Genomic DNA, 93,022 nt, shown 5'->3' on the forward strand with positions numbered 1-93,022 from the left:
GGCGCAGCAGCGGCGCGGCGTGTTGCAAAGGCAGTGGCGTCTTCATGCGTGATGTGGATTTGCGGCGGGGTTCAGTATGCCGCCCGTGCGCTTGCGTATGATTTGCCGCTCCCCGCAGCCATGACCATCCCCGCTTCATTCATCCAGGAACTCATCGCGCGCGCCGATGTGGTCGAAATCGTCGGCCGCTACGTCCAGCTCAAGAAGGCCGGCGCCAATTTCATGGGGCTGTGCCCCTTCCACGGCGAGAAGTCGCCCTCGTTCTCGGTCAGCCCGACCAAGCAGTTCTATCACTGCTTCGGTTGCGGCGTGCACGGCAACGCCATCGGCTTCCTCATGGAACATGCGGGCATGGGCTTCGTCGAGGCCGTGCACGACCTGGCCGGCCAGTACGGCCTGCAGGTGCCCGAGGACGACGTCTCGCCGGCCGAACGCGCCCGCGCCGCCAGCCAGCGCCAGAAGCAGGCCACGCTGACCGATGTGCTCGAGAAAGCCGGCGACGCCTACCGCAAGGCGCTGCGCCAGGCGCCCGGCGCCATCGACTACCTCAAGGGCCGCGGCGTGTCGGGCGAGATCGCCAAGCAGTTCGGCATCGGCTATGCGCCGGCCGGCTGGCGCGCGCTGGCCAGCGTGTTCCCCGACTATGACGACCCGCTGCTCGCCGAGAGCGGGCTGGTGATCGTCAACAACGAGGAAGGCAAGCTCAGCGACGAGGAGGCCAAGCGCTACGACCGCTTCCGCGATCGCGTGATGTTCCCGATCCGCAACGTCAAGGGCGAGTGCATCGGCTTCGGCGGGCGCGTGCTCGGCGACGAAAAGCCCAAGTACCTGAACTCGCCCGAGACGCCCGTCTTCAGCAAGGGCCGCGAGCTCTACGGCCTGTACGAGGCGCGCGCCGCCTTCCGCGACCGCGGCTACGCACTCGTCACCGAGGGCTACATGGACGTGGTGGCGCTGGCCCAGCTCGGTTTTCCGAATGCGGTGGCCACGCTGGGCACCGCCTGCACCACCGAGCATGTGCAAAAGCTCTTCCGCTTCACCGAATCGGTGGTGTTCAGCTTCGACGGCGACGCCGCCGGTCGCCGCGCCGCGCGCAAGGCGCTCGACGGCGCCCTGCCCTATGCCACCGACACGCGCAGCATCAAGTTCCTGTTCCTGCCGGCCGAGCACGACCCCGACAGCTACATCCGCGCGCACGGCGCCGAGGCCTTCGCGGGCTTCGTGGCCGAGGCCACGCCGCTGTCGCGCTTCATGCTCGAGGCCGCCCGCGAAGGCTGCGACCTGAGTTCCGCCGAGGGCCGCGCCCACATGACCAGCAACGTGCGCCCGCTCTGGAGTGCGATGCCCGACGGCGCCCTCAAGCGGCAGCTGCTCAGCGAGATCGCCACGCTGGTCCAGCTCGACGCCGCGGCGCTGTCCGACCTGTGGGCCACCGCCGCGCCCGGCCCGCGCAAGGGCGCCGGTGCGCCGTCTCAGGCCCCGCAGCGCCATAGCGAGCCCGACAACTACGGCAACGACCCCGGTGACTACTACCCGGACCTGCCGCCGACGCAGGACTACGAGCCGCCGCGCTACGAAAACGAGAGCAAACCCAAGTTCCAGCCGCGCAAGTTCACCAAGGGCAAGCGCTGGGGCGGCAAGTTCGAGGAGCCCATCGAGCCGCTGCGCGGACGCGGCAAGCCGCCGAGCCGGCCCGACGTGGCGGTGCGGCTGGTGCTGTCGAACATGGCGCAGTGGGAGGCGCTGTCGCACGAGCTGCACGTGATGCTGTGCGACCTGCCGGGCGAGCACGGCGCCCTCTTCACCTGGCTGGACAGCCAGCTGCACGAGCACGGCGTGCAGCCCTGGGCGGCGCTGCGCGAAGGCCTGCGCGGGCTCGATTTCGCGCCGCTGGCCGAGCGCCTCATGAGCGTTTCCGAGGCCGGGCCGGTGCCCGAGGGCGAGGAAGAACAGCACCTGGCCGAGGCCGCCAAGGAGCTGGGGAGCGTGCTCGACTTCATGCTCGACGACCGGCTCAAGGCCCAGCAGAGCGAGGCCATCGCTTCGGTTGGAAAAGACCCGAAAGCCCTGGAACGCTACAAGGCACTGGAAGCCCGCCGGCTCGAATTGCGAGACCGCATTCGCGCGTCGGGGACAGATACTGCTTGAAATTTGCGCAACAGGCTATAATGTAGGGCTTCGCAACTGGCGAAATTAGGCAAGAGCGACAGCAGCACCTCCGGGCCGACCCCTAGCGCAACGCACTCCAACGGTAAATTCCGGCGGAAAGGGTCAATAACCGCAAGGACTGCACACCAAATGTTCGCCCGACATCTTGCCTGGTGAGGAATTAATTCCTCGTTTCCCAATTGTTTTGTCCGTGCCTGTGCACGGGCATGGTGGTGCTGTCCGCGTGGCAGCGCGCCTGTGATCCCGCTTGTCTTTTCTTGTCGTAACGAGGTCGTATGCCCAGTTCAAAGAAGCCTGCTCCTTCACTTGCCAAAAGCGCCAAGAGCGCTGCCACCAAGCCCGCAGCAGAGAAACCGCTGAAAGCCGGTGCCAAACCGGCAACCAAGACGGCTGCCGCCGCGTCCAAAACGGCAGCCGCAACGAAAGTGAAAACCGTGCCCACGAAATCGACCTCTCTCGACGACCCCAAAAAAGCCGCGGCCACTGCCACGGCTGCCCCCGCTGCCAAGAAAGTTGGCCGTCCGCCCAAGGCCGCCGGCGCTGCCGCCGCGCCCGCCACCGGCGCCAAGCGCGGGCGCAAGCCCAAGGCCGCCAAGGAAGCCGGCGAGAGCGACATCGACCTGTCGGACATCGAGGAAGACCTGGCCGGTGACGAGCCCGCGGCCGTCGCGACCACCGAAGAGAAGGTCAAGCCGCTGCGCATGAAGATCAGCAAGGCGAAGGAACGCGCCTTGATGAAGGAGTTCGGCCTCGACGAGACCGTGCTCTCCGAAGAAGACCTGGCCAAGCGCCGCTCGCGCCTGAAGACCCTGATCACGCTGGGCAAGACCCGCGGCTACCTCACGCACGGCGAAATCTCCGACCACCTGCCCGACAAGCTGGTCGACGCCGAGACCATGGAAGTCGTGGTCACCATGCTCAACGACATGGGCGTGGCGGTGTACGAGCAGACGCCCGACGCCGAAACCCTGCTGCTGAACAACACCGCGCCCACCGCCACCACGGTGGAAGAAGCCGAGGAAGAAGCCGAAGCAGCTCTCTCCACGGTGGACAGCGAATTCGGCCGCACCACCGACCCGGTCCGCATGTACATGCGCGAAATGGGCACGGTCGAGCTGCTGACGCGCGAAGGCGAAATCGAAATCGCCAAGCGCATCGAAGGCGGCCTGATGGCCATGATGGAAGCCATCTCGGCCTCCCCCGCCACCATCGCCGCGATCCTCGAAATGGCCGCGACCATTCGTGAAGGCAAGGTCGTCATCTCGACCATCGTGGACGGCTTCTCGAACCCGAACGAGGCCGACGACTACGTGGCCGAAGAAGACTTCGACGAATTCGACGAAGAAGACGACGACGACGGCAAGGGCGGCTCCAAGGCCCTGACCAAGAAGCTCGAAGAACTCAAGAACGAAGCCCTCTCGCGCTTCGACCGCATCGCCGAGATGTTCGAGAAGATCCACAAGATCTACGAGAAGGAAGGCTACGGCACGCCCGCGTACACCAAGGCCCAGCAGGCCGTGTCCGACGAGCTGATGACCATCCGCTTCACGGCCAAGACCATCGAGAAGCTGTGCGACCTGGTGCGCACGCAGGTGGACGACGTGCGCAAGAAGGAACGCGAACTGCGCCGCATCATCGTGGACAAGTGCGGCTTCCCGCAGGACGAGTTCATCCGCGACTTCAGCGGCTTCGACAAGAACGGCAACCGCATCGCCTCCAACCTGCTGAACCTCAAGTGGGTCGAGAAGCAGGCCGCGGCCGGCAAGCCCTGGAGCGCCGTGCTCGCGCGCAACATCCCGCCGGTGCAGGAACTGCAGCAAAAGCTCACCGACATCCAGTCGCGCGTGGTGGTGCCGCTGACCGAGCTCAAGGACATCAACAAGCGCATGAACGAGGGCGAATCGTCCTCGCGCGATGCCAAGAAGGAAATGATCGAGGCCAACCTGCGCCTCGTGATCTCCATCGCCAAGAAGTACACCAACCGCGGCCTGCAGTTCCTGGACCTGATCCAGGAAGGCAACATCGGCCTGATGAAGGCGGTCGACAAGTTCGAATACCGTCGCGGCTACAAGTTCTCGACCTACGCGACGTGGTGGATCCGCCAGGCCATCACGCGCTCGATCGCCGACCAGGCGCGCACCATCCGCATCCCGGTGCACATGATCGAGACGATCAACAAGATGAACCGCATCTCGCGCCAGCACTTGCAGGAGTTCGGCTTCGAGCCCGACGCCGGCATCCTGGCCGCCAAGATGGAGATCCCGGAAGACAAGATCCGCAAGATCATGAAGATCGCGAAAGAGCCGATCTCGATGGAAACCCCCATCGGCGACGACGACGATTCGCACCTGGGCGACTTCATCGAGGACAGCAGCAACACGGCTCCCATCGAGGCCGCGATGCAAGCTGGCCTGCGCGACGTGGTCAAGGACATCCTCGACTCCCTCACGCCGCGCGAAGCCAAGGTGCTGCGCATGCGCTTCGGCATCGAGATGTCCACCGACCACACGCTGGAAGAAGTCGGCAAGCAGTTCGACGTGACCCGCGAGCGCATCCGCCAGATCGAAGCCAAGGCGCTGCGCAAGCTGAAGCACCCGTCGCGCTCCGACAAACTGCGCAGCTTCATCGACACCCTGTAATCCAGGTTCGCTGAAGCCCAAGCGCCCGCCTTGCCCCTCACCCGGGCGGCGGGCGTTCTCGTTTTTCCACCGACACACTACAAGTACAACGGAGCCGCCTTTCCATGAATCCCGACGCAGACAAACTCTGGCAGGCCCCGCGCTGGGCGCTTGCCGTGCTGCTCGCCGTGCTGGGCATGCTCGGGCCCTTCTCCATCGACACCTACATCCCGGCCTTCTCGGGCATTGCGAAATCGATCGGCGCCACGCCGGCCGAGATGCAGCAGACGCTGTCGGCCTACCTGTTCGGCTTCGCCTTCATGAACCTGTTCCACGGCGCGCTATCGGACAGCTTCGGCCGCCGGCCGGTGGTGCTGTGGGGGCTGGCGGTGTTCACGCTGGCCTCGCTGGGCTGTGCGCTGTCGCAGAACATCACGCAGCTGGTGTTGTTCCGCGGCCTGCAGGGCCTGTCGACCGGCGCCGGCATCGTGGTGTCGCGCGCCGTCATCCGCGACATGTTCCCGCCGGCCGAGGCGCAGCGGGTGATGAGCCAGGTCACGATCTACTTCGGCGTGGCGCCGGCCATCGCGCCCATCGTGGGCGGCTTCCTGTTCGTGCACGCGGGCTGGCACTCGATCTTCTGGTTCCTCGTGGCCGTGGGCGTGGTGCTGTTCGTCGCCAACTACAAGCTGCTGCCCGAGACGCTGCACAAGGACCACCGCCAGCCCTTCCAGGTGCGCCACCTGATGCGCGGCTACCGCGACCTGTGCTCCGACCCGCGCTTTCTCTTGCTGGCCTTTGCGAGCGGCGTGCCCTTCAACGGCATGTTCCTCTACGTGCTGGCTGCGCCTGCGTTCCTGGGCGACCACCTGGCGCTGCAGCCGCAGCAGTTCTTCTGGTTCTTCCTGCTGACCATCGGCGGCATCATGCTCGGCGCGCGCGCCAGCGGCCGCATGGCCGGCAAGGTGGCGCCCAAGCGGCAGATCCGCGACGGCTTCCTGATCATGATGGTCACCTCGGTGGTCAACGTGGTGGCCAACATCTTCTTCCAGGCGCATGTGGCCTGGGCCGTGTGGCCGCTGGCGGTGTTCGCCTTCGGCTGGGCGCTGATGGTGCCGGTGGTCACGCTTCTGGTACTCGACCTGCATCCCGAGCGCCGCGGCATGGCCTCGTCATTGCAGGCCGTGATCGGCTCCACCGCCAACGGCGTCGTGGCCGGCGCGGTGGCGCCGCTGGTGATGCACTCCACGCTGGCACTGGCCCTCACCTCCGCGCTGATGCTCACGATCGGGCTGGTCGCCTGGGTCTGGCTGCACCACCGCTGGCCCGACATCGGGCGTCGGGTGGCTCACGAAGAAGCCTGAGGGGGACGGGGGATGCGATTCGCCGCACTGTGGACTTATCTGCGCGCCTGGCTCCCGGGCCCTTCCAACGTCAACGCGCGCGAGCGCTTGCGCGCCGTGGGCGGCGCAGGCACCGGGCTGCTGGTCACCGGCCTGCTGTGCCGCTGGCTGGCCGTCCCGCTGGAGCATGCGGTGTGGCTGGTCGCGCCGATGGGCGCCACCGCCGTGCTCGTGTTTGCCGTACCCGCCAGTCCGCTGGCGCAGCCCTGGTCGGTGATCGGCGGCAACACGCTGTCGACGCTGGTGGGCATCGCCTGCGCCAGCTGGATTCCCGACACCGCCGTGGCTGCCGCCGTGGCCGTGGCGCTGGCCATCGGCCTCATGTTCTTCACGCGCTGCCTGCACCCGCCCGGCGGCGCGGCGGCGCTGCTGGCGGTGCTCACGCACACCACCGATTTCTCGGCGGCACTGTTCCCGGTGCTCGTGAACTCACTGCTGCTGGTGCTGGCCGGCGTGGCCTACAACACGCTCACGGGGCGGCGCTATCCGCACGTGCAGGTGGCGCGCCCGCCTTCGCCCGACGCGCGCTTCAGCCAGGCCGACATCGACGCCGTGCTGGCGCGCTACAACCAGGTGCTCGACATCAGCCGCGACGACCTCGAGTCGCTGATCCAGCAGACCGAGCTCGAGTCGTACAAGCGCCGCCTGGGCACGCTGCACTGCGCCGACATCATGTCGCGCACGCCGATCTCGGTGGAGTTCGGCACGCCGCTGCAGGAAGCCTGGACGCTGATGCACCAGCACCGCATCAAGGCGCTGCCGGTGACCGACCGCACGCGCCGCGTGGTCGGCATCGTCACGCAGGCCGACTTCTTCCGCCAGCTCGACCTGCAGCACCACGACGGCATCGCCGGCCGGCTGCGCGACCTGATCCGCGCCACGCGCACGGTGATGTCGAACAAGCCCGAGGTGGTCGGCCAGATCATGACGCGCCAGGTGCGCGTTGCCAGCGCCGACCGGCCGGTGGTCGAACTGGTGCCGCTGTTCTCCGAAGGCGGCCACCACCACATTCCGATCATCGATGAAGAGAAGCGGCTGACGGGGATGATCACGCAGTCGGATTTCGTGCGGGCGCTGTACCGCGCGGTGAGCCCGGCGTAGGGCCCGCGCGTTGCCCTCCCCCCTCTCCCGAAGGGGAAGGCGCAAGGCTTCACTCCAGCACCACGTTCGCCTTCTTCACCAGCGCCGCATAGCGCGCGGCCTCGCTGCGGAAGTAGCTCGCCGCCTGCTCGGGCGACGTGGGCTTGACGATGTTGCCCTGCTTGTCCATCGCCTCGCGCACCTCGGGCGCGGCAAAGGCGGCCACGATGGCCTCGTGCACGCGCTTGACGTCCGCCGGCTGCATCTTCGGCGGGCCGATCACCGCGAACCAGCCCTCGACCGCGTAGTTCGGCAGCCCCTGCTCCGCGATCGTCGCAATCTCGGGCGCGGCCGGTGAGCGCGCCGGGCCGCACAGGCCGATGGCGCGCAGTGCGCCGCTCTTCAGATGCGGCTGCACCGCCGGCAGCGCGACCACGCCCATCTCGACCTGCCCCGCGATCATGTCGGTCACCATCGGCCCGGTGCCCTTGTACGGAATGTGCCGCGCCTTCACGCCGGCCTCGTCCATGAACATCTCGCCCGCGAGGTGGATGATCGTGCCGTTGCCCGACGAGGCGTAGTTGTAGCCCTCGGGTTTCGCGCGCAGCAGCGCCACCAGCTCCTTCACGTTCTTGGCCGGCAGCTTCGGGTTCACGGCCAGCACCAGCGGCGTGGCGCCCACCACGCTGATGGGCGTGATGTCCGCGATGGCGTCGAAGGGCATCTTCTTGAACACGCTCGGGTTGATCACGTGGTTGTTCGACACCATGCCGAGCGTGAAACCGTCGGGCGGCGCCTTGATCACGGCCGAGGTGCCGGTGATGCCGCCGGCGCCCGGCAGGTTCTCGATCACCACCGGCTGGCCCAGCGCCTTGCCGAGCGCGACCGAGGCAGCGCGCGCGATGGCGTCCACGCCCGAGCCCGCGCTGATCGGCAGGATGAAGCGCACGGGCTTGTCGCCGCCCTGCGCGAACACCGGGCGGGCGGCCGACAGCACGACCGCCGACGCCCCCAGGCCGAGCAACGCACGGCGGTTGAATGAAGAAGAGGAAAACGGAATCGGGCTCATGGGTCTTGTCTCTCTTTGTCTTTGTCGGTGCTTGAAAAATCAGGCCACGGCCGCTTCGGCATGCAGCGCCTCGACCTGTTCGTGCGCGTAGCCCAGCTCGGCCAGCAGCGCGCGCGTGTGCTCGCCCAGCGTCGGCGGATGCAGGCGCACGCCCAGCCGCTCGCCGCCGAGCGTGATCGGGAACAGCGTGGTCTGCGCCATCTCGCCGGCCCGCTCGCCATCGGGCAGGCGGATGTCGGCAAGGCCGCCGGTGGCCTGCAGGTGCGGATCGGCATACAGGTCTTCGGGCCGCGTGATCGGCGCGAACGGCAGGCCGCGCGCTTCGAAGATCGCCGACAGCTCGGCGGCCGAACGGTCGGCCAGGCGGGTGCGCAGCGCGGCCAGCAAGGTCGGGCGCAGGCGCACGCGGTCGTTGTTGGTCTGCAGCGTGGCGTCGGCCTTCAGGTCGTCGAAGCCCAGCGCGTCGCAGAAGGTCTTCCACTGCGCGTCGCTCACGGCCGCCAGGAAGATCTGCTCGCCGTCCTTCACGGTGAACACGTCGTACAGCGCCCAGGCCGAGATGCGCTCGGGCATCGGCGCGGCCGCCTGCCCCGTGATCGCGTACTGCAGCATGTGCTGGCCGACCAGGAACACGTTGTTCTCGAACAGCGCCGACTGCACTTCCTGCCCCCGGCCGGTTTCGGCGCGCTGCATCAGCGCGGCGATGGCGCCGATGGCGCCGAACATGCCGCCCATGATGTCGTTCACGCTCGTTCCCGCACGCAGCGGATCGCCGGGGCGCCCCGTCATGTAGGCGAGTCCGCCCATCATCTGCACCACCTCGTCGAGCGCGGTGCGATGCTCGTAGGGGCCGGGCAGGAAGCCCGTGTGGTTCACGTACACGAGGCGCGGATTGAGCTTGCCCAGCGCGGCGTAGCCCAGGCCGTACTTGTCCATCGTGCCGGGGCGGAAGTTCTGCGCCACCACGTCGGCCGTGGCGCACAGGCGCAGCGCGGCCTCGAGCCCCTGCGGATGGCGCAGGTCGAGCGCGATGCTCTTCTTGTTGCGGTTGAACATCGGGAAGAAGCCCGCACCCGCGCCCAGCAGGTGCCGCGTGCGGTCGCCGTCGATGGGCTCGACCTTGATGACCTCGGCGCCCAGGTCGGCCAGCACCATGCCGCAGGTCGGCCCCATGACCATGTGCGTGAACTCGACCACGCGGATGCCCGCGAGCGGCAGGCGTTTGGCTTCGGTGCTCATGCGGCGACACCTTCCGCCGGCGCAAAGGTCTTCGGAAAGCCCGCACGCCACACCGTGCCCTGCAGCGTCTCGCCGTCGAGCCAGCCGGCCACGCGCTTCCTCAGATCGAGCAGCTTCGGCAGATCGACACCCGTCTGCACGCCCATGCTCTCGAGCATGAAGACGAGGTCTTCGGTGTCGACATTGCCGCTCGCGCCCGGCGCATGCGGACAGCCGCCGATGCCGGCCAGGCAGGCGTCGAAGCGCGTGATGCCGACCTCCAGCGCAGCGTAGACATTGGCCAGGCCCAGCCCGCGCGTGTCGTGGAAATGCCCGCACCACAGGCGGTCGCCCGCGATGCGCAGTGCGCGCTCGAACAGGCTGCGCACCATCGCCGGATCGGCGTAGCCCACCGTGTCGGCCAGGCTCACGCGGTCGGCGCCCGCGTCGAGCAGCGCCTGCATCAGGCGCAGCACCTCGTCGGGGTCGACATGGCCCTGCAGCGTGCAGCCGAAGGCCGTGCCCACGCCGCCGTCGATCAGCGTCTTCGAGCCCGCCGCGTCGCGCGCCGCGCGGATGCGGCCGACCTCGGCCACCACCTCGTCCGGCGTCTTGCGCAGGTTGGCCAGGCTGTGCGCATGGCTGGCCGACAGCGGCACCATCATCAGGTCGGCCTCGCCCGCGATGGCGCGCTCCGCGCCCTTCAGGTTGGGCACGAGCACCGAGGCAAAAAGCCCCGGCAGCGTCTTCGCATACGCCAGCAGTTCGGCCGTGTCGGCCAGCTGCGGCAGCAGGTGCGCCGGCACGAACGAGCCGACCTCGATCTCGCGCTGGCCGGCCGCGTGCGCGTCGCGGATCCATTCGAGCTTGCGTGCCGTGGGCAGCACGCGGGCGATGCTTTGCAGGCCGTCGCGCAGGCCCACTTCGCGGACGACCGCGCGCGGCGGCAGGAAGGCGTGAATCAAGAGCGTGTCTCCGTCGTGAGGGAATGACGCCGATCGTAGAAGTTCCGATTTGATCCTGAAGGTATATTTTGGAAGCCATTGGCTTCCCGATTGGAACTTCATGAGAGACCTCGACCTGACCACCCTGCGCCTGTTCGTCGCCGTCTGCGACAGCCGCAGCATCGCGCGCGCGGGCGAGCAGGCCAACATCGTCGGCTCGGCCATCAGCAAGCGCCTGGCCCAGCTCGAAGACACGGTCGGCACGCCGCTGCTGCTGCGCAAGCGCCGCGGCGTGGTGCCCACGCCGGCCGGCGAAACGCTGCTCGAACACGCGCGCGCCATGCTCGGCAGCGCCACCCGCATCGAGCGCGACATGGCCGCCTACGCGGGCGGCGCACGCGGACATGTGCGCATCCTGGCGTCGGCCTCGGTCATGGCCGAATCGCTGGCCGAGGACGTGGCCGGCTTCCTGCAAGACCCGGCGCACCGCAACATCCGCGTCGACATGGAAGAGCGCGTGAGCCCCGAGATCGTGCGCGGCATCCGCGAGGGCATCGCGTCCATCGGCCTGTGCTGGGACGCGGCCGACCTCGACGGGCTGGAGCGGCGCGACTACCGCTCCGACCACCTCGCCATCGTCGCCCACCCGTCGCACCCCGTGGCCCGCCATGACGCGGTGCGCTTCGAGCAGGTGCTCGACCACGAATTCGTCGGCATGCCCGCGCTCAGCGCCGTGCAGCTGATGCTCGCGCGCGAGGCGGCCGTGGCCGGCAAGCCGCTCGTGTACCGCGTGCTGGTGTCCAACTTCGATGCGGCGCTGCGCGTGGTGCGCGCCGGGCTGGCCATCAGCGTGGTGCCGGCGGAGGTCGCCCGGCCCTTCACCGAGGCCTTCGGACTGCGGCTGATGCCGCTCACGGACGACTGGGCGCGCCGGCGCTTCGCGATCTGCTTTCGCAGCGAGGCGGCGCTGTCGCCCTCGGCGCAGCTGCTGGTCGCGCACCTCGAGCGCTGCGCCACGGACCGCGCGGAAGCCGCCTGATTCGTCCGATATCAGAAACGATTCATTGTGCTGGCGGTGGTTTTTGTTTCGTTTCGCGCAACCTAACATCCGGTCTGTTCACGCTGTCACCCTCAACCCATCGACCGAAAGACACCGCCATGTTCCGCAGAACCCTCGTTGCCGCCGCCGCCCTCTCCGCCGCCTTCGCCCTCGCGCCGCTCGCTGCCCAGGCCGCCCAGCCACTCAAGATCGACGTCTACAACCCCGGCACGAAGTCGATGTTCCCCGTGTCGTCGGTGCTGGTCGCCGGCGCCACCGACGCCGTGCTGGTCGACGCCCAGTTCCAGCGCAACGACGCGCAGGCGCTGGTGCAGAAGATCAAGGACAGCGGCAAGAAGCTGACCACGGTCTACATCAGCCACAGCGACCCCGACTACTACTTCGGCCTGGACGTGATCCGCGCCGCCTTCCCCGACGCGAAGATCGTCGCCACGCCGCAGACCGTCGCCGCCATCCAGGCCTCCAAGGACGGCAAGCTCGCGCACTGGGGCCCGATCCTCAAGGACAACGCACCCCAGGCGCTGGTCGTGCCCGAGCCGCTGGCCGGCGACAGCCTCGTGCTCGAAGGCAAGAAGATCCAGGTCGTCGGCCTGGACGGCCCCTCGCCCGCGCGCACGTTCGCGTGGATTCCCTCGCTGAAGGCGGTGGTCGGCGGCATTCCGGTGTCGGCCAACATCCACGTCTGGGTGGCCGACACGCAGACCGTGCAGTCGCGCCGCGACTGGCTCAAGACCCTCGACCGCATCGCCGCGCTGCACCCCAAGACCGTCGTGCCCGGCCACTACCTGCCGAACGCCGACGGCTCGGCGCCCTACACCGTGGCGTCGGTGAAGTTCACGCGCGACTACCTGAAGGCCTTCGAGACCGAAGCAACGAAAGCCAAGGACTCGGCTGCGCTGATCGCCGCCATGAAGCAGCGCTACCCGAAGCTCGAGGACGCCTCGTCGCTTGAGCTGAGCGCCAAGGTCATCAAGGGAGAAATGAAGTGGCCCCAGTAACCAGCAACAGCAACAGCGACGCCGCCACCCTGCACTGCATCTTCGATCCGCTGTGCGGCTGGTGCTACGCCGCCGCGCCGCTGGTCGAGGCCGCGCGCACCGTGCCGGGCCTGCGCGTCGAACTCCACGCAGGCGGCATGATGACCGGCGCCAACCGCCGCCCCATCACACCGCAATGGCGCGACTACGTGATCCCGCACGACAGGCGCATCGCCGAGCTCACGGGCCAGCCCTTCGGCGAGGCCTACTTCGAAGGCCTGCTGCGCGACACCGGCGCGGTGATGGACTCCGAACCGCCGATCACCGCCATCCTCGCCGCCGAATCGCTGCGCGCGGGCGGCGGGCTGGACATGGCGCACCGCGTGCAGCAGGCCCACTATGTCGAAGGCCGGCGCATCGCGGAGGCCGGCGTGCTCGCCAAACTGGCGGTTGAACTCGGCTTCGACGCCGACGCTTTCGCCACGGCTTTCCAGCAGCACACGGGCGACGCCACCGCGCGGCACATCGCCGCGAGCCGCGACCTGCTGCAGCGCGCGGGCGGCCAGGGCTTTCCGACCTTCGTGCTGGCGCAGGCCGACGGCAGCGCGGGACGCATCGACATCGGGCCGTGGCTGGGGCGTGCCGACGACTGGAAGGCGCAGCTCGCCACCTTCGTCGCGCCGGCGCCTTCTGCAACGGCATCCGAAGCCTGCGGACCCGACGGCTGCGCAATCTAGCCGCATCGCCGGTCTGGGCCGGCGGTGGCCCCGTTCGCCACAGAACGGGGCCGATTCGGGTATGCCGCCATCAAATGAGAACTATTCTCGACAATAATTCTCCTGCGATTCGCGCGCCACACCCCAGCCCATGTCCGCCCAACTCTCCTCCAGCCCGCTGCTGAAAGCCTTCCAGGACAGCTACCAGGAACTGGTGCGCTTCATCGCGCGCCGCACCGGCAGCCCGCACGAGGCGCGGGAGCTGGCGCATGACACGTGGGTCCGGCTGGCCGAACGTGCGCAAGCGCGGGACGACACCCCCGCCGACCCCGCCCCGCCCGAGGCCGCCGTGCGCGCCTACGTCTACACCGTGGCCGAGAACCTCGCCATCGACCACCTGCGCCGCCGCCAGCGCAGCGCGGAGCGCTTCAGCCCCGCCCCCGTCGACCCCGACACCGGGCTGACGACGGGACACGACCACCACAGCACACGGGACGTGGCCGACGGCGTCGCCCACCGGCAGGCACTCGACGCGGTGGATGCCGCGTTGCGGGCCCTGCCGCCGCGCAGCCGCGACATCTTCCTGGCCGACCGGCTCGACGGCGCCTGCCATGCCGAACTGGCGCGCCGCCACGGCGTGTCGATCAAGACCGTGGAGCGCGAGGTGATGCGGGCGCTCGACAGCGTCGAGGCCGCGCTGCACCGCTGGCGCGGCGACGTGGCGCCGGCGCGCACCGGGCGGCGCCGCGCGCTGTCGGCCCTGCTCGGCGTGGGCGGCCTCAGCGTCGGCAGCGCCGCGCTCTGGCAGGCCTGGCGCCAGTGGATGCCCGGCTACAGCGCCACCCTGGCGACCGCCATCGGACGCATCCAGGCGCAGGCGCTGCCCGACGGCAGCCGTCTCACGCTCGACGCCGCGAGCCGCGCCGAGGTCCAGTACTACGCCACGCGCCGCACCGTGCGGCTGCTGGCCGGCAGCGCCTTCTTCGACGTGGCGCGCGACGAGGCGCGCCCCTTCATCGTCAGCGCGCTGGGCCACGAGATCACGGTGCTGGGCACGCGCTTCGAGGTCGCGCTGCAGGACGGCGGCGTGCGCGTCGCGGTGGAATCGGGCCAGGTGCGGGTGCGCAGCGCAAGCGGCGACGCGCGCGTGCTCGGCGCGGGCGACCGCGCCTTCATCGACACGGCGCTGCAGCTGTCTGCGGCCCAACCGGCCGCGAACGCCGTGAACAGCGCCGTGGCCCCGTGGCGCGACGGCTGGCTCGACTTTCATCACCAGCCGCTCGGCGAGGTGGTGGAGCGCCTGGCGCGCTACAGCCCGCGCCCCCTGCGCGTGGCGCCCGAGGCCGCGCAACTCCCGGTGTTCGGGCGCGTGCGCATCGCCGAGGCGGGCACCTGGCTGCGCCTGCTGCCCAACAGCCTGCCGGTGCGGGTGCGCGAAGACGACGGGGCGGAACGCGCCCTGGTCATCGAACGCCGCCCGATCTCCTGACGCCGGCATCCGCCCGCTGGCCTTGTCTTGTCTTCCTTGCAATCTGCATGAGGGATTGCGCTCGCTCGGTCGTATCAGTCCATGGAGCCCGGAACAACCGCCCTGCGGACGTCCCGGAATTTTCATGACCCCGACCTGAACCGAGAGAACCGCATGCCCTCCCGCCACCTTTTTCTCCCCGCCGGCCGGCGCCACCTGATCGCGGCGGCCGTGCTGTGCCTGGTCACGCAGGCCAGCCAGACCGCCTGGGCCCAGAGCGCGACACCGCCCGCCGCCGGCGCAGCCATCGCCTTCTCGATCCCCGCCCAGCCGCTGGACCAGGCACTGAACCAGCTTGCGCGCCAGGCCGGCGTGCAGCTGCTGGCGGCGCCGGGCCTGCTGCAGGGCCTGCAGGGCCGCCCGGTGCAGGCCAGCCTCAGCGTGCAGGCCGCCGCCGCGCAACTGCTCCAGGGCAGCGGGCTGGCCGGCCGCGTAGCGGGCAGCACGCTGGTGATCGAGAAAGCGCCAAGCGCCGCCGGTGCCACCCTGCCGGCCGTGACCGTGAGCGCCACCGCCGAACTCGAAACCAGCCTGGGCCCGGTGCCGGGCTATGTCGCCCGGCGCAGCCAGAGCGCCACCAAGACCGACACGCCGATCCTCGAAGTGCCGCAGTCGATCTCCGTCATCGGCCGCGAAGAACTCGAAGCGCGCGGCGTGCAGACCGTGATGGAAGCCGTGCGCTACGCACCGGGCGTGGTCGCCGGCAACTGGGGCTACGACGCACGCGGCATCGACTGGCTGCTGCTGCGCGGCTTCGACGCCACCGCAGGCAACGCCATGTACCGCGACGGCCTGCTGCTGCCGGCCTATTCGCTGACCGAGCCCTACGGCGTCGAGCGCGTCGAGGTGCTGCGCGGCCCGTCGTCGGTGATGTTCGGGCTGGGCGATGCGGGCGGCATCGTCAACCGCGTCAGCAAGATGCCGAGCAGCACGCCCACGCGCGAGATCGAAGTGCAGTACGGCAGCTTCCAGCGCAAGCAGCTGGCCGTGGACCTGGGCGGCGCCCTGAGCGACACGCTGAGCTACCGCCTCGTGGGCGTCGAGTTGGACAGCAACAGCCAGCAGCGCTATCCCAACGGCGCCCCCGCCGAAGTGAAGCGCAGCTACCTCGCGCCTTCGCTGCGCTGGCAGCCGTCGGCCGCCACCTCGTTCACCCTGCTCGGCGAGTTCCTGAAAAGCGATGCCAGCGACGACACCTTCAACGTGACCGACGCGAAGGGGCGCGACACCGGGCTCATCCAGGGCGAACCGAACTACAGCCGGATCAAGCAGCAGCAATCGTCGCTCGGCTACCTGTTCGAACACCACATCAACGACGACTGGACGGTGCGCCAGAACACGCGCTACTTCAGCTTCGACACCGACAAGCACCACGTGGTCGTCAACCTCGCACCCGACGGCTACACGCTGCGGCGAACCGCGCGCTTCGCCCCCGAGTGGGTCAACCAATGGACCGCCGACACGCAGCTGCAGGGCCGCGTGCGCACCGGCGACGTCGAGCACACGCTGCTGTTCGGCGTCGACTGGTCGCGCGTCCGGTACACGGCCAAGCAGTTCTCGGGGCCGGCGCCGAGCCTGGACCTGCGCTTTCCCGTCAACGGCCTGCCGGTGGCGGAACCGTTCCGGCCCGACAGCAACTTCACGCAGACCACCGAGCAGCTCGGCGTGTACGCACAGGACCAGATCAAGTTCGGCCCCCACTGGCTGCTCACGCTCGGTGGACGACAGGACCACGTCAAGTCCGCCACCTACGACCGGCTGAAGGGCGAGCGCACGACACAGACCGACGACAAGTTCAGCGGCCGTGCGGCCCTGAGCTACCTCGTCGGCAACGGCTGGGCACCGTACCTCAGCTACGCCGAATCCTTCATGCCGACCAGCGGTGTCGACCTGAACAGCACGCCGTTCCGGCCGAGCCGCGGCAAGCAGGTGGAGGCCGGCGTCAAGTTCCAGCCCGAGGGCACGCGCGCGCTGTTCACCGCGGCCGTGTTCGACCTGCGCAAATCCAACGTGGTGACCTACGACCAGAACACCTTCGAAGCGCGCCAGATCGGCCGCATCCGCTCACGCGGGCTCGAACTCGAAGCCAAGGCCGAGCTGGCACGCGACCTGAACCTCACGGCCTCCTACACCTGGCTCGACACCAAGGTGCGCGAAAGCGCCAACGAGACCGAGCGCGGCAAGACACCGATCCAGGTGCCCCGCAACACGGCCTCGCTCTGGCTCGACTACACGATGGCCAGCGGCTTCGGCTTCGGCGGCGGCGTGCGCTACATCGGCAAGCGCTGGAACGACGTGGGCAACACCTCGTCCGAAGGCGGCGTCGCGCTGCTCGACGCCACGGTGCACTATAAGCGCGGGCCCTGGCGCTTCGCCTTGAGCGCCACGAACCTGGCCAACCGCCAGTACGCCGCATCGCGCGCGTACAGCAAGTACTACCCCGGCAGCGATCGCGCGGTGGTCGCGAGCGCGAAGTACCAGTTCTGAGGCGCAACGCCTAGGCGACCTTCTCCAGGAACACCAGCCGGATCGGCGCGTCCAGCAGCGCGTCGAACCGCTTTTCGAAGGCCTGGAAATGCGACGTGGCGAAGTGCGCGTCCAGCGCGGCCTGGTCCTGGAACGACTCGCGCATGTAGAAGCTGCCGGGCTCGTCGCGCAGTTCGAACAAGGTGTAGTCGAGGCAGCCGGGCTCCTGCCGCGTGGGCGCCACCAGCGCGCTCAAGGCGTCGCGCAGCGCCTCGCGCTGGCCGATCTTGGCCTTCAGGACGGCGATGCTGACGAGGGGCGTGGTGCTCATGGGTCGGTGCGTTGTGAAGTTCGGATGCCTGCAGTCTGCGGCGACACCCGCACATGAAAAAGCCCCCTCGCCCCGAAACTCCTTCAACCGCCCCTTGAAGATCGCGACCGCTTCAAGCGAGCGCTACCGGCTGCACTGGAAGCTCGCCGCCTGCGACGCATCCCCGCTCACGTAACGCGGCCACAGCGGCCACTCGCACAACGGACGCGCACGCGTGGTCTTGAACGGCGGCTGCACTTCCTGTTCAAGCAACTGCAGCCCGGCCGGCGCACGCCCACGCTCGACCCAGTCGGCCAGCGCGCCGAGCATGTCGACATTGGCCGGTGCGCCGCTGCCCACATGGTCGACACCGGGCGCGGTGTACAGGCGCATGAAGCGGTCCACGTTCTCGCGGCCCATGCGTGCCACCACCGACTCGTAGTAGCGGATGCCGGCGAACGGGCTCTGGGCGTAATCGGCCATGTGCTCCAGCACCAGCAGCTTGCCGCCGCGCGCATGGAAGGCGCTCAGGTCGGGGTTGGTCGAGTCCATCAGCTGCGACACGGTGGCGATGCGCGCCGCGAAGTCTTCGGCGCGGTAGTTGCGCACGTCGAGCGACGGATTGCGCGCGTAGAAATACTGCAGCGCCCCGCTGCCGTAGAACCACGCGATGCCGTTGCTCGGCTGCGGCGGCACGGTCGGCGCGGCGGAGCCGGTCCACCACGCGTTCCAGCCGCCCATCGAGGCGAAGGCCGGCGTGCCTTCGCCGCCGATGCCCCAGCCCGGGTACTCGGTGACGCCATGCGCCAGCGGCACGGGCGAGCGCCACGGCGAGCGCAGCGTGCGCACCGCCTGCACCTGCGCGTCGTTGAGGCAGTTGTCGCCGCTCGTGCCCGATGCGCAGCGCAGGGTGGCCGGATCGAAGCGCTGCAGGCAGGCCGCCGGGTTCGACACGATGCGGTCGGCCACGCCATCCGTCGCGTCGCACGATGCGAGCACCGCGTTGTGCACCAGCTGCACCTGCGCGGGCCGCAGCCAGCCTTCGCCGAAGGTGGCGATGCCGTTGCGCGTGCCCGCATGCTGCAGCCCGGTCCAGTTGATCACCGGCACGCGGCTGAAGATGCCGTCGAAGTCCTGCGGATAGCGCTGCGCCATCGTGAGCGCCTCGCGCCCGCCTTCGGAGCTGCCCATGAAGTAGAGCTTCTGCGGCGCGTGGCCGTAGGCGCGCTGCGTCAGCGCCACCGCCACGTCGCGCACCTTCTTGTACGAGGCATGCGCGAAATTCACGAGCGCCTCGTCGTTGAGCGCAAAGGCCTGCGGCGGCTGGCCCTGCACGTTCTGGTGGCCCGAGTCGGTGCCGTAGGTCACGTAGCCCTGCGCCAGCGGCGTGGGCAGGTCGAAGCGCGCGGCGGGCACCAGCGCCAGGCCGGTGATCAGCGTGCCGTTGAAGCCCCCGCCGCCGTACTGCACGCTGCGCCCGTTCCATGCGAGCGGCAGGTTGACCTGGAACAGGATCGGCGGCGCGCTCGCGTCGACCGGTGCGATGCGCCCGAGCACCTTGCAGTACGCGGGCATCGCCGGCGTGATGCGCGACGCGGGGCTGGGGCCGCGCTCGGCCACGACCAGTGCAGACGCCGGCACGAGCGCTGCCGAGTCGATCGTCGCCGCGCCGCTGGGCAGGCCGATGGCGGTGGCCGCCACCGGCGCGGTGAGCGCCGCGCAGGCCTGGGCCGGAGCGGCGCCGAGGCCGAGGCGCGTGGGGCCGGTCGGGGCCGTGCCGCATGCGGCGAGCAAGGCGGCGGTCGCCAGCATGGCGCCCCCGCTGAGCACTGTCTGGGGGATCGCCATCTGTCTGTCTCCTAGTAGTTCGTTGTGATTAACCAGCAGCTACCGCGCCACGCCCAGCAGCCGATCGAGCACCTCCGGCTGCGCGCGCAGCGCCGCCGCGGTGTCGGTGTGCACGATGGTCCCGTGGTCGAGCACCACGGCCTGGTCGGAGATCGCGAGGATCGCCTGCGGGTGCTGCTCCACGATGATCGCGGCCAGCCCCTCGTCACGCGTGATGCGGCGGATGGCGCGCAGCAGCTCCTCCACGATGATGGGCGCCAGGCCTTCGAGCGGCTCGTCGAGCAGCAGCAGCTTCGGGTTGAGCACCAGCGCGCGGCCCACGGCCAGCATCTGCTGCTCGCCGCCCGACAGCTGCGTGCCCAGGTTGGTCTTGCGCTCGGCCAGGCGCGGGAACATCTCGTACACGCGCTGCGGGTTCCACTGGCCGGGGCGCTCCACAGCGGTGAGGTTCTCGTGCACGGTGAGCGACTTGAAGATGTTGCGCTCCTGCGGCACCCAGCCGATGCCGGCCGCCGCGCGCTGGTGCGGCTGCAGCTTGTGCAGCGCCGCCTGCCCGCCGAGCGCGATGGTGCCGCCGTGCTGGCGCGTGGCGCCGGCCAGCGTGTTGATGAGCGTGGTCTTGCCCGTGCCGTTGCGGCCCAGCAGCGCGAGCGTCTGGCCCTCGCCGAGCGTGAAGGCCACATCGTGCAGCACCACGGCCTCGCCGTAGCCGGCGCTCAGGTTCTCGATACGCAGCAGTTCAGACATGGGCATGCTCTCCGTGGCCCAGGTAGACCTCTTTGACCTTCGGGTCGTTGGCGATCGTCTCGGGGTCGCCTTCGGTCAGCAGCGCGCCGTTGACCAGCACGGTCATGCGGTCGGCGAAGCTGAACACCAGGTCCATGTCGTGCTCGATGAGCAGCACCGACACGTCGGCCGGCAGCGCGGCCACGGTCTGCAGCAGCTCTTCGCGCTCGCCGGCGGGCACGCCGGCCACGGGCTCGTCGAGCAGCAGCACGCGCGGCTCGCAAGCCAGCGCAATGGCGATCTCCAGCAGGCGGCGTTTGCCGTAGGCCATGAATTTCGTCTGCTGCTGGGCGACGTCGGCAAGGTGGAACTGCTCCAGCAGTTGCCCGGCCCGCTCGGCGATGCGCTTGTCCGCACCCAGCGGGCGCCACCATTGCGCGCCGATGCCCTTGTGCTGCGACACCACGAGCGCCAGCGTTTCCAGCGGCGTCATCGAGTCGAAGAGCTGGTTGATCTGGAAGGTGCGCACCAGCCCGCGCGCCACGCGCTTGTGCGGCGCGAGCGTGGTGATGTCTTCGCCGAGCAGCGAGATGCGGCCTTCGGTGGGCGTGAGCACGCCGGTCAGCAGGTTGATCAGCGTGGTCTTGCCGGCGCCGTTCGGGCCGATGAGCGCATGGCGTGCGCCACGCTTCAGTTCCATCGTGACGTTGTTCGTGGCGGTGATGCCGCCGAAGCGCATCACGAGGCCTTGGGTCGAGAGCACGGTATCGGTGGTCATGCCGCACCGCCCTTCTTCTTCGCGGTGCCGAACCATGTCCACGGCTTGAGCAGGCGGTCGCGTCCCACGAGCACCAGCAGCACGAGGATGAGGCCGATCCAGAACATCCAGTACTGCGGCGTCACCGACGACAGCCAGGTCTGCAGCAGCTTGAAGACGATGGCGCCCGCCACACCGCCGTACAGCCAGCCCACGCCGCCGATGACCAGCATCAGCAGCACGTCGGCCGAGCGGTCGAAGGCCAGCACGTCGAGCGAGGCGAAGCCGGTGGTCTGCGCCAGCAGCGCGCCCGCGGCGCCCGCGATGCCGGCGGCCACGGTGTAGACCACGGCGAGCCGCGACACCACCGGGATGCCGATGGCCATGGCGCGCAGCCGGTTGTCGCGGATGGCCTTGAGCGTGGCGCCGAAGGGCGAATGCACGATGCGGCGCATCACGAGGAACAGCACCAGCATCACGGCCAGCGAGTACCAGGCGGCCGTGCGGCCATACAGGTCGAATTCGAAGAGGCCGAGCACCGGCCCCATGACCACGCCCTGCAGGCCGTCGGCGCCGCCGGTGAGCCAGTCGAGCTTGTTGGCCAGTTCGAGCAGCAGCAGCGCGGTGCCAAGCGTGACCATGAGCCGCGTGAGGTCGCTGCCGCGCAGGATGGTCACACTGGCCACGAGGCCGAGCACGGCCGACAGCACGGTGGCGAACACGAGGCCGACGGTCGGGTCGGGCATGACGAGTTTGGCGAACAGCGCGGCGGCGTACGCGCCGAAGCCGAAAAAGGCGGCGTGGCCGAGCGACACGATGCCGGTGTAGCCGAGGATCAGGTCGAGCGACATCGCGAACAGCGCGACGATGGCGATCTCGTTGACCAGCAGCGAATGCGAGGGCATGGCCAGCGGCAGCGCGAAGGCCACGGCCCAGACCACGAACTCCCAGGGGCGCCAGCGCGCGGTGCGCAGCAGGGCCGATTCATAGGCAGGCGCGCTCATCTCAGCGGCCTCCCTTGCGCGTGAACAGGCCCTGGGGCCGCCACATGAGGATCAGGATCATGAGCAGGTAGACGGTGAACGCGCCCATCTTCGGAATGAAGTACTTGCCGGCCACGTCGGCAATACCGAGCAGCAGCGCGGCGGCGAGCGGCCCGGTGATCGACGAGGTGCCGCCGACCGAGACGACGATGAGGAAATAGATCATGTACTTGAGCGGGAAGGTCGGATCGAGCCCGAGGATTTCCGCGCCCAGTGCGCCGCCCAACCCGGCCAGGCCCGAGCCCACGGCGAAGGTCAGCAGGAACACGATGTTGACGTTGATGCCCAGGCCGGCGGCCACGCGCGGGTCGTCGACGGCGGCGCGCAGGCGGCTGCCGAAGCGCGTCTTCGAGAGGATGAGCTGCAGCACCACGGTGAGCACGGCGCACACGGCGATGATGAAGATGCGGTAGTGGCCCATGCCCAGCAGGAACGCGCCGTCGCCGAACTCGCTGCGCCCGCGCAGCCACTCGGGCAGCTGCAGGTTCTGCTGCGACGAGCCGACGAAGTAGTCGACGGCCGCGACGGCCATGAACGCCAGGCCGATGGAAAACAGCACCTGGTCCAGGTGCGGCTTGCCGTACATCGGCCGGTAGAGCGTGCGCTCCAGCAGCGCGCCGGCCAGCGCGACGACGATGAACGCGAGCGGCAGGCAGGCCAGGAACGGCACGCCGAACTTCTGCATCGCGAACACGGTGAGGTAGCCGCCCGCCATGGCGAAGGCACCGTGCGCGAGGTTGATGAAGTTCATCAGCCCGAGCGTCACGGCCAGCCCCACGGCGAGGACGAAGAGCAGCATGCCGTAGGCGATGCCGTCGAAAAGAATGGTCAGCATGTTTTCAGGTACGTGCGTTCGGGATGCGTTCGTTCAGGGTGATGCTGTTCATGGTGTGTGCACAGGCCACCGGGTACTTCCCTCCGCGAATGTCCCCCGGGCTTCGCCCTCCTCCTTGATTTCGCTGCGGGAAGCACCCAGTGCCCTGCGCACGGGACGCGGCGGTGGTGCGCGGCCGATCAACAACCGCTCTGAACCCGCTCACGTCGATGGGGTGCCTTGCGCAGCGAAATCAAGGAGGAGGCCGCAGGCCGGGGGACATTCGCGGAGCAAGGCGCCCCGTCGGCGGGAGCGTCGCCCTGAACAGCAGCGCTCCCACCGGCGAAGCGAAATTACTTGGCTTTACCCGGGTCCTTCACGCCCTTCAGCACGTCGAACTCGATGTTGTAGAGCTGCCCGTCCTTCTTTTCAACCTTGCGCAGGTACACGTCCTGCACGATGTCGCGCGTCTGCGCATCGATCAGCACCTGGCCGCGCGGGCTTTCGAAGACCTGGCCCTTCATGGCTGCCAGCAGTGCTTCGCCGCCGCCCTGGCCCTTGGTGGTCTTCAGGGCTTCGTAGATCACGCGCATGCCGTCATAGCCGCCCACGGCCATGAAGTTGGGGCGCATCTTGGGGTTGGCTTTCTGGAAGGCCTCGACGAACTTCTTGTTCAGCGCCGAGGGGTGCGCGGCCGAGTAGTGGTGCGAGGTGACCACGCCCAGCGCGCCGTCGCCCATGTCGTTCAGCTGGTCGTCGTCCGTCACGTCGCCGGTGGCGATCATCTTGATGCCGGCCTTGTCCATGCCGCGCTCCAGGAACTGCTTCATCACCGCCGCGCCCGCGCCCGAGGGCACGAAGACGAACAGCGCGTCGGGCTTGGCGTCGCGCACCTTCTGCAGGAACGGCGCGAAGTCGGGGTTGCGCAGCGGCACGCGCAGCTTCTCGAGCACCTTGCCGCCGTTGAGCTGGAAGCGGTCGCTGAAGAACTTCTCGGCGTCGTTGCCGGGGCCGTAGTCGGTGACCAGCGTGACCACCGACTTCACGCCGTTCTTGGGCGCCCAGTCGCCCATCACCACCGACACCTGCGGCAGCGTGAAGCTGCTGCGCACGATGTAGGGCGAGGCCTCGGTGATGCTCGAGGTGGCGGCGGCCATCACGACCTGCGGCGTCTTCGACTGCGTGGCCAGCGGCGCGGCGGCCAGCGCGGCCGGCGTGATGCCGAAGCCGGCGATCACGTTGACCTTGTCGTTGACGATGAGCTCCTGCGCCAGGCGCTTGGTCACGTCGGGCAGGCCGGTGTCGTCCTTCACGATCAGCTCGACCTTCTTGCCGGCCACGGTGTCGCCGTTCTGTGCCATGTACAGGCGCGCGGCGGCCTCGATCTGGCGGCCGGTGGAGGCCGACTGCCCCGTCATCGGCAGGATCAGGCCGATCTTGAACTTGTTGTCCTGGGCGCTGGCCACAGGCAGCGACAGCGCGGTGGCGAGCGCAATCGCCGAAAGGCCGGCGGTCTGGATGAGATGGCGTCTTTGCATGGAATTTTTCCTTTGAGGGACGGAACGCGAAACCGGGCGTATTTTGAACAATTCGCAACAATTGACGGAGCAGGCAACCACCTAGCCACCCGCCGCACGGGTCTTTGTTGCGCGATCAGTCGAATGGTTGCGCGATGATCGCGCAACCGATGTTTTCAACGGTCCGGGCGGTACGCGGAATCGAGCGTGAGCGTACCCACGGCGCGTGACACGCAGGCGCAGATGCGCGTGGTCGCCTGCTTCTCGTGCGGGCTCAGGAACACGTCGCGGTGGTCGACTTCGCCGTCCACGGCCAGCACGTCCATGGCGCACAGGCCGCACTCGCCGCGCTTGCAGTCCGACAGGGTCTGCACGCCGGCCGCATCGAGCGCGTCGAGCAGGGTGCAGTCGGCCGGCACGGTGATCGACAGGTCGTGGCGCGGAATGCGCACGGTGAAGGCCTGCGTGGCGAGGCGCCCGCTGCTGCCGAAGGTTTCGAAGCGCAGGTCGGCGAGCGGCCGGCCCGCCGCGGCCCAGGCGCGCTTGACGGCTTCGAGCATCGGCACCGGGCCGCAGGTGTAGAGCTGGCCGCCGGGCGGCAGCGCGGCGATGGCGGCGTCGAAGTCGATGGGGGCGGCACCTTCGTGCGCCTGCACGCAGGCCTCGCCCAGCGCGTCGCGCAGGGTGTCGAGGTAGCCGAACTCGCCCGCGTGGCGCGCGCCGTACAGCATGGCCACCGGCACGCCGCGGCGTCGGGCCAGCGCACCGAGGCGCTGTGCCATCAGCACCAGCGGCGTGATGCCGATGCCGCCGGCCACCAGCAGGTAGCCGGGCGCCGCGAGGTCGAGCGGAAAGTGGTTCTGCGGCGCGCTCACCTGCAGCCGGTCGCCCTCGGCCAGCCGCCACATCGCGCGCGAGCCGCCACGGCCGTCGTCCAGCCGCTTGACGGCGATGCGCCAGCAGCTGCCGTCGCCCTCGCCCACCAGCGAGTAGGAGCGCGTCTGCACGCGGCCCTGCTCGGTCATCACCTGCACCTGCAGGTGGGCGCCGGGCTCATGCGCGGCGACGAAGTCGGCGTCGGGGCGCAGCGTGAACTCGCGCACGGTGGGCGTGACGTCGCGCAGCGCCACCACCTGCGCCTGCATCCATTGAAGATCGCTTTTCATCGGGGAACACCAGCGGGGAAAGAGAAGAAAAAAAGAAGTCGTCGATCAGCCGCGACGGCGGATCAGTTGCACGCCCGGCAGCGGACACTGTTCGGCGCTCGGCGTGCCGTGCAGCGCCTCGCGCAGGTTGCGCCGCGCGATGCGGCTGTGCTCGCGCATCAGCGCTTCGGCGCGCGAGCCCTCGCCGGACTCGATGGCGTCGAGCACCTGCAGGTGCTGGTCTTGCGCGATCACGAGCATGTCGCGCGCGGCCGGCGAATTGGCCTGCACGATGACGAAGCCCGAGGGCGAGGCGAACGGCAGGTTGACCACGCGCTCGAGCTGTTGCGCGATGACGGGGCTGCCCGCCATCTCGCACAGCAGCGCATGGAATTTCTCGTTGTGCGTCACGTAGCGCGAGAAGGCCGCGTCGTCGAGCGCAGGCTCGCGCAGCAGTTCGTCGATGCGCGTGAGGCAGGCGCGCGCTTCGCGCAGCACCACGGGCGCCGCGCCACGCTCGGCCGCCAGCCGCGCCACCAGGCCTTCGAGCGTGCCGCGCAGCTCGATGGCGTCGGCCACGTCGCGTTCGGAAAAGGTGCGCACCGCATAGCCGCCGTTGGGCAGGGCTTCGAGCAGGCCTTCCTGTTCGAGCCGCATGAGCGCGCTGCGCACCGGCGTGCGCGACACGCCGAGCTGTTCGGAAATGGCGACCTCGGCAATGCGCGCGCCGCCGGGCAGCTCGCCCGCGAGGATCATCTCGCGCAGCCGCAGCTGCGCCTTCACGGCCTGCGAGCTGCCGCTGTCGCCGGGCTCGGCGGGAGAGACGGTGGCGACCTTCATCACGCGGCCTGGCTCTCTGGGACGGGACGGATCGGGATCGCGGCGCGCGCGGGCCGCTCCTTCTCGATCATGCGGTCGATGAGGCGGCGCGCCCACATCGAGCCGGCGTCGATGTTGAGGTTGTAGAACTGGTGGTCGGGGTGCTCGTCGATGGCCTTCTGCTGCGCCTCGAGCACGATCTCGTCCTCGCGGAAGATGCCCGAGACGCCCTCGCGCAGCTCGTGCGTGAGGCGCTGCTCGCCCAGGCAGTAGTTGCGCGCAAAGGCCCAGAAGTACAGGCAGGTCTTGTCGGTCTCGGGCGTGATGGTGTTGAGCACGTAGCCGTTGACGCCCTTGCTGCGGTCGCCGGCGTTGTCGTTCGACGGCACCGCGCCGCTGCCCGCCTCGGCCACGCCGACGTCGATGTTCACCGTGCACGGGCCTTCGAAACGGATGATCTGCCAGCGGTCGACCTTGCCCGTGTAGCCGCGCGCATGACGGATCTGGTTGCCCCAGAACGGCGGCGCGTCGATGTTCTCCATCCAGCGCGTGACGGTGGCCGAGCGGTCGCCGTGCGTGGCCACGAAGGGCGCCTCGGCCACTTCGCGGTTGCCGATGGACGAGCCGTGCACGAAGGTCTCGTGCGTGAGGTCCATGAGGTTGTCGACCACGAGGCGGTAGTCGCAGTTGACGCGGATCATCTTGCCGTCGCCGGCCCAGGCCGGGTCGTCGTTCCAGTGCATGTCGGGCACCAGCGCCGGGTCGGCCTTGGCCGGGTCGCCGGGCCAGATCCACACGAAGCGGTGCTTCTCGACCACCGGAAAGCTGCGCACGCACGCCGAGGGGTTGAGCGTCTCCTGGCTCGGCATGTGGGTGCAGCGGCCCTGGCTGTTGTAGACCAGGCCGTGGTAGCCGCAGACCAGCTCGTCGCCCTCGAGGCGGCCCAGCGACAGCGGCATCAGCCGGTGCCAGCAGGCGTCTTCGAGCGCGGCCACCTGGCCGTCGGTGCGGCGGAACAGCACCACTTTCTGGTTGCAGATGGTGCGTGGCAGCAGCGCGTGACGCACTTCGACGTCGTAGGCGGCGGCATACCAGGCGTTGAGCGGAAAGGCGGTCGTGGGCGTCTTCATGAATACGCAATGTATACAGAACAGCGAAGAATTCCATCATGAAACCCCTGATTCAGGGGTAAACACTGACGTCTACGTATACAAACAGGCTTTTCCCGAAGGCGCTAGGATTCCGCTCGTTCACAGTCACGACGGAGTTCATTCCATGTCCCAGCATGCCGCCCTGCCCGCCCGCTACGACCACGTGGGCAGCTTCCTGCGCCCGCAGTACCTGCTCGAAGCGCGCGAGCAGAAAGCCAAGGGCCAGATCACGCCCGAGCAACTGCGCGAGGTCGAAGACAAGGCCATCACCGAGATCGTCCGCTTCCAGGAAGACATCGGCCTGAAAAGCATCACCGACGGCGAGTTCCGCCGCACCTACTTCCACATCGACTTCCTCGACCAGCTCGGCGGCGTGAAGACCGACATTCCGGTCACCATCCGTCGCCCCGACGGCACCGAGGAACTGGCGCCGCCCGCGATGCGCGTGATCGACAAGGTGCGCCACGTGAAGGACATCCAGCTCGCCGACTTCCAGTACCTGAAGAGCCAGGTCTCGGCCGGCCGCACGCCGAAGGTGACCATCCCCTCGCCGACGATGCTGCACTTTCGCGGCGGGCGCGCCGGCATCAGCAAGGACGCGTACCCCGAGCTCGACCCGGTGTTCTACGACGACGTGGCCAAGGCCTATGGCGACGAGCTGCGCTCGCTGGCCGCCGCCGGCTGCACCTACGTGCAGATGGACGACACCAACCTCGCCTACCTGTGCGACGAACACATGCGCGAAGCCGCCCGCAAGCGCGGCGACGACCCGAACGAGCTGCCGCACCGCTATGCCGCGTTCATCAACAAGGTGGTGGCGCAGAAGCCGCCGGGCATGCTGCTGGCCATGCACCTGTGCCGCGGCAACTTCAAGAGCACGCACGCCGCGGCCGGCAACTACGAGCCGGTGGCCGAGGCGCTGCTGAAAGAGATGGACCTCGACGCCTACTTCATGGAGTACGACGACGCCCGCTCGGGCGACTTCAAGCCGCTGCGCTACCTGCCCAAGGGCAAGACCGTGGTGCTCGGCCTCGTGACCACCAAGTTCGGCGAGATGGAAGACAAGGACGAGCTCAAGCGCCGCATCGAGGACGCCAGCAAGTACGCCTCGCTCGACCAGCTCGCGTTGTCGCCGCAGTGCGGCTTCTCCAGCACGGTGCACGGCAACAACATCGCCGTCGAAGCACAGCGCAACAAGCTGCGCCTTGTCGTCGAAACCGCGCAGGAAGTCTGGGGCTCGACCTGACGCGCGCTTTCTGTTGAAGTCGGGGGCATGACGACGACGCAGATTTACTCCGGCCCCCTCAGCATGTTCGGCGCGAAGGTACAGATCGCCGCGTACGAAAAAGGCATCACTTTCGAGCTCATCATGGTGCCGTTCACCACCGACGACGCCTACGAGCCCAAGCACCCCGAGGTGCTGCGCGTGAACCCGGTGAAGCAGCAGGTGCCGGTGCTGGTCGACGACGAGGTGGCACTGTTCGACTCGACGCAGATCTTCGAGTACCTCGAAGACCGCTACCCGCAGCCCGCGCTGTGGCCCGAAGGCATCGCCGACCGGGCCCGCGCGCGGCAGCTGGAGCAGAAGTCGGACGAGGTGTTCTTCCCCAACGTCATCAAGCTCTTCGGCTTGCAGGACGCCATGCAGAGCGCGCCGGCCGTGGCCGCATGTGCCGGCTGCGCGCGCTTCTACGAAGAGATGGAAGGCCTGCTCGCCACGCGCGAATACCTGGCCGGCCCTTACTCCTTCGCCGACATCGCCTTCTACATGGCGCATGTGTTCGCCGACCGCAAGGGCGCCGGCATGACCGGGGCCACGCCGCGCCTCGTGGCCTGGCGCGAGCGCGTGGGCGCGCGGCCCGCGGTGCGCGCTGTGGTCGATCCGATGATGCGGTTCCTGGCTTCGCAAGGGCGCGGCGTGCCGGCCTTCCTGCAGCGCTGAGCGGGCACCGAGGCATCACCCGCCCATGCCGGACACCCTCTTCGACTGGCTGCCCTCCCCTTCGCAGCATTTTCTTGTCGTCACTTTCGCGTTGCTGGTCTATGTGCTGACCACGCGCACGCGCCGCGAGCAGCGCGCCCCCACCACCGCCATCGCGTGGGTCATGGGGCTGGTGCTCATGCCGTACGTGATCCTGCCGATGTACCTGCTGTTCGGCCAGCGCAAGCTGCGCCCGGCTGGTGCGCCCCGGCCGCCGCGTTCGCTGCCGCCGGGCCACTGGGCGGCCGACCTGATCGAGAGCTTCGGCCTGGCGCCGCCCGGGCGCTGCGCGATCCGCATGCACGCGGACGGCGAGGCCGCGCGCGAGGCGCTGTTCGAGGTGATCGACGGTGCGCGCCAGCGCCTGGACGTGTGCACCTTCATCATCGGCGACGACGCGCTCGGCCACGCCGTGCTGGCGCGGCTCGCGCAGCGCGCGCGCGAGGGCGTCAAGGTGCGCGTGCTGCTCGACGGCTTCGGTGCGCTCTCGCTGCCGCGCCATCACTTCGACCGGCTGCGCGCGGCCGGCGGCGAGGTGGCGGTGTTCCGCCCCTTCTTCAGCCTGCGCCGCATCGGGCCGCGCAACCTGCGCAACCACCGCAAGCTCACCATCGCCGACGACCGCTGGCTGTGGTCGGGCGGGCGCAACCTCGCGGGCGAGTACTTCTCCGGCAACGACAAGCACCCCGAAGCCTGGCACGACCTGTCCTTCGACCTGCAGGGCAGCGTGGCCGCCGCCGCCGCGCGCCAGTTCGACCACGACTGGAGCTCGGTGCGCGGGCGCAAGGCACGCGCCATCACCGCCGCCGACGTGCCCGCGGGCCCCGGCTGCGCGATGGCCCAGTTCCTGCCGAGCGGCCCCGACCAGACCGAGGACACGGCGCATGCGCTGCTCATCGACGCCTGCTTTCGCGCCGAGCACCGCATCCTCGCGATCACGCCCTACTTCGTGCCCGGCGACGGCCTGCGCGACGCGCTGCGCCTCGCCGCGCGGCGCGGCGTGCAGGTGACCATCGCGATGCCCGCGCAGTCGAACCACCGGCTGGCCGACTTCGTGCGCGCACGCGCCATGCGCGACCTGGCGCGCGCCGGCGTGAGCTTTCGCATGCTGCCCTTCATGGCCCACGCCAAGGCCGTGGTGGTCGACGACGAACTGGCGATGTGCGGCTCGATCAACCTCGACCTGCGCAGCCTGCTGCTGAACCACGAGGCGGCGGTGGTGTTCTACGGCCACGACGACATCGAATGGCTGGCCGAATGGATCGAGACCACCGCCTCGGCCGGCGAGCCCTACCGCGCGCGGCGCCCGGGGCTGCTGCGCGACGTGGCCGAAGGGCTGCTGCTGACCGTCGCCTTCCAGCTGTAGACAGGCGGCGCATCGCCCAAGATGCACGAATGCAACACAATTGCAACCAATTGAACAATCACACTAGAATCGCCACCGGTTCCGGTGGATGACCGTTCTTCCGGGGCCCCCTGCATCGCGGGGCAGCCCGCTCCGGCCCGGCCTCATGGGGCCCACCGAAGCGCCATTCGTACCGCCGTTGCCGTGAGAAAGTGCCCAAATAACAGGCACCACTACAGCGAGGCCAGTTCCCTTCCTACGAGCCCAGAAATTAAGATAAAGGTTCACTGATTGTTGCCACATCGTGGGGAGGACTGAGCGGTACGCCCGCCCTCTGCACTGAATGAGCAACCAGTAGTCCCCCGCACTTCAGAAGCATCGGCGCCCGTCAGGGCGTATCGCCTTCGGCGACCTCGATGCGATGCAGGAGCGTGACCGGCAAAGGCGGTCGCGGCGGGGTTTGAGCGCTGGGCGCCGGGCGACACCTTCGCGCGGCTCCAAGCGATCCCCTTTGTTGTCGATCACTGCCGGATTCCCCTGAGCACGGGGAGAAAAATCGATGCCTTTCATTGATTCGCTGCTGGCGCTCGCGCGCCGGCTGGGCGCAGCCTTGCCTGTCGTTTTGGCCCTGCTGCTGCCGTTGTCCGCCGCTCCCGCCTGGGCGGCCCTGAACGAAGTCGGCCGCGCCACGCCGAGCGTGCACCGCCTGCGCTTCTTCATCGACCCGCAACTGGCGGCCGACATCGGCGCGCCCGAGGCCGGCCGCCGGCTCGCGCAGTACGTCGCCGACCTCAACACCGTGTTCCAGCGCGAGACCGTGCGCAGCTTCACCTTCGACCCTGCGAAAGACCTGCAGATCGTCGCGCCCGGCGCGGCGCCGCCCTGCGGCTTCAGCGGCGTGGCGGGCGGCGAGATCGTGCTGTGCGTCGGCCCCTCGAAGCGCGGCTACAGCCACGGCGGCCTGACCACCAGCACCACCTTCCCGCCCACCGGCGTGACCTGGAACCTGAACTGGACCGCCATCCACGACCCGCTGCGCCTGTCGCGCGCCATCACGCCGGCCGCGCCCGAATCCACCGAAAAAGACTACCTCGGCCGCCAGCTCAAGACCTTGCTGCACGAGCTGGAGCACGTGTTCGGCGCCGGCTCGGGCGAGTACTACAACGCCATCGCCGTCGCCGACACCACCGAGACCGCGCCCGCCAGCGAACTGGCCCTGGTGAAGCACACCGACCGCTACTGGTGGACGCGCCAGCACTGGCGCCTCGACCCGCTGTTGGGCACCGTGTTCGAGCAGCGCTACGACCCGGCCGCCAACCGCGTCGCCACGCTCGGCCTGATCCGTTTCACCGAAGGCACCAAGGCGCAGATCAACACCGACTGGCGCGACTGGCCCAAGCTCGGCAGCTCGAAGTTCATGGCCACGACCACCGCCACGCAGGTGCGCGTGACCGAGCGCGAGAGCGGCGCCGCGCTGGCCGGCGCGCCCGTCTCGGTGTGGCGCGACCCGGGCGCCGGCAAGCCGCTGGAGCCGATCGCGCAGGGCACGACCAACGCCGACGGCCGCTTCGTCTTCGACTGGCGCTGCGGCTTCAGCTGCTTCGCCATCGGCAAGACCACGTTGCTCGTGAAGGCCCAGGCCGCAGGCCGCGCACCGGGCGCGACCTGGTTCACCATCTTCGACGCCTTCGAGCAGAAGGCGGTGCAGGGGCAGGCGGCCTTCACCATCGACCTGCCGCTGGGTGTGCCCGACAGCCAGAAGCCGGCCGTCTCGCTGGCCGCGCCCGCGATGGCGACCGTGGGCCAACCCGTGGCGCTGGCGCCCGTGGCGGTCGACAACGTCGGCGTGTTCGGCGTGAAGGTGATCGGCACCGACAGCCTGCCGATCTGCACCTTCACCGCCCCGCCCTACACCTGCCAGTGGACGCCGACCGCGCCGGGCGTGCAGGTCGTCCGCGTGATCGCCATCGATGCCGCGGGCAATGCCGAGGTCGCGTCGGCGCAGGTGATCGTGCGCGCGCCCGCCGACACCACCGCGCCGACCGTCACGCTGAACGTGCCGTCCATGGCCTCGTCGGCCGCCGGCCTGCCGGTGCGGCTGTCGGGCAGCGCGACCGACGATGTCGGCGTGGCCGAACTGGCCTTCATCGTCGACGGCAAGACCGTCTGCGCGCTGCGCGCCGCGCCTTACGCCTGCAGCTGGATGCCCGCGCGCGCCGGCCTGGCGAACATCGAGCTGCGCGCCACCGATGCGGCGGGCAACGTCGCCACCACCTCGGCCACTGCGCGCGTCGGCACAGAGCTGCGGCCCGAAGACCTGTAAGAGGTAGCGCTCAACGCCGGTTGGTGAAGCTGGCGTTGCCCAGCCCGGTGCCGATGGTCAGCACGCCCCAGTGGCGCACGTCGCGCATGAAGGGCAGCTCGCTCAGGCCCTGCACCACCGCGTCGTTGTGCATGAGCACCAGCGTCGCGCCCGAGCCGATGATCGGCAGCCGCCGCCACAGCGCGGCCGGCAGGTGGAAGGCGCGGCTCTCCCAGTCGCCCGGCAGGTTCTGCGCGCCGCGCGCGATCGAGCCATCGGCGCGGATCAGCCCCGGGCAGCCGATGCCGATGAAGGGCGCGAGCCGGATCTTGCGGCGCTCGGCGTAGATGACCATGTCCTCGAGCATGTCGGCGATGCGTTCGACCATGTGGCTGCGGTTCGGGCCGTCGTCGGCGTGGCGCCACTTCTCGCGCTTGACCACTTTCGCGCGCGAGAAGTCGGACGCCTTGCGGTGGCGCGTCTTCACGATGCCGCAGCGCACGTTGGTGCCGCCGATGTCCACCGCCAGGATGGCGTCGTGCCCCTTCAGCAGCGGCGGCGGCGTCAGGTGCGCCCAGCCGATCAGCCCGCCGTCATCCACGTTGTGCGACAGCCGGCCCAGCTGCACGTGCACGCCCAGGTCTTCGAGCATCGCGCCCGCCTCCAGGATCGCGCGCTCGCCCACGTCGCTCTCGGGAAAGCCGCCGCCAACCACGATGCGCTGCACCTTGCGCCACGAGGGCTGGCGCACGAAGCGCTGGACCACGAAGGCCAGCTCTTCCGCGAACTCCTCGATGGCGCCGTGCATCACGTCGCCGGCGGCTGTGGCGGTCTTTCCCTGCAGCGCGCGGTCGAGCTGCTTCTTGCTCAGGTCGCGCGAATGGGCCGCGCCCAGCGGGTCGCGGCCGGTCTTGCGGCGCCGCTTGCGCCAGCGCTCGAGCAGTTCGCGAAACGCCGTCTGGCTGGCCTGGTCGCCGACGAAGCCGTCCTTGTCGCGCAGCTGCAGGCTGTAGCCGTCCACGCGCAGGCCGGGCAGCTCGCGCAGGCCGTGGATGTCGGGACCGGGGGGCGCGTGCCTGGTTTTTTTCATGACGGCCACTATGGGCCGCTGCGCGCCCGTGGCGCATCGGCTTCGCGCACCACGGCGTGTAGGAGACGGACGGGTACGGCTGGCGCGGCGATGCCGATACACTGACCCGGATGCACCTGCCTCGCAGCTTCTGGCACCCCGCCCTGTGGCTTTTCGCGATGCTCTGGCTGGCCGCCGCCGCGCCCCGCGCGCAGGCCGCCGACGAGACGCTGCGCGTCGGCTCCAAGCGCTTCACCGAGTCGTACATCCTGGCCGAGGTGCTGGCGCAGACGGCCGCGCCGCACACCGCCTCGCCGCCCGTCGTGCGGCAGGGGCTGGGCAACACGGCCATCGTGTACGAGGCGCTGCGCTCGGGCGCCATCGACCTGTACGCCGAATACACCGGCACCATCGCACTCGAGATCCTCAAGGGCTCGCCCGCCGACACGCGCGAGGCGATGAACGCCGCGCTCGCGCCGCTCGGGCTGGGCGTGGCGATTCCGCTGGGCTTCAACGACGGCTATGCGCTGGCCGTGCGCGCCGCCGACGCCGACAAGCTCGGGCTGCGCACGCTGAGCGACCTGGCCAAACACCCCGAACTGCGCATCGGGTTGTCGAACGAATTCATCGGCCGCGCCGACGGCTGGAAGGGCCTGGCTGCGCGCTACGGCTTCACGCAGACGCCGACCGGGCTCGACCACGGCCTGGCCTACGAAGCGATGACGGCCAAGCAGATCGACGCCATCGACATCTACACCACCGACGCCAAGATCGATCACCTCGGCCTGCGCGTGCTGGTGGACGACAAGCAGTACTTTCCGCGCTACGACGCGGTGGTGCTCTACAAGCTCGACCTGCCCGCGCGGCTGCCGAAGGCCTGGGCCGCGTTGCAGGCGCTCGAAGGCAAGATCGACGAGCACGCGATGATCGCGATGAACGCACGCGCCGAACTGCAGGGCGTGCGCTTCGACACCATCGCGCGCGACTTCCTCGCGGGCGCCACCAAGGACGGCAAGACGCCGCCGAGCGCCGCGCGCGGCTTCACGGCCAAGCTCTTCGGGCCCGACCTCTGGCCGCTGGCGCGCCAGCACCTGCTGCTGGTGGCGGTGTCGGTCGGCGTGGCGATCCTCATCGGCGTGCCGCTCGCGATCCTCGTGTTTCCGCACCTGCGGCTGCGCGCCGTGGTGCTGGGCTTTGCGAGCGTGATGCAGACCGTGCCCTCGCTGGCGCTGCTCGCGGTGCTGATCTCTTTGCTCGGCGCGATCGGCGCCCTGCCCGCGCTGATCGCGCTCACGCTGTATTCGCTGCTGCCGATCATGCGCAACACCGTGACCGGGCTGGCCGAGGTGCCGAATGGACTTCGGCTGGCCGGCACCGCGCTGGGCATGACACCGCCGCAGAGCCTTCAGCTGGTGCTGCTGCCTCTCGCGCTGCCCACGCTACTGGCGGGCGTTCGCACCGCGACAGCCATTGCCATCGGCACGGCCACCATCGCGGCTTTTATCGGCGCGGGTGGTTTTGGCGAGCGCATCGTGACGGGGCTGGCGCTGAACGATCGCGAGCTGTTGATGGCGGGTGCGTTGCCGGCTGCCGCGATGGCGCTGATCAGTGAAGGGGTCTTCGAACTGATCGAGTTCCTGATGCGTCGCAGCCGCAGGGCGCCATTGGCCTGAGCTGTTTCGGGGCGACGCTCCCGCCGACGCGGTACCTTGCTCCGCGAATGTCCCCCGCCCTTCGGGCTCCTCCTTGATTTCGCTGCGCAAGGCACCGCATCGGCGTGAGCGTGTTCGGTGCGGTCGTTGATCGGCCGCACACCAGCGCCGCGTCCCGTGCGCAGGACACTGGGTGCTTCCCGCAGCGAAATCAAGGAGGAGGCCGCAGGCCGGGGGACATTCGCGGAGGGAAGTACCCGGTGGCCTGCGCACGCGCCCCGAAAAACACAGGCGTAAAAAAGCCCCCGACTGGGGGCTTCCAACAATTCAGAAAGAGGCGTCAGGCCAACGTGTAAGCCGTCTTCACCGTCGTGAAGAACTCCTGCGCGTACTTGCCCTGCTCCCGCGGCCCATAGCTCGATCCTTTGCGACCACCGAAGGGCACGTGATAGTCCACCCCCGCCGTCGGCAGGTTCACCATCACCATCCCCGCCTGGCTGTGCCGCTTGAAGTGCGTCGCGTACTTCAGCGAGGTCGTCGCAATGCCGGCCGAGAGACCAAACTCGGTGTCGTTCGCCGCCGCCAGCGCTTCTTCGTAGTTCTTCACACGGATCACGCTCGCCACCGGCCCGAACACCTCCTCGCGGTTGATGCGCATGTTCGCGGCGGACTCGCTGAACAGTGCGGGCGACATGTAGTAGCCGTCCGTCTCCAGCTTCAGCAGTTCGCCGCCAGCCGCCAGCGTGGCGCCTTCGCCCTTGCCGATGGCGACGTATTCCATGTCCTGGTCGAGCTGCGACTTCGACGACACCGGCCCCACGTCCGTGCCCTGTGCGAGCGCGTCGCCGACCTTGATCTTTGCCATGCGCGCCTTCATCGCCTCGATGAACTTCGGGTAGATGCCCTCGGTCACGATGAGGCGGCTCGACGCCGTGCAGCGCTGGCCGGTCGAGTAGAACGCGCTCTGCACGCTGAGCTCCACAGCCTGCGCGAGGTCGGCGTCGTCAAGCACCACCTGCGGGTTCTTGCCGCCCATTTCGAGCTGCACTTTCTTGTGGTTCGTGACGCACTGGATCGCGATGTTGCGGCCCACGCCCACCGAGCCCGTGAAGCTGATCGCATGGATGCCCGGGTGGTTGACCAGCGCATCGCCGATCACGCTGCCGCGCCCCATCACGAGGTTGAACACGCCGGCCGGAATGCCCGAGCGGCTGATGATCTCGGCCAGCGCCCAGGCGCAGCCCGGCACGAGGTCAGCGGGCTTGAGCACCACGCAGTTGCCGAAGGCCAATGCCGGCGCGATCTTCCAGGCGGGAATGGCGATGGGGAAGTTCCACGGCGTGATGAGCCCGACCACGCCCACCGGCTCGCGCGTGATCTCCACGCCGATGTTCGGGCGCACCGACGGCAGCACCTCGCCCGACAGCCGCAGGCATTCGCCTGCGAAGAACTTGAAGATCTGCCCCGCGCGCGTGGCCTCGCCGATGCCTTCGGCCTTGGTCTTGCCTTCTTCACGCGCCAGCAGCGTGCCGAGCTCTTCCTTGCGCGCGAGGATCTCGGTGCCGATCTTGTCGAGCGCATCGGAACGCGCCTGGATACTGCCCGTCGCCCAGGCGGGGAAGGCGGCGGTGGCGGCAGCCACAGCGGCGTCGACGTGGCCCTTGTCGCCCTGCGTGTACTGGCCCAGCACGTCGGCCAGGTTGCTGGGGTTGATGTTGGGGCTGTAGCTGTTGCCAGCCAGCCATTCGCCGTTGATGAGGTTGTTGAATTCAGTCATCGTCGATGTCCTTGTGTGCGTGTTGCGGTGAGGAGGTTGGAAAAGTCCCAAGGCTAGGTGGCGCCTTCGGACTCCACGTAGAGGGCGTACAGCGAATGGCTGGCCGCCATGTAGAGGCGATTGTTCTTGGGGCCGCCGAAGGTGAGGTTGGCACAGCGTTCGGGCAGGCGGATGAAACCGATGGGCTTGCCTTGCGCGTTGAAGATCTTGACGCCATCGAGGTCTTCGGACTTCGCCTGCGGCTGATAGACCTTCATGCCGTTGCCGGCATCGATGGGTTCGGGAGCGACGGCGCCGTTCCAGCCCCAGCCCATCCAGAGATTGCCGTCGCGGTCGACGCGAAAGCCATCGAGCGCCGCGGCGCCCGTGCCATCGATGAGCTTCACCTTGTTCGACACACTGCCATCGGCCGCCACGTCATAACTCCAGAGGCTGCGGTTGGGCGTGCCCTTCCATTCGACGACGTAGAGCTTCTTCTCGTCCGGCGAGAAGGCCAGGCCGTTGGGATTCACGAGGTCGGTGATCACCGCCGAGAGCTGGCCGTCGGGCGTGAGGCGGTACACGTTGGTCGTCGCCTGCTCGGGCGCGGCCTTCTCGCCTTCCCACGTGCCCGAGATGCCGAAGAGCGGGTCGGTGAACCACACGGTGTCGTCCGATTTCACGACCACGTCGTTCGGCGAATTCAGCCGCTTGCCCTGGTAGCGGTCGACCAGCACGGTCATGCGCCCGTCGGCCTCGGTGCGCACCACGCGCCGCGTCACCGAGTGCTCGCAGCTGATGAGGCGGCCCTGCCGGTCACGCGTGTTGCCGTTGCAGTAGCCGGCGTTCGCCTTGTGGACCTTGAACTCGCCGGTCTTCTCCTCGTAGCGCATCAGCCTGTTGTTCGGGATGTCGCTGCACACGAGATAACCCTCGCGCGGCAGGTACACCGGGCCTTCGGCCCAGCGCATGCCCGTGCCGACCTGCTCGAGCGTGCTGCTGTAGATGCGGTACTTCGCAAAGCTGGGGTCGAGGATCAGCACCGACGGATCGGGATACCGCTGCTGCAGCTTGTAGGGAAACGACTGGGCGCCCGCGGCGGCGGCCACCGCGCCGAGTGCCGAGCCGGCAGCCGCTTGCAGCAGGCGACGGCGATCCATGTGCTTGTTCATTCAGTCTCCTTGGATGTTTCAGCCGTCAGCGCACGAAGGCACCGGGCGCTCAGCGGACCATGCAGGGGCGCTTGTTGTCGAAGGTCCAGTTCGGAATGAGGAACTGCATCGCCTGCGCATCGTTGCGCGCGCCGAGGCCATGCTTCAGGTACAGCTGGTGCGCCTTCTCGACCTCGGCCATGTCGAGCTCGATGCCCAGACCGCCGCGCGTGGGCACCTGCACGAGGCCGCCCTCGATCTGCAGCGGCGCCTTCGTGAGGCGCTGGCCGTCCTGCCAGATCCAGTGCGTGTCGATGGCCGTGACCTTGCCGGGCGCCGCCGCGGCCACGTGCGTGAACATCGCGAGCGACACGTCGAAGTGGTTGTTCGAATGCGAGCCCCAGGTCAGGCCCCAGGCCTGGCACAGCTGCGCCACGCGCACCGATCCCTGCATCGTCCAGAAGTGCGGGTCGGCCAGAGGAATGTCGACCGACTGCAGCGACAGGCTGTGCACCATCTCGCGCCAATCGGTGGCGACCATGTTGGTGGCGGTGGGCAGGCCCGTGGCGCGGCGGAACTCGGCCATCACCTCGCGGCCCGAGAACACGCCCTCGGCGCCGCACGGGTCTTCGGCATAGGCCATCACGCCGTGCAGGTCGCGGCACAGGCGGATGGCGTCGGCCAGCAGCCAGCCGCCGTTGGGGTCGAGCGTGACGCGCGCCTGCGGAAAGCGCGCGTGCAGCGCGCGGATGGCTTCGACCTCTTCCTCGCCGCGCAGCACGCCGCCCTTGAGCTTGAAGTCAGTGAAACCGTAGCGCGCGTGCGTGGCCTCGGCCAGGCGCACGATGGCCTCGGGTGTCATCGCTTCTTCGTGGCGCAGGCGAAACCAGTCGTTGTCGGCGCCGGGGTCGGTCTCGTACGGCAGGTCGGTCTTCGTGCGGTCGCCCACGTAGAACAGGTAGCCGAGCATCTGCACCGCATCGCGCTGCTGGCCTTCGCCGAGCAGCGCGGCCACGGGCACGCCCAGGTGCTGGCCCAGCAGGTCGAGCAGCGCGGCTTCGGCGGCCGTCACGGCATGGATGGTCACGCGCAGGTCGAAGGTCTGCAGGCCGCGCCCGCCGCTGTCGCGCGCGGCGAAGGCGCTGCGCATGCGGTTGAGCACGGCGTTGTGGTTGCCGATGGGCTGGCCCACGATGAGGTCGCGCGCGTCTTCGAGCGTCTGGCGGATCTTCTCGCCGCCCGGCACCTCGCCCACGCCGGTGTGGCCGGCGCTGTCGGTGAGGATCAGCAGGTTGCGCGTGAAGAACGGGCCGTGCGCGCCGCTGAGGTTCATCAGCATGCTGTCGTGGCCGGCGACGGGCACGACGCGCATGGCGGTGACGACGGGCGCGCCCGACACGACATGGGAAACGGATTCAGGACTTGTCATCTTCGGGCTGTGGCCTCAATCGGCAGTGATGTGGCGGGTGTCGATCAATGTCTTCCATCGCGCCCACTCGCGCAACTGGAAGGCGGTGAAGTCCTCGGGCGTGCTGGCGACGATTTCCAGGCCCTGGTCGAGCATGCGCTTCTTCGTCTCGGGGTCCTGCATGGCGGCGATGACCGCGTCGCTCAGCTTCTTCTTCGTGGCGGGCGGCAGGCCCTTGGGCGCGGCCATGCCCTGCCACGAATAGACCTCCGCGCCCTTCACGCCGGCTTCGGCGAGCGTGGGCACGTCGGGCAGCACGGGCGAGCGCTTGTCGCCGGTGACAGCCAGCGCGCGCAGCTTGCCGGCGCGGATGTGCGGCAGCACGGCGTTCACGTTCTGGAACGAGAAGTCGACCTGGTTGCCCAGCAGATCGTTCACCGCCGGCGCGCCGCCCTTGTAGGGCACGTGCACGCCTTCGGTCTTCGATTGCTGCCAGAAGAGCTCGGCCGAGAGATGGTCGGACGAACCGTTGCCCGAACTCGCGAACGAGACCTTGCCGGGCGTCTTGCGCAACAGCGCGAGCACGTCGGCCACGGTGTGTTCAGGCCGCGCGACATTCGCCACGAGCACGTTGGGCGCCTGCACGGGCACGCTGATGTAGTCGAAGTCCTTGGTGGCGTCGTAGGGCACGCTCTTTTGCAGGTGCGGTGTGACGACGAAGGCGCCGAGCGACGACACCAGCAGCGTGTAGCCGTCGGGCAGCGCGCGCCGCACGAAGCCGGTGCCGATGGTGCCGGTGGCGCCGGGCCGGTTGTCGACCACGAAGCTGCCGCCGAGCTTGGACTGCAACTGCTGCGCCAATGCGCGCGCCACCATGTCGGTGGAGCCACCGGCCGGGAACGGCACGATGATCGTCACGGGTTTCTGCTGCGGCCATGCATCGGCCTGGGCCGAAGCGTGCAGCGGCGACAGCAGCGCGGTGGCGGCGAGCGCGAAGCCCGTCGCCAGGAATTGCGTTCTCTTCATGCGCGGTGGTCCGATCAGGAAGGAAGGCGAACAGCCTGGCGCGCGAGCAGCTTCCACTCGCCGCCCTGCTTCTGCCAGATGCCGAGGATCTTCAGCGCGACCTTGCCGGGCTTGCCCGAATCGTTGGTGTCGGCCGTGAGCGTGTGGCGCACGATGGCGGTGTTTCCGTCGACCACCTTGATGGTCTGGTCGGTGATCGCGATGGTCACGAAGTCCGACTTGCGGTCGAGCAGGTCGGCGATGAAGCTGGCCTGCGTGTCGACCTTGCCGCCCGAATGGCCGTAGCTCAGGTCGTCGGCCACCAGTGCGCGCAGCGCGGCGGGCGTCGGGTCGACCATGGCGACGCGCAGCCGCTCGGCGGCCGCCGCAACTGCGGGTTCGGCCGCTGCGCCGCTGCTGCTGCCACCGCTGGCGGCACAACCCGCGAACACGGCGGTCGCTGCGGCGGCGAGCAAGAATTTCCTGATGAGCATGTCGTTGTCTCCTGTTGTTCTGTGGTGCTGGCGACTACTGCGATCAGTGCCGGCTTACTGCGGGCCGAGCGTGTCGATGAGCGCCTTCAGTGCGTCCATCTCGTCGGGCTTCAGGTCGGTCAGCGGCGCGCGCACCGGGCCGGCGTCGTGGCCGACCAACTTGGCGCCCGCCTTCACGATGCTCACGGCGTAGCCGGGCACGCGGTTGCGCAGCTCCAGGTAAGGCATGAAGAAGTTCTTCAGCAGGCGGTGCTGCGTGGCCATGTCGTCGTTCGCGACCGCGTGATAGAAGTCCATCGCCGTCTTCGGAATGAAGTTGAAGACCGCCGACGAGTACACGGGCGTGCCCATCGCCTTGTAGGCCGCGGCATAGACCTCGGCCGTGGGCAGGCCGCCCAGGTAGGCGAAGCGGTCGCCCATCTTCTGGAAGATCGCGACCATCGCTTCGATGTCGCCCACGCCGTCCTTGAAGCCGACGAGGTTCGGGTTGCGCTCGGCCAGGCGGGCCAGCGTGTCGGGCTTGAGGCGGCTCGAAGCGCGGTTGTAGACGATCACGCCGAACTTCACGCTCTTGCACACGGCCTCGACGTGCGCGGCCAGGCCTTCCTGGCCGGCTTCGGTGAGGTAGTGCGGCAGCAGCAGGATGCCGTGCGCGCCGGCCTTCTCTGCGGCTTGTGCGCATTGGATGGCGAAGCGCGTCGGGCCGCCGGCACCGGCAATGATCGGCACCACGTCGCGGCAGGTGTCGACCGCGGTCTGGATGATTTCGGGGTACTCGTCACCCGTCAGCGAGAAGAACTCGCCCGTGCCGCCCGCGGCGAACAGCGCGCTCGCGCCGTAGGGAGCCAGCCATTCGAGGCGCTCGATGTAGCCCTTCTTGTTGAAGTCGCCGTTGCTGTCGAAGTCGGTCAGCGGGAACGAGAGCAGGCCGGAGCCCATGATGGTCTTGAGTTCTTGCGGGTTCATCGGAAGTCGTCCAGTGAAAAAAGAGAAATGAGAAAAAGAAGAGATAAGAAGAAGGGGCCGCTCAGTCGAGCTTGAGGTTGGCCTGCTGGATGACCTGCGCCCAGCGCGCGCGCTCCTTGGCGAAGAACTGGTCCTGCTCGGGCGCGGTCATGGTCACGACCTCGGCGCCCTGCCCCGCCAGCCGCGCCCGGATGTCGGGCGTGCGGATGATGCGGACCAGTTCCTTGTTGAGCCGGGCGATCACCGCGTCAGGGGTGCCGCGCGCCGCGACCACGCCCTGCCATGTGCCCGACTCGTAGCCGGGAACGCCCTGCTCCGCGATGGTCGGCACGCTGCCGATCAGCGGCATGCGCGTCGACTTCGACACCGCGATGAGCTTGAGCTTGCCGCTTTGCACATGCGGGTAGGTGGCCAGCATGCCGTTCATGAGCACCTGCGTCTGGCCGGCGACGGTGTCGAGCACGGCCTGCACGCCGCCCTTGTAGGGCACGTACTCCCACTTGGCGCCGCTCTTGCGCTGCAGCTCGACGCCGGCCAGGTGCGCGGTGCTGCCGCTGGCGGTGACGGCGAAGTTGAGGTCGCTCTTCTTCGACAGCTCGACCAGCTCCTTCAGCGTGTTGGCCTGCACCGACGGGTGCACCACCAGCAGGTGCGGCGAGTAGGCCAGCATGGCCACGCTGCGCAGGTCCTTCGAGGGGTCGAACGGCAGCTTGGGGTACAGCGACGGGCTGATGGCCAGCGCGCCGAGGTCGCACAGCATCAGCGTGTGGCCGTCGGCCGGCGCCTTGGCCAGCATGTCCGCGCCGAGGTTGCCGTTGGCGCCCGCGCGGTTCTCGATGACCACGGGCTGGCCCAGCGCCTCGGACAGCGGCTGGCCGATGGCGCGCGCAATGATGTCCGACGAGCCGCCCGGCGGGTACGGCACGATGAGACGGATGGGCTTGGAAGGCCAGGTGCCGCCCGCCCCTTGCGCAAACGCGTGCAAGGGCAGGCTGGCGGCCAGTGTGGTGGCGAGGGCGGCGCCGAGCGCGCCGCGTCGGTTGACGGTCATGGGGCTGTCTCCTGAAGTTCGATGCAGGCATGCGGGCCGCGATGGCACCGCATGTTATCAGTCATCGTACAACTAGAAAATCAGCTTGTCCAGACTTGGACCCCGAAAACCCGGGGCGAACTCAGCGCGAAGGGGTGTTGTCGGACGAGGTGGTGCCGTGGCCGGCCGCCTCCGCCCTGGCTTTCTGTTGTTGCGCGGCTTCCTGCGCCATGCGCAGCCGCTCGCGGCTGTTGGTCAGGTGGATGCGCATCGCGGCGCGTGCCGACTCCGGGTCGCGGCGCGCGATGGCCGCGTAGATTTCCTCGTGCTCGCGGTTCACGCGGCTCAGGTAGCTGCCGTCCTGCACGCGAATCGCGCTGATGCGCTTGCGCGGGATGATCGTCGTGCCCAGGTGCCGCATGATGTCGGCGAAGTAGGGGTTGCCGGTCGACTGCGCGATCTCCAGGTGGAAGGCGAAGTCGGGCGCCACGGTGTCGCCGCCCACCTTGACGTTCTGCTCGAACGCGTCGAGCGCCTGGCGCATCGCCACCAGCTGCTCGTCGGTGCGCCGGCTCGCGGCCAGCCCGGCGGATTCGGTCTCCAGGCTGATGCGCAGCTCGAGCACGGCGAGCACGTCGACCGAGGTCGCGATCTCGCCGGGATCAAGGCGGAACACGCCGCCCATGCCACCCGGGCGCGGCTGCAGCACGAAGGTGCCCACGCCGTGCAGCGTCTCGACCAGCCCGCCCGCCTGCAGCTTCGACAGCGCCTCGCGCACCACGGTGCGGCTCACGCCGTAGGCCTGCATGATGGCCGACTCGGTGGGCAGCTTGTCGCCGGGGCGCAGCGACTGGCTGCGGATCTTCTCGCCCAGGTCTTCCACCAGCCCGTTCGCCAAGCCGCGCGCGCGCTGGCGCGGCCGCCCCACGAAAGCGGCGTTGCCCGCCGGGTTGTCAGCGGTCGTTGTCTGAACTTCGGGATTACCCGCAGTCGTTGAGGCCATGACGACGATCATAATCCCCTCACAGTTGTACGACAACAGATAACTTATCACCTAAAAACGGTGACGACGTTGTCCACCTCCTCCGCTTCCCCTCACACATCCCGAAGACATGTCGACGCCTGAAGCCCCCTCCCCCCAGCTCGGCCGCCTGCTGCTGACCGGCGCCGCCGGCGGCCTGGGCCGCGTGCTGCGCGAACGGCTCGCGCCTTTTGCGAACGTGATCCGCCTTTCCGACATCGCCGACATCGCGCCGGCCACGGGCGCGCATGAAGAAGTCGTGCCCTGCGACCTGTCCGACAAGGCCGCGGTCGACGCGCTGGTGGCCGGCTGCGACGCCATCGCCCATTTCGGCGGCGTGTCGGTCGAGCGCCCGTTCGAAGAAGTGCTCGAAGCCAACATCAAGGGCGTGTTCAACCTGTACGAAGCCGCGCGCCGCCACGGCGTGAAGCGCGTGGTGTTCGCCAGCTCGAACCACGTGATCGGCTTCTACAAGCAGGACGAGCACATCGACGCGCACGCCGCGCGCCGACCCGACGGCTACTACGGCCTGTCGAAGTCCTTCGGCGAAGACATGGCGCAGTTCTACTTCGACCGCTGGGGCATCGAGACGGTGAGCCTCCGCATCGGCTCGTCGTTTCCCGAGCCGCTCAACCGCCGGATGATGAGCACCTGGCTCAGCTACCGCGACCTCACGACGCTGATCCAGAAGTCGCTCTTCACGCCCGACGTGGAGCACACGGTGGTCTACGGCATGTCGGCCAACCGCGACCTGTGGTGGGACAACGCCGCCGCCACGCACCTGGGCTTCGTGCCACAAGACAGCTCCGAGGTGTTCCGCGACAAGGTCGAAGCGCAGCCACCGGTGGCGCCCACCGACCCGAACGCCATCTACCAGGGCGGCGCCTTCACCGCACAAGGCCCGTTCGGCGACTGACCGCGCTGCACACCATGCAAGCCGAACTCGTTCTCGACGCGCGCAACGGCACGGGCGAAAGCCCGGTGTGGCTGGCCGCGCAGCAGGCGCTGTACTGGGTCGACATTCCCGCGCGCACACTCAACCGCTGGCACGCCGGCGAAGGCCATGCGCAGTGGCACGCCGACGAAATGATCGCCTGCATCGCACCGCGTGCCGACCGGCCCGGCGAATGGATCGCCGGCATGGAAAGCGGCCTGTTCTCGCTGCGCGAGCGCGCCGACGGCACGCTCGCGGCCACGCCGCTCGCTCCGGTGGCGCACGCCGCGCCGGGCATGCGCTTCAACGACGGCCGCTGCGACCGACAAGGCCGCTTCTGGGCCGGCACGATGCGGCTGGACATGGCCGCCGGCGCGCGCGTCGGCCGCCTGTACCGCCACGGCCCCAGCGACGACGGCGCAACGCTGCAACTGGACGACCTGATCGTGCCCAACGGCCTGGCCTTCAGCCCCGACGGTCGCACGATGTACCTGTCGGACTCGCACCCGAGCGTGCAGGCCGTCTGGGCCTTCGACTACGACACCGACACCGGCACGCCGAGCAACCGGCGCCTGTTCGTCGACATGAATCCCCTGCCCGGCCGCCCCGACGGCGCGGCGATGGACGTCGACGGCTGCTACTGGATCTGCGGCAACGACGCCGGCCTGGTGCACCGCTTCACGCCCGACGGCCGGCTCGACCGCTCGCTCGCCGTGCCGGTGAAGAAGCCCGCCATGTGCGCCTTCGGCGGCCCGACGCTCGACACGCTGTTCGTCACCTCGATCCGCCCCGGCGGCATCGACCTGTCGGACCAGCCGCTGGCCGGCGGCGTGTTCGCGCTGCGCCCCGGCGTGGCGGGCGTGCCCGAGCCGGCCTTCGGCGGCTGACCCCTTTCTTTTTTCTTTCATTCACGACAACCACCAAGAGGACGAGACAAATGAAGCTCTACAAGACACTCATCGCACTTGCTGCCGGCGCGGCGGCCGCGTTGACCACGCTGGCTGCAAGCGCCACCGAGTTCCGCTCGGCCGACATCCACCCCGACGACTACCCCACCGTGACCGCCGTGAAGTTCATGAGCGAACGGCTCAAGGCGCTGTCCGGGGGCAAGCACAGCATCAAGGTCTTCAACAACAGCGCGCTCGGCAACGAGAAGGACACGATCGAGCAGACCAAGATCGGCGCGCTGCAGATGGTGCGCGTGAACATCGCGCCCATGAACAACATCTGCCCCGAAACGCAGGTGCCGACCATGCCCTTCCTGTTCCGTTCGGTCGAACACCTGCACAAGGTGCTCGACGGCCCGGTCGGCGAAGAAATCCTGAAGTCGTGCGAGAAGCAGGGCTTCGTGGGCCTGGCCTACTACGACAGCGGCGCGCGCTCGATGTTCACGGCCAAGAAGCCGGTGCGCAACTTCGCCGACATGAAGGGCCTGAAGGTGCGCGTGCAGCAGTCCGACCTGTGGGTGTCGATGCTCGAGGCCATGGGCGCCAACGCCACGCCGATGCCGATGGGCGAGGTCTACACGGGCCTGAAGACCGGCCTCATCGACGCCGCCGAAAACAACTACCCCACCTACGAAAGCGCGCGCGCCTTCGAGGTCGCCAAGTACTACAGCAAGACCGAGCACTCGATGGCGCCCGAGATGCTGCTGTTCTCCAAGCGCGCGTGGGACAAGCTCTCCACCGAAGAGCAGGGCTGGCTGCGCCAGGCCGCCAAGGAATCGGTGCCCTACATGCGCAAGCAGTGGCAGGAGCGTGAAGTGAAGTCGCTGGCCACGGTGAAGGCCGGCGGCGCCGAGATCATCGACGTCGACAAGGCCCCGTTCCAGGCCGCGATGAAGCCGGTGTACGACAAGTTCATCACGGACGCGAAGCTCAAGGACCTGGTCAAGCGCGTCCAGGACACGAAGTAAGCAGGGCTCGCCCCCAGGCTTCGCGCACTTCGTGACCCTGCGCCCCCTGCCGGGGGCCACGAAGGGGCGGAGCCTCTCCATTTTTCGCGCTGGAAATATGTACACCAAACTTTGCCGCACGCTCGCCCGTGCCTGCATGTGGTTGGGCATCCTCGGTCTCGTCGCGGTGATCTGCGCCGTGAGCTGGCAGGTGTTCGGCCGCTACGTGCTCAACAACACCCCCACCTGGGCCGAGAGCCTCGCGCTGCTGCTGGTGCTCTACGTGACCATGCTGGGCGTGGCCGTGGGCGTGCGCGACGCGGGCCACATCGGACTTGAATCGTTCCTCGTGCTCGCGCCCGACTGGCTGCGCCTGAAGATGGAATACCTCATCCACGCACTGATCCTGCTGTTCGGCCTGGCCATGGCCTGGAACTGCGCCTCGCTTGCCGAATCGGTGTGGGACTACCGCCTGCCCACGCTGTGGATTTCCGAAGGCTGGAAGTACGTGCCCGCCGCCGTGTCGGGCGTCCTCATCGTGATGTTCTCGATCGAACACATCATCGCGCTCGCTCAAGGCCGCGAAGTCGAACCCGCCTGGGGCTGAACCTCATCATGACGACCCCTCTTCTCATTCTTTGCCTCTCGTTCACGCTGTTCCTGCTGCTCGGCGTGCCGGTGGCGTTCTCGATCGGGCTGTCGGCCCTGGCCACGCTGCTGTACGAAGGCCTGCCGCTCGCGGTGGGCTTCCAGCAGATGACCTCGGGCATGGGCATCTTCTCGTTCCTGGCCATTCCCTTCTTCATCTTCGCCGGCGAGCTCATGCTCTACGGCGGCATCGCGGACCGCATCGTCAACTTCGCGCGCAACCTCGTGGGCCACGTGCGCGGCGGCCTGGGCATGTCGAACGTGGTGGCCTGCACCTTGTTCGGCGGCGTCTCGGGCTCGCCCGTGGCGGACGTCTCGGCCATGGGCGCCGTGATGATCCCAATGATGAAGAAGGAGGGCTACCACGCCGACTACGCGGTCAACGTGACGACCCACGCGGCCCTGGTCGGCGCGCTGATGCCCACCAGCCACAACCTCATCATTTACTCGCTCGCGGCGGGCGGCAAGGTGTCGATCGCGGCGCTGATCCTGGCGGCGCTGCTGCCGGCGGCCGTGCTCACGCTGAGCAACCTCGCGGCGGCCTACCTGGTGGCCGTGAAGCGCGGCTATCCGGCCGGCAAGTTCCCGGGCTGGGACATCGTGGCGCGTTCGTTCGCGGCGGCGCTGCCGGGTCTCTTCATCGTGGTGCTGATCCTCGGCGGGATTCTCTCGGGCATCTTCACGGCGACCGAATCGGCGGCGGTGGCGGTGCTCTATGCGCTGGCGCTCACGATCTTCGTGTACCGCACGCTGAAGTGGGAGCACTTCATCAAGGCGGCATCGAAGGCGGTGCGCACCACCGGTGTGATCCTGCTGCTGATCGGCATCTCGAGCACCTTCGGCTACCTCATCAGCCTGTACGGCGTGGCCGAGCTCACGGGCCAGATGCTGTCGCAGGTGACCACCACGCCGTGGATGATCTTCCTGCTCATCAACATCATCCTGTTCGTGCTGGGCACCTTCCTGGACATGGCCGCGACGATCCTGCTGTGCACGCCGATCTTCCTGCCCATTGCACAGCAGTACGGCATGACCTCGGTGCAGTTCGGCGTGGTGATGCTCATCAACTGTGCGCTCGGGCTGAACACGCCACCCGTGGGCACCACCCAGTTCGTCGGCTGCGCCATCGGCGGGGTGTCGGTGGGCACGGTGATGCGCACGATCTGGCCCTTCTACGGCGCGCTGATCTTCGCGCTCGGCGTGGTCACCTTCGTGCCGGCGTTTTCCACCTGGCTGCCCAGCCTCTTCATGGTGGTGAAGTAAAGAAAAGAGAAAGGGCCTCCCGATGGCCGATGCGAACACCCGACCGCCGCTGTACATCCGCATCCACGCGGCCGACAACGTCGCCATCGTCGCGAACGACGGTGGCCTGAAGGCCGGCACGGCCTTCGACGACGGCCTGGTGCTGGTCGACACCGTGCCCCAGGGCCACAAGGTGGCGCTCGTCGACCTGGCCGAAGGCGACGCCATCCGCCGCTACAACGTGGTGATCGGCTACGCGCTCAAGGCGCTGCCGCGCGGCAGCTGGGTGCACGAGCGCGTGATGCGCATGCCGGTCGCGCCCGAGCTCGACGGCCTGCCCATCGCCACGGTCAAGCCCCCTGCCCTGCCGCCGCTCGAGGGCTACACCTTCGAGGGCTACCGCAACGCCGACGGCTCGGTAGGCACGCGCAACATCCTCGCGATCACGCAGACCGTGCAGTGCGTGGCGGGCGTCACCGAATTCGCCGTGCAGCGCATCAAGGCCGAGCTGCTGCCGAAGTACCCGAACGTCGACGACGTGGTGGCGCTCGAGCACAGCTACGGCTGCGGCGTGGCCATCGACGCGCCCGATGCCATCGTGCCGATCCGCACCCTGCGCAACATCAGCCTCAACCCCAACTTCGGCGGCGAGGTGATGGTCGTGAGCCTGGGCTGCGAGAAGCTGCAGCCCGAGCGGCTGCTGCCGCCCGGCACCATCCCCATCGCCGACCAGCGCGGTGCGCCCGCCGAAGATCTCGACGTGGTCTGCCTGCAGGACGACGCGCACGTCGGCTTCATGTCGATGATCGATTCGGTGATGCGCCAGGCCGACGTACACCTCGCGCGCCTAAACCAGCGCCGACGCGAGACCGTGCCCGCAAGCGAACTCGTCGTGGGCGTGCAGTGCGGCGGCAGCGACGCTTTTTCGGGCGTCACCGCCAACCCCGCCGTGGGCTTTTGCACCGACCTGCTGGTGCGCGCAGGCGCCACCGTGATGTTCTCGGAAGTCACCGAGGTGCGCGACGGCATCGACCAGCTCACCGCGCGCGCGGCCACGCCCGAGGTGGCCGACGCCATGATCCGCGAGATGGCCTGGTACGACGCCTACCTCGACAAGGGCCGCGTCGACCGCAGCGCCAACACCACGCCGGGCAACAAGAAGGGCGGGCTGTCGAACATCGTCGAGAAGGCGATGGGCTCGATCGTCAAGTCGGGCTCGGCGCCGATCACCGGCGTGCTCGCGCCCGGCGAGAAGCTGACGCACAAGGGCCTGATCTACGCCGCCACACCGGCCAGCGACTTCATCTGCGGCACGCTGCAACTCGCGGCCGGCATGAACCTGCACGTGTTCACCACCGGCCGCGGCACGCCCTACGGACTGGCCGAGGTGCCGGTGATCAAGGTCGCCACGCGCAGCGACCTCGCGCGCCGCTGGCACGACCTGATGGACGTGAACGCGGGCCGCATCGCCGACGGCGAGGCCAGCATCGAGGACATCGGCTGGGAGATGTTCCGCCTGATGCTCGAGGTGGCCAGCGGCCGCAAGAAGACCTGGGCCGAGCACTGGAAGCTGCACAACGCGCTGGTGCTGTTCAACCCGGCACCGGTCACCTGATCGACTCACCCACACGGAGCACAGCCATGGAAGACCTCAAGGACAAGACCGCCCTCGTCACCGGCGCCAGCACCGGCATCGGCGCCGCGGTGGCCATCGCGTTCGCCGCGCGCGGCATGCGCGTGGCCGTGCACTACAACAGCTCAGCCGAGGCGGCGACCCGCGTGGTCGACACCATCCGCGCCGCCGGCGGCACCGCCTTCGCGCTGCAGGCCGACGTGCGCGACACGGCCGCGATCCGCGCCTGCGTGCAGGAAACGACGGCGCAGTTCGGCCGCATCGACGTGCTGGTGAACAACGCCGGCAGCCTGGTCAAGCGCATGCCCATCGCCGAGTTCGACGATGCGCTGTTCGACGAGGTGATGCACATCAACGCGCGCTCGGTGCTGGCCTTCTGCCGCGAGGCCGTGCCGCAGATGCGCAAGCAAGGCAGCGGCACCATCATCAACGTGACCTCGGTGGCCGCGCGCACCGGCGGCGGGCCGGGCGCGTACCTGTACGCCGGCGCCAAGGGCTTCGTGAGTACCGCGACACACGGCCTGGCACGGGAACTCGTGGGCGACTGCATCCGCGTGAACGCGGTCGCGCCGGGCGTGATCCAGACGCCGTTCCAGGACCGCTTCTCGACGCCCGCGATGCTCGAGACCTTCAGGACCGGCATCCCGATGGGGCGCCTGGGCACGGCCGACGAATGCGTGGGCGCTTTCCTGTACCTCGCGTCCGAACAGCTCTCGGGCTACGTGACGGGACAGGTGCTCGAGGTGAACGGCGGGCAGTACATGCCCTGAGCCTGCGCCCTCCCCTGCGCCACACAACAGATCAACAACGGAGACAGAGACACCATGCAAAGAAGCCAGTTCGTCCGCGGCCTTGCCGCCCTTTCGGCCACCGCCGCCCTCTCGCTCGGCCTGGCCGCGCCCGCCGCGGCACAAGCCAACGACTTCCCGAATCGCACCATCGAGCTGCTCGTGCCTTACCAGCCCGGCGGCGGCACCGACGGCCTGGCGCGCGCGTTCTCGGAAGCGAGCCGCAAGCACATCTCGCAGAGCATCGTGATCGTCAACCGCCCCGGCGCGGGCGGCGCCATCGGATGGACCGAGGTGATCAACGCCAAGCCCGACGGCTACAAGCTCGCGGTGCTCACCGTGGAGCTGCTCACGCTGCCGCACCTGGGCCTGGCCAAGTTCAACTACGACGACTTCCAGCCGATTGCGCAGCTCAACGCCGACCCGGCCGCGATCACCGTGAAGGCCGATGCGCCGTGGAACACCATCGAAGAGTTCCTCGCCGCCGCGAAGAAGTCGCCCGAGGGCATCCGCGTGGGCAACTCGGGCAACGGCTCGATCTGGCACCTGGCCGCCGCCGCGCTCGAAGACAAGACCGGCACCAAGTTCGGCCACATCCCCTTCCAGGGCGCCGCGCCCGCCGTGCTGGCGCTGCTGGGCGGCCACATCGAGGCCGTGGCCGTGAGCCCCGCCGAAGTCACGACGCACGTGCAGGGCGGCAAACTCAAGGTGCTGATGGTGATGGCCGACAAACGCGTGAAGGGCTTCGAGAAGATCCCGACCGCCAAGGAGCGCGGCATCGACCTGTCGATCGGCACGTGGCGCGGCCTGGGCGCGCCGAAGAACACGCCGCCCGAAGTGATGGCCAAGCTGCGCGAGATCACCGCCAAGACCGCCGCCGAGCCGCTGATGCACGAGGTGATGGACAAGCAGAACCTGGGCTACGTCTACACCGACGGCGCCGTGTTCAAGGAAACGCTGGCCAAGGACAACGCCTACTTCAAGGCGCTGATCACCAAGCTGAACATCAAGCCGTGAACGCGACACGACAAGGAGACACTGCCATGCAACGCCGCACACTCATCCAGTCCGCCCTCGCCGCCTCGCTGGCGGCGGCCCTGCCCGCCTTCGCGCAAGGCGGCAGCACCTGGCCCACGGGCAAGGCCATCACCTACCTCGTGCCCTTCCCCGCGGGCGGCACCACCGACGTGCTGGGCCGGCTCATCGGCCAGAAGCTCGGCACCGTGCTGGGCACGAGCGTGATCATCGACAACAAGGGCGGCGCCGGCGGCAGCGTGGGTTCGGAGATCGGCGCGCGCGCCGCGCCCGACGGCTTCACGCTGGTGGGCGGCACGATCAGCTCGCACGCGATCAACGTGAGCCTGTACCCCAAGCTGGGCTACGACCCGCAGAAGTCGTTCGCGCCCGTGACGCTCATCGGCACCAACCCGGTCGTGCTGGTGGTGAACCAGGCCAGCCCCTACAAGACGCTGAAGGACGTGATCGCCGCGAGCAAGGCCAAGGCCGGCGGCCTCTCGTCGGCCTCGGCGGGCACGGGCACCTCGCAGCACCTGGCGCTGGAACTGCTGGGCTACAAGTCGGGCGTGAAGTTCACGCACATCCCGTACAAGGGCAGCGGCCCCGCGATCCAGGACGTGATCGGCGGGCAGGTCGACATGATGTTCGACACCACCGTGGTGGCCGGCCCGCACATCCAGAGCGGCAAGCTGCGCGCTATTGCGGTCACCTCGGCCAAGCGCCTGGCCTCGATGCCCGACGTGCCGACGGTGGCCGAGTCGGGCGTGCCCGGCCTGCAGGACTTCGAGGTGGTGTCGTGGCAGGCGATCTTCGTGCCCGCGGGCACGCCGGCGCCCGTCGTCGACCGCCTGCACACCGAGATCCGCAAGATCCTCGCGACCCCCGAGATGCAGGACAAGCTCAAGGGCTTCGGCATGGAGCCCGCCGACCTCACGACCGCGCAGATCGCCGCCTTCCAGAAGACGGAAGTGGAGAAGTGGGCGCAGGTGATCAAGGCAGCAGGCATCAAGGCCGACTGACCTCCCCGAATCCGGCAGCCACCACACCCCCACAAGCGCCTGGTGGGCGGTGTGGTGCGGGCGGCCCCTCTGTGCCGCCGAGGCGCGCAGCGTTTCGCGGATCAGGGCTCGCAGCTGTTTGAGCGCAGCGAGTTCTGCGAGACCCCGCGAAACGCGAGCACCGCAGGGCAGCCGCGAAGCGGCCGGCACAGTGGGGCCGACCGCGCCGCACCGCCCGCCAGGCGCGTGCCTGCACGGAGCGCCAGTCCCCGCGAACCAAGGGAAGCTTCCTACGCCCCCGAGAAGAAGCGCTTTATAGAATGCCCGTCCGATTCCGCATTCCAGGCCTTCCACAACGTGTCCGATCGCTCCGCAGTTCTGCCCCAATACCTGTTCCCCAAGCAGGCCCTGACCAATTTCGCCGGCTGGGTCGCAGGCAAGGAACGAGGCGCGGTCACCACCTGGATCATTCGCCGCTTCGTTGCCAAGTACAACGTCGACATGGGCGAGGCGCTCGAGTCCGACATCCATCACTACAAGAGCTTCAATCAGTTCTTCACGCGCGCCCTCAAGCCCGGCATGCGCCCGCTCGCCCAGGCCGACCTCGTCTGCCCCGTGGACGGCGCCATCAGCCAGTTCGGCGCCATCGAGGGCGACCAGATCTTCCAGGCCAAGGGCCACAACTACACGACCACCGCGCTGGTCGGCGGCGACGCGGCGCTGGCCGCCAAGTTCGCGCACGGCAGCTTTGCCACGCTGTACCTGAGCCCCAAGGACTACCACCGCATCCACATGCCCTGCGACGGGCGGCTGGTGCGCATGATCCACGTGCCCGGCGACCTGTTCTCGGTCAACCCGACCACCGCGCGCGGCGTGCCCGGCCTGTTCGCGCGCAACGAACGCGTGGTGTGCGTCTTCGAATCAGCCAACGGCCCCTTCGTGCTCGTGCTCGTGGGCGCCACCATCGTCGGCAGCATGGCCACCGTGTGGCACGGCGTGGTCAACCCGCCGCGCGTGGGCGAGCTGCGCGAGTGGCACTACAACGACCAGCAGATCGACATCAAGAAGGGCGACGAGATGGGCCGGTTCTTGCTGGGCTCGACCGTCGTCATGCTGTTCCCGGCGCCCGCGCTGGCCTTCAACCCGGACTGGTCGCCCACCCGCGCGATCCGCCTGGGCGAAGCCATGGCCAACTACGCCTGATTTGTGAAGCTTTGTCTCGAAACCCGCATGCTGCATGCCTGTACAGCTATAAAACCAGTAGCATCCTGATCCTTCGCGCTATAGTCGTCGGCCAGCCAGACGGTCCATGACGACCAATCACAAACAAGAGTGCGCCGCCCCGGCCTGCCCCCGGCCGACGGTCCGCCCAGCTTCGAGGAGATGATGTCGATGAGTACCAAGGAAAACGCAGCCATCAGCCAGTTGCTCGCCCTGCTCGAAGCCCGCTATGCGCTGCGTGTGCTGTGGGCCCTGCGCGACGGCCACGCCCAGACCTTCCGGCTGCTGCAGGACAGCGTCGGCGGCATCACTCCCAACACCCTCAACACCCGCATCAAGGAATTGCGCGAAGCCGGCGTCGTGAGCCACGGCAGCGACGGCTACTGCCTCACGCTGAGCGGGCAGGACCTGCTCAAGCGCCTGTCCGACCTGCAGGCCTTCGCCGCCAAGTGGCAGCTCGGGCAGAGCAAAAAGGCCGCGGGGCCGGCCGCGGCCCAGCCCGCATCGGCCGATGCCTCCGCGCCCGTGGCGCCTGCGGCGCCGACGCCTTCTGCCCCCGACGCAGCACCTCCCGCAGCCACGCCGCCCGGCTCCGACAGCCAGGGCTGAAGCGGGGGCCCGCCGGGCCTCGGTAAACTCCGCGCCTCCGATTCCTCTCCCATTTCATCGACGCAAGGAGCGTTTCCCATGCCCACCACCCCCTCCGGCCTGCAATACGAAGACACCGAAGTCGGCACCGGCGCTGAAGCCAAGGCCGGCCACCACGTGCACGTGCACTACACCGGCTGGCTCTTCAACGACGGCGTGCAAGGCGCCAAGTTCGACTCCAGCCGCGACCGCAACGACCCCTTCGCGTTCTCGCTGGGCGCTGGCCAGGTCATCAAGGGCTGGGACGAAGGCGTCGCCGGCATGAAGATCGGCGGCAAGCGCACGCTGGTCATCCCCGCTGCACTGGGCTATGGCGCCCGCGGCGCTGGCGGCGTGATCCCCCCGAACGCGACCCTGAAGTTCGACGTCGAGCTCCTCGACGCGCATTAAGGGCTCGCCCCCAGGCTGCGCGGCACTTCGTGTCCGCTTCGCCAACCCCCTACCGGGGGCGACACCTGAGGCCCGGCGAAGCCGGTTCCTCGGTGTCTCTCGCGAAAGCCACTTCGCACCCCTCTTGCGGCCGCTTTGGCCGCATTTTTACGCTTGAAAAGCCCTAGAGCAGCCCCAAGTGGCTGGCTGTGTTTGTTTTCCGGCGCACGCCGGTTCTTTGAAAAATGTCTGACCCGCAACAATCCGCACAGAATTCTCAAATGCTGCAAGGCGAGCCCAGTCCCGAAGAACTGGAGGCCGCGCAAGCCGCCAACGAAGCCGAGGCGCTCGACGCCCTGGCCGTGGCACAAGGCGAGCTGGCTGCCCTGCAGACCAAGAATGCCGAGCTGGCCGACCAGTATTTGCGCGCGCAGGCCGACGTGCAGAACGCCCGCCGCCGCGCCGACGACGAGATCACCAAGGCCCGCAAGTTCGCGGTCGAAGCCTTTGCCGAGAGCCTGCTGCCGGTGACCGACAGCCTCGAAGCCGGCCTGGCCATCAAGGACGCCACGCCCGAGCAGATCCGCGAAGGCGCCGAGGCCACGCTGCGCCAGCTCAAGAGCGCGCTCGAACGCAACAAGGTGATCGAAGTGGCCCCCGCCGCCGGCGACAAGTTCGACCCGCACCTGCACCAGGCCATCTCGATGGTGCCCGCCGACCAGGACGCCAACACCGTGGTGGGCCTCCTGCAAAAGGGCTACACCATCAACGAGCGCGTGCTGCGCCCGGCGCTGGTCACCGTGGCCGCGCCCAAGTAAAGCGGCATCGGCCCACAAGATTCCCACAGGAAACCCCCGCGTCATCCCTTGAATCACGCCGGGTTATCCACAAGTTCATAACAACATATTTTTCCGAATTTCAGGAGTAAGAACATGGCAAAGATCATCGGCATCGACCTCGGCACCACCAACTCGTGCGTGTCGATCATGGAAGGCAACACCACGCGTGTGATCGAGAACTCGGAAGGTGCCCGCACCACGCCGTCGATCGTCGCGTACCAGGAAGACGGTGAAGTCTTGGTCGGTGCCTCGGCCAAGCGCCAGGCCGTCACCAACCCCAAGAACACGCTGTACGCGATCAAGCGCCTGATCGGCCGCAAGTTCGAGGAAAAGGAAGTCCAAAAGGACATCGACCTGATGCCCTACACCATCGCCAAGGCCGACAACGGCGACGCATGGGTGGAAGTGCGCGGCAAGAAGATGGCCCCGCAGCAGGTCAGCGCCGACATCCTGCGCAAGATGAAGAAGACCGCCGAAGACTACCTCGGCGAAGCCGTGACCGAAGCCGTGATCACGGTGCCGGCCTACTTCAACGACGCACAGCGCCAAGCCACCAAGGACGCCGGCCGCATCGCGGGCCTGGACGTCAAGCGCATCATCAACGAACCCACCGCTGCAGCCCTGGCCTTCGGCCTGGACAAGCAGGACAAGGCCGACCGCAAGATCGCCGTGTATGACCTGGGCGGCGGCACCTTCGACGTGTCGATCATCGAGATCGCGGACGTCGACGGCGAGAAGCAGTTCGAAGTGCTGTCGACCAACGGCGACACCTTCCTGGGCGGCGAAGACTTCGACCAACGCATCATCGACTACATCATCGGCGAGTTCAAAAAGGAACAAGGCGTCGACCTGGGCAAGGACGTGCTGGCCCTGCAGCGCCTGAAGGAAGCCGCTGAAAAGGCCAAGATCGAGCTGTCGAACAGCGCGCAGACCGACATCAACCTGCCGTACATCACGGCCGACGCGTCGGGCCCGAAGCACCTGAACATCAAGCTCACCCGCGCCAAGCTGGAAAGCCTGGTCGACGAGCTGGTCGAGCGCACCATCGCGCCTTGCCGCCTGGCCATCAAGGACGCCGGCATCAGCGTGAGCGACATCAACGACGTGATCCTGGTCGGCGGCATGACCCGCATGCCCAAGGTGCAGGAAAAGGTGAAGGCCTTCTTCGGCAAGGAACCGCGCAAGGACGTGAACCCCGACGAAGCCGTGGCTGTCGGCGCCGCCATCCAGGGCCAGGTGCTCTCGGGCGACCGCAAGGACGTGCTGCTGCTCGACGTGACCCCGCTGTCGCTGGGCATCGAGACGATGGGTGGCGTGATGACCAAGATGATCACGAAGAACACCACGATCCCGACGAAGTTCGCACAGACCTTCTCGACCGCCGAAGACAACCAGCCGGCCGTGACGATCAAGGTGTTCCAGGGCGAGCGCGAGATCGCCTCGGGCAACAAGCTGCTGGGCGAGTTCAACCTGGAAGGCATTCCGCCGGCATCGCGCGGCACGCCGCAGATCGAGGTGAGCTTCGACATCGACGCCAACGGCATCCTGCACGTCGGCGCCAAGGACAAGGGCACCGGCAAGGAAAACAAGATCACCATCAAGGCGAACTCGGGCTTGAGCGAAGACGAGATCCAGAAGATGGTCAAGGACGCCGAGCTCAACGCCGACGAAGACAAGAAGAAGCTCGAGATCGTGCAGGCGCGCAACCAGGGCGAAGCCATGGTGCACAGCGTGAAGAAGTCGCTCGGCGAGCATGGCGCCAGCCTCGAAGCTGCCGAGAAGGACGCGATCGAAGCCGCGATCAAGGACCTGGAAGAAGCCCTCAAGGGTGAAGACAAGGCCGTGATCGAGGAAAAGACCAACACGCTGATGACCGCGAGCCAGAAGCTCGGCGAGAAGATGTATGCCGAATCGCAGGCTGCGGCCAACGCCTCGGCCGCCAGCGGCCCGGCAGGCGCGGAAGCTTCCGCCAGCGCGCAGGCCGACGACAACGTGGTCGACGCCGAAGTCAAGGAAGTGAAGAAGGGCTGATCCCCTGCCCTTCTAACAAGGCTGGAACACCTGAACAGGTGCTCCAGCCTTTCTCGCTTCCAGTTCCCCGACGAGTTCCCGCCGCCCGACCGAATCTGCTGCCATGGCCACCAAACGCGACTACTACGAAACCCTCGGCGTTCCCAAGAACGCGAGCGAGGAAGAAATCAAGAAGGCTTATCGCAAGCTTGCGATGAAGCACCACCCCGACCGCAACCACGGCGACACCAGCAAGGACGCCGAGGCCAAGTTCAAGGAGGTGAAGGAGGCCTACGAGATGCTGTCGGACGGCCAGAAGCGCGCGGCCTACGACCAGTACGGCCATGCCGGCGTCGACCCCAACATGCGCGGCGGCCCCGGCGCGGAAGGCTTCGGCGGCTTCGCGGAGGCCTTCGGCGACATCTTCGGCGACGTGTTCGGCGGCGGCCGCGGCCGCACCAGCGGCGGACGCCAGGTGTTCCGCGGCAGCGACCTGAGCTACGCGATGGAAGTCACGCTCGAGGAAGCCGCCGACGGCAAGGACGCGCAGATCCGCATCCCGAGCTGGGACGACTGCGGCACCTGCCACGGCTCCGGCGCCAAGCCCGGCACCAAGCCCATCACCTGTACCACCTGCCACGGCGCGGGCGCCGTGCAGATGCGCCAGGGCTTCTTCAGCGTGCAGCAGACCTGCCCGACCTGCCACGGCAGCGGCAAGATCGTTCCCGAGCCCTGCACCGTGTGCCACGGCCAGGGCAAGATCAAGAACAACAAGACGCTGGAAGTGAAGATTCCGGCCGGCATCGACGACGGCATGCGCATCCGCAGCACCGGCAACGGCGAGCCCGGCACCAACGGCGGGCCGCCCGGCGACCTGTACATCGAGATCCGCCTCAAGAAGCACGACCTGTTCGAGCGCGATGGCGACGACCTGCACTGCGTGGTGCCCGTGAGCGTCACCACCGCGGCGCTGGGCGGCGAGATCAACGTGCCGACGCTCAAGGGCGCGGCCGCCATCGACATTCCCGACGGCACCCAGAGCGGCAAGCAGTTCCGCCTGCGTGGCAAGGGCATCAAGGGCGTGCGTTCGAGCTACCCGGGCGACCTGTACTGCCACGTGCGCGTGGAAACGCCCGTGAAGCTCACCGAGCACCAGCGCAAGCTGCTCAAGGAGCTCGACGAATCGCTCAAGAAGGGTGGCGAGAAGCACAGCCCGACCGACAAGGGCTGGTTCGACAAGGCCAAGGAATTCTTCAGCTGACGATGATGCTGACGCGCTGACGGCCTTCGTCAGCGCCGGGCCGGCGCCCTGTCGGCCCAAAGCGTGCCCTCTTTCGGCCGCTGCCGCCCTCTGGCGGCACGCCAGGCACGCGAACGGTGCTCCCCGCACCGTTGCGGAACGCCGCCGACCGGCGCCCGCGTTGTCTTCCCACGTTGCCATGCGCCAGCCACTCGCCACAGGAGTGGCGCGGGGATTGCTTTAATGTTTTTTTGGATATGCAATAAACCAAACGACAGGTCGCGCGTTATTGCTGAAAGGCATCGGCTTTATTGAACCCGGGTTCAATTAGGAAAGGTGTTCGCCACAGAATTTCAATGAGGACGATAGCCATTCGGCATAGTCATTTCATCCGGGGACAATTACGCGAGCGCGAGCTTTTCAATTTAACAGAAACACGAATAGAAGTTCCTTGTTTTCCGAGGAACTTTACTCGGCAGAGGGGTTCAGAATAAATAAAACATTTGCCCGGTTCATTCTTTGCTTTATGCTGATTGAACCGATTGTGTAGATAGTGTGTAAGGGAGTTTTCCACGGCATACGGCCATGGGCGGGGCCCCTCTTCCAAGAGGAGCGACGCAGTCTCTGGCTGTAGGCATCGGGGTCAAAAGCCCCGCCGACCTGAAGGAGGCGCGACCATGGACGTGATCAGCAACTTTGCAGCCCGCTACGAACGCACCCGCGAGGAAGTTCTCTCGCTGCAGGAATATCTGGATATCTGCAAACGCGATCCGACTGCATATGCAACGGCCTCCGAACGAATGCTCCAGGCCATTGGCGAGCCGGAACTGGTAGATACCCGCAATGACCCCCGTCTTTCGCGGATCTTCGCGAACAAGGTCATCAAGATCTATCCGGCGTTCAAGGAGTTCTATGGCATGGAAGATGCCATCGAGCAGGTGGTGTCCTATTTCCGCCACGCCGCGCAGGGACTGGAAGAAAAGAAGCAAATCCTTTACCTGCTGGGACCCGTCGGCGGCGGCAAGAGCTCGATCGCTGAGCGCCTGAAGCAGCTCATGGAGCACGTGCCCTTCTATGCGATCCACGGCTCCCCGGTGAACGAATCGCCCCTCGGGCTCTTCGACACTCTCGAAGACGGCGAGATCCTCGAAAAAGAGTACGGCATCCCCGTGCGCTACCTGAACCGCATCCTGTCGCCCTGGGCCGTGAAGCGGCTCGAAGAGTACGGCGGCGACATCCGCCAGTTCAAGGTGGTCAAGCGCTACCCCTCGGTGCTGCGCCAGATCGCGGTCGCCAAGACCGAGCCCGGCGACGAGAACAACCAGGACATCTCTTCGCTGGTCGGCAAGGTCGACATCCGCAAGCTCGAAACCTACGCCCAGGACGACCCCGACGCGTACGCCTACTCCGGCGGCCTGTGCCTGGCCAACCAGGGCCTGCTCGAGTTCGTGGAAATGTTCAAGGCGCCCATCAAGGTGCTGCACCCGCTGCTCACGGCCACGCAGGAAAGCAACTTCAAGGGCACCGAGGGTTTCGGCGCCATTCCCTTCGACGGCATCGTGCTGGCCCACAGCAACGAGAGCGAGTGGAAGGCGTTCCGCAACAACAAGAACAACGAGGCTTTCCTCGACCGGATCTACATCGTGAAGGTGCCGTACTGCCTGCGCGCCTCCGAAGAGATCAAGATCTACGAGAAGCTGGTGCGCAACTCCTCGCTGGCCAAGGCCCCGTGCGCGCCCGGCACCTTGCGCATGATGGCGCAGCTGTCGGTGCTCACGCGTCTGAAGGAGCCCGAGAACTCCAGCACCTTCAGCAAGATGCAGGTGTACGACGGCGAGAACCTGAAGGACACCGACCCCAAGGCCAAGTCGATCCAGGAGTACCGCGACTACGCGGGCGTCGACGAGGGCATGAGCGGCGTCTCCACGCGCTTCGCCTTCAAGATCATCTCCAAGGTCTTCAACTTCGACAGCACCGAGGTGGCCGCCAACCCGGTGCACCTGATGTACGTGCTCGAACAGCAGATCGAGCGCGAGCAGTTTCCGCCGGAAACCGAGCAGAAGTACATCAGCTACATCAAGGAGCTGCTGGCGCCGCGCTATGCCGAGTTCATCGGCAAGGAAATCCAGACCGCCTACCTGGAAAGCTACAGCGAGTACGGCCAGAACATCTTCGACCGCTACGTGACCTACGCCGACTACTGGATTCAAGACCAGGAGTTCCGCGACGTGGACACCGGCGAAGTGTTCGACCGGGCCTCGCTCAACGGCGAACTCGAGAAGATCGAGCGGCCCGCGGGCATCGGCAACCCGAAGGACTTCCGCAACGAAATCGTCAACTTCGTGCTGCGCGCACGGGCCGGCAACGCGGGGCGCAACCCGGCGTGGACCAGCTACGAGAAGCTGCGCGCAGTCATCGAGAAGAAGATGTTCTCCAACACCGAAGAGCTGCTGCCGGTGATCAGTTTCAACACCAAGAGCAGCGCCGACGAGCAGAAGAAGCACGAGGACTTCGTGACCCGCATGGTCGAGAAGGGCTACACCGCCAAGCAGGTCCGGCTTCTGTGCGAGTGGTACCTGCGGGTGCGCAAGAGTTCATAGCGGACAGCGGGAACAACGGACGCGTGCGAAGGACCTAACCAGCGCACCGTCCACCGTTTTGCAAGGAGCTTTGAAAACATCGTGGCCATCCTGCAGCAGATCATCGATCGCCGGCTCTCGGGCAAGAACAAGTCCATCGGCAACCGCGAGCGCTTCCTTCGGCGCTACAAGGGCCAGATCCAGGAGGCGGTGCGGCGCGCGGTCAGCGGGCGCAACATCCGCGAGCTGGAGCAAGGCGAAGACGTGACCCTGCCGCGCCACGATGTCTCCGAGCCGGTGTTCGGCCATGCGCGCGGCGGCGACCGCGAGTACGTGCACCCCGGCAACCAGGAATACCTCAAGGGCGACCGCATCGCGCGCCCCGAGGGCCAGGGCGGCGGTGGCTCGGGCAGCGGCGAGGCCAGCGACAGCGGCGAAGGCGAGGACGACTTCGTCTTCCGCCTCACGCGCGAGGAGTTCATGCGCGTCTTCTTCGACGACCTTGCGCTGCCGCACCTCGTGCGCACCCAGATCGCCGAGGTGCCCGAATGGAAGAGCCACCGCGCCGGCTTCACCAGCGACGGCTCGCCCAACAACCTGCACGTGGTGCGCTCCATGCGCGGCGCGCTGGCGCGGCGCATTGCATTGGGCGGCGAACCGCGCAAGGAACTCAAGCGCCTGGAGGCGCACCTCCTGGTCCTGAAAGCGCATCCACAGGTCGAGACCGCACTGATCCAGAAGGAAATCCGCGAGACCGAGGACCTCATCGCCGAGCTGCGCCGCACCATGCGGCACGTGCCCTACATCGACCCGATCGACCTGCGCTACCGCAACCGCGTGAAGACGCCCGTGCCCAGCGCCAAGGCCGTGATGTTCTGCCTCATGGACGTGTCGGGCTCGATGGACGAGGCGCGCAAGGACATGGCCAAGCGCTTCTTCATGCTGCTGTACCTGTTCCTCACGCGGCACTACGAGCGCATCGACCTCGTGTTCCTGCGCCACCACACGCAGGCGCAGGAAGTGACCGAAGAAGAGTTCTTCCACGCCACCGAGACCGGCGGCACCGTGGTGTCGAGCGCGCTGGTGCTCATGGACGAGATCATCAAGGCCCGCTACGCCAGCGGCGAATGGAACGTGTACGGCGCCCAGGCCAGCGACGGCGACAACTGGCACCAGGACAGCGGCCGCTGCCGCGAACTGCTGGTCGACAACATCCTGCCCGTGGTGCGCTACTACGCCTACGTGCAAGTGGCCGAGACCGAGCAGAACCTGTGGCAGGAGTACCAGCAGCTCGAAGGCGTGGCGCCCAACTTCGCCATGCGCAAGGTATCGGACGCGCAGGACATCTACCCGGTGTTCCGCGACCTGTTCAAGAAGGAAGGGGTGCCCACATGATCACCACCGAACGCCCTCCCGGGGCCCCCGTCCTGCCGCGCAGCACCGACCTGCCCACCTCCCGCCTCGAGCGCCTGCCCAGCCCGTCCGACTGGACCTTCGAACTCATCGAGACGTACCACACCGAGATCGCCAAGACCGCGAGGAGCTTCGGCCTGGACACCTACCCGAACCAGCTCGAGGTGATCACGGCCGAGCAGATGATGGACGCCTACGCCAGCGTGGGCATGCCCATGATCTACAGGCACTGGTCGTACGGCAAGCAGTTCATTTCCACCGAGAAGAACTACAAGCGCGGCCACATGGGGCTGGCCTACGAGATCGTCATCAACTCCGATCCGTGCATTGCCTACCTCATGGAAGAAAACACCATGGCCATGCAGGCCCTGGTGATCGCGCATGCGGCCTACGGCCACAACAGCTTCTTCAAGGGCAACTACCTGTTCCGCATGTGGACCGACGCGTCGTCGATCATCGACTACCTCGTCTACGCGCGGCACTACATCGCCGAGTGCGAGGAGCGCCACGGCCTCGACGCGGTGGAAGACCTGCTCGACTCCTGCCACGCGCTCATGAACTACGGCGTCGACCGCTACCGCCGTCCGCAGAAGCGTTCGCTGGCGCAAGAGAGCGCGCAGCGCACCGACCGCGAGCGCCACATGCAGCAGCAGGTGAACGACCTGTGGCGCACGCTGCCGCGCAAGAGCGAACAAGCCGCCGAGTCGGAAGCCGCGCGCCGCTTTCCGCCCGAGCCGCAGGAGAACCTGCTCTATTTCATCGAGAAGAACGCCGCCCTGCTCGAGCCGTGGCAGCGCGAGGTGGTGCGCATCGTGCGCAAGATCGCGCAGTACTTCTACCCACAGCGCCAGACCCAGGTCATGAACGAAGGCTGGGCCACCTTCTGGCACTACACGCTGCTCAACACCATGTACGACCGCGGCCAGCTGGACGACGGCTTCATGATGGAATGGCTCAGCTCGCACACCAGCGTGGTGTTCCAGCCGCCCGTGGGCCACCGCGCCTACAGCGGCATCAACCCGTATGCGCTGGGCTTCAAGATGTTCACCGACCTGCGCCGCGTCTGCGAAAAGCCGACCGACGAAGACCGCCGCTGGTTCCCCGACTTCGCGGGCACCGACTGGGTCAAGACGCTCGACTACGCGATGCGCAACTTCAAGGACGAGAGCTTCGTCGGCCAGTTCCTCAGCCCGAAGACGATGCGCGATTTCCGCCTGTTCTCGATCCGCGACTACCAGAGCGAATCGGAGCTCGAGGTGTCGGCCATCCACGACGACAGCGGCTACCAGGCGCTGCGCGAATCGCTGTCACGCCAGTACGACATCGGCAACCGCGAGCCCGACATCCAGGTCTGGAGCGTGGCCACGCGCGGCGACCGCTCGCTCACGCTGCGCCACACGCAGCGCAACAACCTGCCGCTGAACGACAACGCCGAAGAAGTGCTGAAGCACGTCGCAAGGCTCTGGGGCTTCGACGTGCACCTGGAAAGCGTCGACAGCGCAGGCCGGGTCAGCCGCAGCTGGAAGGCTGCCGCGCCCAAGCAGACCTACTGAGACGCTGCGATACAGAGCGGCTCTTGATCAGCCGTTCGCCCGAAGCGTGCCCTCGTGCGCAGGGCACTGGGTGCTTCCCGCAGCGAAATCAAGGAGGAGCCGAAGGCGGGGGACATTCGCGGAGGGAAGTACCCGGTGCCCTGCGCACGCGCCCCCGAAAGGCAGCCTCAGGGAACCAGCGCGGCGATGGCCAGCGTGTACCCCTTCACCCCCAGCCCCACGATGATCCCCCGCGCCGCAGGCGAGATGTACGAGTGGTGGCGAAACTCTTCCCGCGCATGCACGTTCGAGATGTGCAGCTCGATCAGCGGCACGCTCGCCCCCTTGATGGCGTCGTGCAGCGCGATCGACGTGTGGGTGTAGGCCCCCGGGTTCATCACCACGCCCAGCATGTTGCCGGCCGCCACTTCGCGGCCCGCCTCCTGGACCCAGTCGATCAGCACGCCTTCGTGGTTCGACTGGCGGCACTCGATCTCGACACCGAATTTCGCGCCCGTGTCCTTGCACAGGCGTTCGACGTCGGCGAGCGTGTCGCGGCCGTACTGTTCGGGCTCGCGCGTGCCGAGCAGGTTGAGGTTGGGGCCGTTGAGGACGAGGATTTTCTTCATGATGGATCGGTGAAGGAAGCTGGCGGATGCAGGAAGAAGAAAGCCGATTATGGTCGCGCCGCCGACCGCGCCGGCCGTGCAGGTGACGACGCCGCGGTCGACCCCACGTAGTGGTTGTACGAGCCGATGTCCGCCACGCAGCGCGCCATCAGGTCGACGAAGGCCCGCAGCTTCTGCCCCATGTAGCGCTGTCGCTGGTAGGCGCAGTACAGCCGCCGCGCCTCCGGCGGCCACTGCGGCAGCACCGGCACCAGCACGCCCTGCGCCACCTCGGGCCCGGCGAAGAACACCGGCAGCGGCGCAATGCCCAGGCCGTCGATGCAGAAGGTCTTCATCACCCAGTGGTCGTTGGTCTCGAAGGCCGGCTCCGTGCGCACCACATGGCGCCCCGAGGCCTGCTGCGACACCAGCCGCAGCGGCGACGGCGGCCCCGACGGCTCACGCATCGCGATCATCCGGTGCTGCGCCAGCGCCTCGGGCGTCTGCGGCGTGCCGTGCCGCGCCAGGTACTGCGGGCTCGCATACAGGCCGTAGGCCAGCCGGCCCAGCAGCTTGGCGACCAGGTCCGGCAGGTCGGGCGGCGCCGAGCCCACATAGCAGTCGACCTCGCCGATCCGCGGGGCCTGCGCACCGTTCGCCACGTCGAGCTGGCAGCGCACGTTCGGGTGCGATTCGAGAAAGATCCGCACCACATGGCAGACGAAGGAGGTGCTGAACTGCGTGTCCGACAGCAGCGTGAGCCGCCCCGACACCCCGCCCGTGAGCTCCTGCACCTCGGTGCGCGCCATTTCCAGCCGGCCGCTCACCTCGCCGAGCAGCCCCTCGCAGCGTGCGAAGAACGCACGCCCGGCCTCCGTGGGCGCGATGCGGCGCGAGCTGCGCAACAGCAGCTGGGCGCCCAGCAGTTCCTCCAGCCGTGTGAGCTGCCGGCTCAGCGTGGCCTTCGACACGCCCGACAGGCTCTCGGCCTTGGTCAGGCTGCCGCTCTTCATCACGAGGACGAAGGCCTCGACCAGTGCGAGGTCGATGCGCCCTGCGCTCATGAATGCCCCCGCTGTGGAAGTCGTCGTTGCAGGAATGAAAAGGAGCGTCTTGGCATGGGGCTTTCATCGGTGCGGCGGACACGCTACGGTAGGCGGCACCGCCGACAAGGGCATGGCCGATGCTATGCCGATTCGCGGTGCCCTTCCCCGCTGCCCCCACGATCAAGACCCATGAATCCCTCAGCCACCTGGCATCCCGTCACGCCCTCCGCCGAGGTGCGCGCCGGCGCCAACATCGTCGCCGGCTTTGCACAAGGCCAGGAGCTCGCGCTGTGGCGCGCGGCCGATGGCTCGCCGCAGGCCTGGGAGAACCGCTGCCCGCACCGCAGCGTGCGCTTCACCCTCGGCCAGGTGATCGGCGGCGACCGTCTGGCCTGTGCGTACCACGGCTGGCAGTACGAGGCCGGCAGCGGCGCCTGCGTGCGCATCCCGGCGCACCCGGCCATGCCGGCGCCGCGCAATGTCTGCGCGAAGGTGTTCGCCACGGCGGATGCCGCGGGCATGCTGTGGGTGCGTCTCGCGGCCGACGGCCTGCCGGCGCCGGCCGAACTGGCCGACGCCGTGCCCGCCGGCTGGCACCTCGCCCGCACGCTGACGCTGCGCGTGGCCGCGTCCGAGGTGCGCGCTGCGCTCGCGCCGCATGGCTTCGCACCGACAGGAACGCCCGATGCATGGCAAGGCACGCTGGGCGATTCGCCCGTCGCCGCGCTGCTGCTCGACGCCCAACCGCAGCTGAGCTTCCTGCACCTGTGGACCGGCGCAGCCCCCGGCTCCGACGCGATGGCCCGTGTGCACCGCGCGGCGCGCCAGCTGCGCAGCGACATCGAAGCCGCCGCATCGCTCTGAACAAGAAGAAAGAAGAAAGAAAAAACATGCCCTTCGTCACCGACGATCCCAACATGCTCGACGACTGGCTCGTCGCCGGCCCCGCCAGCGGCTTGCCACGCACGGCACGGCTGCTCGGCGAAACCCTGCACCTGCACACCGATGCCGACGGCGTGCCGCACGCCCTTCTCGGCACCGACGCACTGACCGTGCAGTCGCGCTACGGCTTCCTCTGGGTCTGCCCCAGCGGCCGCCCGGCGCGCCCGCTGTTCGCCTTCCCCGAGTACGACGAACCCGGCCGCCGCATCGTCGATTGCGGCGGGCTCGGCGTGGCCGTGTCGGGCCTGCGCGTGATCGAGAACTTCCTGGACATGGCGCACTTTCCCTTCGTGCACCCCGACTACCTCGGCAAGGTGCCGCACACCGAAGTGGCCAAGTACAACGTCGAGGTCGATGCCGCCACCGACGAGATCTGGGCCACCGACTGCCGCTTCTGGCAGCCGCGCGCCTCGGCCGCCCACGACACCGGCAGCGAGGTGTTCTACAAGTACCGCGTGATGCAGCCCTTCTCGGCCATGCTCTACAAGTCGAGCCACCGGCCCGACAAGCTCGACGCCATCGGCCTCTTCTTGCAGCCGGTGGACGACGAGCACGTCATCGCCCACACGCTGCTGGCCTACTTCGACGACGTGTCGAGCGACGCCGAGCTCATCGCCTTCCAGCACACGATCTTCGGGCAGGACAAGCCGATCCTGGAGAACCACGCCTTCAAGCGCATGCCGCTCGAAGGCCGCGCCGAGACACCCACGCGCGGCGACACCACCTCCGTCACCTACCGCCGCTGGCTGCGCGAGCGCGGCATGCGCTTCGGCACCGCGAGGGCCACCGCATGACCGTCCGGCTCTACGACTACCCGCTCTCGGGCAACTGCTTCAAGGTGCGGCAGATGCTGCTGTGGCTCGGCGTGGACCACGCGAGCGTGCCGGTCGATTTCCACCCGGGCCGAGAACACAAGTCCGCAAGATTCCTCGAGCACGTCAACCCGCTCGGCCAGCTCCCGGTGATCGACGACGAAGGCTTCGTGCTGCGCGACGCGCAGGCCATCCTGGTCTACCTCGCAAGCCGCTACGACGACGCACGGCAGCACTGGTACCCCGCCGACCCCAAGCTGCGCGGCCAGGTCGCGATGTGGCTCGCCATGGCCGACGAGATCACGCGCACCGCCTCGGCCGCCCGGCTGCACGATGCGCTGGGCTACACGCACCTGGACATCGACGCCTGCCGGCGCGGTGCGCGCGCGGCCTTCCGCGTGCTTGACGACCACCTGGCCGAGCAGCACGCCGCCACCGGCCTGCGCTGGCTCGTGGCCGCGCCCGAGCCGACCATTGCCGACCTCGCCTGCTTTCCGTACGTGGCGCTGGCGGGCGAAGGCGGCATCTCGCTCGACGAGTTTCCCGCGCTGCGCCGCTGGGTCTGGGACTTTCGTCACCTGCCGGGCTTTGTGGGCATGTCGGGTATCTTCCCGGCTGGCCCCGCCTGAAGGCTCGCCTGAGTATCCTTGTCCCCTTCCGCTCTCTGAAGAACCGAATCCCATGAAAACCAAAGCCGCCGTCGCCTGGCAAGCAGGCCAACCCCTCACCATCGAAACCGTGGACCTCCAGGGCCCGAAGTTCGGTGAAGTGCTGGTCGAGATCAAGGCCACCGGCATCTGCCACACCGACTACTACACGCTCTCGGGCGCCGACCCCGAAGGCATCTTTCCCGCCATCCTGGGCCATGAGGGCGCGGGCATCGTGGTCGACGTCGGCCCCGGCGTCACCACGCTGAAAAAGGGCGACCACGTCATTCCGCTGTACACGCCCGAATGCCGCCAGTGCAAGTTCTGCCTGAGCCGCAAGACCAACCTGTGCCAGCTGATCCGCGGCACGCAGGGCAAGGGCCTGATGCCCGACGCCACCAGCCGCTTCAGCCTCGACGGCAAGCCCATCTTCCACTACATGGGCACGAGCACCTTCAGCAACTACACGGTCGCGCCCGAGATCTCGCTGGCCAAGATCCGCGAGGACGCGCCCTTCGACAAGGTCTGCTACATCGGCTGCGGCGTCACCACCGGCATCGGCGCGGTGATCTTCACGGCCAAGGTCGAAGCCGGCGCGAACGTCGTGGTGTTCGGCCTGGGCGGCATCGGCCTGAACGTGATCCAGGGCGCCAAGATGGTGGGCGCCGACAAGATCATCGGCGTCGACCTGAACCCCGAGCGCGAGGCCATGGCCCGCCAGTTCGGCATGACGCACTTCATCAACCCCAAGACCACCGAGAACGTGGTCGACGCCATCGTGCAGCTGACCGACGGCGGCGCCGACTACAGCTTCGAGTGCATCGGCAACACGCAGGTGATGCGCCAGGCGCTCGAGTGCACGCACAAGGGCTGGGGCCGCAGCATCATCATCGGCGTGGCCGAGGCCGGCGCCGAGATCAGCACCCGCCCGTTCCAGCTGGTCACCGGCCGCAAGTGGGAAGGCTCGGCCTTCGGCGGCGCGCGCGGGCGCACCGACGTGCCGAAGATCGTCGACTGGTACATGGAAGGCAAGATCAACATCGACGACCTGATCACGCACACCATGCCGCTGGAAGACATCAACAAGGGCTTCGACTTGATGAAGCGCGGCGAATCGATCCGCGGCGTGGTCCTGTACTGAGCCCGAGGAGGCGCCCGCCATGAACCGCATGGAACCCCTGCGCAAGATAGAAGCGGGCGTCCTCGAAGTCGCCTACTACGAAGCCGGCCCGGCCGACGGCCCGCCCGTGCTGCTGATGCACGGCTTTCCATACGACATTCACACTTACGCCGAAGTCGCGCCGATGCTGGCCGCCCAAGGCTGCCGCGTGATCGTGCCGTACATGCGCGGCTATGGCGCCACGCGCTTCCTGAGCGAGGCCACGCCGCGCTCGGGCGAACAGGCGGCCTTCGGCGCCGACCTGCTCGCGCTGCTCGACGCGCTGAAGATCGATCGCGCCGTGCTGGCCGGCTACGACTGGGGCGGCCGCGCCGCCTGCGTGCTGGCGGCGCTGTGGCCCGAACGCTGCGCGGGGCTGGTCTCGCTCAACAGCTACAACATCCAGAACATCGCCAAGGCAATGGAGCCGGACACGGCCGAGAACGAGCACAGCCTCTGGTACCAGTACTACTTTCACAGCGAGCGCGGTCGCGCCGGCCTCGCGAAGGACCGCAAGGCCCTCACGAAACTGCTGTGGCAGCTGTGGTCGCCAACGTGGCGCTTCGACGACGCCACCTTCGAACGCAGCGCCGCCGCCTTCGACCACCCCGACTTCGTGGACGTGGTGATCCATTCGTACCGCCACCGCTTCGGCCTCGTGCCCGGCGACCCGGCCTATGCCGACATCGAACGCCGCCTTGCCGCGCAACCGACGATCGCCGTGCCCGCCATCACCTTCGACGGCATCGACGACGGCGTGCGACCGCCCGCCGATGCCTCGGCCCATGCGCACCGCTTCAGCGGCCCGCGTTCGCACCGCCTCGTGCCCGGCGCGGGCCACAACCTGCCGCAGGAAGCGCCGCGCACCTTCGCCGATGCCGTGCTTGAACTCGTGCCCGCGCTGCGCAGCCAGACGACCTCTTCTTCATGACCGACACCGCCCCCACCCTTCTTTCCGAACACCACGCCTTCGGCGGCGTGCAGCGCTTCGTCGAGCACCGCTCGCACGAGATCGGCCTGCCGATGCGCTTCTCGGTCTACCTGCCGCCGCAGGCCGCGCACACGCGCGTGCCCGCCCTGCTCTACCTTGCCGGCCTGACTTGCAACGAAGAGACCTTCGCGGTGAAGGCCGGCGCGCAGCGCATGGCCGCGAGCCTCGGCGTTGCGCTGATCGCGCCCGACACCAGCCCGCGCGGCACGGAACCCGAAAGCCTGCCGGGCGCAAAAGACAGCTGGGACTTCGGCATCGGCGCCGGCTTCTACCTCGACGCCACCGCCGAGCCCTGGGCCACGCACTGGCGCATGGAAAGCTGGATCGTGCACGAGCTGCTGCCGCTGGTGGCCCGCCACTTTCCGGTCGACGGCGAGCGCATCGGCATCTTCGGCCACTCGATGGGCGGCCACGGCGCGCTCACGCTGGCGCTGCGGCACCCGGGGCGCTTCAAGTCGCTCTCGGCCTTCGCGCCGATCTGCGCGCCCACCCAGTGCCCGTGGGGCCAGAAGGCCTTCGCCGGCTACCTGGGCGAACCGGGCGGCGACCGCGCGCAGTGGCTCGCGCACGACGCCAGCGCGCTGATGCAATCGCAGACCGTGGCGCCCTATCCGCAGGGCATCCTCATCGACCAGGGCCTGGCCGACAAATTCCTCGCCGAGCAGCTGCACCCCGAAGCCTTCGAGGCCGCCTGCTTCGCCGCCGGCCAGCCGCTCACGCTGCGCCGCCACGCGGGCTACGACCATGGCTACTACTTCATCCAGAGCTTCATGGCGGACCACATCGCGCACCATGCGCAGACGCTGAACGGCTGACCACAAAGGGGTGCGGTTCGCACCCGGCGTGGCTATCATGGTCCGCATGTCCGCCGCCCAGATTCCTGCCTTCCAGCTGCGCTCGCGCGATGGCGGCGCCGAAGAGAACATGGTGCTCGCGGGCATCTGGCGCCGCGCCTGGGTGTCGGCCAACCGCAGCGCCGTCCACGTCGAGCCCATCGGCCACTGGCTGCGCCGCGTGCAGACCGAATTCATCCCGCCCGCCGACGTGGTGCTGGCCGAGCGCGACGGCCAGGTGCTGGCCTTCATGGTGCTGCTCACGGCGCGCGAGTACGTGGCCCAGCTGTTCGTCGAACCGCACCTGCGCAGCCAGGGCCTGGGCAAGGCGCTGCTCGACGAGGCCTGCGTGCGCATGCCGCACGGCTGGCGGCTGCATGTGGCCGTCACCAACACCGAGGCGCAGCGCTTCTACGAACGCTACGGCCTCGTGCGCGGCGTGGTCGACCGCCACCCCGGCAGCGGACGCGAACGCATCGCCTACCATTGGTCGCCCACCCGCGCGCCCTGGCGCACGGGCTGACACCCTCCGCACTTCCTTCCTGCCCCATGCGCATCCGCATCGACCACATCGCCCTCTGGACCACCGACCTCGAACGCTGCAAGCGCTTCTACGTCGACTACTTCGGCGCCACCGCCGGCGCCGGCTACGTCAATCCGGCCAAGGGCTTCGCCTCGTGCTTCCTGAGCCTGGGCGACGGCGCGCGCATCGAGGCCATGACCACCAGCACCCTCTCCCCCGTGGTCGCCGAGGCCGGCGCGCAGCGCATGGGCTGGACGCACCTGGCGATCTCGGTCGGCTCCGACGCCGAAGTCGATGCGCTCACGCAGCGGCTGAAGGCCGACGGCTATCCGCTGCTCGACGGCCCGCGCCGCACCGGCGACGGCTACTACGAGAGCGTGGTGCTCGACCCGGACGGCAACCGCATCGAGATCACGTCATGAGCGTCTTTGTTCAAAGCCTGCACGAGACCTTCGAACGCCTCGGCCGCATCGAAACCCGTCGCATGTTCGGCGGCCACGGCGTGTGGCACGAGGGCCGCATGATCGCGCTCGTCGCCAAGGACACGCTGTACCTCAAGTCCGACGCCGGCAGCGCCGCGCACTTCGACGCGCTGAACCTGCCGCCCTTCACCTACGTGCGCGAGGGCAAGGAGATGCCGATGTCGTACCGCCTGGCGCCGGCCGACCTGTTCGAAGACCGCGAGGAAGCCGCGCGCTGGGGCCGCCTGGCCTACGAGGCCGCACTGCGTTCGGGCCAGCCGCCGAAGCAGAAGAAGCCCAAACCTAAACCCAAGACAACCCCCAAGGCCGCGAAAGCGAAGACCCGGTGAACGACCAGAACAACAACCACGGCCACCGGCTCCCTCCGCTTCCCGAGCGCGAACAGATCGCGCTGCTCGACCCCTTCGACAGCCTCGACCTGAAAGACATCGTGGTCGTCACCTCGCTCGCCGAAGCCGAGCGCGCCGCCGACGAATTGCTCGACGCCGGCTTGGCGGGCTTCGACACCGAGTCGCGCCCCACCTTCGCGAAGAACGAAGTGTCAACCGGTCCGCACGTGGTGCAGTTCGCCACGCGCGACACGGCCTGGCTGTTCCAGCTGCACCGCGACGAATGCAACCCCGTGGTCGCGGGCCTGCTCGCGTCCACCGAACTGCGCAAGGTCGGCTTCGGCCTTTCGAGCGACCTGTCGCTGATCCGCCTGCGGCTGGCCATTGCGCCGCAGGCCGTGTTCGACATCGACGACGAGTTCCGCCGGCGCGGCTACCGCCGCTCGGTGGGCGTGAAGACGGCGGTGGCGCTGATGTTCAACCGCCGCTTTGCCAAGTCGCGCAAGGCGACCACCTCGAACTGGGCGCACAAGCAGCTCACCGAGTCGCAGATCCGCTACGCGGCCAACGACGCCTATGCGTCGCTGCGCGTGTTCGACGCGCTCTTTCCGAACGGCTGACTGAAGCCTTCCGTCAGTCGCGCCCTGCTTCGAGGATCGCCTGCGCCAGCCGCAGCGGGTTCGAGAAGAACATCTCGTGGCTGCCGGGGCACTCCACGAGCCGGAACAACCCCAGCCGCTCCGACAGCCGCGGATGCCACGGCAGGCTGTGCGGCAGCGCCGTGTCCTGCTGGCAGTTGACGTACGACTTGCCCAGCGCCAGCGCCGCCAGCGGCTGCTTCAGCTGGATCTTGTCGGTGAAGGTGCGGTACGGGTGCGGGTTGAGCTTGTCGTAGGCGGACTGCGCCAACGCGAGGTCGGCGTCGTTGATGAAGGCCTCGCGCCAGATCTCGAACGGCAGCGTCACGGCGTTCTTATTGGCCGCCGCCACCGCGTCGAACATGGTCACGTAGTGCGGCGGCACCATGTCGTTGAGCGCCTCGCCATCGAGCGGCACGAAGGCATTGATGTAGACCAGCCGCCGCAGCCGCGCCGCGATGCGGTCGGCCACGCCCGAGATCACCATGCCGCCGTAGCTGTGGCCCACGAGCCGCACCTGCGTGAGGTCCTTGGCCTCGATGAAGCGGACCACCGAGGCGATGGCATCGGCCAGGCCGGTGCCCGCGCGGTCGTCGCCAGGGTTGTTGCCCGCCACGGTGGGGCAATGCACGGTGTGGCCGGCCGCGCGCAGGCCGTCGGCCACGGCCTCCATTTCGGCGCCGGTGTGCCAGGCGCCGTGAACCAGAACATAGGTGTCGGACATGGGTGTCTCCTTCGTTGGATGCGTCATTGGGGAATGGACCGAGGGCGACTGTAGAAAAAGCGGTACGTCGCGGATGGCCGTTGCCTGCCAGGGCGATGGCCGATTCGTGCCACCGGTCTTTTTGTGCCGTGGGTTGTCTTGATTAAATAATTCAAAGATACTTGAATAATGGAAGAAAACGATGTGGTCCGCGCCTTGGGCGCACTCGCGCAACCCGTGCGCCTGCGGGTGTTCCGTGCCTTGGTGGTGGCGGGGCCCGACGGGCTGACGCCGGGTGCGTTGACCGAAGCGCTGGCGGTACCGGCGACGGGGCTGTCCTTTCACCTCAAGGAGCTGGTGAACGCGAGCCTGGTCTCGCAGGAGCGCCAGGGGCGCAACCTCATCTACCGCGCATCGTTCGAGCGGATGAACGGCCTGCTCGGCTACCTCACCGAGAACTGCTGCCAGGGGGAAGCCTGCCTTCCCGCGACCACCTGCGACTGCTGACCATGAAAGCTTGTGCTGTTGCACGCAGCGTGCGTGCGCTCTGGCGTGCTCCCGCCGACGGGGCACCTTGCTCCGCGAATGTCCCCCGCCCTTCGGGCTCCTCCTTGATTTCGCTGCGCAAGGCACCCCATCGACGTGAGCGTTGGGCAGTGCAGTCGTTGATCGGCGAGCACCACCAGCAGCGTGCCCAAGTGCACAGGGCACTGGGTGCTTCCCGCAGCGAAATCAAGGAGGAGCCGAAGGCGGGGGACATTCGCGGAGGGAAGTACCCAGTGCCCTGTGCACACGCCCTGAACAGAAGAACATGACCACCGCCCTCCTCATCTTCGCCGGCACATTGCTGCTCGTCATCTGGCAACCCCGCGGCCTCGGCATCGGCTGGAGCGCCTCGCTGGGCGCCGTCGTCGCCCTGCTCTTCGGCGTGGTGCAACTCACCGACATCCCCGTCGTCTGGGCCATCGTCTGGAACGCCACCGCGACCTTCATCGCCGTCATCCTCATCAGCCTGCTGCTCGACGAAGCCGGCTTCTTCGAGTGGGCTGCCCTGCACGTGGCCCGCTGGGGGCGCGGCAACGGCCAGCGGCTGTTTGCCTTCATCGTGCTGCTGGGCGCCGCGGTCTCGGCCCTCTTTGCCAACGACGGTGCGGCGCTGATCCTCACGCCCATCGTGATGGCCATGCTCGTGGCGCTCGGCTTCACGCCGGCGACCACCCTGGCCTTCGTCATGGCGGCGGGCTTCATTGCCGACACGGCCAGCCTGCCGCTCATCGTGTCGAACCTCGTGAACATCGTCTCGGCCGACTTCTTCGGCATCGGCTTCAACGCGTACGCCTCGGTGATGGTGCCGGTCAACGTCGCGGCCGTGCTCGCGAGCCTGGGCGTGCTGCTGTGGTGCTTCCGGCGCGACATTCCCGCGCACTACGACATGGCCCGCCTCAAAAAACCCGCCGACGCGATCCGCGACCGCGACACCTTCCGCGCGGGCTGGGTCGTGCTCGCGCTGCTGCTCGTGGGCTTCTTCGGCCTGGAGCCGCTGGGCGTGCCGGTGAGCGCCGTGGCAGCCTTTGGCGCGGTGATCCTGCTTGCGGTGGCCGCGCGCGGCCCGGTGATCGGCACGCGCCAGGTGCTGCGCGGCGCGCCCTGGCAGATCGTCGTCTTCTCGCTGGGCATGTACCTCGTGGTCTACGGGCTGCGCAACGCCGGACTCACCGGCCAGATCGCCACGCTGCTGAACCTGTTCGCGCAAGGCGGCGTCTGGGGCGCGGCCATGGGCACCGGCTTTCTCGCGGCGGTGCTCTCCTCGGTCATGAACAACATGCCGACCGTGCTGGTCGGCGCGCTGTCGATCGAGGCCTCGGGCGCGGTCGGCCTCGTGAAGGAGGCCATGGTCTATGCCAACGTGATCGGCTGCGACCTCGGCCCGAAGATCACGCCCATCGGCAGCCTCGCCACGCTGCTGTGGCTGCACGTGCTCGCGAAGAAGGGCATGACCATCACCTGGGGCCACTACTTCCGCATCGGCATCGTGCTGACCCTGCCCGTGCTGGCCGCGACGCTCGCCGCGCTGGCGCTGCGCCTCAGCCTCGGCTGACCCTTCTTTCTTTTCTTCTTCTCCAACGAGCCTGCCATGAGCGACATCACCATCTATCACAACCCCGCCTGCGGCACCTCGCGCAACGTGCTCGCGCTGATCCGCAACACGGGCGACCAGCCCACCGTCATCGAGTACCTGAAGACCCCGCCCGACCGCGCCACGCTCACGCAGCTGATCGCGACGATGGGCGTGCCCGTGCGCGAGGTGCTGCGCCAGAAGGGCACGCCGTACGACGAACTGGGCCTGGGCGATCCCAAGTGGAGCGACGAACAGCTCATCGACTTCATGCTGCAGCACCCGATCCTCATCAACCGCCCCATCGTCGTCACGCCACTGGGCACGCGCCTGTGCCGCCCTTCGGAAGCCGTGCTCGACATCCTGCCCAGGCCGCAGCAAGGCGTGTTCTCCAAGGAAGACGGCGAAGCCGTGATCGACGCGAAAGGCCAGCGTGTCGCCAAGCCCTGATCTGCCACACGTCGACGCCGATGCGTTCCAAGTTCCCCGCCTGCAGGAGCTTCTGCCCGCCGCACGCGCCACGCATGCACCACGCATCCTGCTGCTGTACGGATCGCTGCGCGAGCGCTCCTACAGCCGCCTGCTGACCGAAGAGGCCGCCCGCCTGCTGCGCGCGATGGGCGCCGAGCCCCGCATCTACGACCCGCGCGGCCTGCCGCTGCCCGACGGCGAACCCGAAGACCATCCGAAGGTGCAGGAGCTGCGCGATCTTGCGCAGTGGGCCGAGGGCATGGTGTGGACCTCGCCCGAACGCCACGGCGCGATGACCGGAATCATGAAAGCGCAGATCGACTGGATTCCGCTGGCCGTCGGCTCGGTGCGGCCCACGCAGGGCAAGACGCTCGCGGTGATGGAGGTGTCGGGCGGCTCGCAGTCGTTCAACGCGGTGAACCAGCTGCGCGTGCTGGGCCGGTGGATGCGCATGATCACCATCCCCAACCAGTCGTCGGTGGCCAAGGCCTTTCTCGAGTTCGACGACGCGGGCCGCATGAAGCCCTCGCCCTACTACGAGCGCGTGGTCGACGTGATGGAAGAGCTGGTGAAGTTCACGCTGCTCACGCGCGACTGCGCGGACCACCTGGTCGACCGCTACAGCGAGCGGCGCGAGAGCGCGGAGGCGCTGTCCAAGCGGGTCAACCTGCGCAGCATTTAGACACAAGGGTCGGCAAGCTTCTTGCAACGGGGACGCCCGTTGCCCGGGCAACTCCCATGGCGGCGCGCGGCGCACCCACGTAGATTCCAGCGTAGAAAAAAGCGTCCGTTTCCGTCGCTTTCCCCACTTTGGCCCCGCAGGAGTGTCCATGGACGCATGGTCGAGTCAGCAACTGTCCCCGCTGTACAGGCGCGAGGTCTTCCGCTCGCGCGAGGCCGAAGAGACGCACGCGCGCGTGGCCCATGAGCTGAAGCCGCACCGCAGCGTGTGGCGCTCGGGCGATGTCGACGCGATCTTCTGCCGCGCCGAGATGAGCGCACTGTCACTGTGCATCCTGCGCTATGGCTGCGATGTCGACATCGAGCCCGACGCGCTCGGCAACTTCGTGCTGGTGCAGATGCCCTTGCGCGGCCGCGCCGACATCCACACCGGTGGGCAGACACTGCAGATCCACCCCGGCCAGGGCGCCATCATTTCCGCCCACAAGCCGGTGCGCCTGCGCTGGCATGCCGACTGCGAACAGCTGATGCTGAAGATCGAGCTCAGCCGCCTGCAGGAGGTGGCGCGCCATGCCTTCGCGCTGCGTGGCGGCGACACCGTGGGCGAGATCGATTTCGACATGCCCCTGCGCCTGGACGACGCGGCGGGCACGCAGTGGTGCCGCATGGTGGCGAGCCTGGCTTCGCTGCTGCCGCCCACGGAGTTCGAGCGCTACGACCCGCGCTGGCTCGCGCACTGCGAAGACAACCTCATGCTCTACCTGCTGTGCCACCGACCCAACTCGGTGCTGCAGCGGCACGCCGACGCGCAGCGCGGCACCGAGGAAACCAGCCTGCGGCAACTGCGCCGGGCCGAAGAGTTCATGCGCGAGCGGCTCGACTCGCTGCTCTCGCTCGAAGACGTGGCACAGGCCGCGGGCGTCACGCGCCGTGGCCTTGCCCTGCTCTTCAGGCGCCACCGCGACCTGTCGCCCGGCGAAGTGCTGCGCAACATGCGGCTCGATGCCGCGCACGCGCAACTGGCGCGGCACGACGGCGCCAGCGTCACCGAGGTGGCGCTGAACTGCGGCTTCTCGCACCTGAGCCGCTTTGCCGCCTGCTACCGCGAGCGCTTCGGGCAACTGCCGCGCGACACCTCGCGCGATCCCGCGCGGCTGCCTGCCGCGCGGCACTGAGCACACCTCCTCAGGACTTCATCGCGCACTGCGCGGCGGTGCGGTCCTGGTAGCGCTCCAGCACGGTGCCGATCACCTTGTTGGCGATGCGCCCGCTGCCGTCCTTGGCGACCACGCGCAGGTAGTAGTTCTGGATCGGGAAGTTGTTGGGGCCGTAGCGAAAATCGCCGCGCACCGACTTGTAGTTGGCCGCCTTGATCGCCTTGAGCAGCGCGGGCTTGTCGGCCACCTTGCCGCCGACGTCGCGCACGGCCGCATCCATCGCCATCAGCACGTCATAAGCCTGGCCGGCATAGAACGACGGGTTGCGCCCGTTGTTCTGCTGGCGGAACGCCGCCACGAAGCGCTGGTTGGCCGGGTTGTCGAGGTCGAACGACCAGTGCGCGGTGTTGAAGAGGCCGAGCATCGGCTCGCCGACGGCAGGAATCATGTCCTCGTCGGCCGAGAAGGCGGTGGAGATCAGCGCCACGTCTTTCGACAGCCCCGCGCCGACGAACTGCTTGATGAAGCTCACGCCCATCGCGCCGGGCAAAAAGAAGTACAGCGCATCGGGCTTCGACGCGCGAATCTGCGCCAGCTCGGCCGAGTAGTCGAGCTGCCCGAGCTTGGTGTACAGCTCGTCGCCCACGCCGCCCTTGAAGGTGTGCTTGAAGCCGTTGATGGCGTCCTTGCCGCCGGGGTAGCTGGGCGCGATCATCGCGACCTTCTTGAAGCCCTTGTCGCTCGCGAACTTGCCGGCCGACTCGTAGTACGCGTCGTTCGGGTACGAAGCGCCGAAGAAGTACGGGTTGCAGCGCGCGCCCGAATAGTCGCTCGGGCCGGTGTTGCTCGACAGGTAGGGCACCTTGGCGGCGAAGAGCGGCGGGCCGACGGCCAGCGCGACCGACGAGCCGACGGGGCCGGTGAACAGGTCGATCTTGTCGCGCAGCAGCATGCGCTCGACCACCTGGCGCGCCATCTCGGGGTTGCCTGCCGTGTCGGCCTCGACGAACTCCACCGGCACGCCGCCGAGCTTGCCGCCCAGCTGCTTCATCGCCACGGCGAAGCCGGCCTTGGCCTCGGCGCCGCCGACGGCGAAGGGACCGGACAGGTCCATCGCCAGGCCGACTTTCACGGTCTGTGCCTGCGTGGGTAAAGCCAGCGCGCCCACCAGGACGGTGAGCGCGCACAAGACGGATCGGGGCGTGGCCTGCGACATGAAAGGTCTCCTCGGGGTGAGTTCGTTGAACGTGGGGGGGCAGCAAATGCAGGGCGCAGTCTCTGTGCGGTGGCGGCGCCCCGCTATCCGTTTCGTGCGACCGAAACCGCTGCACGAAATGGACAGACAACAGGCCGGCGCGCTCCCCAGAATCGCCGCCGACCCCACCACTTCAAGAGACGAACCGATGAGCGACACCATCGACATCCCGGCCGGCGACGGCACCCAGACCTTTCGCGGCTACCTGGCCCTGCCGGCCTCGGGGCGCGGCCCCGGCATCGTGCTGTGCCAGGAAATCTTCGGCGTCAATGCCTACGTGCGCGAGGTGGCCGACCTCTATGCGCAGGAAGGCTACGTGGTGCTCGCGCCCGACCTGTTCTGGCGCATGGAGCCCGGCGTCGAGCTGGGCGATTCGCCCGAAGACTGGCAGCGCGCTTTCGGCTTCTTCCAGAAGTTCGACATCGAAGCCGGCGTGGCCGACGTCACGGCGAGCGTGAAGGCGCTGCGCGCGCACCCGGCCTGCACCGGCAAGGTCGGCGCGCTGGGCTTCTGCCTCGGCGGCAAGCTGGCCTACCTGGCCGCCGCGCACTCGGGCGTGGACGCGGCCGTGGGCTACTACGGCGTGGGCATCGAGGGCGCGCTCGACCTCGTGCCGAAAATCGAGTGCCCGATCGCCCTGCACTTCGCGGAGCTCGACCAGTTCTGCCCGCCCGAGGCCCGCGCCCAGGTGCTCGAAGCCTTCGCTGGCAAGTCCGATGCGCAGATGTACGTCTACCCCGGCGTCGACCATGCGTTTGCGCGCACCGGCGGCGAGCACTTCGACAAGCCCTCCACGCTCATGGCGCACCAGCGCTCGATGGCGCTGTTCAAGGACGCGATCGGCCCGGTGTACGACCTCTCGGCCCTGTGGGACAAGCACTGCGAGTACGAGTTCGCCACGCGCGACGTGGTCGCCACCATGGCCACGATGGTGAGCGAGCCCTACGTGAACCACATCCCGACCATGACCGGCGGCGTGGGTGCCAAGGAGCTGTCGCGCTTCTACAAGCACCACTTCATTCCGAGCACGCCGCCCGACACGCGGCTCACGCCGATCTCGCGCACGGTGGGTGCGACACAGATCGTGGACGAGATGCTGTTCAGCTTCACCCACACGGTCGAGATCGACTGGCTGCTCCCGGGCATCGCGCCCACCGGCAAGCCGGTGGAGATTCCGCTCGTGGCCATCGTGAAGTTCCGCGGTGACAAGCTCTACCACGAGCACATCTACTGGGACCAGGCCAGCGTGCTGGTGCAGATCGGCCTGCTCGATCCGAAGGGCCTGCCCGTGGCCGGCGCCGAGACGGCGCGCAAGCTGGTCGACGAAACGCAGCCGTCGAACACGCTGATGCCGCGCTGGGAAAAATCGACCGGCCTCACCATCGCCGACCCGGCGCTGCCCCTGGGATGAGCCACGCCGCCGACATGCTGGCGCTGGTCGTGGACGCGGTCACGCCGCTCACGCCAGCCATCAAGGCCTTCGTGCTGCGCTCGGCCAGCGGCGAGCCGCTGCCGCCGTTCGCGCCGGGCGCGCACCTGGGCGTGCAGGTGGTGCAGGCCAACGGCCACCCGGGCCAGCGCGCGTATTCGCTGGCCAAGCCGCACGACGGCTCGGACCGCTGCGAGATCGCGGTGCTGTGCGAACCGCAGGGCGCGGGCGGCTCGGCCTGGATGCACGCATTGCAACCCGGCGCCGCGCTGGCCGCGCACGCGCCGCGCAACGACTTCGCCTTGCACGCGGGCAGCGCGCCGCCGCTGCTCATTGCAGGCGGCATCGGCATCACGCCGCTGCTGTGCATGGCGCGCTCGCTCACGGCCGAGGCGCGCCCCTTCGACTTCGTCTATGCCACGCGCAGCGAAGAAGCCACGGCCTACCTGCACGAGGTGCGCGCGCTCGGCGGCACGGTGGTGCACGACGGTGGCGACCCGTCACGCGGCATTGACCTGCGCGCGCTGCTGGCCGCGCCCGTGCCCGGGCGCCACCTGCATGTGTGCGGCCCGCGCGGCATGGTGCAGGCCGTGGTCGACACCGCCCGCGCGCTCGGCTGGCCCGACGACCACGTGCACTTCGAACTCTTCGCCGGCGCCATCGAGCAGGCGGGCGATGCGCCCTTCGAGGTGCGCACGCTGCGCTCGGGCAAGACGCTGACCGTGGCGCCTGACCAGAGCCTGCTCGACGTGCTCATCGCCGCCGGCCTGGACCCGCTGTACGACTGCCGCCAGGGCGACTGCGGCGTGTGCGTGGTGGATGTGGTCGAGGGCGTGCCCGACCACCGCGACCACAACCTCAGTCCGCGCGAGAAGGCGGACGGCAAGACCTTGTGCACCTGCGTGTCGCGCGCCAAGACGCCGCACCTGGTGCTCGACATCTGATGACGTTTCAGGAGACCCACCCGATGAATTCCGTGATCCCCATCATCCCCATCGCGGCGACAAACCCGATCGACATCCAGTCGCTCGTGCAGCCCGACCGCGTGCACAAGCGCGTCTACACCGACCCCGCCATCTTCGAGCTGGAAATGGACCGCGTGTTCGGCCAGGCCTGGATCTACGTCGGCCACGAAAGCCAGGTGCCCAAGCCCGGCGACTACTTCACCACCCGCCTGGGCCGCGAGCCCGTGGTGATGGTGCGCCACACCGACGGCCAGGTGCACGTGATGTTCAACCGCTGCCCGCACAAGGGCGCCAAGCTCGTGCCCGACGGCAGCGGCAGCGCCGGCAAGTTCCTGCGCTGCCTGTACCACGGCTGGACCTTCAAGTGCGACGGCAGCCTGCTGTCGGTGCCGCTGCGCAGCGGCTACGAATGCACCGCGCTCGACCTGAAAGACCCGCAGTACGGCGTGCGCAAGGTGGCGCGCGTGGCCACGCACCGCGGCTTCGTGTTCGCCAGCCTGTCGGAAGACGGACCCGAGCTGAAAGACTTTTTGGGCGGCGTGGCCACGTCGCTCGACAACTTCTGCGACCGTGCGCCCGAGGGCGAAGTGGAAGTGGCCGGTGGCGTTCAGCGCGTGATCCAGCGCAACAACTGGAAGATCTTCTTCGAGAACCTGCACGACACCATCCACGCCGTGGCCACGCACGAGTCGTCGTGGCGCGCGGCCAAGGAAGAGCACGAGGCCATGCCGGCCGGCACGCCCAAGCCCTTCGAGGTGGTGATCGTCGACGGCAACGGCGAACCGCTGGAGTTCTGGGAGAAGCTGGAGCTCAAGGGCTACGACCACGGCCACGGCTTCATGGAAGGCATCTTCGTGCCGCCGACCGACCCGGTGAGCCTGGCCTACGTGGCCTCGCTCGAAGCCGCGAAGGGCGCCGAAGAGGCCGACGCGATCCTGCGCGTGAACCGGCACAACACCATCGTGTACCCGAGCTGCTCGCCGCACACCTCGTTCCAGCAGATCCGCGTGATCCGCCCGCTGTCGGTGGACCGCACGCTGGTCGAAATCTTCAGCTTCCGGCTCAAGGGCGCGCCGGAGGCCACCTTCCAGCGCACGCTCAAGTACACCAACATCGTCAACTCGCCCTCGTCGAACGTGATGCCCGACGACCTGGAGGCCTACAACCGCGTGCAGGAAGGCCTGGGCTCCGACGGCGGCGACTGGGTCAGCATGCACCGCGCCGCCGGGCGCGACCAGCCGCTGCCGGGCGGGCGCGCGTCCAACGGCAACAGCGAGATGCCCTCGCGCAACATGTTCGCGGCGTGGGCCGGCTACATGGGCGTCGATACGGGTGCAAAGACCAACGAACCCGCTGGGAGCGCCGAATGAACTTCCGCGACTGGAACGAACAGCAGGACCTCACGCAGTTCCTGCACCACGAGGCGCGCCTGCTCGACGAGCACCGCTGGGACGAATGGCAGAAGCTCTTCACGCCCGACGGCCTGTACTGGGTGCCGCTGGTGCACGGCCAGGTCGACCACCTGAACCACGCCTCGCTGTTCTGCGAGGACGCCCTGCTGCGCTCGATGCGCGCACGGCGGCTCGAGCAGGCGCGCGCCTATTCGCAGCAGCCGCCCACGCGCACCGTGCACGTGCTGGGCAACATCGCGCTCGAATCGCGCGACGACGCGGGCTGCACCGTGCGCTCGACCTTCCTGCTGCTGGAATGGCGCAAGACCGAACAGCGCACCTTCGGCGGCAGCGTGCTGCACACGCTGCGCCGCGCCGACGACGGCTGGCGCATCCAGACCAAGCGCGTCGACCTCGTCAACTGCGACGCGCCGCACGAAGCCCTGCAGGTGTTCCTGTGAAGGCCGCGCTGCTGGCCATGCACTACCAGAACGACGTGCTGCACGTCGACGGCAAGGTGCGCGTGGGCGTGGCCGCCGACGACCCGGCGCGCCCGCGCCTCATCGCCTCGGCCGCGCGGCTCATCGCCGGGGCGCGCGCGAACGGCATGCCGGTGATCTTCGTGCGCATCGCCTTCGCGCCGGACTACGCGGACTGCCTGCGCAACTGCACGCTGTTCCGCCGCGTGGCCGAGAGCGGCGCGGTGCAGGAAGGCAGCTGGGGCGCGGGCTTCTACGACGAGCTCGCGCCGCGGCCGGGCGAAGCCGTCGTCACCCACAAGCGCAACAACCCCTTCTGGGCCAGCGGGCTCGAAGAGGCGGTGCGCGCCACCGGCGCCAGCCGCCTGTACGTGGCCGGCATCGCCACCAACCACGTCGTCGAGCACGGCGCGCGCCATGCGAGCGACCTGGGCTACGACGTGGCCGTGGTCGCCGACGCCTGCAGCACCGCGCAGGCGCATCTGCAGGCGGCGAGCCTGGAAACCCTGGCGATGCTCGCGGACGTGGTGCGCGTGGACGACGCCGTGGCGCAGATGGGAGGTCGCGCATGACCCCACTGCAGGGCAAGGTCGCGATCGTGACCGGCGCCGCCGCGCTGCTGGGCAGCGCCATCGTGCGCGCCTTCGTGCAGGCCGGCGCGCGCGTGGTGGCGGTCGACATCGACACGGCACGCGGTGCCGCCTTGGCGGCCGACGTGGGCGCGGGCTGCCGCTTCGTTGCCTGCGACATCGCGTCGGACGACGCGCTCGATGCGCTCGCGGCCGGCGTGCTGCACACCGAAGGCCGCATCGATTTCCTCATCAACAACGCGGTGGTCTACGGCGATGCAGGCCTGGATGCCGCGCGCGCCGACTGGCTGGGCGCGCTGAACGTCAACCTCGTCTCGGGTGCGATGCTGGTGCAGAAGACTGCCGACGCGCTGGCTGCGCACGGCGGCGCCATCGTGAACATGGGCAGCGTCGGCGGCAAGTTCGGCGCGGCGGGCCGGGCGCTGTACCCGGCGGCCAAGGCCGCCATCCTGCAGCTCACGCGCAACCAGGCCGCCACGCTGGCGCCCCGGGGCGTGCGGGTGAACTCGGTGTCGCCGGGCTGGACCTGGTCGGACGCGCTGTCGCGCATGACGAACGGCGACCGCGCACGGGCCGACCGCGTCGGCGCGCCGATGCACCCGCTGGGCCGCGTGGGCGATGGCGACGACGTGGCACAGGTGGTGCTGTTCCTGTGCTCGGACGCGGCGCGCTTCGTCACCGGCGCCGACATCCCGGTCGACGGCGGCTTCTCGATGCTGGGGCCCGACCAGGGCCGCTCGGCGCGCGACTGGTTCGGGGCGTAGCCGCCGTTCAGCCGCGCGACTGCCGCAGCGCGCCCGGCGTGCCGCCCAGGTGCCGCCGGCACAGGCGCACGAAATGCGAGGCGTCGGCCAGCCCGACGCGCAGGCCGATCTGCGCCACGCTCAGGCGGTCGAAGCGCGCATCGGCCAGCATGCGCTGCGCCACCTGCATGCGGCAGGCGGCCAGCGCGTTGGCGAAGGTGGTGGCGCCGTGCCCTGCCCCGCCGCCTTCGGCCAGGCAGCGGTGCAGGCTGCGCTCCGAGATGCCGAGCCCCTGCGCCACGGCCGCGGCCGTAAGGCCCGGCTCGGCATGGCGCTCGCGCGTGGCGTCGAGCACGCGCTGACGCAAGGCAGCGCGGCCGCACGGGTCGGGCATGGCCGCGCCGCCGCCCGGGCCAAGCGCCAGGGCCAGCAGGCCGCCGAGCTGGTCGGCCAGCAGCGCCGCCGGCAGCGGCGGCCGCAGGGCCACCTCGGGCGACAGCGCCTGCGCGAAGCCGCTGAGCGCCGCCCCCCAGCCGCTGTGGCCGTCGATGCGGCGTGCCACGTGGTCGCCGGCGTCGGGCAGCCACGACTCGACCCACGCGGTCGGCAGCTCGATCGACACCGTGTCGGCCGACTGCTGCAGGTGGAAGGCGTAGCAGCGCCGCGAATCGACCAGCACCGCGTCGCCGGGCAGCAGGCGCGCCGAGCGCTCTTCCTGCACCGCGACCCAGGGCGAGTCGGCCTTGCACAGCAGGTAGTAGAAGTTGTGGCGGCTGTGGGCGATGGCGCGGCGCGTGCGGTACACGTCCTGCGCGCTGCCGCGCACCCGGTTCACGTGCAGCGGCCCCAGCGGCGCGGATTCGAGCGAGGCGCCGAAGCGGCCGGCCAGCGGGCTGGTCACGTCCATCTCGAGAAAGCCTTCGCAGACCGCGCCGATCCAGTAGTCCAGCCGCTGGGGCGGCGGCACGGTGTCGGTCGACCAGGTGTGGATCGCAGCAGGGGCTGCGGGCATGGCGGCGGAAGTCATCCCGCCAACATAGCCAGCCCGGGCCCGTTTGCCAAGCGGGTATAGACGCCCTCCGACGCCGCGGCGCGCGGGTGCCCGGCACAATGGCCCGCTTCATCCACCGCACACGCACGAAGGGCCCGGCACACATGAGCAAGCAAAGCGAATTCGGACTGATCGGCCTGGCCGTGATGGGACAGAACCTGGTGCTGAACGTGGAAAGCCGCGGCTTCCAGGTCAGCGTCTACAACCGCACCGAGGCCACCACCGAGGCCTTCATTGCCGCCAACCCCGGCAAGCAGCTGGTGGGCGCGAAGACGCTCGAAGAGTTCGTCCAGAGCCTGGCCAAGCCCCGCAAGATCCAGATCATGGTGAAGGCCGGCGCGCCGGTCGACCAGGTGATCGAGCAGCTCATTCCGCTGCTCGATAAAGATGACATCGTCATCGACGGCGGCAACAGCCTGTACACCGACACGGAACGGCGCGACGCCTACCTTGCGAGCAAGGGCCTGCGCTTCATCGGCGCAGGCGTGTCGGGCGGCGAGGAAGGCGCGCGCAAGGGGCCGTCGATCATGCCGGGCGGCCCGGCGTCGACCTGGGAGGTGATGAAGCCGATCTTCGAGAGCATCGCGGCCAAGGTGGACGGCGAGCCCTGCGTGATCCACATCGGCCCGGGCGGCGCGGGGCACTACGTGAAGATGGTGCACAACGGCATCGAGTACGGCGACATGCAGCTGATCTGCGAGGCCTACAGCCTGTTCAAGGCGGCCGGCTTCACGACCGACGAGATGGCCGCGATCTTCAACGAATGGAACGAGGGCGAGCTGCAGAGCTACCTGATACAGATCACCGCCAAGGCGCTCGAACAGAAAGACCCTGAAACCGGCCAGCCGGTGGTCGACCTCATCCTGGACAAGGCCGGCCAGAAGGGCACGGGCCAGTGGACGCTGCTGAACGCGGCCGAGAACGCGGTGGTCATCAGCACCATCAACGCCGCCGTCGAGGCGCGCGTGCTGTCGTCGCAGAAGAAGCAGCGCGTGGCGGCCAGCCAGCTGCTGCAGGGACCGAAGATCGCACTGTCGCTGGAGAAAAAGGCGCTGGTGGCCAAGGTGCACGACGCGCTCTACGCCTCGAAGGTCATCAGCTACACGCAGGGCTTCGACCTGATCCAGACGATGGGCGAGAAGAAAGGCTGGCAGCTCGACCTGGGCGGCATCGCCTCGATCTGGCGCGGCGGCTGCATCATCCGCGCGCGCTTTTTGAACCGCATCACCGACGCCTTCCGCCGCGACCCGGCGCTGGACAACCTGATGCTCGACCCGTTCTTTCAAGACCTGCTGAACCGCACGCAGCAGAACTGGCGCGAGGTGGTGGCGCTGGCGGTGAGCAACGGCATCCCGGTGCCGGCCTTCAGCGCCTCGCTGGCCTACTACGACAGCTACCGCACGGCACGCCTGAGTGCGAACCTGCTGCAGGCGCAGCGCGACTTCTTCGGGGCCCACACGTATGAACGCGTGGACAAACCCGAAGGCCAGTTCTTCCACACGGACTGGCCCGAAGTCATCGAGTAAGGAAGGCGCTCGCCCTTCAGCCGGCGTCGGCCAGCCAGTCGCGCACCACGCCGACCGACTGCGCCAGCGGCGCCGTCGCATCCACCGCCAGCACGCCGGCCTCGCCCACCGGCGATTCGAGCGTGGCGAACTGGTTGTCCACGAGGCTGGCCGGGAACATGTGCAGCCCGGCGCCCGCGCGCGCAGCCACGCGGCGCTCGGCCTCGGCGCGGTCGATCTGCATGAACACGAAGCGCAGGCCCGGCGCGGCGGCGCGCAGCTGGTCGCGGTAGCTGCGCTTGAGCGCGGAGCAGGTCATGACGGCGCCCTGCGGCGCGTCGGCCAGGGCGCGGCCCAGCGTGGCCAGCCAGCCGGCGCGGTCGGCGTCGGTGAGCGCGATGCCGCGGCTCATCTTGTCGACGTTGGCGGGCGGATGGTGGTCGTCGCCCTCGATCAGCGGCACCCCGAGCGCCGTGGCCAGCGCCGCGCCCATGCTGGACTTGCCGCAGCCCGAAACCCCCATCACCACGAGCCAGACCCTGTTCATGCGCACCCTTGACCTTTGTTGAAGCTGACAGGCGCGTGCCGGGGCCGGCACGCGCGGTCACGAATCTACCGCGTCGGCGGCCGGACGGGCGCAAAGCCGGTGCCGGCCACGGCTCAGACGAGGTGCCAGCGCCGGCTGTGCGGCCCCTGCTTCGCGAACACGTGCGCGAGGTGCTTCTTGACCGTGTTGACACTGATGCCGAGCCGCTCGGCGATCTGCTTGTTGGTCATGTCCCGGTGCATGAGCGACAGCACCTCGTCTTCCCGTGCGGTCAGCCGGAGGGCCGGCGTGGCACCGCCGGACGCCGGCCGCCCGCCGCTGGCCTTCGCGCGCAGCACGCACAGGTACAGCGCCTGCACCACCGGCCCCGGAAAGCCCAGGGTACCCGCCAGCACGGCGTCCAGCGATTGCGCGAACTGCTCGGCACTCGCGGCCCACTCGACGCTGCCGCGCGCCTGGCTGCGGAGCGCGGCATCCAGGCCCTGCGGGGACGGCGCCTCCCAGCCGAGGAGCCAGTCGGTGGCGGGAAAGCGGCGGCGCAGACCGTCCAGGCTGGCGACGCTCTCCGGCGCCATCAACGCGATGTCCACCAGCAGCAGACGAGGCGCCTGCGGCCGGCAGCGGGCTTCCAGTTCGAAGAGGCTGTTCACCTGCACGCACGCGACCTCGTACATGCGCCCGGCCCGCTGCCGCGAGGCCAGCTGGCCTTGCCCGAACCACAGCGATGCACGGCCGGGGCCGGTGGCGACAAGCACCGGCACGCGGAGGTCGGCCGCAGGGCCAGGGAGGTCGGGGAACGCCGGTTGAAAACAGTCCGATGCCAACAGCGCGGGTGGCACGAAGGGCGCGAATGGCGACAGGGGACGCAAGCCCTGCATGAACGGCAGCGGGTCTGCGTTCCACGCAGGTTCCAGCCCAGCAGACGGCAGTGGGACTTGTTCCATGGTTTCCCTCCGAGGTGCCTATTGGGAGGCAGCCGGAGCTTAATGATAAAGACCACAAATTTGCACCGACAGGTCTGCCGACCTCGCAAGGTATCAAAGGGTAAGGGCGCGCGATCGGCGCGGCGCATCACCCTGTGGGTGACAACTTTTATCCTATGGACAGGGCGCAGCCCGGCGGTTCAGCATCCCTTTCTGCTGATATGTGAACGTGGTTGATCGCCAGTGCATGCAGGTCAATCGGGAGCACTGATTCCAGTCGGCGCATCTTTTCAACCAAGGAGTTCCCATGGCTGCGCTCAACCTGACGGCCGGCTCGACCGTCACCCTGGATGAATCCGCCAATTTGCAGAACCTTGCCGCTACTCCCGCTGCTGCCGGCGACAGTAACGACAATGACATCTCCGCAAGTTCGCTGCCCACCGCCTTCAGCACCCGCCTGGCGGCCCAAGGCGTCGGCACCGCCATCAACGCGGCGTTGAGTGGCTACAACGGGACCAACACCGGCACCAACGCCTTCACGTTCAGCGTGACGGGCACGGTCACCGACATGTCCTTCACGGACGCGAACGGCGCGCCGCTCAATGGCCTGGACAGCGGCCTCAATACGGCCGACGGCGAAGACATCTTTTTGTACACCGACGCGACCAACAACAACGTCGTCTACGGCAAGACCGCCCTCAATGCCGTCGTGTTCGCCGCCTACCTGGAAGAGACGGGCAGCCCGGTGAACGGCGCCAAGATCTGGACGGTCCAGTACGAAGCGATGTCGAACCCCGACGCGGCCAACGCCGACGATCCGATCGACCTGACGGACAAGGTCTTCGTCAGCGTCAGCCAGGACACGGAGTTCAACCTCGCCGACGCGCCCTCCGGCCAGAACCTGTTCCTGATGTTCACGACCGGCAGTCCGACCATCGTCGATGGCCGCATCTCCAACGTGTCGATCATCGCGACCGGCAAGGACCCGGCCAACCAGTCCGGCGCCAACCCCAACAGCACCGCCGACGACATCAACATCTCGACCGGCGACACGATCAACACCAGCAAGGCGGGCGGGCCGACCACGTTCGGCACCAACAGCCAGATGATCACCGAGCAGGAAGGCATCCGCTTCACGTTCGTGACGGGCGCCCGGGCGGACGTCACCATTCCGAACCAGGACCAGAACGAGGCCGACCTGGAGTCGAACATCGACTTCACCGGCATGTTCGGCGCGAGGACCGCCGACTTCGACGTGGTGCAGTTGCAAAGCGGCAAGAGTGCCCAGGTCAAGATCTCGGCCTTCAGCACGGCGGCGGAGTCCGGCAACAGCTTCATCGACGGCTATGCAGGCGACGCGACGGTGGCGATCACCAGCGTGCGCGTGCTCAATTCCGTCACCGGGGCCGTGCTCGAAACCTTCTCGGCCGGTGCCGAAGGCGGACTGAGTTCGAGCCTTGCCATCAGCATCACCGGCGGCGTCGCGACCATCACCGGCGTCGTGGCCGGCCAATCGGTCGAATACACGACGTCGGCGGACCACAACCGCGTGCTCATCGAAAACGGGGCGGCCCTCAATGCCTCGGGCAACACGCACGCGGACTTCGACATCGGGGGCTTCCGGCTGCTGAGGTCGTCCACGGCCACGGCGCAGATCGGCTCGCAGATGATCTTCGAGGACGACGGACCGAGCATCGCGGTGGCCGATACGGCACCCCCTGACGCATTGACGGTGGACGAGAGCGCCCTGGCCACCAACGCGTCGGCCAGCTTCGCCGACAACTTCTCCAGCACGCCGAGCTACGGTGCGGACGGCGCAGGCACGGTCACCAGCGCCTACGCACTGAGCCTGAAGACCAGCGGCGCGGACTCCGGGCTGGACGACGTGGCCACCGGCAACAGCGTGTTCCTGTTCCTCAATGCTTCGGGCGTCGTCGAGGGGCGCCAGGGCACGGACGCCGCGGCGGCCGCCACGGGCGACATCGTCTTCACGGTGAGCGTCAACGCCGCCGGCACGGTCACGCTCGACCAGTTGCGTGCGATCGTGCATCCGAACACCGCCAACCCGGACGATTCGAAGACGCTCGCCGCAGCCGACCTGATCGTGCTGACCCGCACCGACACCATCACCGACAGGGATGGCGACCCGAACACGGGTTCGGACTTCCTGAACATCGGCCAGGCCCTGAACTTCAAGGACGACGGACCGAGCATCGCGGTCGCCGACACGGCGCCGCCCGACGCATTGACGGTGGACGAGAGCGCCCTGGCCACCAACGCATCGGCCAGCTTTGCAGACAACTTCTCCAGCACGCCGACCTATGGCGCGGACGGTGCAGGCACGACCAGCAGCGCCTACGCGCTGAGCGTCAAGAGCGCAGGGATCGCCTCGGGCCTCGTCGACACCCTGACGAACCAGAGCGTGGTGCTGACCGTCAACGCC

At 68.2% G+C, this 93,022-nt stretch carries 83 protein-coding genes and 2 pseudogenes (1 of these 85 cut by a window edge); 55 read left to right on the forward strand and 30 right to left on the reverse strand.

Translation table 11 applies throughout. From position 1 onward, the window contains the following. On the reverse strand, positions 1–46 hold the beginning of the coding sequence (locus tag AC1RAD_RS27390) for a YihY/virulence factor BrkB family protein (protein ID WP_095744610.1). The gene continues 902 nt to the left of window position 1, outside the view; only the first 46 of its 948 coding nucleotides appear in the window; its start codon is at positions 44–46; its stop codon lies off the left edge, out of view. A gap of 74 nt (positions 47–120) precedes the next feature. On the opposite strand from AC1RAD_RS27390, the gene dnaG reads away from it, so the two are divergent. The 4 genes from dnaG (at position 121) to AC1RAD_RS27410 (ending at position 7,291) form a co-directional block, all read left to right on the forward strand. After that, a complete protein-coding gene (gene dnaG / locus AC1RAD_RS27395; protein ID WP_354347230.1) occupies positions 121–2,148 on the forward strand; it encodes a DNA primase in 2,028 nt (675 codons plus the stop codon). Between the two features lie 296 nt (positions 2,149–2,444). Next, on the forward strand, positions 2,445–4,808 hold the full coding sequence (gene rpoD, locus AC1RAD_RS27400; protein ID WP_095950669.1) for an RNA polymerase sigma factor RpoD: 2,364 nt from the start codon (positions 2,445–2,447) through the stop codon (positions 4,806–4,808). A gap of 104 nt (positions 4,809–4,912) precedes the next feature. Next, on the forward strand, positions 4,913–6,151 hold the full coding sequence (locus AC1RAD_RS27405; protein WP_062470580.1) for a multidrug effflux MFS transporter: 1,239 nt from the start codon (positions 4,913–4,915) through the stop codon (positions 6,149–6,151). A gap of 12 nt (positions 6,152–6,163) precedes the next feature. Beyond that, on the forward strand, positions 6,164–7,291 hold the full coding sequence (locus AC1RAD_RS27410; RefSeq protein WP_492738205.1) for an HPP family protein: 1,128 nt from the start codon (positions 6,164–6,166) through the stop codon (positions 7,289–7,291). A gap of 49 nt (positions 7,292–7,340) precedes the next feature. Here AC1RAD_RS27410 and AC1RAD_RS27415 read toward each other — a convergent pair whose 3' ends face one another. Genes AC1RAD_RS27415 through AC1RAD_RS27425 form a run of 3 tightly spaced genes read right to left on the reverse strand, consistent with a single transcriptional unit; the run spans position 7,341 to position 10,522 of the window. Then, positions 7,341–8,339, reverse strand: coding sequence for a Bug family tripartite tricarboxylate transporter substrate binding protein (locus tag AC1RAD_RS27415; protein ID WP_095950667.1), 999 nt, complete (start codon positions 8,337–8,339; stop codon positions 7,341–7,343). Between the two features lie 39 nt (positions 8,340–8,378). Continuing rightward, positions 8,379–9,578 carry a CaiB/BaiF CoA transferase family protein gene (locus AC1RAD_RS27420; RefSeq protein ID WP_159272594.1) on the reverse strand — a complete coding sequence of 400 codons (1,200 nt, stop codon included), beginning with the start codon at positions 9,576–9,578 and terminating at the stop codon, positions 8,379–8,381. Beyond that, the gene (locus AC1RAD_RS27425) at positions 9,575–10,522 is read right to left on the reverse strand and encodes a hydroxymethylglutaryl-CoA lyase (protein ID WP_492738207.1); all 948 of its coding nucleotides are present in this window, start codon (positions 10,520–10,522) and stop codon (positions 9,575–9,577) included. The genes AC1RAD_RS27420 and AC1RAD_RS27425 overlap by 4 nt, the downstream gene beginning before the upstream one ends. Before the next feature lie 100 nt (positions 10,523–10,622). On the opposite strand from AC1RAD_RS27425, the gene AC1RAD_RS27430 reads away from it, so the two are divergent. The 5 genes and pseudogenes from AC1RAD_RS27430 to AC1RAD_RS27450 all read left to right on the forward strand — a co-directional run bounded on the left by AC1RAD_RS27430 (position 10,623) and on the right by AC1RAD_RS27450 (position 17,269). Beyond that, positions 10,623–11,540, forward strand: a complete 918-nt coding sequence (locus AC1RAD_RS27430) for a LysR family transcriptional regulator (RefSeq protein WP_487849267.1) — start codon at positions 10,623–10,625, stop codon at positions 11,538–11,540. 119 nt (positions 11,541–11,659) lie between these two features. Further along, a pseudogene (locus AC1RAD_RS27435) lies at positions 11,660–12,553 on the forward strand (MBL fold metallo-hydrolase); the annotation flags it as partial. After that, positions 12,547–13,275, forward strand: coding sequence for a DsbA family protein (locus tag AC1RAD_RS27440; protein ID WP_492738209.1), 729 nt, complete (start codon positions 12,547–12,549; stop codon positions 13,273–13,275). The pseudogene AC1RAD_RS27435 and the gene AC1RAD_RS27440, both read left to right, overlap by 7 nt. 130 nt (positions 13,276–13,405) lie before the next feature. Beyond that, positions 13,406–14,743, forward strand: a complete 1,338-nt coding sequence (locus AC1RAD_RS27445; RefSeq protein ID WP_492738211.1) for a sigma-70 family RNA polymerase sigma factor — start codon at positions 13,406–13,408, stop codon at positions 14,741–14,743. A 153-nt stretch (positions 14,744–14,896) separates the two neighbouring features. Beyond that, positions 14,897–17,269, forward strand: coding sequence for a TonB-dependent siderophore receptor (locus tag AC1RAD_RS27450; RefSeq protein WP_492738213.1), 2,373 nt, complete (start codon positions 14,897–14,899; stop codon positions 17,267–17,269). A 10-nt stretch (positions 17,270–17,279) separates the two neighbouring features. Here AC1RAD_RS27450 and AC1RAD_RS27455 read toward each other — a convergent pair whose 3' ends face one another. The 10 genes from AC1RAD_RS27455 to AC1RAD_RS27500 all read right to left on the reverse strand — a co-directional run bounded on the left by AC1RAD_RS27455 (position 17,280) and on the right by AC1RAD_RS27500 (position 27,357). Continuing rightward, a complete protein-coding gene (locus tag AC1RAD_RS27455; protein ID WP_492738215.1) occupies positions 17,280–17,579 on the reverse strand; it encodes a putative quinol monooxygenase in 300 nt (99 codons plus the stop codon). Between the two features lie 123 nt (positions 17,580–17,702). Further along, positions 17,703–19,406, reverse strand: a complete 1,704-nt coding sequence (locus AC1RAD_RS27460) for a tannase/feruloyl esterase family alpha/beta hydrolase (RefSeq protein ID WP_492738217.1) — start codon at positions 19,404–19,406, stop codon at positions 17,703–17,705. A gap of 39 nt (positions 19,407–19,445) precedes the next feature. Next, on the reverse strand, positions 19,446–20,153 hold the full coding sequence (locus AC1RAD_RS27465) for an ABC transporter ATP-binding protein (RefSeq protein WP_492738219.1): 708 nt from the start codon (positions 20,151–20,153) through the stop codon (positions 19,446–19,448). Next, on the reverse strand, positions 20,146–20,910 hold the full coding sequence (locus AC1RAD_RS27470) for an ABC transporter ATP-binding protein (protein ID WP_062470612.1): 765 nt from the start codon (positions 20,908–20,910) through the stop codon (positions 20,146–20,148). Before AC1RAD_RS27470 ends, AC1RAD_RS27465 begins: the two co-directional genes overlap by 8 nt. Further along, on the reverse strand, positions 20,907–21,893 hold the full coding sequence (locus AC1RAD_RS27475; RefSeq protein ID WP_369644033.1) for a branched-chain amino acid ABC transporter permease: 987 nt from the start codon (positions 21,891–21,893) through the stop codon (positions 20,907–20,909). Before AC1RAD_RS27475 ends, AC1RAD_RS27470 begins: the two co-directional genes overlap by 4 nt. Before the next feature lies 1 nt (position 21,894). Then, the gene (locus AC1RAD_RS27480; RefSeq protein WP_056582994.1) at positions 21,895–22,767 is read right to left on the reverse strand and encodes a branched-chain amino acid ABC transporter permease; all 873 of its coding nucleotides are present in this window, start codon (positions 22,765–22,767) and stop codon (positions 21,895–21,897) included. Between the two features lie 332 nt (positions 22,768–23,099). Continuing rightward, a complete protein-coding gene (locus AC1RAD_RS27485) occupies positions 23,100–24,284 on the reverse strand; it encodes an ABC transporter substrate-binding protein (protein ID WP_070059658.1) in 1,185 nt (394 codons plus the stop codon). Between the two features lie 155 nt (positions 24,285–24,439). Next, positions 24,440–25,429 carry a PDR/VanB family oxidoreductase gene (locus AC1RAD_RS27490; protein ID WP_492738221.1) on the reverse strand — a complete coding sequence of 330 codons (990 nt, stop codon included), beginning with the start codon at positions 25,427–25,429 and terminating at the stop codon, positions 24,440–24,442. Positions 25,430–25,474: 45 nt separating this feature from the next. Next, entirely contained in the window at positions 25,475–26,248 is a 774-nt protein-coding gene (locus AC1RAD_RS27495; protein WP_492738223.1) for a GntR family transcriptional regulator, read from the reverse strand. After that, on the reverse strand, positions 26,248–27,357 hold the full coding sequence (locus AC1RAD_RS27500; protein ID WP_492738224.1) for an aromatic ring-hydroxylating dioxygenase subunit alpha: 1,110 nt from the start codon (positions 27,355–27,357) through the stop codon (positions 26,248–26,250). Before AC1RAD_RS27500 ends, AC1RAD_RS27495 begins: the two co-directional genes overlap by 1 nt. 145 nt (positions 27,358–27,502) lie before the next feature. Here AC1RAD_RS27500 and AC1RAD_RS27505 point away from each other — a divergent pair, with 145 nt between their 5' ends. From AC1RAD_RS27505 to AC1RAD_RS27520, 4 genes are all read left to right on the forward strand, one after another. Continuing rightward, positions 27,503–28,624, forward strand: coding sequence for a 5-methyltetrahydropteroyltriglutamate--homocysteine S-methyltransferase (locus AC1RAD_RS27505; protein ID WP_062470629.1), 1,122 nt, complete (start codon positions 27,503–27,505; stop codon positions 28,622–28,624). Between the two features lie 27 nt (positions 28,625–28,651). Further along, a complete protein-coding gene (locus AC1RAD_RS27510) occupies positions 28,652–29,320 on the forward strand; it encodes a glutathione S-transferase family protein (RefSeq protein WP_492738226.1) in 669 nt (222 codons plus the stop codon). Positions 29,321–29,345: 25 nt separating this feature from the next. Further along, a complete protein-coding gene (locus tag AC1RAD_RS27515; protein WP_095744593.1) occupies positions 29,346–30,725 on the forward strand; it encodes a phospholipase D-like domain-containing protein in 1,380 nt (459 codons plus the stop codon). A gap of 538 nt (positions 30,726–31,263) precedes the next feature. Continuing rightward, positions 31,264–33,027, forward strand: a complete 1,764-nt coding sequence (locus AC1RAD_RS27520; protein WP_492738228.1) for an Ig-like domain-containing protein — start codon at positions 31,264–31,266, stop codon at positions 33,025–33,027. A gap of 10 nt (positions 33,028–33,037) precedes the next feature. Here AC1RAD_RS27520 and AC1RAD_RS27525 read toward each other — a convergent pair whose 3' ends face one another. After that, a complete protein-coding gene (locus tag AC1RAD_RS27525; RefSeq protein WP_492738230.1) occupies positions 33,038–34,096 on the reverse strand; it encodes an ROK family protein in 1,059 nt (352 codons plus the stop codon). A 110-nt stretch (positions 34,097–34,206) separates the two neighbouring features. Between AC1RAD_RS27525 and AC1RAD_RS27530 the strand changes: the two genes are divergently transcribed. Next, the gene (locus AC1RAD_RS27530) at positions 34,207–35,748 is read left to right on the forward strand and encodes a glycine betaine ABC transporter substrate-binding protein (RefSeq protein ID WP_095744591.1); all 1,542 of its coding nucleotides are present in this window, start codon (positions 34,207–34,209) and stop codon (positions 35,746–35,748) included. Positions 35,749–36,067: 319 nt separating this feature from the next. Here the strand turns inward: AC1RAD_RS27530 and AC1RAD_RS27535 are convergent, their stop codons facing one another. The 8 genes from AC1RAD_RS27535 to AC1RAD_RS27570 all read right to left on the reverse strand — a co-directional run bounded on the left by AC1RAD_RS27535 (position 36,068) and on the right by AC1RAD_RS27570 (position 44,540). Then, positions 36,068–37,504 carry an aldehyde dehydrogenase family protein gene (locus AC1RAD_RS27535; RefSeq protein ID WP_492738232.1) on the reverse strand — a complete coding sequence of 479 codons (1,437 nt, stop codon included), beginning with the start codon at positions 37,502–37,504 and terminating at the stop codon, positions 36,068–36,070. Between the two features lie 53 nt (positions 37,505–37,557). After that, complete coding sequence (locus AC1RAD_RS27540) at positions 37,558–38,655, reverse strand: SMP-30/gluconolactonase/LRE family protein (RefSeq protein ID WP_492738233.1); 1,098 nt, start codon at positions 38,653–38,655, stop codon at positions 37,558–37,560. A 49-nt stretch (positions 38,656–38,704) separates the two neighbouring features. Then, positions 38,705–40,063, reverse strand: coding sequence for a glucarate dehydratase (gene gudD, locus AC1RAD_RS27545; protein ID WP_492695133.1), 1,359 nt, complete (start codon positions 40,061–40,063; stop codon positions 38,705–38,707). Positions 40,064–40,078: 15 nt separating this feature from the next. Further along, entirely contained in the window at positions 40,079–41,068 is a 990-nt protein-coding gene (locus AC1RAD_RS27550) for a Bug family tripartite tricarboxylate transporter substrate binding protein (protein WP_492738235.1), read from the reverse strand. A gap of 14 nt (positions 41,069–41,082) precedes the next feature. After that, the gene (locus AC1RAD_RS27555; protein WP_492738237.1) at positions 41,083–41,541 is read right to left on the reverse strand and encodes a nuclear transport factor 2 family protein; all 459 of its coding nucleotides are present in this window, start codon (positions 41,539–41,541) and stop codon (positions 41,083–41,085) included. A gap of 54 nt (positions 41,542–41,595) precedes the next feature. Next, a complete protein-coding gene (gene kdgD / locus AC1RAD_RS27560; RefSeq protein ID WP_492738238.1) occupies positions 41,596–42,507 on the reverse strand; it encodes a 5-dehydro-4-deoxyglucarate dehydratase in 912 nt (303 codons plus the stop codon). A gap of 61 nt (positions 42,508–42,568) precedes the next feature. Further along, the gene (locus tag AC1RAD_RS27565) at positions 42,569–43,558 is read right to left on the reverse strand and encodes a Bug family tripartite tricarboxylate transporter substrate binding protein (protein ID WP_062470659.1); all 990 of its coding nucleotides are present in this window, start codon (positions 43,556–43,558) and stop codon (positions 42,569–42,571) included. 121 nt (positions 43,559–43,679) lie between these two features. Continuing rightward, positions 43,680–44,540: a FadR/GntR family transcriptional regulator gene (locus AC1RAD_RS27570; RefSeq protein WP_492738240.1), complete on the reverse strand. Its 861-nt coding sequence runs from the start codon at positions 44,538–44,540 to the stop codon at positions 43,680–43,682. A 109-nt stretch (positions 44,541–44,649) separates the two neighbouring features. Here AC1RAD_RS27570 and AC1RAD_RS27575 point away from each other — a divergent pair, with 109 nt between their 5' ends. From AC1RAD_RS27575 to AC1RAD_RS27660, 18 genes and pseudogenes are all read left to right on the forward strand, one after another. Beyond that, on the forward strand, positions 44,650–45,474 hold the full coding sequence (locus AC1RAD_RS27575; RefSeq protein WP_492738242.1) for an NAD-dependent epimerase/dehydratase family protein: 825 nt from the start codon (positions 44,650–44,652) through the stop codon (positions 45,472–45,474). Positions 45,475–45,488: 14 nt separating this feature from the next. Continuing rightward, positions 45,489–46,379 carry an SMP-30/gluconolactonase/LRE family protein gene (locus AC1RAD_RS27580; RefSeq protein ID WP_492738244.1) on the forward strand — a complete coding sequence of 297 codons (891 nt, stop codon included), beginning with the start codon at positions 45,489–45,491 and terminating at the stop codon, positions 46,377–46,379. A gap of 50 nt (positions 46,380–46,429) precedes the next feature. Further along, positions 46,430–47,407, forward strand: coding sequence for a TRAP transporter substrate-binding protein (locus AC1RAD_RS27585; RefSeq protein WP_492738246.1), 978 nt, complete (start codon positions 46,430–46,432; stop codon positions 47,405–47,407). A gap of 97 nt (positions 47,408–47,504) precedes the next feature. Continuing rightward, positions 47,505–47,993 carry a TRAP transporter small permease gene (locus AC1RAD_RS27590; RefSeq protein ID WP_062470671.1) on the forward strand — a complete coding sequence of 163 codons (489 nt, stop codon included), beginning with the start codon at positions 47,505–47,507 and terminating at the stop codon, positions 47,991–47,993. 8 nt (positions 47,994–48,001) lie between these two features. Continuing rightward, a complete protein-coding gene (locus AC1RAD_RS27595; protein WP_492738248.1) occupies positions 48,002–49,297 on the forward strand; it encodes a TRAP transporter large permease in 1,296 nt (431 codons plus the stop codon). A gap of 22 nt (positions 49,298–49,319) precedes the next feature. Next, positions 49,320–50,891, forward strand: a complete 1,572-nt coding sequence (gene garD / locus AC1RAD_RS27600; protein ID WP_492738250.1) for a galactarate dehydratase — start codon at positions 49,320–49,322, stop codon at positions 50,889–50,891. A gap of 26 nt (positions 50,892–50,917) precedes the next feature. Beyond that, the gene (locus AC1RAD_RS27605) at positions 50,918–51,679 is read left to right on the forward strand and encodes an SDR family NAD(P)-dependent oxidoreductase (protein WP_492738252.1); all 762 of its coding nucleotides are present in this window, start codon (positions 50,918–50,920) and stop codon (positions 51,677–51,679) included. Positions 51,680–51,733: 54 nt separating this feature from the next. Then, on the forward strand, positions 51,734–52,714 hold the full coding sequence (locus tag AC1RAD_RS27610; RefSeq protein ID WP_307694262.1) for a tripartite tricarboxylate transporter substrate binding protein: 981 nt from the start codon (positions 51,734–51,736) through the stop codon (positions 52,712–52,714). A gap of 26 nt (positions 52,715–52,740) precedes the next feature. Continuing rightward, complete coding sequence (locus AC1RAD_RS27615; RefSeq protein ID WP_492738254.1) at positions 52,741–53,733, forward strand: Bug family tripartite tricarboxylate transporter substrate binding protein; 993 nt, start codon at positions 52,741–52,743, stop codon at positions 53,731–53,733. A gap of 336 nt (positions 53,734–54,069) precedes the next feature. Beyond that, a complete protein-coding gene (gene asd, locus AC1RAD_RS27620; protein ID WP_070059678.1) occupies positions 54,070–54,915 on the forward strand; it encodes an archaetidylserine decarboxylase in 846 nt (281 codons plus the stop codon). A 189-nt stretch (positions 54,916–55,104) separates the two neighbouring features. Further along, positions 55,105–55,407: pseudogene (locus tag AC1RAD_RS27625) on the forward strand (winged helix-turn-helix transcriptional regulator); the annotation flags it as partial. A gap of 213 nt (positions 55,408–55,620) precedes the next feature. Continuing rightward, a complete protein-coding gene (locus AC1RAD_RS27630; RefSeq protein ID WP_099796131.1) occupies positions 55,621–55,971 on the forward strand; it encodes an FKBP-type peptidyl-prolyl cis-trans isomerase in 351 nt (116 codons plus the stop codon). A 224-nt stretch (positions 55,972–56,195) separates the two neighbouring features. Then, the gene (gene grpE / locus AC1RAD_RS27635) at positions 56,196–56,768 is read left to right on the forward strand and encodes a nucleotide exchange factor GrpE (RefSeq protein ID WP_159272622.1); all 573 of its coding nucleotides are present in this window, start codon (positions 56,196–56,198) and stop codon (positions 56,766–56,768) included. Between the two features lie 114 nt (positions 56,769–56,882). After that, positions 56,883–58,820, forward strand: a complete 1,938-nt coding sequence (dnaK, locus tag AC1RAD_RS27640) for a molecular chaperone DnaK (protein ID WP_492738256.1) — start codon at positions 56,883–56,885, stop codon at positions 58,818–58,820. Positions 58,821–58,923: 103 nt separating this feature from the next. Further along, entirely contained in the window at positions 58,924–60,060 is a 1,137-nt protein-coding gene (gene dnaJ, locus AC1RAD_RS27645) for a molecular chaperone DnaJ (RefSeq protein ID WP_062470698.1), read from the forward strand. A 656-nt stretch (positions 60,061–60,716) separates the two neighbouring features. Beyond that, on the forward strand, positions 60,717–62,639 hold the full coding sequence (locus AC1RAD_RS27650; RefSeq protein ID WP_062470701.1) for a PrkA family serine protein kinase: 1,923 nt from the start codon (positions 60,717–60,719) through the stop codon (positions 62,637–62,639). A gap of 81 nt (positions 62,640–62,720) precedes the next feature. After that, positions 62,721–64,013 (forward strand): YeaH/YhbH family protein, encoded by a 1,293-nt coding sequence (locus AC1RAD_RS27655; protein WP_095744575.1) that lies wholly within the window; start codon positions 62,721–62,723, stop codon positions 64,011–64,013. Then, entirely contained in the window at positions 64,010–65,584 is a 1,575-nt protein-coding gene (locus tag AC1RAD_RS27660) for a SpoVR family protein (RefSeq protein ID WP_223301264.1), read from the forward strand. Before AC1RAD_RS27655 ends, AC1RAD_RS27660 begins: the two co-directional genes overlap by 4 nt. 167 nt (positions 65,585–65,751) lie before the next feature. Here the strand turns inward: AC1RAD_RS27660 and aroQ are convergent, their stop codons facing one another. Then, positions 65,752–66,192, reverse strand: coding sequence for a type II 3-dehydroquinate dehydratase (gene aroQ / locus AC1RAD_RS27665; RefSeq protein WP_492738258.1), 441 nt, complete (start codon positions 66,190–66,192; stop codon positions 65,752–65,754). A 47-nt stretch (positions 66,193–66,239) separates the two neighbouring features. Further along, complete coding sequence (locus AC1RAD_RS27670; protein ID WP_492738260.1) at positions 66,240–67,235, reverse strand: LysR family transcriptional regulator; 996 nt, start codon at positions 67,233–67,235, stop codon at positions 66,240–66,242. A 171-nt stretch (positions 67,236–67,406) separates the two neighbouring features. Between AC1RAD_RS27670 and AC1RAD_RS27675 the strand changes: the two genes are divergently transcribed. The 10 genes from AC1RAD_RS27675 to AC1RAD_RS27720 are packed head-to-tail and all read left to right on the forward strand — an operon-like array spanning position 67,407 to position 74,555. Further along, positions 67,407–68,081, forward strand: a complete 675-nt coding sequence (locus AC1RAD_RS27675; protein ID WP_492738262.1) for a Rieske 2Fe-2S domain-containing protein — start codon at positions 67,407–67,409, stop codon at positions 68,079–68,081. Positions 68,082–68,107: 26 nt separating this feature from the next. Further along, positions 68,108–68,953: an aromatic ring-hydroxylating dioxygenase subunit alpha gene (locus AC1RAD_RS27680; protein WP_492738264.1), complete on the forward strand. Its 846-nt coding sequence runs from the start codon at positions 68,108–68,110 to the stop codon at positions 68,951–68,953. Next, the gene (locus AC1RAD_RS27685; RefSeq protein WP_492738266.1) at positions 68,950–69,600 is read left to right on the forward strand and encodes a glutathione S-transferase family protein; all 651 of its coding nucleotides are present in this window, start codon (positions 68,950–68,952) and stop codon (positions 69,598–69,600) included. The genes AC1RAD_RS27680 and AC1RAD_RS27685 overlap by 4 nt, the downstream gene beginning before the upstream one ends. Before the next feature lie 52 nt (positions 69,601–69,652). Then, the gene (locus tag AC1RAD_RS27690; protein WP_070059685.1) at positions 69,653–70,759 is read left to right on the forward strand and encodes an S-(hydroxymethyl)glutathione dehydrogenase/class III alcohol dehydrogenase; all 1,107 of its coding nucleotides are present in this window, start codon (positions 69,653–69,655) and stop codon (positions 70,757–70,759) included. A gap of 19 nt (positions 70,760–70,778) precedes the next feature. Continuing rightward, entirely contained in the window at positions 70,779–71,708 is a 930-nt protein-coding gene (locus tag AC1RAD_RS27695; RefSeq protein ID WP_492738268.1) for an alpha/beta fold hydrolase, read from the forward strand. Then, entirely contained in the window at positions 71,705–72,583 is an 879-nt protein-coding gene (fghA, locus tag AC1RAD_RS27700; RefSeq protein ID WP_492738270.1) for an S-formylglutathione hydrolase, read from the forward strand. Before AC1RAD_RS27695 ends, fghA begins: the two co-directional genes overlap by 4 nt. A gap of 37 nt (positions 72,584–72,620) precedes the next feature. Beyond that, positions 72,621–73,124 (forward strand): GNAT family N-acetyltransferase, encoded by a 504-nt coding sequence (locus tag AC1RAD_RS27705; protein ID WP_070059688.1) that lies wholly within the window; start codon positions 72,621–72,623, stop codon positions 73,122–73,124. Between the two features lie 26 nt (positions 73,125–73,150). Beyond that, complete coding sequence (locus tag AC1RAD_RS27710) at positions 73,151–73,546, forward strand: VOC family protein (RefSeq protein WP_235926677.1); 396 nt, start codon at positions 73,151–73,153, stop codon at positions 73,544–73,546. Further along, positions 73,543–73,935, forward strand: a complete 393-nt coding sequence (locus tag AC1RAD_RS27715; protein WP_492738272.1) for a TfoX/Sxy family protein — start codon at positions 73,543–73,545, stop codon at positions 73,933–73,935. The genes AC1RAD_RS27710 and AC1RAD_RS27715 overlap by 4 nt, the downstream gene beginning before the upstream one ends. After that, a complete protein-coding gene (locus AC1RAD_RS27720; RefSeq protein WP_492738274.1) occupies positions 73,932–74,555 on the forward strand; it encodes a 3'-5' exonuclease in 624 nt (207 codons plus the stop codon). Before AC1RAD_RS27715 ends, AC1RAD_RS27720 begins: the two co-directional genes overlap by 4 nt. Positions 74,556–74,568: 13 nt before the next feature. Here the strand turns inward: AC1RAD_RS27720 and AC1RAD_RS27725 are convergent, their stop codons facing one another. Further along, complete coding sequence (locus tag AC1RAD_RS27725) at positions 74,569–75,297, reverse strand: alpha/beta fold hydrolase (protein WP_492738276.1); 729 nt, start codon at positions 75,295–75,297, stop codon at positions 74,569–74,571. Between the two features lie 168 nt (positions 75,298–75,465). On the opposite strand from AC1RAD_RS27725, the gene AC1RAD_RS27730 reads away from it, so the two are divergent. From AC1RAD_RS27730 to AC1RAD_RS27750, 5 genes are all read left to right on the forward strand, one after another. Next, complete coding sequence (locus AC1RAD_RS27730) at positions 75,466–75,783, forward strand: ArsR/SmtB family transcription factor (protein WP_159277621.1); 318 nt, start codon at positions 75,466–75,468, stop codon at positions 75,781–75,783. A gap of 304 nt (positions 75,784–76,087) precedes the next feature. Then, positions 76,088–77,374, forward strand: coding sequence for an arsenic transporter (locus tag AC1RAD_RS27735; protein WP_492738278.1), 1,287 nt, complete (start codon positions 76,088–76,090; stop codon positions 77,372–77,374). 36 nt (positions 77,375–77,410) lie between these two features. Beyond that, positions 77,411–77,842 carry an arsenate reductase (glutaredoxin) gene (gene arsC / locus AC1RAD_RS27740; RefSeq protein ID WP_492738280.1) on the forward strand — a complete coding sequence of 144 codons (432 nt, stop codon included), beginning with the start codon at positions 77,411–77,413 and terminating at the stop codon, positions 77,840–77,842. Then, complete coding sequence (arsH, locus tag AC1RAD_RS27745) at positions 77,826–78,545, forward strand: arsenical resistance protein ArsH (protein ID WP_487849302.1); 720 nt, start codon at positions 77,826–77,828, stop codon at positions 78,543–78,545. Before arsC ends, arsH begins: the two co-directional genes overlap by 17 nt. 148 nt (positions 78,546–78,693) lie before the next feature. Beyond that, entirely contained in the window at positions 78,694–79,719 is a 1,026-nt protein-coding gene (locus AC1RAD_RS27750; protein ID WP_095744560.1) for an AraC family transcriptional regulator, read from the forward strand. Between the two features lie 10 nt (positions 79,720–79,729). On the opposite strand, the gene AC1RAD_RS27755 is transcribed toward AC1RAD_RS27750, so the two are convergent. Next, positions 79,730–80,917 carry an ABC transporter substrate-binding protein gene (locus AC1RAD_RS27755; RefSeq protein WP_492738283.1) on the reverse strand — a complete coding sequence of 396 codons (1,188 nt, stop codon included), beginning with the start codon at positions 80,915–80,917 and terminating at the stop codon, positions 79,730–79,732. Between the two features lie 187 nt (positions 80,918–81,104). Between AC1RAD_RS27755 and AC1RAD_RS27760 the strand changes: the two genes are divergently transcribed. Genes AC1RAD_RS27760 through AC1RAD_RS27785 form a run of 6 tightly spaced genes read left to right on the forward strand, consistent with a single transcriptional unit; the run spans position 81,105 to position 86,574 of the window. Next, a complete protein-coding gene (locus AC1RAD_RS27760; protein ID WP_492738285.1) occupies positions 81,105–82,367 on the forward strand; it encodes a dienelactone hydrolase family protein in 1,263 nt (420 codons plus the stop codon). Further along, positions 82,364–83,329, forward strand: a complete 966-nt coding sequence (locus AC1RAD_RS27765; RefSeq protein ID WP_492738286.1) for a PDR/VanB family oxidoreductase — start codon at positions 82,364–82,366, stop codon at positions 83,327–83,329. Before AC1RAD_RS27760 ends, AC1RAD_RS27765 begins: the two co-directional genes overlap by 4 nt. A 23-nt stretch (positions 83,330–83,352) precedes the next feature. Continuing rightward, a complete protein-coding gene (locus AC1RAD_RS27770) occupies positions 83,353–84,720 on the forward strand; it encodes an aromatic ring-hydroxylating dioxygenase subunit alpha (RefSeq protein ID WP_492738288.1) in 1,368 nt (455 codons plus the stop codon). Then, a complete protein-coding gene (locus tag AC1RAD_RS27775) occupies positions 84,717–85,202 on the forward strand; it encodes an aromatic-ring-hydroxylating dioxygenase subunit beta (RefSeq protein ID WP_159272640.1) in 486 nt (161 codons plus the stop codon). Before AC1RAD_RS27770 ends, AC1RAD_RS27775 begins: the two co-directional genes overlap by 4 nt. Continuing rightward, positions 85,199–85,792, forward strand: a complete 594-nt coding sequence (locus AC1RAD_RS27780; RefSeq protein ID WP_492738290.1) for a cysteine hydrolase family protein — start codon at positions 85,199–85,201, stop codon at positions 85,790–85,792. Before AC1RAD_RS27775 ends, AC1RAD_RS27780 begins: the two co-directional genes overlap by 4 nt. Continuing rightward, positions 85,789–86,574: an SDR family oxidoreductase gene (locus AC1RAD_RS27785; protein WP_492738292.1), complete on the forward strand. Its 786-nt coding sequence runs from the start codon at positions 85,789–85,791 to the stop codon at positions 86,572–86,574. The genes AC1RAD_RS27780 and AC1RAD_RS27785 overlap by 4 nt, the downstream gene beginning before the upstream one ends. 7 nt (positions 86,575–86,581) lie before the next feature. Here AC1RAD_RS27785 and AC1RAD_RS27790 read toward each other — a convergent pair whose 3' ends face one another. Continuing rightward, positions 86,582–87,580, reverse strand: coding sequence for an AraC-like ligand-binding domain-containing protein (locus tag AC1RAD_RS27790; protein WP_492738294.1), 999 nt, complete (start codon positions 87,578–87,580; stop codon positions 86,582–86,584). A 128-nt stretch (positions 87,581–87,708) separates the two neighbouring features. Here AC1RAD_RS27790 and gnd point away from each other — a divergent pair, with 128 nt between their 5' ends. After that, complete coding sequence (gnd, locus tag AC1RAD_RS27795) at positions 87,709–89,130, forward strand: decarboxylating NADP(+)-dependent phosphogluconate dehydrogenase (protein WP_492738296.1); 1,422 nt, start codon at positions 87,709–87,711, stop codon at positions 89,128–89,130. A 16-nt stretch (positions 89,131–89,146) separates the two neighbouring features. Here gnd and AC1RAD_RS27800 read toward each other — a convergent pair whose 3' ends face one another. Both AC1RAD_RS27800 and AC1RAD_RS27805 read right to left on the reverse strand, forming a co-directional pair. Beyond that, complete coding sequence (locus AC1RAD_RS27800; protein WP_492738298.1) at positions 89,147–89,656, reverse strand: gluconokinase; 510 nt, start codon at positions 89,654–89,656, stop codon at positions 89,147–89,149. A 113-nt stretch (positions 89,657–89,769) separates the two neighbouring features. Beyond that, positions 89,770–90,600, reverse strand: a complete 831-nt coding sequence (locus AC1RAD_RS27805) for a helix-turn-helix transcriptional regulator (RefSeq protein WP_492738299.1) — start codon at positions 90,598–90,600, stop codon at positions 89,770–89,772. 286 nt (positions 90,601–90,886) lie between these two features. Here AC1RAD_RS27805 and AC1RAD_RS27810 point away from each other — a divergent pair. Beyond that, the coding region (locus AC1RAD_RS27810) for a DUF5801 repeats-in-toxin domain-containing protein (protein ID WP_492738301.1) at positions 90,887–93,022 on the forward strand (2,136 nt) is incomplete at its 3' end.

Source organism: Variovorax sp. GW823-FHT04B03 (assembly GCF_058796495.1).

Coding starts and splice junctions, on each gene's coding strand:
- AC1RAD_RS27570 (WP_492738240.1), bottom strand. CDS start 44,540: ATGGCCTCAACGACTGCGGGTAATCCCGAAGTTCAGACAACGACCGCT.
- AC1RAD_RS27485 (WP_070059658.1), bottom strand. CDS start 24,284: ATGCAAAGACGCCATCTCATCCAGACCGCCGGCCTTTCGGCGATTGCG.
- AC1RAD_RS27415 (WP_095950667.1), bottom strand. CDS start 8,339: ATGAGCCCGATTCCGTTTTCCTCTTCTTCATTCAACCGCCGTGCGTTG.
- AC1RAD_RS27595 (WP_492738248.1), top strand. CDS start 48,002: ATGACGACCCCTCTTCTCATTCTTTGCCTCTCGTTCACGCTGTTCCTG.
- AC1RAD_RS27755 (WP_492738283.1), bottom strand. CDS start 80,917: ATGTCGCAGGCCACGCCCCGATCCGTCTTGTGCGCGCTCACCGTCCTG.
- AC1RAD_RS27760 (WP_492738285.1), top strand. CDS start 81,105: ATGAGCGACACCATCGACATCCCGGCCGGCGACGGCACCCAGACCTTT.
- AC1RAD_RS27420 (WP_159272594.1), bottom strand. CDS start 9,578: ATGAGCACCGAAGCCAAACGCCTGCCGCTCGCGGGCATCCGCGTGGTC.
- AC1RAD_RS27650 (WP_062470701.1), top strand. CDS start 60,717: ATGGACGTGATCAGCAACTTTGCAGCCCGCTACGAACGCACCCGCGAG.
- dnaG (WP_354347230.1), top strand. CDS start 121: ATGACCATCCCCGCTTCATTCATCCAGGAACTCATCGCGCGCGCCGAT.
- AC1RAD_RS27500 (WP_492738224.1), bottom strand. CDS start 27,357: ATGAAGACGCCCACGACCGCCTTTCCGCTCAACGCCTGGTATGCCGCC.
- AC1RAD_RS27550 (WP_492738235.1), bottom strand. CDS start 41,068: ATGAAGAGAACGCAATTCCTGGCGACGGGCTTCGCGCTCGCCGCCACC.
- AC1RAD_RS27725 (WP_492738276.1), bottom strand. CDS start 75,297: ATGTCCGACACCTATGTTCTGGTTCACGGCGCCTGGCACACCGGCGCC.
- AC1RAD_RS27585 (WP_492738246.1), top strand. CDS start 46,430: ATGAAGCTCTACAAGACACTCATCGCACTTGCTGCCGGCGCGGCGGCC.
- AC1RAD_RS27555 (WP_492738237.1), bottom strand. CDS start 41,541: ATGCTCATCAGGAAATTCTTGCTCGCCGCCGCAGCGACCGCCGTGTTC.
- garD (WP_492738250.1), top strand. CDS start 49,320: ATGGCCGATGCGAACACCCGACCGCCGCTGTACATCCGCATCCACGCG.
- AC1RAD_RS27410 (WP_492738205.1), top strand. CDS start 6,164: ATGCGATTCGCCGCACTGTGGACTTATCTGCGCGCCTGGCTCCCGGGC.
- AC1RAD_RS27520 (WP_492738228.1), top strand. CDS start 31,264: ATGCCTTTCATTGATTCGCTGCTGGCGCTCGCGCGCCGGCTGGGCGCA.
- gudD (WP_492695133.1), bottom strand. CDS start 40,063: ATGACAAGTCCTGAATCCGTTTCCCATGTCGTGTCGGGCGCGCCCGTC.
- AC1RAD_RS27685 (WP_492738266.1), top strand. CDS start 68,950: ATGACCGTCCGGCTCTACGACTACCCGCTCTCGGGCAACTGCTTCAAG.
- dnaK (WP_492738256.1), top strand. CDS start 56,883: ATGGCAAAGATCATCGGCATCGACCTCGGCACCACCAACTCGTGCGTG.
- AC1RAD_RS27630 (WP_099796131.1), top strand. CDS start 55,621: ATGCCCACCACCCCCTCCGGCCTGCAATACGAAGACACCGAAGTCGGC.
- AC1RAD_RS27590 (WP_062470671.1), top strand. CDS start 47,505: ATGTACACCAAACTTTGCCGCACGCTCGCCCGTGCCTGCATGTGGTTG.
- AC1RAD_RS27775 (WP_159272640.1), top strand. CDS start 84,717: ATGAACTTCCGCGACTGGAACGAACAGCAGGACCTCACGCAGTTCCTG.
- AC1RAD_RS27660 (WP_223301264.1), top strand. CDS start 64,010: ATGATCACCACCGAACGCCCTCCCGGGGCCCCCGTCCTGCCGCGCAGC.
- AC1RAD_RS27695 (WP_492738268.1), top strand. CDS start 70,779: ATGAACCGCATGGAACCCCTGCGCAAGATAGAAGCGGGCGTCCTCGAA.
- AC1RAD_RS27800 (WP_492738298.1), bottom strand. CDS start 89,656: ATGAACAGGGTCTGGCTCGTGGTGATGGGGGTTTCGGGCTGCGGCAAG.
- AC1RAD_RS27525 (WP_492738230.1), bottom strand. CDS start 34,096: ATGAAAAAAACCAGGCACGCGCCCCCCGGTCCCGACATCCACGGCCTG.
- AC1RAD_RS27405 (WP_062470580.1), top strand. CDS start 4,913: ATGAATCCCGACGCAGACAAACTCTGGCAGGCCCCGCGCTGGGCGCTT.
- AC1RAD_RS27465 (WP_492738219.1), bottom strand. CDS start 20,153: ATGTCTGAACTGCTGCGTATCGAGAACCTGAGCGCCGGCTACGGCGAG.
- AC1RAD_RS27785 (WP_492738292.1), top strand. CDS start 85,789: ATGACCCCACTGCAGGGCAAGGTCGCGATCGTGACCGGCGCCGCCGCG.
- AC1RAD_RS27705 (WP_070059688.1), top strand. CDS start 72,621: ATGGTCCGCATGTCCGCCGCCCAGATTCCTGCCTTCCAGCTGCGCTCG.
- AC1RAD_RS27710 (WP_235926677.1), top strand. CDS start 73,151: ATGCGCATCCGCATCGACCACATCGCCCTCTGGACCACCGACCTCGAA.
- AC1RAD_RS27430 (WP_487849267.1), top strand. CDS start 10,623: ATGAGAGACCTCGACCTGACCACCCTGCGCCTGTTCGTCGCCGTCTGC.
- AC1RAD_RS27790 (WP_492738294.1), bottom strand. CDS start 87,580: ATGACTTCCGCCGCCATGCCCGCAGCCCCTGCTGCGATCCACACCTGG.
- aroQ (WP_492738258.1), bottom strand. CDS start 66,192: ATGAAGAAAATCCTCGTCCTCAACGGCCCCAACCTCAACCTGCTCGGC.
- AC1RAD_RS27715 (WP_492738272.1), top strand. CDS start 73,543: ATGAGCGTCTTTGTTCAAAGCCTGCACGAGACCTTCGAACGCCTCGGC.
- AC1RAD_RS27680 (WP_492738264.1), top strand. CDS start 68,108: ATGCCCTTCGTCACCGACGATCCCAACATGCTCGACGACTGGCTCGTC.
- AC1RAD_RS27735 (WP_492738278.1), top strand. CDS start 76,088: ATGACCACCGCCCTCCTCATCTTCGCCGGCACATTGCTGCTCGTCATC.
- AC1RAD_RS27750 (WP_095744560.1), top strand. CDS start 78,694: ATGGACGCATGGTCGAGTCAGCAACTGTCCCCGCTGTACAGGCGCGAG.
- AC1RAD_RS27605 (WP_492738252.1), top strand. CDS start 50,918: ATGGAAGACCTCAAGGACAAGACCGCCCTCGTCACCGGCGCCAGCACC.
- grpE (WP_159272622.1), top strand. CDS start 56,196: ATGTCTGACCCGCAACAATCCGCACAGAATTCTCAAATGCTGCAAGGC.
- AC1RAD_RS27615 (WP_492738254.1), top strand. CDS start 52,741: ATGCAACGCCGCACACTCATCCAGTCCGCCCTCGCCGCCTCGCTGGCG.
- AC1RAD_RS27580 (WP_492738244.1), top strand. CDS start 45,489: ATGCAAGCCGAACTCGTTCTCGACGCGCGCAACGGCACGGGCGAAAGC.
- AC1RAD_RS27770 (WP_492738288.1), top strand. CDS start 83,353: ATGAATTCCGTGATCCCCATCATCCCCATCGCGGCGACAAACCCGATC.
- AC1RAD_RS27450 (WP_492738213.1), top strand. CDS start 14,897: ATGCCCTCCCGCCACCTTTTTCTCCCCGCCGGCCGGCGCCACCTGATC.
- AC1RAD_RS27445 (WP_492738211.1), top strand. CDS start 13,406: ATGTCCGCCCAACTCTCCTCCAGCCCGCTGCTGAAAGCCTTCCAGGAC.
- AC1RAD_RS27730 (WP_159277621.1), top strand. CDS start 75,466: ATGGAAGAAAACGATGTGGTCCGCGCCTTGGGCGCACTCGCGCAACCC.
- gnd (WP_492738296.1), top strand. CDS start 87,709: ATGAGCAAGCAAAGCGAATTCGGACTGATCGGCCTGGCCGTGATGGGA.
- AC1RAD_RS27475 (WP_369644033.1), bottom strand. CDS start 21,893: ATGAGCGCGCCTGCCTATGAATCGGCCCTGCTGCGCACCGCGCGCTGG.
- AC1RAD_RS27535 (WP_492738232.1), bottom strand. CDS start 37,504: ATGACTGAATTCAACAACCTCATCAACGGCGAATGGCTGGCTGGCAAC.
- AC1RAD_RS27670 (WP_492738260.1), bottom strand. CDS start 67,235: ATGAGCGCAGGGCGCATCGACCTCGCACTGGTCGAGGCCTTCGTCCTC.
- AC1RAD_RS27490 (WP_492738221.1), bottom strand. CDS start 25,429: ATGAAAAGCGATCTTCAATGGATGCAGGCGCAGGTGGTGGCGCTGCGC.
- AC1RAD_RS27510 (WP_492738226.1), top strand. CDS start 28,652: ATGACGACGACGCAGATTTACTCCGGCCCCCTCAGCATGTTCGGCGCG.
- kdgD (WP_492738238.1), bottom strand. CDS start 42,507: ATGAACCCGCAAGAACTCAAGACCATCATGGGCTCCGGCCTGCTCTCG.
- fghA (WP_492738270.1), top strand. CDS start 71,705: ATGACCGACACCGCCCCCACCCTTCTTTCCGAACACCACGCCTTCGGC.
- dnaJ (WP_062470698.1), top strand. CDS start 58,924: ATGGCCACCAAACGCGACTACTACGAAACCCTCGGCGTTCCCAAGAAC.
- AC1RAD_RS27495 (WP_492738223.1), bottom strand. CDS start 26,248: ATGAAGGTCGCCACCGTCTCTCCCGCCGAGCCCGGCGACAGCGGCAGC.
- AC1RAD_RS27455 (WP_492738215.1), bottom strand. CDS start 17,579: ATGAGCACCACGCCCCTCGTCAGCATCGCCGTCCTGAAGGCCAAGATC.
- AC1RAD_RS27765 (WP_492738286.1), top strand. CDS start 82,364: ATGAGCCACGCCGCCGACATGCTGGCGCTGGTCGTGGACGCGGTCACG.
- AC1RAD_RS27575 (WP_492738242.1), top strand. CDS start 44,650: ATGTCGACGCCTGAAGCCCCCTCCCCCCAGCTCGGCCGCCTGCTGCTG.
- AC1RAD_RS27610 (WP_307694262.1), top strand. CDS start 51,734: ATGCAAAGAAGCCAGTTCGTCCGCGGCCTTGCCGCCCTTTCGGCCACC.
- AC1RAD_RS27690 (WP_070059685.1), top strand. CDS start 69,653: ATGAAAACCAAAGCCGCCGTCGCCTGGCAAGCAGGCCAACCCCTCACC.
- arsC (WP_492738280.1), top strand. CDS start 77,411: ATGAGCGACATCACCATCTATCACAACCCCGCCTGCGGCACCTCGCGC.
- AC1RAD_RS27805 (WP_492738299.1), bottom strand. CDS start 90,600: ATGGAACAAGTCCCACTGCCGTCTGCTGGGCTGGAACCTGCGTGGAAC.
- AC1RAD_RS27515 (WP_095744593.1), top strand. CDS start 29,346: ATGCCGGACACCCTCTTCGACTGGCTGCCCTCCCCTTCGCAGCATTTT.
- AC1RAD_RS27470 (WP_062470612.1), bottom strand. CDS start 20,910: ATGACCACCGATACCGTGCTCTCGACCCAAGGCCTCGTGATGCGCTTC.
- AC1RAD_RS27540 (WP_492738233.1), bottom strand. CDS start 38,655: ATGAACAAGCACATGGATCGCCGTCGCCTGCTGCAAGCGGCTGCCGGC.
- rpoD (WP_095950669.1), top strand. CDS start 2,445: ATGCCCAGTTCAAAGAAGCCTGCTCCTTCACTTGCCAAAAGCGCCAAG.
- AC1RAD_RS27505 (WP_062470629.1), top strand. CDS start 27,503: ATGTCCCAGCATGCCGCCCTGCCCGCCCGCTACGACCACGTGGGCAGC.
- AC1RAD_RS27530 (WP_095744591.1), top strand. CDS start 34,207: ATGCACCTGCCTCGCAGCTTCTGGCACCCCGCCCTGTGGCTTTTCGCG.
- AC1RAD_RS27480 (WP_056582994.1), bottom strand. CDS start 22,767: ATGCTGACCATTCTTTTCGACGGCATCGCCTACGGCATGCTGCTCTTC.
- AC1RAD_RS27565 (WP_062470659.1), bottom strand. CDS start 43,558: ATGACCGTCAACCGACGCGGCGCGCTCGGCGCCGCCCTCGCCACCACA.
- AC1RAD_RS27675 (WP_492738262.1), top strand. CDS start 67,407: ATGAATCCCTCAGCCACCTGGCATCCCGTCACGCCCTCCGCCGAGGTG.
- AC1RAD_RS27460 (WP_492738217.1), bottom strand. CDS start 19,406: ATGGCGATCCCCCAGACAGTGCTCAGCGGGGGCGCCATGCTGGCGACC.